Consider the following 115,343-nt stretch of genomic DNA (forward strand, 5'->3'; position numbering starts at 1 on the left):
AAGCTTCGTGAGCATCTCCTCGTTGGAGATGGAGTCGGCGATATAATCCAGTTCTTTCATCGACAATGGCTGCATTTGTGAGTACAACATCAACATTCCCTCCTGGTGGATGATCCTTCTGATCCTTCTGATTCATCTGATCCTTCTTACGGTAGTATGCCCCGCTCCAGGAACGATATGTTCGCCCTGTTGGAAGAAATCCACAAACGGTTTCCGGAACAGGAGCACCTGTCCATCAGTTACGCCTGGGGGGCCGTATTTGGAGAATCCCGGGACGGCCTTCCCTTTATCGGGCCGCATCCCAACTTGACGCGAACCTCGAAGCCCGTGCCAACTCCGCCGAGTTAGACGCATCAGGCGGCTTTGGCCGCCTCCCGCTTCAACAGCCGGCGCAGGGCCAGCCAGCTCAGCACCGGCGTTGCCCCCAAGGCGAACATCAGCCAGGTGATCGTTGACATGCGCGGAATGAGGGAATAGACCACGATAAACAACAGCGTTCCGCCCAAGCGCCCCACCGTAATGCTAAGCTCGCGAAGCACGATCAGCTCCACCCGCTGCTCCACGCTTTCCGGACTATTGCCAATCAGGTCGAACACTGAAGAGATGACGGGAATCAGGTAAAGCGGCAAAAACAAGGACGTCCCTACCCCCATCATCATCAGGGTGACGTAATTGACCTTCCAGAGCAACGGGATGATCACCGCAGTGATGAGCAAAGCCCCGACCAACATCCCGTAGTAACGCGCGCGGATTTTCAGCCACTTCCCTACCGCCCAGAAGCTGACTAGGGAGACAAGGGACGTGATCAGTGAAAACTGCCCAATCCGCCACTCCGCAGAAGTGCTGATAAAGATCAGCAAATTGATCAGGAACGAAAATACGCCTTCGCGCAGACCATGGGCGGCCGAAGCGGGCGCAGCCTGGCGCCACGGGCTGCCCTTTTTCAGCATTTGCACGGGAGCCAGCCAGTGATAAGGCCCGCCCGTTTTTCTTTTTTTCAGCCAGAAGCTGAGTAAGATCCCTACCCCATACACGATTAACGAGATGGTAAAAATCAGCCGGTATCCGGCCTCGCCGTGTTTCATGGAGATCAGCCAGCCGGAGATCCACGGGCCAAAGATCCCGATCACCGAACCGAGAATCCCCACCCAGCCGTTAAATCGGTCCCGCGTCTCGACATCCGTCACCTCGAAATACACGACATTAAAGGCCAGCCAGAACAATCCCGAACCGGTTCCGAACAACAAACCAAGCGGCCATATGTAGTCCACCGTATGTTTGCCCGTCCACAGCACCAGCAAATAGAAGATGCCCGAGACGATAATGCCGAGCCGCAAAAAGATCATTTTGTCGCGTTCCTTCACCCATTTCCCGGCAATCCAAAAGACAAGTCCCAAGGCCAGCTGCTGGCTGAACGTAAACCAGGCAATCAGGTTAAAATCCGCTTTCACTTTCCAGATGTAGACGTTCAGGAACGTGCCCGACAAGGCGCCGGCAAGCACGAACAGACCGTTCACCGCCAGCAGCAGGATGGATTGGCTGTTCAGCTGTTTTTTCATAGATTCGCTCCTCCCGGCCAAACTTCGAGTTCCCCCTGTAAGATACCCAAAAATGACCGAAGCATGAGGCCTTAGCAAGCATACCCGCAGGCCCCCAAACGCGAAAAAGCCCTGTCCATCAAGGACAGGGCCAGTGACTGCCAAATTTTTTTACTTGTTGTCTTCTTCACCGGCAATCGTGCGAATCATGGCGATCCGGGCGTCTTCACCCAAAAACCGGCTGACATGGAAGCACGCGGTGCAGACGTATACGTTCAGCTCAGCATCGCCCGACAGAAGCGGACGGTCCCCATCGGCAGGAACAAATTCGCCGCCTTCCGGAACCAGCTTCTGCTTCCCGGCATACACCATATATTCCCGGCAATGCGGGCATTCGGGTACCTCGTCTTGCCCGTCAAGCAGCTTCTCCACGCCGGTCTCGTACTTCAGCAAATCGCCGCCCGATGCCGTAAACGCCTCGACCCGGCGGACGCCTCCGAGATGCGAGTCGCCTTCATCCTCATCCCAGTAAAGATCATCATCCGCATCCTCATCATCCTCATCATGGGAATGCTTCCGATCATGGAAGGGATGGTCGTTCTCCTCGTCTTCGAACTCTTCCTCCGAGCCCAGCGTTATATTGATCGTCCGGTAGCCCTTTAGTTCATTTTGGCAGTGAGGACATACCTCCTCAGGCCCTATCTCTTCATCCCAAACGATCTCCGTTTGGCACCATGGGCAAATCGTTGTATCCATTCCAACTACGTCCTTTCGTTACCAAATTAAGCATTCCACAAATAAATAATGCCCGCGGCCAAAAACAGAATAGAGGCGATAAATAGCACCCTGACCAGGTTTTTCACGTCGTTCTACTCCTTCAACTGAAATCCCTAACCGATACAAGCGCCGATCAAAAAAGACACCGACACCGATACGGCCATTGCGATAAAACCAACGCTGGTGTTCCCCGCTGCAATCTCGTCGTCGATGCGAAACACCGGCGTTAAAAATTCAAACAGCAAATAAGCAGCGAACAACAGCAAGGCTCCAACCGACGACCATATCATGAAGTCGTAAATCGAGGGATGTGCCGCCGCATAACGGATAATGTTCGCCAGTCCGAAGATTTTTCCGCCGGTAGCCAGGGACGCGGCCATATTGCCGCGCTTGATCTCCTGCCAGCAGCGATATCTTGCAAACAGTTCGAAGCAAGAAAGAAACACAATCAATTCTAACACCGCCACGGAAAAATACCCGATCATCAGCCCCAGCGGTTGCTCCAAGATCGGATCAATGCTTTCCTTCATAGCGCCCTCTCCCTTTATACCTTGAGGCGATTCGTTCTTACTTCAGCTCAGCGACCGTCACGCCGGTTCCGCCTTCCCCGTAGTTCCCGAGGCGGAAGCTCTTGATATGCTTATGCTTGCGAAGATACTCCGAGATCCCGGACCGCAAAATCCCGGTCCCTTTCCCGTGAATAATGTAGATCTGGCCTAAATTGCTTAAGTAGGCTTCGTCGATGAAACGGTCAACCTCGATTAAGGCCTCTTCCAAATTCGCTCCGCGCAAATCCAGCTCGGTGCGGACGTTCTCATCGCGCGTCCGCTTAACGTTGGGAGCCGTCCGTTGAACCGGCTTGCTAGCCGGAGGCGCAGCGATCAGCTCCATGTCGTCCAGGCTCACCTTCATCTTCATGATGCCGAGCTGTACGATCGCTTCCTTGTTGCCGGAGAGCTCAACGACGTGCCCCTTCTGGTTCAAGCTGTATACCATCACTTCGTCGCCCGGTTCGATCTGCCGCGGCGGTTTGGCCGCCTTGCGGGCCGCTGCACTCTTCTTGCGGCGCTGCGGCTCGGCTTCATCCAGCTGCTTGCGAGCTGCAATCAGCTTGTGCTCCTTCACGGCCGCGCCTTCCTCCATCGCGAGGCGGCGCAGGTCGCTGATAATCCGCTCGGCCTCCTGCCTTGCCTTGGCAATGATCGCTGCCGCTTCTTCCTCCGCCTTCTCCAGGCGTTTATCCCGCTGCTGCTCCAGCTTCTCCAGCTCGGCGGCATGGCGTCTGCGCAGCTCTTCCATCTCGCGCCGCAGCTGCTCGGCCGTTTCCCGCTCCTGCTCCGCCCCAAGGCGGTTCTGCTCCAGCGAAGCGATCATGTTCTCGACGCGCATGTCCTCTTCAGTCACTTCGCCGCGGGCATACTCCAGAATTCGCTCCGGCAACCCCAGCCGTTCGGCGATAGCAAACGCGTTGCTTCGGCCCGGAATGCCCACCAGCAGGCGGTAAGTCGGGCTTAACGTCGCGACGTCGAACTCCATGCTGGCGTTAATTACGCCTTTGCGTTCGTAGGCGTAGGCTTTCAGCTCGCTGAAGTGAGTGGTCGCCACCATCCGGCAGCCCAGCGAATGAATATGTTCCAAAATCGCAATGGCCAGCGCCGAGCCTTCCGCCGGGTCGGTTCCCGCACCCAGCTCATCCAGCAATACCAGGCTCTTCGGCGTCATCTGGCGCAAAATCGAGATAATGTTCGTCATATGGCTGGAGAAGGTACTTAAGCTCTGCTCGATGCTCTGTTCGTCCCCGATATCGGCGTAGATGGCATCAAATACGCAAAGCTGGCTGCCGTCTTCCGCCGGCACGAACAACCCGGACATCGCCATCAAGCTAAGCAGACCAATCGTCTTCAGCGTGACGGTTTTCCCCCCGGTGTTCGGACCGGTGACAATGATCGTCGTGTACTGGTTCCCCAGCTCCACATCGATCGGCACGACCTGGTCAGCCGGAATCAACGGATGGCGCCCCTTCTTCAGCTTGATGAACCCGCGGTCGTTCATCCGCGGCAGCGTCCCCTTTAATTCGCGAGCCAACCGGGCTTTGGCGAAGATGAAATCCAGCTGGCCGAGCACATCCCCGTCGTACAGCAACAGCTCGGCTTGCTCGCCAACCAGGGCGGTCAGCTTCTGCAAAATGACCTCGATTTCCCGTTCCTCACGCAGCCGCGTCTCGCGCAGCTTGTTGTTCATCGCCACAATCGATTCCGGCTCAATGAACAGCGTAGCTCCCGATCCGGACTGATCGTGTACGATCCCGCCAAAATGCGCGCGGTATTCCGCTTTGACCGGGATGACGAAGCGGTCGCCGCGGATCGTGATCAGCTGATCCTGCAGCATCTTCGACACCGAAGCGGAGCGGATCATCGCATCCAGCTTCTCCCGGATCCGCACCTCCCCGCTCCGCAGCTCGCGGCGGATGGTGGCCAGCTCCGGACTAGCCGAATCGAGCACCTCCGCGCTTTCGTCGATGCAGCGTTTGATCGCATCCTCCAACGGCTTCTGATCGCTTAAGGTATCGCTTAAGTGATACAGCAGCGGAACTTCATGTTCTTCGTGCATCGTGGCAATATACCGTTTAATCCGGCGCGAGCCTTCCAGCGTGGTTGCAATGCCCAGCAGCTCGTGCGGATTCAGCGTCCCGCCGATCCGGGCCCGCTTGACCGCCGGAGTGATATCCACGATTCCGCCGAATCCGGGCGCCCCCTTAAGACGGTCCACCTTAAACGCTTCATCGGTGGCTTGAAGCAGCCGCTTGACGTCCTCCAGATCGGTGACGGGCCGCAGCGCTTCGGCTGTTCTTTTTCCAAGTGCCGTTTGGGAAAAAGAGGACAGCTGATCTATAATTTTTTGATATTCCATGGTTTTCAAAATTTTCTCGTCCAAGTACGTTCACAACTCCCCTCGGGCTATGATCCCATTATAACGAAACCGTTCATTTTTCGCCATTTGCCCCCTTACACACATAAGAATGCGATTTGCGGAACATGATAAATGCGTATAGCCAAACGTACTTACTCTCAAAAGGAGGCTATGTAACATGCATTTTCTGGGACACGTCGTGCGATTCATCGTCTCCGCCCTAGTTCTGCTGGTTGTGGGGTGGCTGGTACCGCAATTCAGCATCGGTGGATTCGGCAGCGCCTTGCTGCTCGCCTTGGTCATCGCCCTGTTGGGTTGGGCCATTGAAGGCATTTTCGGAACGAAGGTTACCCCGTTCGGGCGAGGAATCGTCGGTTTTCTTACGAGCGCGCTCGTGATCTGGCTTGCCCAGTTCATCATTTCCGGCGTTTCCGTCTCTGTGATCGGTGCATTACTTGCAGCATTGGTCATCGGGATTATCGACCTGTTCATCCCTGTCGCAACTCCCTTTGACGCTGCCAAAGACAAAAACGATCGTTAATGGCTGTGTCAGGGCTAAGAGGCCTTCCTCCGCAAGTGATCCGTTCACTGCGGAAGGAACGGCCTCTTGACTTATGGGGAAAGAAGTTCAACAATTCTTCAAACCTTGAGCCATCCACCCTCTGCAAAATACGGTATGATATTCTTAAAATTGTCACAAATCTACTGTATCGTGAGGGATTATTGTGAAGAAAAGCATAGCCATCGTCGCAACATCTGTGCTATTGTTGTTTGTTACCGCTTGCAGCGGCAGCAAAGCGGCTGAAACCAACGGCAACGCCGGGAGTAATATCCAACCGGAAGCCGAGCTGGTGATCGAAGCCAGCAACTATCAATTCGATCAAGCCGAGTACCATTTGAAGAAAGACGTTCCAGTCAAAATCGTTTTCAAGAACGCCTCTGGTAATCACGGCATTCTTGTGCCCGGTCTGAAACTGCAATTGGACCGCAAGAACGACTCCGCGGTGATCGTGCCAACGGAAGCCGGCGAGTTCGAAATGGCGTGCTCGGTTATGTGCGGCTCCGGCCACAGCGCCATGATCTCCAAAATTATCGTTGAATAAACGTGTCATCCCATGCAGCAAGAGCCCGCAGCGCACCGCCGCGGGCTCTTGCTCTTATTTTATCAAGCGATCCTCTCGCCACTAACCTTGATCCTGCTCCAGCAATTCAATCCATTCGTTAAATTCCGATTGAAGCTTGGCGTAGTCATCTTTCAGCCGCTGGTACTCTTCATCCCGCGCAGCCTGCCGCTCCTGCTCCTTCTCCCGCTCCAGCTGCAACAGCCGGAACTGATGGGAAATAACCTCGTAACTGTCCGTAACCTCCTGCAGCTGCTCCGCCAGCTTGCGCTTCTCTTCCTCCAAGGCCTCGAAGTCGCTGGCCATGGTGATGACCCGTTCGCTGCCAGCTGCGCTTTCCTGCTGCCATTCCTCCAGTTGCCGCTGCAGCTCAGCTTCCTTCTCACGCCAAGAGCTCAGCTCGCGTTCTGCCGAAGCCCATTGCTTGCGCCACTCCTGCTCCCGTTGCTCCGCAGCCTCACGGTAGCTCGCCAGCTCGGCTTCCAACTCTGCTGCCAACTTGCGGCTGTCCTCAAGCTCCTGCAACCGCAGAGCCAACTCGTCCCGCTCTTGCTCCAGCTGCCGCTTCTCTTCTCCGGCCGCCTGCGCCGCCAGAAGTGCTTGCTCCCGTTCCTCGGCTGCCTGCTCCAACCGGGAGCGAAGAGAATCCAGCTCGGCAGCCAGGGCCGACGCCTTGTCCCGCTCGGCTTGCAGCTCGTTATTTGCTTGCTCCAACCGGCTCACTTCGGCGGCCAGCTGCTCGCTCAGCTGTTCACTCTTGTCCGAAGCCTCGAGCAAGCTGATCTCTAGGCGACTGATTTCCTCGCTGCGCTTCTCAGCCAGCTTCTGCCACGACTTCTCGCTTTGCTGCGCCGCTGATACTTCGGCTCGCAGCTTGTCCTCCCGCTGCTTGCGTTCCTGCAGTTGCTGTTGCAGCTGCTTGGCCTCTGCCTGCGCGGCTTGAAGCGTGCTCTGGAGCTGCTTCGTCTGCTCCTGCAGCTTCCCGCTATGCTGCTGTGCCCGTTGCTCGGCCGCTTTGGCTTCTTGCTCCCGCCGCTGCAGCTCGCTCACCTGCTTCTGCAGCTTTGCGGCCTCCTCTTTCTCCCGCGCCGTCTGCTGTTCGGCTTGGCGCAGCTTGGATTGCAGCTGCGAGTTGCTGCCGCGCTGCTCAGCCAGCTGCCGCTCCAGCTCTTGTACCCGGCTGCGAAGCTTACGCGCCTCCTCCTCCTGCCCCAGCAGGGAGGCTTCCAGCTTCTCCGCTTGCCCGGCAAGCTGACGCTTCTCGTTCTTCAGCTGCTGCTGTTCCTCCTGCAGCGCCTTATACATGCTCTCCTGCTTGGCATGTAAATCCTGCAGCACTGAGTTCTCCTGAAGCAGGACCGTTTTCTCCTGCTTGGCATTCTGCAGTTCGTTCTGCAGCTGATCTACCCGGATCGCTTCCTCCGCCATGCGCACGGCTGCCAACACAGCCAGCCGCGGCGTGTCCAGATGGGGATAGGCCTGGGCGATGCTGCGCATATGCTCATCCACCCGGCGCGCGACTTGCTTCATATATTCCGCGCTGCTTCCAACGATTTTATAAGAAGTTCCGTAAATTTCTACGTTTACGCTAATTCGGCCTTGGTTACTCAACGTTATGTGCCTCCTTCGGTCCTGTAAGTCGTCTCTTAGATGCGGATAATTGCACGAAAGTCACATCGAATCGGTCGTTCTACAAATGATTCGATGTGACTTCGTCCAATTCCTGCTATTTTCTAAGCTCCGCCGCAAAAGTTTGCGACAGCCCTTCGACCACCCGGTCGTGTACTGCGGCAACTTCCTCGTCCGTCAGAGTCCGTTCCATATGGCGATATACCAGCGATAAAGCTACGCTCTTCTTGCCTTCGCCTAGCTTGGCACCCGTAAATACGTCGAATACCTCCACCGATTCCAGCAGCTCGCCGGCCTTTTCACGGATCACGCCGATTAACGCGCCCGCTTCCACATCGGAGTTCACGACAACAGCGATATCGCGCTGCATCGCCGGATAACGCGGCAGCTCTTGGTAAACGTAAGCTTCGCCCGCATAGCGGTACAGCGGTTCAAGCAGCAGCTCGGCAACATACGTATCATCCAGATCCAGCTCCCGCTGCAGCTCCGGATGAAGCTGACCCAGCGTACCGATCCGTTCCTTGCCGGACGTGCCGTTCAGGAAGATGGAAGCCGAACGTCCAGGATGGAAGCCTTGCGGCCCATCCGCTTCATACGTCATCCGTTCAGCAACCCCCAAGTATTCGAACAGGCTCTCCAACGCACCTTTGAGATCAAAGAAATCCACCTTCTCCGCCGGAGCGTTCCAGCGTTTTTCTGCCCGTTCGCCGGCCAGCAGCAAGGACAGCACCGGCAGCTCGCTTGGCTGCTTGGTCAGCTTCTCCTCCTTGGTGCGGAAGACGCTGCCGATTTCAAACAATGCCAGATTGTCCTGCTTGCGATTGCGGTTGTAAACGGCGATGTCGATCATTCCCGGCAGCAGGCTGCCGCGCAGCACGCTGCGGTCCTCGCTCATCGGCATGGCCAGGCGGATCTCCCGATCCCCTTCCCCCAGCTGCGGGAACTTCGCGCTTGCCCCTTCCCGGATGAAGGAGTAACCCATCACTTCCTGCCAGCCGCCATGAGTGAGCAGTTGGCGGATCGTGCGGCGCAGCGCCTGCGGTTTCGTATAGCCGCCGACTGTCGTTACCCCTTCGATCATCGTTGCCTCGATGTTGTCGTAACCGTAGAGCCGCGCCACCTCTTCGATCAAATCCACGTCGCGCGTAATGTCGCCGCGGCGCGTCGGCACGCGAACTTCGATGACCTCCTCCGAGCCGGCACATTCGAAGCGGAGACGTCCCAGAATCGTTTTCGCCTCCAGCGAGGAAATGTTCGTGCCCAGGTATTCGTTCAGCTTCTGAAGCGACAGGGCGATCACTTTCTCTTCCGGCTCTTGATGAACGATCTCCACGATCCCTTCAGCCACTTGGCCGCCAGCATAGGCTGCCATCAGCGAGGCCGCGCGATTCAGCGCCGGGATGACGGAAGCCGGATCCACCTCTTTCTCGAACCGCTGCGAAGCCTCCGAGCGAAGCCCCAGCGTCCGTGACGTGCGGCGGACGCTGGCGCCGGCAAATTTCGCCGACTCCAGCACAATGTTCACCGTTTGATCGGTCACTTCTGTATCGAGTCCGCCCATGACGCCCGCCAAAGCCACCGGACGATCTTCACCGTCCACGATCAATAGTGCGCCGGCTTCCAGCTCACGCTCCTGACCGTCCAGCGTCACCAGCTTCTCGCCAGCTTTGGCTTGGCGCACGCCCAGCATGCCGCCGGCGATCTTGTCAGCATCAAACGCATGCAACGGCTGCCCGTACTCCAGCATCACGTAGTTGGTGATGTCGACGATATTGCTGATCGGGCGAATCCCCGCTGCCATCAGCCGGTTTTGCATCCACAACGGCGATGGGCCGACCTTGACATCGGCGATGTAACGTACCGCATACCGGCTGCACAGCTCAGGTGCGTCGATCTTAACCTGAATCCGTTCCTTGGCCAGTACGCCAGAGGAGGCAAGCTCAGGCTGCGGCAGCTTTACTTCGCGGTTCAAAATCGCGCCTACCTCATAAGCAGCCCCGATCATGCTCAGGCAATCCGACCGGTTAGGCGTCAGGTCGAAGTCCAGCACCTTGTCGTCCAGCCCCAGCAGTTGGGTAATCGGTGTGCCGATCTCCACTTCTTCAGGCAATACGAGAATGCCTTCCTGCTGTTCCTTCGGCAGCAGCTTGTCGTTGAGGCCAAGCTCTTTGGCCGAACAGATCATCCCTTGCGACAAGACGCCGCGCAGCTTGGCTTTCTTGATCTCCAGCCCGCCCGGCAGCTTGGCGCCTACGAGCGCAACCGGTACCTTCTGGCCGGCCGCCACGTTTTTCGCGCCGCATACGATTTGCAGATCCTCTCCCTGCCCCGCGTCAACGACGCAAATGTTCAGCTTGTCAGCGTCAGGATGCTTTTCTTTGCTTTTGACAAAACCAACCACAACGTTCGAAACGCCTTGATTGCGGTTTTCGATCGAATCGATTTCAATCCCGGACCGGGTGATTTGCTCCGCCAGCTCTTCAACATTTACCCCATCCAGCGAAATATAGTCAGACAACCATTCGGTTGATACTTTCATTGTCAGTTCCCTTCCCTCTTTACGTGAAATTAAACTCTGGCAAACTGCTGCAGGAAACGCAGATCGTTGTTGAAGAAGTAGCGGATATCATCAACGCCGTACTTCAGCATCGCGATCCGTTCTACACCCATCCCAAATGCGAAGCCGCTGTATTGCTCCGGATCGTAGCCGCTCATCTCCAGCACGCGCGGATGCACCATCCCGCTGCCCAGAATTTCCAGCCAGCCGGACTGTTTGCACACCCGGCAGCCATGGCCGCCGCACTTCATACACGTTACGTCAACCTCAACGCTTGGCTCCGTGAACGGGAAGAAGCTGGGGCGCAGGCGAATTTGCGTGTTAGGTCCGAACATTTTGCGCGTGAACTCAAGCAAAGTGCCTTTCAGGTCGCTCATCCGGATGCGTTTGCCTACAACCAGCCCTTCAATTTGATGGAACTGGAACGAGTGGGTTGCATCGTCGTCATCCCGGCGGAATACGCGTCCCGGGCAGATAATTTTGACCGGCACTTCCCCTTGCATCGCTTCCATCGTCCGCACCTGTACCGGGGACGTTTGTGTCCGCATGAGCAAATCTTCCGTCAGGTAGAAGGAATCCTGCATATCACGGGCCGGATGGTCCTTCGGCAGATTCAGCGCCTCGAAGTTGTGGTAGTCCGTTTCAACCTCAGGGCCTTCCGCAATCCGGTACCCCATGCCGATGAAAATCTCTTCGATTTCCTGAATCACCTGGTTCAACGGATGGATGCTCCCCTGCTTCAGCGGTCGGCCCGGCAGCGTGACGTCCACTTTCTCAGCGGCCAGCCGCGCTTCGGTTTCTTGGCGTTGGAACACCGCTTGCTTCTCTTCAATCACCGCTTCGATGGCGGCTCTGACCTCGTTGCCGATCTGACCGATCACCGGACGCTCCTCGGCGCTTAAGGACCCCATCCCGCGCAAAATTTCAGTTAATGCGCCCTTTTTGCCCAAATATTTGACCCGAAGGTCGTTCAAATGCCCGGCATCGACGGTTTCCGCCAGCTCTTTGAGCGCCTCCGCTTTTAGTGCTTCAAGACGTTCTTTCATGAATAGCTCCTCCTAAAAATGTTATGAGCGCTGCTTCTCGATTCGGTTTCTTACAAAACCGTTCCGAGTCACAAGCGTCAGTTCAAAAAGTCAGGTTTTCAGCACCGAGAAGGTTGGATGAAGCTAGGGACTGAAAAGCGGAGCATACGTTTGGGGTACGTGAGCACCTGAAATGTTTCCGTAGGAAACATGCATCGTAAGCATACGCTTAGCCCGGCTGAATTCAAGATTCGACGTCGAATCCGCTTCATGTCCTGCTTCGTGATCAAAAGATGACTTATTGAATAACCTCTTAAGGCAAAATAAAAAGGCCTTCTCTCCCGTAAGGGACGAAAAGACCGTGGTACCACCCTTGTTAGAGCACCGCGTAAACCTCAGCCAGCCACATGGCTCGCAAGGTGCGCATTGCTCTCGCTCCAACGAAATAACGGCTCGTAACCGGTATCCCCTAATGTGCCGGGCTGCAACCATACGCCTTGCGGCGTAACGATTCGCAGCGGCAGTTCAAGGAACTGCTCCGGAGCGAACTTCGGCAGCTCCGTTTCCCTAGCGGCGCTCTCAATCTCCGGCGCCCCTTCCCTGTTGGTCGGTTCCTGCTTACTCTTCTCCATCCACGCATTTCATGTCATAATTACCTGCTATTATATGCTAAACGGACAGCCGTTGGCAAGTCAGCGGTGAATTATGGTATCTTAAAGTGGTTATACCAAACGCTACTCCATCACGTCAAGGAGGGACCCGCCCAATGAACGGCAACGAACGCAAGAACATCAGGCCTGGCCTCACCGTGGACATCGTATTAAAAAAAGATCAGCCCACCGGCAAACTAACCCGCGGCATAGTCAAGGACATTCTGACGAACTCCGCGACCCATCCGCACGGCATTAAGGTCCGGCTACAGGACGGTCAGGTAGGCCGAGTGAAAGTGATTCATCCCGGCAAATCCGACTGATCCAAAGTCTTAGATCCGCCTTACCGGATGCCGCAGCACGGTTTTCATCTTCTCCGGCGCGGTTTTGCGCGGGTCCGACAGATAGATTTCATGATGCTTGCGAAGGTCATCGAAATTCTCGGTTAATCCATTCGCTTCCAGGAACGCCCTCATCCGGGCAACCGATTCCGGTTCCCGCTGCGCCAACTCGGCGGCAGTGATCGTTTTACGCTCCAGCAGCAGATAGGCATTTCAAACAGACGGTTCATTTGCACGCGTACCCTCTCCTTTTGATGACAAGTATACCCTGCAAATAAGACATCGCAATGTCATATTAAGAAAAACGTCTATCGACGTACATTCAAAGTAGACAGACCGCGTTTAGCGGAAGTTTTTCTTGCGATATCAGGATGCCAATGCCCCGAAGTTTATACTTTCTGGCGTGTAATATAATCAAAATATAAAGAGGAAATCCCCAGCGACTATCGAAGAAAGAAGCACCTGACAGGGAAGCTTCAATCTTACCTACCAACCACAGGAGGTTAAAGTCGCATGGGGAAATCCTCGCACATTCAAGGCCGTAAGGGAACTAAGTTCAGTCAACAGCTAAGGGGCGTTAACCTGGAGCAAGTCCTCATCGTTGCGATCGATGCGGCCAAGCTCCACCAAAAAGCCTTAATATGCAATTATTTCGGCGACATCATTGAAAAACCCTTCTTTTTCTCAGCGAATAATTCTGGTATGGAGCTGCTTTGCAAGAAGATTAATCAAGCGGTTACAGCCACAGAGGCTGTTCGCTTGTTCCTGGGTATTGAGGCAACAGGCCATTACTATGAAGACATCGTCCGCGAGATGGCGAAACGAGGGTACCACGTTCAGATCTTGAATCCGTATACCACCTTCGAGGAACGCGCCGGCGCACTGAATTGGTGCAAAACAGATGATCTTGATCTTGTGGCCATCGCCCATGCCATCAAAAGCAACAAAGCCACTGAAAACCAGCTTTTGAATGGCGTGCAGCGTCAGCTCCATGTCTTGACTCGAGCACGGCGCTCAGAGACACGGAAGCGTGCTTCCTTGCGTACAGAGATTCGAGCACTTATGGACCTCATCTGGCGCGAGTACCAAGGATATGCAGATTATTCAGCCGGTAGAGCTCGAAAAATCAAAGTATTCAGTGACTTCTGGGGGAAAGCCTCGCTCTTCTTCATGGAGCATTATCCACACCCCGCTGCTGTCCTGAAACTAGGGGAGACCGGGCTACGGAAGCTCTCGATTCAGCATAATCTCAAATTGCGAAACACCACCATCCAGAAGCTCTTGCACGTCGCTGAACAAGCGTTATCGAGAAACTTACAGGAACTTCGGCCTGAGCTTATGTTACTGAAAATGAAGCTACGTGACTTACGAACATTTGATGCCAAAATTAATGTTTTGGAACAAGAGATCGAGAACCTTCTCCTTCAGACAGACGGACGACTGCTTCTTACCGTCCCGGGCTTAGGAGTGACTACCGCGGCTGAGCTTTATGCTGAAATCGGCGATGTATCTCAGTACTCGAACGCAAACCAGTTAATTAGTTGCTCCTGAAAAAGTCAGGGTGTTTTGAGCATAATTAAAAGGAATTCAGCACCTCCAAATGGAAATTGTTATTGACGAGATAACAAAGTTCCACACCCCGAGGGAAGAATTCCTTTGCTATAGGAGTTCAACAGAAGCCCTCGGGAATCCTTCCAAGAGGTGAAGAAAATGTTGAAACTTCGAGACGAGCAATTGACCATCTGGGATGCCATTCTCCCGGAATCTGTTAGAAAGTTGCCGGTCGAGCTTGCAATCATAGATCAATTACTGGACGACGACCGTTTTCTTCAACCGTTTACTGAGTTGCACCCGAAAGGCAAGAAAAGCGGCCGTCCTACGCTTGCAATTGAAAAGTACATCCGTCTTATGGTCCTGAAGCATAAATACAATTTGGGCTACGAGTCACTCGTGAAGGAAGTCGGTGACAGCATCACATGGCGAATGTTCTGCCGGTTTGCCATCGACGAACCGATGCCCGACCCGTCTACGCTCATCTATGCCCGCAAACGCTACGGCGACAAGATCGTCGAAGACATCAATGCCGCACTCGTAAAGCAGTGTGAGGAAAAAGCCGTTCTGAAAACCCGCAAATTGCGCACGGATACGACGGTTGTGGAATCCGACATCCATCACCCGACAGACGCTACGCTGTTGCAAGATGGCGTAAAAGTCATCACTCGAACGATTCAGAAAATCCGGAAAGTCGCCTCCCACACTGTTCAAGGCTTTGAAGATCGTACGGCAGAAATCAAGGAAAAGATTCTGTCCATCGCGAAAGTTCTACGTCGCCGCACCCGTGAATCTTGGGAAGAAGTTGACCGGATCACTGGGAGCGTAATCGAAGTAGCCGAGAACGTTGTGAACAAGGCGCAAGCCGTTATCGAGAAACTGCAAGACAAGGGCAAAGCTGCTCTTCGACAAAGTAAAACCAAACTGACCGAGGCGGTCACGCTAACCGGCAAGTTGTTGGAACAAGCCAAACAGGTCGTTTCCGGCAATCGAATCATCGCAGATCGGATCGTCAGTTTCTTTGACCCGGAAGCAAGACCGATTAAGAAAGGTAAGCTGGCCAAAGGAACTGAGTTCGGCTACAAGGTGCGAATCGACGAGACGGAAAGCGGCTTTGTGACCGGCTACGCTGTCTACGAGGGGAACCCCTCGGATGATGAACTGCTCGTTCCCGCTGTACAGGCGCATATCAAGCAATTCGGCAAAGCGCCGCAAGCTGTAGCGACCGACCGCGGTTTCTCAAGCAAGAAGAACGAAACGGCCATTACCGAACTTGGTGTGAAGCGAGCTAGCTTGCCGCGAAAGGGCAAAAAAGGCATTGCCCGATCCGAGTACGAAAACGAATTATGGTTCAAAGACTTGCAGCGTTACCGTGCAGCTGGAGAAGCGAAGATTAGTCTTCTCAAGCGGAAGTACGGTTTGAACCGCAGCAGGTATCGGGGCTTTGTCGGCTCAAAATGCTGGGTCGGCTTCGGGATTCTGACCCACAACCTGCAAAGAGCGGCAAAAATGCTCCAAAACTAACATGGAAACCGATCATTAGGGAAAGTTCCCCCTCACAACCCAGCCAGCAACCCGAAACTATTTTTGAAAATCGACTTTTTCAGGAGCAACTAATTAAGAAAGCTGGCACAAACCCCATTGTTAAGCAAACTGGTGGCGGCAAAGGCTCCTACCGCAAGATTTCCAAACAGGGAAACGATCACCTTCGTTATGCGGTATATCTAGCAGGTAAGAGTCTCTGCATGCATAATAAGGACCTTAAGCCTTTCTATGATCGTCTGAAGGAAAAAGGAAAACATGAACGAGCCATCTTTGTTGCAATGGGTAATAAGATGCTCAAAGTCGCTTTCGCCATGCTGCGAGACCGTTTACCGTTTCAATCGCAGTGCTCTGATTATCACATCCTTGATGAGGTCAATAAGAAGTTGAACTTCAATTGCGTTATGCCGACACTAGCAGCGGCCTAACTAAGCAAGATCTTGGAACCGGTCTTTCTGGGACTGAGGGAAGATCGGATCACTTTCTTGGAGACCTTGGATCTCGTATGTCAGCTTTATCCACCTCGCCCTGTGAATGCGAATTGTACGTTAGCGTATACTCTGCACTCAGCCAGATTGCATCGCAGGATTGAAAAAACGAGGCTATTTCCTTTCAAGTCCGAGAAAGGCCGGTTTCAAGCATCGCTTCTCTGTCAGTTGCTAACTTTTTTGAAAATCTGGGGGGTTAGGTGTGTTTGGGTTACCCAGAAACCTAAAAATTCTACTTGACATAGTACGCTGATATCTTAAAAAAAGAAGAGCTCTCTAGGAGAGCCCTTCTGCTTTATGGTTGTTTGTTACGCCGTGTGTTTAACGTTCAGCGGTTGCTTAGGCGTCGGGGCTTGCGTTCCGGCATCGCCTTTTTTGTGGAACAACTTGCGGAGGTAAGGCATCACGTAGTAGTCGAGGCCGATTTTACCAGCGTTAGCTGCAGCGACGAGAATCAGTACTTCAAGGATCAACATTTGCGCGTTGGTGCTTACCGTACCCGAGAAGAGGAACGCGGCGTTCATCACGAAGCCCATCAGTGCAGCGAAGGTGGTGAAGGTACCGAGGATCAGCCCCAGGCCAACCAGGAATTCGCCGTAAGGCACCAGGAAGTTAAAGAGTCCGACATTCGGCAAGGCAAAGTGTTCCAGGAAGGCTGCCCACCAGCCTTGTACGGCCGGATGGTCGCCAGTGCTGTTCGCGATCGCTCCGGTCAGGAAGCCTGCGGCATCGAAGCCGCCGGTGATTTTATGATAGCCGGCTTCGATCCATTGGTAGCCCAGGTAGACGCGGATAACGGTCAGGAGCCACATCGCCACTTTGTTTGTTCTCAGGAAATTGTTAAACATAAGAACCACTCCTCTTATTTATCGTTGGTTTTTTGTTTTTCGGATGATCATCTTTGATGTCTTTATTATATGTGATTTATTTCACTATATATGTGATTTAAATCACAAATATCAAAAATTGAGAAAATAAATTTTAAACTACTTCCGCCGCAACAACAAAAAAATCCTTACCGAAGTAAGGATTTAAGCTTCTTCATTATGGAGCGGGTGATGGGAATCGAACCCACGCTACCAGCTTGGAAGGCTGGAGTTCTACCATTGAACTACACCCGCAATGTACAGATCGGGACGACACGATTCGAACATGCGACCCCCTGGTCCCAAACCAGGTGCTCTACCAAGCTGAGCTACGTCCCGAAGTAATGCAGGCCTTTTTGAGAAGGCAGAAATTAATATATCACGTTTCGCATGCGAGCGCAAGCGAAACCTGCCAGCAGTCAGTGTCAAGCTAGCGTGGGCAGTCATTTAAGATGCTTGGAACGCGAACTCCGAAGGAACCTCTGCCTTGTAAGCGCTTTGCTTCGTTCTTTCATCAAACAGAAGTGATTTGTCAGAATTTTTTTTGCCGTTATCCACGAAGTGCTTTGAGTGCCATACCCGTTGTGCTGCTTTGCTTCGGTCCTTGCAATATGCGAATCATTCCAGCGATACAACCCTTGACCGGTTGCGTCACGTTCTTGAGCAATTGCCGCATGTTTATCGACTGCTGCGACGTTGCCTGCTTACTCGCTTGTCCTACAACCGTTCTTACCACCGTGCCCGCTTCTTGAATCCTCATCATCGTCCTCAGCATCGCCCTGACGCCTCGCTCACTCCAACTGTACCCGCCACGCTTCGTCCGCTTGGCGAATATACGCATCTGCGATTCCGCGCTTCCCATCGGGCGCATGCCGCTTGTGTCGATCCCCTTCGCCTGGAGTGTTTTTCGGTAGTCGTCCAAATGCTTCTCATGCCGCTTTAGAAAGCTTTTATACGGCTTCCAATCCTTCCGGTTCTCTTCCGCTATCTCTTGCTCCGACACGCCTTCCAGGATCGCCATAAGCGCGGCTGCATCCTGTTTGGCCAAAGACCGTCTCACGGTCTCCCATACCTTTGGCAAATGTCCGACAAACCGTTTCAAATCACGCGCCACATGAAAGCGATCCAGCATATACAGGCATTGGTGAAAGTAGGATGTACATTCCCCGATCCACGCCGCGCCGTCTCCGTTCACCACAAGCCACGTGTTCTCATCGATTTCGTAACGCTCCACCAGAAAGTCCCCGAACCCTTCCCAGAAGTCGCCGCCGCTCGTATGCAGGTAATGCTGTTTGTTCTTCAGCTGTACCCGCTTGCCGTTCTTCTCCCAGCCTTCGTGTACGACTGCAATTGCGTTCTCCATCCCGCGCTTTTTGCTCCGCTGCAGCTTCGTGTATAGCCCATCCACTTCCACGAACAGCACACGGGCAGCGCGCCGTTTCACCGCTGGCATCGGCTGTTGCGCACGCTCCATCAGTTTTTCCCTGATCGCTTGGTGGCTCAGCACATTGTAGCCCAAAAGCTGCTCCAGCCGCTTTGCGCTGTCCCGGTACGACGGTCCTTGGCTGGCGAATGCGATGGCTGTCTCTTCCAAATGCGGACTGACTTTCCCGCGCCCTTCGAATTGCAACAGCTGATCCAGCAGATACACGTGTTTGCCGCTTCTGCGGTCACAGTACAATCTCCGCTTGAAGCGCACATTCCCGAACACTGTGTTGACGCTTGTTTCACGCTCGTCCTTTACTCGATAACGCTCTCGGTCCCGTTGCTCCAGGATCTGCTGATCCAGCGCCTCCAGCACCTGCTTCATCGCACGAGCGAATTCCTCCTGCATTTTCCGGAAAATCCATTGCTCAATCTCTTTCATCGTCGGCATTGTTGTGGTAAAGTGGCTCACAGGAGCTTCCTCCTTCTTGGTGTGTTGTACGCAAACATCACTTTACCAAGGGAGAAGCTCTTTTTCTATATCCGCTTTTTCCAATTCCTACACCCACGGAGATTTTACACTAACCTGCCAGCAGCTCTTGCTGCCGGCAGGTGGGCTCGCCATCCCCGCGCTCACGAAACGGAGTTATCGTTAATGGTATAAACTCCGCCTTGACCTTCTTCCACGATATAAACATCAAAATTATTGGATCCCCACAGGACAAATTTAAATTCCTTTCCTTTAGGGGCTCTCAAATGTGATGTTTTAAAACGACCGGCTGTAGGATTGATTTGGCCAAGTAGAGAGACTGACCGGTCTTCAGTTGGTAATATCAAACCTTTATCCAAATGTTCTGTATCGTTATAGAACTGAAGTGTATGATGGGTGTCCGTCGTATCGGCTGGAGCCGCTCTGACGGCTACACCACCATCTGCCGTGTTGGCGATGGTAAATCTCTTACCATCTTTCAGTTCCAAGTCATGTTCATGCTCGGAAACATATTTATCTACACGGCCGGTTTCGAGGTTGTAAAATAACTCGGCTGATAATGTATTTGGCCACATCCCATTCACCTCGGAACCATCCGCTAAAGTCGCCTTGATGAAATATAAAATCGTGGTTTCGCTCGGCATTCTACTTGCAGGTAATAGCTTGGCGGTAACCTCGCTAATCCAGTTTTTGATTACGCTATCGCTTACTTCCAAGTCCTTTGAGCCCCATCCTAAACGAAGCAAAGCGATCTGAGCTTGGGATAGAGCATAGTACATTCCAAGCCGAGGAATAATACGTTCAAACGTCGTTATCGTTTTGCCAATATCTGCAACCGCCTCGGAGGCGCCTACCGCTGAAATTCCGTACGTAGAAATAACTTCTGTTTTAAAATGAGAGTCAAGGAACGTATGTTCACCCTCATTCTTATTTAACGTTATCTTCAGTGTAGGGTTTGCAATGCCTTCATGATGAATCTCTATAGCTCTGTTCAAGCCAGAAGATTCTCTATACTTGCCTGTGTCGGAAATTTTACCGAATCGTCTCACCAATAAATGATTTAAATTCTCTAGCAAAAGATTTCGATTCGCCTCATTGCTTATTGAAGCAGCATCAAGACCTAATAATCGGGCAATCCCTTCGGGTTGGAAAGGGTCCACTGGATGGTTAACCGTATGAGCAAAGTGTTCCTTAAGCCGTTCAGATAATAAAATCAATTCTGACTCCAGCAACAAATCGCAAAGATGTGACACATCCTCGTTCAAATACATATATACGAAACTTTCATTTGCAATAATCGTTTTCAGAATGTTCGCAAGATACATGTCGCCTATCAGAAAATCAGAACCGACTTGCAAAGCAAGACGTCCATCATCTGAAAATCCGGCTCTCACCGGTGGAAGAGCAAGTTCAACATGATGATCTAACTTCAAGGCGACCCCAGGTTCCTTGGATATACCGTCATTGTCGTCAATTGCTGACTTTTGTGTCATACGCATCAAAACTCCCTTATATATGACTCCCCGCAGGGAAGGATATTTTAAACGGTTGTCTGCTTGTTTTCTTTTGCAATCTCTTTTCGAACAATCGGTGCAACGCGGGTGCCAAACATCTCGATGGCACGCAGGACTTCACGATGTGGCAACGTGCCGATATTCAGATGCAAGAAGAAACGGTTTGTTCCTAGCTTTTTGCGGACGAGAAGAATCTTCTCTGCAACATATTCAGGATCACCTGCATAGAGGGCACCATTCATCTTGCGAGCATCATCGTAGGATGCAGCGCTGTATGGCGGCCATCCCAACACTCTGCCGAGTTCGTTCATTTGAACGACCGTGTAAGGTCGGTGTAACTCGACAGCCAGTTCTGTGGTTTCTCCGACGAAGCCGTGCGAGTGTGTCGCAATTTTAAGCTTACTTACATCGTGACCTGCACTCGCAGCTGCTTGTTTATACAATTCGACTAACGGAGCAAGCCCATTACTGATGCTGTCCAGCGTTGAAAATGATTGGTAGACGCGAACCGGATCATCCGAGGAAAGGACGGTAACGGCACTCGTGAGCCGAATTCGCTTGGTTAAAGCTGCCGCTGCAGCAAGGATGACGGCTGGAGCTTCGGAGGCAAAATCAAACCGTTGATGCTCTCCGATTCCAAACACATCAAGGCCAACTTGATCGGCAACAACGATCTCTTCGATCCCGTTACGAATCCGCTCGGAATGGCTGATTCTCTTGCCCGTTACAGGATCTGGTGAGGTCTCTAGAAAAGTATTGATGCCTAGTTCAAAATCTATGGATTCAGTCATGGTGATCCTCCTTCATTTTCTGTAATTAACGATGTCCTGCAGCAACGTTTTTGGGCGCGATTTGATTGAGACGTTGAAGGTCCGAATCCGTAAGTTCAACCAGCAAGGCTGCAATATTTTCTTCTAAATACTTTCTTCTTTTCGTTCCTGGAATCGGCACGATATCGTTACCTTGCATCAAAATCCATTTCAACGCCAGTTGAGGGGCGGTGCATCCCTTTTCAGCCGCCATTTCTTGAATCCGAGCAACAAATTGAAGGTTTTTCTGTAAGTTCTGTCCTTGAAATCTTGGGAAATTTCGTCTTACATCGTCGTAATCCAAATCCTCGTAGCGCTGAATTGTCCCGGTTAGGAACCCGCGTCCAAGCGGGCTGTAGGCGACAAATCCGATGCCAAGCTCTCTGAGAGTAGGAAGAACTTCGTCTTCAATGTCTCGGGACCATAAGGAGTATTCCGTTTGCACTGCTGTGATTGGATGAACTGCATGTGCACTGCGGATCAGATGTGCCGGGGCTTCCGAAAGGCCGATATAACGGACCTTCCCTTCTTTAACCAACTCAGCCATCGCCCCTACCGTCTCCTCAATGGGGGTGAAGGGATCGATCCGGTGCAGATAATACAGGTCAATGTGGTCAACGCCTAATCTGCGCAAGCTTGCTTCAGCGGCTGCCTTAACATATTCCGGTCTTCCGTTATAGCTCCAAGGGCCTCCCCATCTGTCGCGTACGACCCCGAACTTGGTAGCCAAAACGACCTCGTCACGCCGATCTTGAATCGCTTTTCCCACCAGTTTCTCATTTTCTCCGATACCGTACAGATCTGAGGTATCCAAGAAGTCTACACCAAGGTCCAATGCTCGATGAATCGTCCGTATCGATTCCTGTTCATCCCGGTCGCTGCCGTAAAAATCAGACATGGTCATGCAGCCTAATCCCATAGCAGAGACTTTCAGCCCGCTTGACCCAAGAGCTCTTTTTTCCATAAAAAAATCTCTCCTTTGTCATTTTGTTTCGTATGTTAAGAAATCAACATTTCGGAATGATTTGTATTGCCGAGTTCTACTTTAGTGCTTTTAAGCCTCACACCACTTTGATCGAACGTTCGTTCAAAATGCTATAAAATTCATTCTTTTTATCGAACGTTCGATCGATAAAGGTTAGAAAAATGGGCCGTTCATGCTTTAATCGCATCCCAGCTCATTTGAATCATTTTGTCGATGTTGGCAGGGCTGAATTCATACTCACCATTGATATACTCTTTGCCCATTTGGACAAATGGCAAGCAGGAGTAAGTAACGAGAAGATTCGTTTCCGAATCCTTAAACAGTCCTTCCTTAATCCCCCTTTCGAATAAAGGATACATCGGCTTGAACACGCCACCGTTTTGATCTTTACAGTGTTTTTGTATAAACGGCGAATCAAGAAACTGTTCCATCAACAGAAAATTTGCTTGATTATTCACGATATAACTGGAATAATTACGCAAGATCTTCTCAAAGGCAGCCTTGACTGACATATCCGCCGTTACGCCAAGAAACATCTTCTCATGCATTTGTTCCTTGAGCTTAAAGTATAGTTTAATCAGCAAGTCTTCTTTACTTTCAAAATAAAAGTAAATGGTCGACGAAGAGATATTCGCCCTCTTCGCAATTTTGGACATGGATATTTCGGATAGTCCAATTTCATTGAGAAGTTCAATCGTTGTCTGATAGATCAGCTCTGTTTTGTTATCGGATTTATTTTTCATGGCCACATTATAATCGAACGTTCGATCAAAAGTCAACACTTACACCCAACTCATCCTTTCTTAAATCATAAGAAAAACGTCTATCGACGTACATTCAAAGTAGACAGACCGCGTTTAGCGGAAGTTTTTCTTGCGATATCAGGATGCCAATGCCCCGAAGTTTATACTTTCTGATATCTTAAGAAAAACGTCTATCGACGTACATTCAAAGTAGACAGACCGCGTTTAGCGGAAGTTTTTCTTGCGATATCAGGATGCCAATGCCCCGAAGTTTATACTTTCTGATATCTTAAAAAAAAATTCCTTAGCCGGCTAACCGGCTAAGGAACTCGCTTTCCAGCACACCGGCAGACACCGGTTTGCTAAACAGATATCCTTGTCCTTCGTGGCAACGTTGGCGCTTCAGAAACTCCAACTGCTCCTCGTTCTCTACGCCTTCGGCCGTCACCTTCAGCTTTAAGTGATGTGCCATAGTGGTGATGGTGGAGACGATCGCCGCGTCGTTCCCGTCGTACATGACCTCTTTGACGAAGGCGCGGTCAATTTTCAACCGATCGATCGGCAGGCTTTTCAAATAATAAAGCGAGCTGTAGCCTGTGCCGAAATCATCGATGCTGATATGTATCCCTAAACGCTTCAAGCGATGAAGCTGATCTAGCGCGGTTTCAATATCGTATGTCATGCTTTCCGTCACTTCCAGCTCCAGGTATTGCGGATCTAACCCTACCTCACGCAGGATCGCGTTCACGTGCTCTGCTAAATTATATTGCCGGAACTGGCGCATCGATAAATTGACGGATACGCAAACCGGTTCAAAACCGTCCATCTGCCATTTCTTATTATACTGGCAAGCCGTCTTCAGCACCCACTCGCCGAGAGGAACGATCAGCCCGCTCTCTTCGGCCAGCGGAATGAATTCACTTGGCGGTATCAGTCCCCGCTTCGGGTGGTTCCAACGGACAAGCGCTTCCATCCCAACCATTTTCCCCGTATCCAAACGAATCTGCGGCTGGAACTCCAGGAAAAATTCCTCCCGCTCCAGCGCCTTGCGCATATCGTTCTCCAGCTCCACCTTCGCTTGGGTACGCTGTTTCATCGCTGCATGATAACGCAGAAACTCCACGCCTTGTTCCTTAGCATGGTGCACCGCCATATCGGCAAATTGGATCAACTCGTTCACTGAGTCGGCGTCATTCGGAAATACGGACAAACCCATGCTCAAGGAAATATGGTATTCGGTGTCGTCGATGAGTACCCCCGGATCTACAGAGGCTAACAGCTGTTTAGCCCGGTCCTCGGCGGCCGCAGCATCCGGCAGCTCGGAGAAGACCACGGCGAATTCGTCCTCGCCCATCCGGTACACCCACTGCTGAGGGCCTTCAAGCACCGCTAACCGACTTCCCAGCTCGGTCAACACCTTGTCCCCCGCGCTGTAACCCAACGAGTCGTTAATCGCCTTAAACCGGTCGATATTGATAACCGCCACGCCGATACAAGCCCGCGTAAATCCCAAGAGCTCGTCCAACTGCTCTTTCATTTGCCGCAAATTCGGCAGTCCGGTTAAATCATCATGGTAAGCCATATGCTTCATCTGGGCTTCCACGAGCAGTTTGCCGCGCAACGGTTCTTCAATCGTCAGCCGGTAAACCCCTTTTAATACGATGTAATACGAAATGCCCATATACCATTGCCCCGCCGCCTGGGTTAACCCCTCAACATGCCCCGGCGGACAGGTCAGCAAGACATGCCCCATCGCCATGAAGAGCAGTGACCGGGTTACCGTCATCATCGCCGACGGGCGCTCTGCCCGATGCCGATAAAGGACAGCCGCAGCCACGAGGAGGTAGAGCAGAGGAATCCCCGCTTGCAAAACCAGTTGTAGAAGCTCCGTTTCAAATAATGTCGGCAAGCGGTCTTGGTACCGGTTTAACACAAACAGACCTGCCAGTGTCACCAAGACGGCACTGACAAACATGGTCACTTTCTGCTGTCCGGACACCTGCTGGTCCGTTGCAGCAAAGATCCGCAGCATCCCAAAGGCCCCTAGCAAATGTGAGATCACCAGAAACCAGGTCGCCAAATTTTCGCTCGGTTCGAAGCCAAGCAGCGAGATGTCACCGTATAAAACGGTATACAGGATATCCAATATCCCGATCATCGAAAATAAAACGGCCGTGTAAAGCCGCTGCTTGGAAAGTTTGTCGGTAAACAGAATCCATCCCTGCGCAAATATGGCGAATGATACGGCCAGGCACATGAGGCCTGCCAAAAGATGCAGCGTCTGAACAACCGCGTCCGTCCCCGGCGGATATCCGTTCCATGCCGACAACTGGACAACCCCGATCATCGCCGCCAATCCGATTACCCCTTGGATGATTGTCGTTCGTTCCTCTGCCCTAATCCTCAATGCGTATCAACCTCCGGAGGTAAGTACTTATCGATCCGTCATGAGTCTACTATTCAACATATTCCGCTTATTTCCTGCCTTCTTCTCAAATTTGTCGAGGAAAAATAGAAGCCCGGACACAAGGCCCGGGCTTAATTTTTATGATTTTTTGGGACGATGAACCGTTGTCTCCGGCGTCGTCAGCTTATCGTAAAAATCGACGACTTTGTCTTTGTCGTCCGAAGCCCGCAGCGCCATCGCGGAACGCGGATGCTCGTCAAGCGTCCCCGTGATCATGTAAGGGATCAGGTACCCCCACTCTTCCTTCTCGCGAAGCGGGATCAAGAGCTCCTCCAGAACTTCTAGTACAGGGCGCAGCTTGTAATTCGTACCCTTCAGATGGGTCACAAGCAGCTCGGTTGGACAGTTGCCGGCCGCGCGTCCCATGCCATACACAGAGGCATCCAGCAGTTCAACCCCATTTTCAGCGGCCACCAGCGTATTGGAAAAAGCCAGCTGCATGTTGTTGTGGGTGTGAACACCTAGCCGTTTACCTGGCAAATGGGTTTTGAACTTGTTGACCAAATGCTCCATGTCTTTATAATCGAGACTTCCGTAGGAATCAACGATGTAGACAACGTCAACGACGCTATCTTTGATCATCTCAAAGGCTTCCAGCAGCTCATGCTCCATCACGTTGGACAACGCCATAATATTCAACGTCGTCTCGTAGCCGCGATCATGGAACAATTGCACCAGCTGCAGGGCTTTGTCCACATCTTTAATGTAGCAAGCAACTCGAATTAAATCGAGCAGGCTTTCGCTGCGCGGTAAAATATCGTTTTCGTCTACCCGGCCGATATCGACCAGTGCGGATAGCTTCGTCGTTCCTTTTTGAGGAATTACCTTGCGCAGGAAATCGTCGTCCAGAAACCGCCAAGGACCGGCTTCATCGGCGCCTTTCAGCAGCTTCGGCGAGTTTTTGTAGCCGATTTCCATATAATCCACACCCGCCTCATTCAGGCCCGCGTACAATTTTTGGACAAATTCTACGCTGAAGTCCCAGTTGTTCACCAGTCCTCCATCACGGATGGTGCAGTCGACGATTTTGCATTTATTGGCTTTCATCTGGCATATTCCTCTCCATCGTTTCGTTTTACTATCCATCTTACTAAAGGTTGTTCGAAAAGTCATCTTTGGATCACGAAGTATATCAAGAAGTTTCTATCGACGTCGAAACTTGAATTCAGCCGGGCCTTCCGGTGCTCACGTACCCAAAACGTACGCTCCGCTCCTCAGTCCCAGCTTCATCCAACCTTCTCGGTGCTTCAAACCTGACTTTTCGAACTTTTATTTTAGCAGTTGTTCGAAAAGTCATCTTTGGATCACGAAGTTTCCATTCTTCGTTATGAAGTAAATCACAGTATGGGCCAGCGGTGCGTGCTATATTACTTGTGAATTTAATTGAGATTGATTCTCAATAGCGTTTAATCAACTAGATTTTTCAGCCGTTTTCGGCTTACTTACATGACGAAGGAGGAAGTTTTCATGAAACCTTGCCGATGCTGCCTGCTAGGTTTGAAACCCGGGACCACTTGTGCCATCACGCAAATTGGCAATATGGACCCGATCCTGAAACGGCGCCTCGCGGATCTCGGGATCCGGGAAGGATCCCGCGTGGTCGTGAAACGGTACTGCTTATGGGGCGGTCCGGTCACGCTGGAATGCGCCGGGCAACTGCTGGGCATCCGCCAGAAGGAAGCGGCCCATATCGAGGTGGCAGTCTCATGAACAACGCCGCACTCATTGGGAACCCGAACACAGGGAAAACCTCACTGTTTAATGCCTTAACCCGCTCTTACGAATATGTCGGGAACTGGGCCGGCGTAACGGTGGAGAAAAAAGTCGGGCACCTGCGAAGCACAACCGGACTGCTCACCGACCTGCCCGGGATCTATACCCTGCATCCTTTGTCCCGAGATGAGGGGATTGCAGCCGAGTACCTGGCCTCCGAGCCCCCTTCCGTGCTCGTGAATATCGTCGATGCCTCTAACTTGGAGCGTAACCTATATCTGACGCTGCAGCTACTGGAATACGGCAAACCGGTAATCATCGGGTTAAATATGATAGACGTTGCCGAGGCCCGCGGGTTGAAGGTGGATCCAGAGAAGCTGGCGGCCCTGCTGGGCGTTCCCGTTCTCCCGCTGATTGCACGTACCGGCAAAGGCAGTAAAGAAGTGCTGCGGACAATCGAACAACAGTCTTCTGAATCGGCGCAAAAGCCGGAATTTACGATCGATTATGGCGAAGTGATCGAGCAAGCCATTCACGACATCACGCGTGAGCTTGCAGCAGACTGGGAGGAACAACGTCCGGCCTTACGCTGGATCGCCTTGCAGGTACTGGAGGACAACCCGGCGGTCATCTCCGCGCTTCCGCCGCAGACCAACTTGCACATGCTGCAGAAGATCCGGGCCGAAGTAGAAGCGAAGCTGGCTGCGAACGATTTGGCTTCCTCCGCGGAAGCGTATATCCGCTCCGTCCGGAACCAGCGGATTCAGAACATTTGCAGTGAAGCCGTGGATGCCTCACAGAAGAAACCGCACTCGATGACCGAACGCATCGACCGTATTGTCACCCATCCGTTTCTCGGCCTCCCGCTGTTTATGGTTTTCATGTACCTCACTTTCCAGCTGACGTTTGATTGGCTCGGCAACCCGCTCTCTGATCTGCTGGACGGGTTCATCAGCGGTCCGCTAATCAGCGGTGTGGAGGGTCTGCTGACCGGCATAGGGGCTTCAAGCTTCACGCAGGCGTTGATCACGGGCGGCATCATCGGCGGCGTTGGCGGCGTACTGGTGTTTATTCCGCAGATTTTCATCATGTTCCTGATCATTTCCTTCATTGAAGACTCCGGTTACATGGCCCGGATTACCGTCATGATGGATAAATTGATGGAAATCGTCGGTCTAAACGGCAAAGCGTTAATTCCATTTATCCTAGGCTTTGGCTGCAATGTGCCGGCGATTATGGCTTCCCGCAGCATCGAGCAGCCGAAGGAACGGATGCTGACCATGCTGCTCATTCCGCTGATGTCCTGCTCCGCGCGGTTACCGGTTTACGCTTTATTTGCCGGCATCTTTTTCGCTGAGTCGCAAGGTCTAATCGTCTTTTCTCTGTATATGCTTGGCATCGTGCTGGCGCTTGGGTTGGCCAAAGTGTTCTCGCTGTTCCTGTTCAAAAACGAACGTTCCTTCTTTATCGTTGAGCTGCCGCCATATCGGATGCCGCAAAGCGTCACCCTGTTCCGCAGCACCTGGGAGAAGGGCAAAGGCTTCCTGCGCAAAGCCGGCACCTTCATTCTCGGCGGTTCCGTGCTGATCTGGCTGCTCACGTACCTTGGTCCGGGTGGCGTCGCGGACAACATGGATGACAGCTTCCTCGCAGCCATCGGCGGCTTGTTCGCGTCCGTCATGCAGCCGCTAGGCTTCGGCACTTGGCAATCCGGGGCAGCGCTGATTACCGGGTTTATGGCCAAGGAGGTCGTGGTATCAACGATGAACATCATTTACCATGTTCCGGATATGGCCGGACTGCAAGGCCAAATTGCCGCATCCTTCACCGGGCTGCAGGCCTACAGCTTTATGGCCTTCGTTCTGCTGTACACCCCGTGCTTTGCAACGGTTGGCGTTCTTCGCAAAGAAACAGCTTCCTGGAAGTGGACGTTATTTGCTATCGGCTATTCGCTGACGCTGGCTTACCTCGTGGCTTTCTTGATCTATCAGATCGGATGGCGGCTAGGATTCGGACTGGCTTAAGCAAAATTCGATAAACGAAAGGAGCTGCCTGTTATGGCCGACATCATCATCCTTACCGCTATTTTTGGATATGCTGCCTTCGCGTTATACCGCGGCTTCAAGAAAAGCAAAAAAGGCGCCTGCGCCTCCTGCTCGCAGCAGAAGTCCTGTTCTGCAGCTTGCGGGAAGTACGCGGCGTCCTCTACGCCATCTGCGGCCAAAGGCCCTAAAGATTAATTTATAATGCCAGCGGGAGCGAAACGGTAAAGATCGTTCTCGCTCCTTTTAAGCTGTCCACGGAAATGTTCCCCCGATGGTTCCGGATGATCCGGTAACTCACCGACAATCCCAATCCCGTTCCCTTCTCCTTCGTCGTAAAAAACGGATCAAACAAGCGGCTTAGCATCCCCTTGTCCATTCCGCCGCCGTTATCTTGTATCGAGATACAAACCGATTTGCCTTCCTTCTCCGCACGGATATCGATCACCCCTTGGTGGTCGCCGCCTACTTCGGCGATGGCGTCCATCGCATTTTTGATAATGTTCAGCAGCACCTGCTTGATCTGCTTCACATCGATGGAGACGAGCAGCTCCTCGTTTGGCTCGTGAAGGATCATTTGGCATCCCTTCATCAACGCCTCGCTCTCCGTAAGCAGAACAACCTCCTTCAACAAGGAAGAAACGTTGACCGTCGATTTCTGCGGAGCCGAAGGCTTCGAAGAATTTAGAAACTCATGGATAATATCGTTCGCCCGGTCGATTTCCGTTAAGATAATCCGGGCATACTCATCCTTGCCCAGCTGCAGCAAATGAGGCCGCAGCAACTGAATAAATCCGCGGATCGCTGTAAGCGGATTCCTAATTTCATGCGCAATCGCCGCGGAAATTTTTCCAAGCATCGCCAGCTTGTCGTTCTGATAAGCCGTTTGTTCGATCCGTTTAAAATCAGAAACATCCTTGACGCTAAGCAGAAAATCCCCATCCATCTGATCCCCGTATGTAACCGTAATCAGCCAATGTCTGCCGTATTCGTCAATTAACTCATGGTACTTTTTGCGGTGAAAGATAGTCTCCCGGTAAATACGCAAGATCTTACGCTTCTTAAATTGGTTGAGATGCGGATGCCGCAGCAGCTGCAATAAATTACAGCCGATCAGGGATTGGCGCGGCATTTCAAGCAGCTTGGCCATCTGTACATTGATAAAGGTTAGAACCCCATCACAGTCAAACAGCATGATTCCGCTGTCCAGGTGTTGGAGTACGTTCTCATACTTGTTTTTTACGAGTTGGGGCGATTGGTATGCTTTGACGGACTGGAGCAATGTCTCTTGAAATTCACTCAACAAGCTTGGTTCCCCCTTTATTCAAATGATGTACTTTGCCTTGCAAGACAACATACCATCACTACCTAGAAGACCTTTACCCTGACGCGGTGCACTCACCTCAACCTTGTTATGCGATCTATGTCATATTTCGCACCAGGCGATGCCATACTTGTCCATGGTTCAATTCCCGATAAGTCAAAAGCCACCTGTTTCAATCATAATCAAGTTTTCCAAATACCGTCAATCAGAGAAACTGTCGAAAAAAGTGGGATCAACGCAAAACGACTACCATAGTCCTAAAAAAATGCAAATAGTCTCCCTTCCGGAAGACTATTTCTAGGATTTAACGATTGTTGTGTAGCAGCCGGGCCCGGCGACGGCTCATGACCGCCAGCCTTTTCTTTAGCTCCTCCGTCCATTTCTCGTCGCCGATTTGTTTGGCAACAGACATGAGGTCCAGCGAAATATCGATTTGGCTCTGCACAATGGCCAAGGGATCTTCATCTTCCCGATTTACGCAATTTCCGAAAATGGAGTCATCGTCCTCCATAACAAAATCCTGAAAATCAATCTCCGCCACTCCGTCACCATGCGCGTATTCGGCCAGAATTTCGTATTCGTTCTCCACTTTATAATGAACCTCAACCCGGTGGCACACCGGGCAAAATAACAGGGGCACATTATGTACCTGCGTGCGATAATGCTTTAAGGTGCCCTTTGTCCCCAGCATGCTGGCTCCGCAGCAAAAGCTCATTCCCCTTCACCCCTTCCCGCGTTTGGTTCATTTCCTCTTCCTGGCTCTACCTGAAGCCGGGATTTTCATATAATTTATTCGTGAAGCTTGCTTCAAATTCCTGCGTATGGATTGTAAATCCTGGGAGTTTGGCCAATCCTTCGCCAGAGAAAGCTTCTGGGCAAAAAACCCCCGATTTGAGCCAGGCTCAAACAGGGGGTCCTTCTTCTTATTTCTTCCCACATGGTAACATCGGCCATTTCCAAAGTCAATCAAACGGCCCCATGCAGATTGATTTATTTCTTCATCGCAGCTACGATCAGATCGCCCATTTCCTTTGTACCAATCGCTTTGCTCTTGTCAACGGCAATGTCGCCGGTACGATGTCCGGCATTCAGCACGTCGGTTACAGCGGCTTCGATCGCGTCGGCTGCATCAGCATAGCCAAAGGTTAAGCGGAACATCAGCGCAACGGACAAGATCGTCGCAATCGGGTTGGCCAGGTTTTGGCCTGCGATGTCCGGTGCCGAACCGTGTACAGGCTCATACAGCCCAAAGCTGCCTTCGCCCAAGGAAGCGGAGGACAACATGCCAATCGAGCCGGTCAACATGGCCGCTTCATCGCTCAAAATGTCGCCGAACATATTTTCCGTTACGATTACGTCGAAGCTGGCAGGACGGCGCAGCAGCTGCATCGCGCAGTTATCCACCAGAACATGCTCCAGCTCAACGTCCGGATATTCCGGTGCGATCCGGTTCACGACTTCACGCCACAACCGCGACGTTTCCAGCACGTTGGCCTTATCTACCGAAGCCAGCTTCTTCCGGCGCTTCTGGGCAATCTCAAACGCTTGGCGAACGATCCGCTCAACTTCTTTTACGTTATATGCACAGGTATCCACGGCTTCTTGACCTTGCTCTGTATCGCGGCGGTATTTCTCACCGAAGTAGATGCCGCCGGTCAACTCACGCACAACGATAAGGTCCGTCCCTTCAAGCACTTCCGGTTTCAGCGTCGAAGCGTCCTTCAGGCAATCGAATACCACCGCCGGACGCAGGTTCGAGAACAAGCCGAGCGCTTTACGAATACCGAGCAGGCCGGTTTCTGGGCGCAGCTCCTTCGGATTGTTGTCCCATTTTGGACCGCCTACAGCCCCGAGCAGAACAGCATCAGCCTTTTGACAAATCTCCAGCGTCTCTTGCGGCAGCGGCGTTCCTTTCTCATCGATGGCGATCCCGCCGAACAACGCATGCTCCGTTTCAAACTGGTATCCGAACAGTTCCTCTGTCCGTTTCAACACTTTCTCCGCTTCAGCCACCACTTCCGGCCCGATGCCGTCACCCGCGATGACTGCGATTTTCTTGACTTCTGCCATTGCTTCCAGCTCCCTTTCGTGAACATCCTCTTCTTCAGTTGTAACACACCGGGTAAGGATAGACAAAGATATAGAATCTATTAAGGTCATAGGTTTTAACTATAAGCAAAAATAAAAACAGCGAAGCTGAATGAATCAGCTCCGCTGTAACCGCACATCCACGTAGAGTTACGCCTGAATCGTAGAGTGGGTTTTTCTCTTCTCAATCAACCGGTTAATAGCATCGACATAAGCGCGGGCGCTTGCTTCCAAAATGTCGGTGCTAATGCCGCGGCCCTGTACGGAGATGCCGTTTTGCGTCAGCACGACATGCACTTCACCCTGGGCGTCTTTGCCTTGGCTAACCGATTTGATCGAGTAGTCCGCCAGCTTGACTTCCTCGCCGGAAGCCAGATCGATGGCGTTATAAATCGCATCAACCGAACCGTTGCCTTCGGCTTCCTTCTCGATAATGTCGCCGCCAAGAGTAACGAGCCGCACCTTCGCTGCAGGTGTAGCCTCGTTGCCGTAAGAGACAAAGATCGTCTCGAGGCGGAATTCCTCCGGCGTATCGACCAGCTTCTCCTCAACGATCGCCAGCAGGTCTTCGTCGGTGATTTCCTTCTTCTTATCGGCGAGCGCCTTGAATTTGGCGAAGGCTTCATTTAACCGCTCGTCGTCCAAGGTATACCCCATATCAACCAGCTTCTCGCGGAATGCGTGGCGGCCGGAATGCTTGCCCAACACCAACTTGCTTTCCTTGAGCCCAATCGTTTCCGGGGACATGATTTCGTAAGTCGTTTTCTCCTTCAGCATGCCGTCCTGGTGGATGCCGGATTCATGGGCAAACGCATTTGCGCCCACAATCGCCTTGTTGCCCGGCACGACCATCCCGGTCAAACGGCTGACAAGTCGGCTCGTACGGGCGATTTCCGACAGTTCCAGCGTGGTCTTGGCACCGAAGAAATCAAACCGGGTTTCCAGCGCCAGCGCTACTTCTTCCAGCGCGGTATTGCCGGCCCGTTCCCCGATCCCGTTGATCGTTCCTTCGATTTGGTCGGCTCCGCCGAGGATCGCCGCCAGCGAGTTCGCCGTTGCCAAGCCTAAATCATCATGACAATGGGCGCTCAGCTGGATTTTCTCGATCCCAGGCACCTTCTCCTTCAGCGTACGGAAGATGTTGCCGTATTCTTCCGGATACAAATACCCTACCGTATCTGGGATATTCACCACCGATGCGCCTTCGCGGATAGCCATCGCCGTCATCTCGCAGAGGAAATCCAATTCAGTCCGGCCAGCATCCTCGCAGGAGAATTCGATCTTGGAAAAGTACTTGCTCGCATAACGAAGTGCCGCCTGCGCGGTTTCCAGTACTTGTTCTTTGCTCATCTTCAGCTTATATTGCCGGTGGATCGGACTGGTGGCCAGGAACAAGTGAATGCAAGGGTCTTCCGCTCCTTGCAGCGCTTCGCGGACCGCATCGATATCCTGGGTGCGCGAACGCGACAAGCCGATCACCGTCGACTTCTTAACCGCACGCGCCACGGCGTTCACGGCGGCCAAATCCCCGGGCGAAGCTGCAGGGAAGCCCGCTTCAATCCGGTCGACTCCCAGCTTCTCCAGCTGATAGGCGATCTCCAGCTTTTCGCGAGTATTCAGGTTGACTCCGGGAGACTGCTCCCCATCCCGAAGCGTCGTATCAAAAATGTAGATTTTGCGCATGCCATGCACCTCCTCCGAAAAGCTCCAATGCGGCTCACGCATTAGGCACGGCCGCATTGGATATTCAGGTTAATACTTATCTTACGTTTTACAATAGGAGCGGTATACCGCTTATTTCTTGATCCAGTGCATCAAACCGCGCAGCTCTTTGCCAACCACTTCGATCGGATGGTTCGCTTCGTTGCGGCGAGTTGCCGTAAGAAACGCACGGTTGGATTGGTTTTCCAGGATAAAATCGCGGGCGAATTTCCCTTGTTGGATATCGGAAAGCACTTCTTTCATCGCTTTCTTCGTTTCTTCCGTTACGATGCGCGGGCCAGTAACATAGTCGCCGTATTCCGCCGTGTTGGAGATGGAATCGCGCATGGTCGCCAAGCCGCCTTCATAAATCAGGTCGACGATCAGCTTCATTTCGTGCAAGCACTCGAAGTATGCCATTTCTGGAGCATAACCTGCTTCAACCAGCGTCTCGAAGCCGGCTTTGATCAAGGCAGATACACCGCCGCACAATACAGCTTGTTCACCGAACAGGTCGGTTTCGGTTTCTTCACGGAACGAAGTTTCGATAACCCCTGCACGCGTACAGCCGATCCCTTTCGCATAAGCGAGTCCGATTTCTTTCGCTTTGCCGGTAGCGTCTTGGTGGATCGCGATCAGACCGGGAACGCCAAAGCCTTCAACATAAGTACGGCGAACCATATGACCTGGGGATTTTGGCGCAACGAGCAACACGTCATTGTCCGGGGAAGGTACGATTTGACCGAAATGTACGTTAAAGCCGTGAGCGAACAATAATGCGGCGCCTTTTTTCAGGTTAGGAGCGATTTCGCTGTTATAAACCGCAGCTTGCGTTTCATCCGGCATCAGGATTTGCACAACGTCTGCACGTTTGGTTGCTTCCGCAACGGACAATACCTCAAAACCGTCTTCCTTCGCTTTGTTGAAGGATTTACCTTCGCGCAGGCCAACGATGACATTCAGTCCGCTTTCGCGCAGGTTTTGCGCATGGGCATGTCCTTGGCTGCCGTAACCGATAATAGCAATGGTTTTTCCTTTCAATACGCTGAGATCTGCATCTTGTTCATAGTACAAAGTAACTGCCATTTCTTATGCCCTCCTAAGATTTGCGGGACAGTCAAGCTGTGCCCTTGATAATTAGTATAATATGGTTTCCTCCGCCTGTAACGAGCGGGTATTTCAACGGACCGACGCCTTGAAGCGGTAAAGTGAACTCTTGGCTTGATCGATCCCCTCAAACACCCGCTCGGCAGCGAGCGGAGAGGTGAAGCCGCGCGCGGCGGCAATTCTACTGTAGTGTCAATGAGCTTTGGTGAAGCCTTGTTTACGTTTTACGCGTTCCCCCGGATCATGGCGGTCACGCCGGTGCGCGACAGCTCCCGGATCCCGTATGGACGGAGCAATTCAATCATTGCATCGATTTTCTCGGTATCGCCCACTACTTGGACGATCATGCTGTGCGTCCCGATATCGACGACTGCGGCGCGGAACGTTTCGACAACGCCCATAATTTCCGGGCGCTCCGCCGGCTCCGCTTTAACCTTGATCAAAGCGAGCTCGCGCGCCACCATCGGTCTGGAGCTGAGATTCACAACTTTGATCACGTCGATCAGTTTGTAGAGCTGCTTCTCAATTTGCTCCAGCGTTTTGTCGTCCCCTTGCGTGACGATGATCATCCGGGACAAGCCTGCTTCCTCGGATTGCCCTACGGTAATGCTCTCGATATTAAAACCGCGCCGTCCGAAAAGGCCGGCAACACGCTGCAGAACACCTGGCTGGTCGTTCACTAAAACAGAGATCGCATGGCTTTTCATCATCATTCACTGTCCCCCATCAACATTTGATCAATGGTGGAGCCTTGGGTAACCATCGGATATACATTTTCCTCTTTGCTGACCACGAATTCCACCAGTACCGGTCCCGGCGTGTCGAGCGCTTCCTGCCATACGCGTCTGGCTTCTTCTTTGTTGGTTGCCCGCAGGCCCTTGACGCCGTAAGCTTCCGCCAGTTTGACGAAATCCGGACTTCCCTCGAGATTGATATGGCTGTAGCGGTTGTTATAAATTAATTCCTGCCATTGGCGAACCATGCCGAGTACCTGGTTATTGATAACCACGACTTTGACCGGAATGTTGTTGATCGCGCAGATCGCCAGCTCCTGAGCACACATCTGCATGCCGCCGTCACCGTTGATCGAGATCACCAGCCGATCGGGATGTCCCATTTGTGCACCAATAGCGGCAGGGAAGCCAAATCCCATAGTTCCGAGGCCGCCCGAAGTGATCCAGGAGCGAGGCTGATTAAATTTGTAGTACTGGGCCGTCCACATTTGATGCTGACCTACGTCGGTCGTGATGATCGCATCGCCGCCTGTCGTTTCGTTCAGCATCTCGATGACCCACTGCGGCTTCAGCACCGTATCCGAGTCCTTATACTTCAGCGGCTTCTCGATTTTCATGCGTTGGATTTGTGCTCTCCAAGCATCCGCTTTGTCCGCCCGGGATACGAGTGGATTCAGCATTTCCAGCACCGTTTTGACGTCTCCCACGATCGGAATGTCCGCATAAACGTTCTTGCCGATTTCCGCTGGGTCGATGTCGATATGCACCACTTTGGCATGCGGGGCAAATCCGTCCAGCTTACCGGTCACCCGATCGTCAAACCGCGCCCCGATGTTGATCAGCAAATCGGATTGTTGAATCGACTGGTTGGCCGTATACGTGCCGTGCATTCCCGGCATTCCCATCCACAGCTCGTGGCCGCTCGGGAAAGCACCCAAGCCAAGTAAAGTCGTTGTAATCGGAATTTGCGTCTTATTAACGAATTCGAACAGCTGTTCATGTCCGCCGGAGTAAACGACGCCGCCCCCGGCAATAATCACCGGACGTTCAGCCTCCTGGATCGCCGCAGCCAATTTATCCAGCTGCAAGCGGTTTGGCACCACCGTCGGGTTGTAACCGCGCAGGTTGATGGTTTGGACGGGCTCGAACAACGTTTTGTTTGCGGATACGTCCTTCGGAATGTCGATCAGAACCGGTCCTTTGCGTCCCGTGTTCGCGATATGGAATGCTTCGTGAATAATTCGCGGCAAATCCTCTACGCGCCGAACCAGATAGCTGTGTTTCGTAATCGGCATCGTAATGCCGGTAATATCTGCTTCTTGGAACGCATCCGTACCGATCAGGCTGGAAACGACGTTCCCCGTAATCACAACCAGCGGAACTGAATCCATAAACGCAGTGGCGATCCCCGTCACCGTGTTGGTTGCTCCCGGACCGGAGGTGGCGATACATACGCCGACTTTGCCGGTAGCCCGCGCGTACCCGTCTGCCGCATGGATGGCGCCCTGCTCATGTCGCGTTAGCAGGTGATGGAAGTCTTTAAATCCGTACAGCGCATCGTAAATATACAACACCGCTCCGCCCGGATAACCAAAGACGCATTCGACACCTTCCAAAAGCAAGCTGCGAAGCAGGATTTCGGAACCCGAAATGACTTCCGGTTTCATCCATTTCTCTCGTAATTGTTCTGTAGACCGCACTTCTGGAATTTGCGCGCTCATCAGTCATCCTCCTTTTCATAGGTTGTTTTTTAAAAGTCAATTTTTGAAACTCTTATTAAACTAAAAAAACCTTCCGTCCGCCGGAACAGTTTCCTGCTCCGAGGGACGAAAGGTTTAATCCTCCGTGGTACCACCCATTTTTACCCAGCACCTCGCAGTGCCAAGCCTTGACGAGTAAAAGCCTAAGCTGCCTTACTCGTGGTCCATAACGCGGACCAGACGATTCCCCCTACTAAGCCTTTGTCGCAAGCGCCACCGCGGATGGCTTGCAGCTTTTCAGGGAAACAGCTCCGAGGTGAGCTCGCAGTTAAGGGATTTTGGTGGTGGTCTCAGCAAATCCATCCACTCTCTGAGCAAAGAGCCCTTAAAGCTTCGTCCTCATCATTGCCGTTTGCAAGATATGCTTCAAATGTTTAGGAACATTATATGATTAGATGACACCGCACGTCAATACCCTAAACAATTAAAGTTTCCAACAGGAACCCTTTCCCTCCTCTCCCTCATATGATAAAAGATAGCGCCCAATCTTATGCACGGTTAGGAGGAGATTCGCGTATGATTCGTTACAGAAGGCCGAAACAGGACGATCCCGTCATCTACGATCTCATCCGCAGGGAGCTTGTCCCCTTCACCCATATGCCTCCTCAGGATATTGAAGCGGTCTTTAAGGATCTCCCAGTGCGGCTGTCACGCGGCGTATCGCTGATTGCGTCACCAACCTACGAAGCGGATCCCGTCGCTTTCATCCATTTTCTTATTTACGGCGACCTGTTATATATCGATATGATGGCGGTGGCAACGGAACACCAACGGCAGCGTCATGGCAAAACGTTAATGGCCCATGCGGAAAACTTCGCGGTCTCCCGGGGATGTCAACGGGCAAAAGTAATGGTGGACCGGGATAACACCCGAGCCCACCTCTTTTACCGCAAATTGGGATATCGGACTCAGCGTTACATCCCGTTGTCCCAATGTTATGAGCTGAAAAAAAGACTGCCCAGCCGCAATTAAGCCAGCTTACCAGAAATACGGGGAAGGATAACCGCCGTACGGTACGCCTCCGCCATACGGATACCCCCCGTACGAATAACCGCCAAAGGCGTATGGAGCGGTGCCGATCGCTAAGAGATCAAACAATACAAGCGGGATTAACGCTTTGGTTTTGACTTTTTTGCCGGGAGCTTGGCGGAGGATCAAGCGATTGCCGCTAATTTTCACCAGCTTCCCTGTAACCACCGTGCCGTCTTTTTTATAAGCCGCGATCTGCTTGCCCAGCCATTTCTCGGCTTCTTTTCTCGTAACCGTTCTGCCCATCCGAATTCCTCCTGTCAGGTTAGATCCTATAGCCGTGAAAACCGCTCTGGCCGAACCGTTTGACTCGGCTATTTTGTGTACACCCTTAGCATATGCGCCTGTCTCCACCCTGGCATACACCATCGCCTTGACCGCTGACAAACGGGCTTCTAACTCCAGAAGGGCAAAAAAAGGATGCTGACCAATGGTAGCATCCTTTCAACTTGAAGCTTAACGTTTCCCCGGATCGTATGGCGTACCAAGCGCCGCCGGCGCCGAGGATCGACCCACCGCACCAACGAGGACGATAATCGTCAGCACGTAAGGGATCATAAAGATAAATTCCTGCGGAATACTTCTCGACCAATCGAACAACTGCACGTAGTTGCGGATCGCCTGCGAGAAGCCAAAGAACATCGCCGCACCAAAGGCGCCCAGCGGGTTCCATTTACCGAAGATCATGGCCGCAATCGCAATAAAGCCTTGGCCGGAGATCGTATTATGGGCAAACGTACTGGTTGTCGTCAGCGTAATCGTAGCGCCGCCGATCCCTCCGAGGACACCGCTGAGCAGCACCCCGATATAACGCATTTTGGTCACGTTAACGCCCAGCGTGTCCGCCGCACTTGGATGTTCGCCGACAGAACGCAGGCGCAGTCCAAACGGCGTTTTAAACAGCACGAAGTAAATGACCACGACGAGGATTAACGCCAGATACGTCGTTGGGTACGAGTTAAAGAAGCCTTCCCCGATGATCGGGATATCGCGCAGAATCGGGATTGGAACCTTATGGAACACGGTAACCAGCGGAGTTTCAGCAGCTCCGTCGAAAATCAATTTGACGATGTACACGGTCAAGCCCGCTGCCAGGAAGTTGATTACGATCCCGCTGATCGTCTGATCCGCTTTAAACGTAATCGTAGCAATGGCATGAATCAGCGCGCCGAGCGCTCCCGCTACCATCGCCGCAATCACGCCAACCCACGGCGAGAAGCTGCCCATCCCTGCTTCTTGGGCATAGTAGGTCCCTACGCCAGCCGCAAACGCACCGAATATCATCAAACCCTCCAAGCCGATGTTAACGACGCCGGAACGCTCGGAAAAGATACCGCCAAGCGCCGTAAATATCAACGCCGTGGAAAAGACAAGGGTGGAGTTCAGCAATTGACCAAGCAGTGTAAGTACGTCCATCTTACGACACCTTCTCTTTCTTGCGCTTCAGGTAAAACGGCTTCAGCACGATTCTTACAATGCCTTGAGCGGCAATAAAGAATATGATCGAACCGATTACGATCTTGATCAGTTCCGGCGGTACACCGGCGCTAAAGCTCATCCCGGCCGAGCCGTACGTCAATACGCCGTACAGGATCGAACCAAGCACCACGCCAAACGGATGGTTCATGCCCAGCAACGCCACGGCGATACCGTCAAACCCGTATCCCGGAGACGCGGCGAACACCGATTGATAATGAAACACGCCAAGCACCTCAAACGTGCCGGCCAGACCCGCAAACACACCGCTGATGAACATCGCTTTCACGATGTTGCGGCCGACGTTCATCCCGGCGTATTCCGCCGCATTTGGGTTCAGACCCACGGAGCGCATTTCATAGCCTTGCTTCGTTTTCCAGAGGTACACAAAGAAGAATACGGCTGTCAGCAAAGCAATTACCGTTCCCCAATGGACCCGTGCGTTATTAAACACATCGTTTAAGAACGTCATCGAAGCGGACGCATCGATGTTCTCCGAACGGTTTTGGCCCTTAAGCAGGTAAAAATTACGAATGATGTAGTTGGAAAGATACAGCGCCGTCCAGTTCAACATGATCGTGGTGATAACTTCATTGATGCCCCGTTTGGCCTTCAGGTATCCCGCAATGGCAGCCCAAAGTCCGCCGCCAATTCCCCCGGCAATAACTGCTAAAGGCACCAGGATGGCCGATGGCAATCCCTTGAAGGACAGCGATACCGCTGTCGCCACCGTCATGCCGATCAAGACTTGTCCATCCGCACCGATGTTAAACATCCCGGAGCGGAAGGCGAAAGCGACCGCTAACCCCGTGAACATCAACGGCGTGATTTGACGGATGGTTTCGCCGAAATCGTACGGATTCCCTACGACCCGCTGCACCAAGGCACCATAAGCTACTAACGGATTGTATCCGCCGACCAGCATAACCACCGCGCCGACCAATAAGCCAAGCACAATGGCTACAATCGGAAGAATAATGCTATCTAGCGTAAATATTTTTCGCAACTTATCCAACGCTTTGACCTCCCCGTTCCAGGCTTCCCGCCATCATGAGACCCAGCTCCTGATCATTGGTTTCGTGCGGAAGCACTTCCCCGACGATCCGGCCTTCATAGATGACGGCAATCCGATCGGACACGTTCATGATTTCATCCAGCTCGAAGGAGATCAGCAACACCGCTTTGCCTTGATCCCGCTGCTCAATCAGCTGTTTATGAACAAATTCGATCGCTCCGACATCCAGTCCCCGTGTCGGTTGAGCAGCAATCAGCAGATCTGGATTCTTGTCTATTTCCCGCGCAATAATCGCCTTCTGCTGGTTCCCCCCGGACAGGGAGCGCGCTTTCGTCTCTATGCTTGGCGTACGCACGTCAAACGCTTCAACCAATTGCTTGGCATGCTCGTCGATCGCCCGCCGATTTAGGATACCGCCCTTGCTGTAAGGTGCTTTGTAATAGGTCTCAAGGATCATGTTTTCGCTGATGGAAAAGTCCAGCACCAAGCCGTGCTTATGACGATCCTCTGGGATATGGGACAACCCGCTTTCGATAATCTTGCGCGCCGGAAGGTTGGCAATTTCCTTGCCCGACAGCTTGATGGAGCCGGAATCAATTTTACGCAATCCAGTGATCGCCTCAATCAATTCGCTCTGTCCGTTGCCGTCAACCCCGGCAATGCCGACGATTTCCCCGGCACGCACATCTAGGTTCAGCCCGTTCAGGATCTGAATCCCCTGCTTGTCCTTCGCTTTCAAATCTCTCAGCTGCAGGACAGGCTCGCCAATCTGCGGTTCTTTTTTATCAACCTTAAAGGTCACGCCGCGGCCCACCATCTTCTCGGCCAGTTCTTGTGGATTCGTCTTTGCTGTTTCGACGGTATCGATCACTTTGCCCCGTCTAATAATCGTAACTCGGTCGGAAATCTCCATGATTTCCTTCAGTTTGTGCGTGATCAAGATGATGGACTTGCCTTCTGCCACCAGCCGTCTCATAATCGCCATCAGTTCTTCGATTTCCTGGGGAGTCAGCACAGCGGTAGGTTCGTCAAATATAAGAATATCTGCGCCGCGGAACAGAATTTTCAAGATCTCGACCCGTTGCTGCATCCCTACGGAAATATCGTGGATTTTCGCGTTGGGATCAACTTGCAGGCCGTACTGCTCCGACAGTTTCGCCACTTGGGCGGTCGCCGATTTATAGTCGATATTAAGTCCCTTTTTCGGTTCCATGCCAAGAATGATGTTCTCGGTCACCGTAAAAGGATGAACTAGTTTAAAATGCTGGTGCACCATCCCAATGCCTAGTTTAATCGCCTTGTTGGGATTGTCGATTGTCACCGGCTGGCCATTCATTTCGATTGTGCCTTCATCCGGCTGATACAGACCAAATAAAATGTTCATCAACGTTGATTTACCCGCGCCGTTCTCGCCTAGCAAGGCGTGAATCTCGCCCTTGCGTAAGGTTAGGCTGATGGAATCGTTCGCGACGATACCGGGAAACCGTTTTGTGATTTGCTTCAACTCGACTACGGGAGCTTCAGCGCTCATGAAACCACCCTCACCATTATGGGATTAACGCAAGCAACAAGGCCAGTAGATCCACTGGCCTTGCTCGCTTGAATGACTTAATTATATTCCACTGTCCATACGGACGTAAATGTCTTGCGCTTGCTGATTACTCAGCAGGAACCGTAATTTCGCCATTGACGATTTTTTGTTTGAATTCTTCGACTTTGTCCAAGATTTCTTGACTCAGGTTCGGATTCTCTTCCGGCAAGCCTACGCCATCTTCTTTCAGCGTCAGGTTCGTTACTTGACCACCTTTGAACGTACCGTCGATCACTTGTTGCGTGACGTTCTTAACGGCAACGTCAACGCGTTTCATCATGGAAGTCAGGGTTACTTCGTCACCGAATTCCAGCGATTGGTCTTTGTCTACGCCGATAACCCACAATTTGTTAGCACCGCCGGCTTGGTTACGAGCAGCTGCTTCGTTAAATACGCCGTTCCCCGTTTGACCTGCAGCCGGGAAGATGATGTCTGCGCCATCGTTAAACAATTGGCTTGCCAAGGATTTACCTACGTCCGGTTTGTCATATGCACCTGCATAAGTAACCGTTACTTTTGCATCTGGGTTAACCGCAGCTACACCCGCTTGGAAACCAACTTCGAAGCGTTTGATAACTGGGCTTTCCATCCCGCCGATAAAGCCGATTTTGTTTGTTTTCGTGGTCAGACCAGCAACAACGCCAACCAAGAAGGAACCTTCGTTTTCGGCAAATGTTACGGACTCTACGTTAGGAGCATCAACCACGTTGTCGATGATTGCCATTTTTGCGTTTGGATTCGCTTGAGCAACTTGTAATGTCGCATCGCCAAGGTCAAAACCGATCGACCAAGTCAAGTCATAACCGCCTTGTACAAACTGGTTCAAGTTTGGCACATAGTCAGAGCTTTGGTTACTTTGCAGATATTTGGTTTGGAGACCAGTCTCTTTATTCAGCTCAGTCAAAGCTTCCCATGCCGATTGGTTAAAGGATTTGTCGTTTACGCCGCCCACGTCAGTAACGAGACCGACTTTAATCTTCGATGCATCGGTTGCCGTTTCGCCGTTGCCTGCTTGCGAGTTGTCTGCTGTATTTCCGGCATTTCCTGCATTAGTTGTTCCGCCGTTGTTTGCTGCATTGTTGTTACCGCATCCCGCCAAAATCAGAGTAAATGCGAGCACCAAGAGTAAAGAAAGTTTGAAGGCTTTGTTCATTGCGGTTAATCCCCCTTAAAATTTTGTGAGTCTTGTCTAAGTTGACCACACAGACAGATTATACCTGTAAAATATTCTAAAATCCATACTTTTAATAACCTTGGGTTAAATAATTTTCGCCTTTACCTTTGATAAAACGCTTACTTTCGACAAATTTATCATCCAATGTTCGCATCATGTGAGATTATCCGGCTAACCACGCTATTTCCGAACATTCAGACCTAATTCACGCGCAAACATTGGTATTTTCCCAGGTTTGTAAGGATCGACGATCGTGTCGTGCGGTTCTTCTATAGCATTCCATATTTCCGACAATTCCATGCCCTAAACTCAAGGCTTTCTGTCGAAGGCACAATCCCCTACCCCGGGAACATTCCATGGATTTCCAGGAAATAGCACTCCGAAAACACCAACACAATCCTGCCGCGTGTTCATCGTTTCGGCTCCAGTCTATGTAATTCCCCTCAGACGGCTCGATTCCCCAAAAAAAGCGCCGTCCCGGAAGATCCGGAAACAGCGCCTTATCGTTTGAGTTTTACGCGTTGATTTTCTCTTTAGCAACAGCTGCCAAAGAATTGAAGGCATTCAAGTCGTTCACTGCGAGATCAGCCAGCATTTTGCGGTTGATGTTCACGTCAGCGAGCTTCAAGCCATGCATCAATTTGCTGTAGGACAAACCGTTCATGCGAGCTGCCGCATTAATACGAACGATCCACAGTTTGCGGAAGTCGCGTTTTTTCGCGCGGCGGTCACGGTAAGCGTACAGCAAGGATTTCATCACTTGCTCGTTCGCAGTTTTGAAAATGCGGTGTTTGGAACCAAAATAACCTTTAGCCAGTTTCAGTACTTTTTTATGACGACGACGAACGACGAATCCGCCTTTTACTCTTGCCATTTAAAAAACCTCCCAATAAGTTGTGTAGATTGTTCCTTCGAAAATTACTTCAGGTTCGCCAGTTGCTGCTTCATGCGGCGAACGTCACCTGCGTATGCAACAGGGCTGTTGGCCAAAACACGTTTTGCACGTTTGGACTTATGGGACAGCAAGTGATTGCGGTTCGCTTTGTAACGTCTAACTTTACCGGATCCGGTAATTTTGAAGCGGCCTTTCAGGCTGCTGTGGGTTTTCATTTTAGGCATTGTACTTCCCCCTCAAAGTTTGTGACGCCCGTTTTCTCTTTCAGGTCATTCCGCTGTTGGAACGATCATATATAGAAAACAAACGATTAGTTTTTCGGTGCCAGGATCATGATCATACTGCGTCCTTCCAGCTTCGGAACTCGTTCAACGTTCGAGATTTCCGCAACCTCATCTTTGACGCGGTCGAGAATTTTCTTCCCGATGTCGGCATGGGTAATTTCCCGTCCGCGGAAGCGAACCGAGCATTTTACCTTGTCGCCATCTTTCAAAAATTTGATCACATTGCGAAGTTTCGTTTGGAAATCGTGTTCCTCGATGTTCGCGCGGAACCACACTTCCTTGATGTCCACAATTTTCTGATTCTTGCGGGCTTCCTTCTCTTTCTTCTGCTGCTCGTAACGGAACTTGCCATAGTCCATAATCCGGCATACCGGCGGCTTGGCAGTCGGCGCAACGTTCACCAGATCCAGATTCAGGTCCATCGCCATCTGCAGCGCTTCGCGCAGCGGCTTAATGCCGATTTGTTCGCCTTCAGCGCCTACGAGACGGACTTCTTTCGCACGAATCTCTTCATTGATCAAATGTTCCTTACTGATAATCCTCCACCTCCAAGTGGTCTTAGTAATGACTTGGACCCTGTACTCACACACATAAAAAGGATGCAGGCCCAATACCCGCATCCCTCATTGATCGTCAATTCTTCATGAACATTGCATTCATAAATGAACGGATCAAAACCAGCCAACACGTGCGTCGGTCAGGTGAGAAGCCGGGGCCTCTGCTTGCAATCCAAAAATATCTTGCAACTTCAAATACTATACCATGTGTATTTTACCAAGTCAAGGGGAGTTGGCAAAAAAACGAATGTCTGATGAGACCGGATTAAACATGGGCGGATTCATGGGCGGGTTGGCGATGTTTTCGGAGTAATAGAGGACATTTTTACCCTTATTTCGCTGTAGGCGCTCTAATGGGTCAAAATAAGACCATTTTATGGCCTTATTTCCACAAACCTGCAGCAAAATCCCTTGTTTTCGCGCCTTCCGGCAAAAATAAGGGAAATAAATTCCGCTATTTTACCGCAAACTCCAATTTCGCAGCAAATAAGGCCATTTTTTGCCGCTATTCTCCCAGCAGGCGCAAAAAGCCAACTTTGGGCAAACAAAGGGCCCGGCTGAATTCAAAATTCGACGCCGAGCCCGCTTCGTAAACTTTGTAACATTTAATCAAAAGTTAAAAAATCGACTTTTCAGCACCGAGAAGGTTGGATGAAGCTGGGAGCGAATCGATTTTTAACTCACCTTGTTGCTTTGGACTTCTTCCAGGCGAACCACCCGCGTATGCTGCGTATGGCTCCATTGCTTGTTGTTCTGGGTGAAGAACGCGTAGAACGTGATTGACCACCAGGAGATCAGGTAAATCGGGAACAGGACCAAGTAAGCGTAGACCTTCTTGGATTTGACCTTCTCCAGGAACATCGCCATCAAGAAAATAAACACGTTTGCGACAACCGCCACATACGACACCCACATCGGCAGGTAGCCGTACAACGTTTGAACATGCGGCCCTTCCAGCAACGATTGGTCGACCCAGATAAACGCCGTCAGCAGGAACGTCAATAACACGATGTACACGTTGGCTCCATAAAGCGCCATGTCCAGCTTCACCATGTTCCGCTCCTTGATGCTCTTCCACAGCAGCGGGAAGAAATAACGGCGAGCGACGGTGAAGTGCCCTTGCATCCAACGCAGACGTTGGCGCGCCGACGCTTTAAACGTCAATGGCTTCTCATCGAACAGCTTCGCGTCATAGTTAAACACCGGATATACCCCGCGTTCAACGCAACGCATCGTAAATTCAAGGTCTTCTACCAAGCTTGTAGCGCCCCAGCCGATTTCTTTCAATAGCTCGGTTTCAAAGCACATTCCTGTGCCGCCAAGGAAGTTCGCCATCTTCAGGTTCGTCCGGGACAGCTGCCACAGGCGGTTACAATACCAGTACGAAATCCCGTAGGAAGCGGTAATCCAGGAATCCTCCGGATTCTTCGTATCGATGTAGCCTTGGATGACCCGCGCGCCGGCGCAAAGATCGTTATTCATTTCCCGCAGGAAGTCCGGATGCACCAAATTGTCGGCATCGAACATCACAACGGCGTCGTATTGACGCGGCATCTTCCATAGCTGCTTCAGCATCCATTCGATGGCATAGCCTTTCCCCCGCAAGTTCGGGTTGGTCCGCACGCAAGCGTTCATCCCGTGGCTGCGAACGATATTTGCGGTATTATCGCTGCAGTTATCGCAAATGACAAACACGTCGTACAATTCTTTCGGGTAGTTCATTTGTTTCAAATTTTCCATCAACGCCCCGACCACTTTTTCCTCGTTATGTGCTGCAACCAGCACAGCAAAGGATTTGCTCGGTTCGTATTGCACCTTGTTCTTCTTTCTATACATGCCAAATAAAGCCAAACCAAATTGATACACCCCAACCACTGCCAGAATGACCTGCAGTGAAATCAAGATGACATCCAACATGATTTCTTGCCCCCTTTTTACCCCGATTGTTTTTTTCTTTATCTCTCGGAGTTTTAGATTGTGAATGACCCTTTCTTTCTTATCTTGCTCTTTCTTTCTAGATCTTTCTTTGGACTCGTTGCCGGCTCTTTTTTCAAACCAAATACGATTTTCCACAACTTGACGTTGTTTGTCAAAGCAACTATGGCCCTTACGTTGCGCAAAAAACTGGAAGACCGGTGAATTTTGGCATACGGGGGCCCCGCACCTGCTTTCAGGTACGGTTACATCCTATTCTCATCACTTTTGGCAATTTTTATTTCTTTTTTTAATTTTTATTGCTCGGCTGGACGCCTTGTTGGCGTTACAATTACATAGACGAACTCACTTGGCAAAAAGTTAACAAATCTGCACCATTTTTTTAAACAGATCTGCTATGATTTGAATCATTGTACAAGGGCGAAGAACGAAAAGTCAAAAAGAGCACGGCCTGCAGCGCAAAAAAACGTCCTTGAAAAGGCCATAGAATAAAAATATGATTAGTCTAACTTGAAAATGCCATGCTATTTGAAAAGAGCAGCCACGGGACAGGCAGTTTCCGGGGACTAGAACGCGGCCAACCATCGTGCGGAGGGATATTATGACTCGTTTATTCCATAAGCTTCAACAACTCGACCGACAGCTCTTTGTAGGAATCAACGGCCGCCTGCACCGCAGTTTTCTGAATTTCTGGCTGTATCATTTAACTCATTTAGGGGGAGCTTGGTTCACCATCCTTTCGTCCTTGCTCATCTGGCTTGCGGCTCCGCAGCCATGGAGCAAAATCGGCTTGCAATCCTGCGTCGCGCTCGCGATCAGTCATCTTCCAGTAGCACTCGTCAAAAAAACCTACCCGCGTCTTCGGCCCTACTTAACGCTGCCGGGCACCAATACGTTCCGGAACCCGCTGACGGACCACTCGTTTCCGTCCGGGCATACGACGGCCATTTTTTCTATAACGGTACCGTTTATGGCCGCGGTCCCAAGCTTGATTCTGGTGCTGTTGCCGATCGCTCTGATCGTGGCAGTTTCGCGTATTTATTTAGGCCTACATTACCCTTCAGACACCTTGGCAGGAGCGGTCATCGGCTCCTCTGTAGCGCTTGGAACGGTTGCATTATGGGCTTAAAGGGGATATTGTAGACAGTAGGAAAACCTTGCAGGAATAAGGTGAAACCAGTGCAAAAACAGAGAGTCTTACTTTTATCCGAGGGGTTTGGAGCCGGTCATACGCAAGCGGCCTACGCGCTCTCCAGCAGTTTACGAAAGATTGCGCCAAACATACAGACGAAAGTCCTAGAGCTGGGCAGTTTTTTGAACCCTAGGGTGGCGCCGATCATCATCACCGCTTACAAGAAAACGGTGTCCTCGCAGCCTCGGCTTGTCCGTATGATGTATCGCAGCAACTACAAAAAATCTTTAAACCGATTGACGACGATGGCTCTTCATCGGATTTTTTATACGCGTACAATTCAAATTATCCGTCAGCTTCATCCCGACGTGATCGTCTGCACCCATCCGATCCCCAGCGCGGTTATTTCCCGCCTGAAACGGCTAGGTATGCTGGACGTCCCGCTCTGTACCGTCATTACCGATTATGATGTGCACGGTGCTTGGGTGAGCCGGGAAGTGAATTGTTATCTCGTTTCCACCGACCAGGTGCAGAAGAAATTGATGGAACGGGGCGTAGACAATAATAAAATCCTGATTACCGGCATCCCGATCCATCCGAATTTCTGGGAGCGCCATCGGAAGGAAGATATCCGCCTGCAATTCCATCTGAAGGATATGCCTACCGTTCTGGTCATGGGCGGGGGCTGGGGCTTCATGAAGGACGAAGCGGTCAATGCACTGCTCGCCTCTTACCGGGAGCAAATCCAAGTCATTTTCTGCCTGGGCAGCAACGAGAAGTCGCTGGAGAAAATGAAAAAGGACCCCCGGTTCATTCATCCCAACATCCATCTGCTTGGGTTCACGAAGGAAATCGACAAGCTGATGGAAGTGTCCGATTTGCTGATTACCAAGCCGGGCGGCATGACCTGCTCGGAAGGGTTGGCCAAAGGCATCCCGATGCTGTTCCACCAGCCGCTTCCCGGCCAGGAAGAGGAAAATTCACATTATTTTGCTCAGCAAGGTTGGGGAACGCCCATGAAATCACTGGACGATATCACCGATTGGATCAAACGTTTGACTGAGCAATACGATGAAGTCGTTCGCAAACGGGAAGAGGTCTTGAACCATATCGCCCGGTTCCGGCCGATGCAAAGTGCTCAAGCTATCATTGATTTACTTGGAAATACGAATTTCATCCGAAAATAACCAGCCTGATCAGGAAGGCGATTTACAAAAAAGCGGAGTCAGGATTCATCCTGCTCCGATTTTTTTGCTATTTAAACATCTCCATCTTCCGCTCATGGTAACGCTGTAAGGCCGCTTCGCCAACCATTACTTCGCAGCGGTAGATCGGCATGCCTTGTCCTACGAATTTGCTTTCGTATTCCGTCATGACATGGGCCTCATTAATCCCGCCTTCATGCAGGCTAAGCGAAATGTCGCTCATCTGCAATCCAACCGCGGCAAAGGCATTCAGCGAAAATTCAAACAGCACGCGGGAGTCAGTCTTGAAGTGAATTTCGCCGTTTTCGTTCAGGAGATGACGGTATTTCTCCAAAAACCGCGGGTGCGTCAAGCGCCGGCGCCAATGCTTCTTCTTCGGCCATGGATCACTGAAGTTCAAATAAATGCGCTCCACTTCCCCTGGCGCAAAAAACTCCTCGATCATTTCAATATTCCCCAGCGCCAGACGAACGGTTTGCGGCTTCAGCCCGCCCTGCTCGTCCCATTTCGCGCGCACCTTCTCGCTCGCCCGGCGAATCAACTCATCATACATGTCCATGCCGATGAAGTTCACGTCTGGATATTTTACACTCATGCCGCTGATAAACTGACCTTTGCCCATGCCAAGCTCGATGTGGATCGGACGGCCGTTGCCGAACACCTCCGCCCAGCGTCCTTTATATTCCCGGGGATTCAGGACAACCAGATCCTGCTGCTCCTCCAAATGCTCCCGTATTCCTTTTCTGCCGCGTAAACGCATGTTATTCCTCCGCTTTCTTGGTATCCATTCCTTGCAATATTGTGCCGAAGTTTGCTGCAAATGTAAAGCGCGCAATGAAAAAGGAACCAACCGTTCGCCGGGGAGACGAGACGAGTGATTCCTTTTTCGATATATTTTGGAATTGGGGTCCAACGAAATTGATATTCTCAAAATAACATATTTCCATACCCTGCCGCAAGGAAACAGGCAAGCAGCATTCCCCTTTTCCAGTGAAATTTGATACAATAAATTCAGTGGAAGCGGCGTACGGACGGGGCTTTCGCCGTTGTATAAATATGCAAAAAAATATTTTGTGACAAAATGAAGGAGCCGCAATGAGTACACTGATGACGGACACTCCTGCTTTGTGGGGAGACAAAAGATTTCATACCTGGAATTTCGAGATGCGCCAAGAGTTCGGAGACAAGGTATTTAAGGTGATGCTAGATGCCGGATTCACTTGTCCCAACCGCGATGGCTCGATCGCAAAGGGCGGTTGCACGTTCTGCAGCGCCCGGGGATCGGGCGATTTTGCCGGAAGCCGCCGGGACGATCTGGTAACGCAGTTTGCCACGATCCGCGACCGGCAGCATCTGAAGTGGCCGCATGCGAAATATATTGGATATTTTCAGGCTTATACGAATACTTATGCGCCGGTGGAGGTGCTTCGTGAATATTACGAAGCGATTCTGGAGCAGCCGGGTGTCGTCGGTTTATCCATCGCCACGAGACCGGATTGCCTGCCGGACGATGTCGTGGATTATTTAGCCGAGCTCAATGAGCGCACCTACCTCTGGGTCGAAATGGGCTTGCAAACGATCCATGAGTCGACGTCCACGCTGATCAACCGGGCGCACGATACGCAATGCTACCTCGATGCGGTGGAGAAACTGCGCGCACGCGGCATCCGGGTGTGCACGCATATCATTTACGGCCTGCCGCAGGAAACGCATGAAATGATGCTGGAGACCGGCCGCGCCGTGGCGAACATGGACGTGCAGGGCATTAAGATCCACCTGCTCCATCTGATGCGCAAGACGCCGATGGTGAAGCAGTACGAAGCAGGATTGCTGCGTTTCCTGGAACAGGACGAATACGTCAAGCTGATTGTGGACACGCTTGAATTTCTGCCGCCAGAAATGATCGTGCATCGGCTGACCGGAGACGCGCCGCGCGACCTGCTGATCGGACCGATGTGGAGCCTCAAAAAATGGGAAGTGCTCAACGCCATCGACGCGGAGCTGAAGCGCCGCGACTCCTGGCAGGGCAAATACTGGAGAGGACGTTGAGCGCTTATGGGCTTCCTCTCCGTATTAAGCTTCGCGCATAAACTGGCCGGCGAACGGCTGAGGCTCGGCGACGCGGCCGTCGACGCCACGGCGGGAACCGGCGCGGACACGCTGTTCCTGGCCAAAGCCTGCGGTCCGAAGGGGCGAGTGTTCGCCTTCGATATCCAGCCGCAGGCGCTGGCCCTAACGAAGGCTCGGCTGGACAAGGAGCCGGCGGATTCCATCGCCGGCGTCACCTTGCTTCAGGCGAGCCACGCGGACATGGCGGCCGTGCTGCCCGCGGACGTGCACGGGCGGCTCGGCGCCGTGATGTTCAACCTCGGCTATTTGCCAGCCGAGGGCGCTGACCCGGCGCTGATCACGCAGCCGGACAGCACGCTGCCCGCCCTGGAGGCCGCTCTGGCCCTGCTGCGGCCGCGCGGGATCTTGACGGCCGTCCTCTACCCCGGCCATCCCGGCGGCGACGCCGAAGCGGCGGCGGTGGAAGCCTGGGCGGCTGCACTGCCCGCTTCCGCCGGACAGGCGATCCTGTACCGGCAGCCGCAAAGGCCGGCTGCCCCGTATTTGATCGCGATTGAAAAGAAATCAACCAATTCGAATTGAACTGGGGGTCATCGGTATGGGCATTCGCAAAATCGAGCATATTGGAATTCGCGTCTCGGCTCTGGAGGATTCCATCGAGTTTTATGAACGGATTATCGGCATGAAGCTGTTATCCACGATCGGTGAGGTGGGAGACCCGCTGCGTCTGGCTTTCCTAACCTTTCCGGGCCAGGAATCCGTTGAGGTCGAGCTGATTAATCTCCCCGAAGGAGAAGAGTTGCCGAATGAGGGCAAGGTGCATCATATTGCCTTTACCGCTAGTGATATCGAAGAGGAATATGCCCGGATTTCCAAATTAGGCTTATCCGGTCTCGACCCGGAAATCCGCAGTCTGCCGAACGGCAGCCGATTCTTCTTCTTTAACGGACCGGACGGCGAACGTATCGAATTTTTCCAGCCTGCGTTTCTCGCTTGAGGTCTTCCCATAATTCCGTGGAAAGAAGGGCTACGCTTGAAAGAGCATACGTTTACGTTCGACAATGACACAAGTCATGGGGTCTTCGTGTATCGTTGGATCGCCGCTGATTCCGCCGACCCGCCGCGCGGTGTGCTGCAAATCGCCCACGGCATGGCGGAAACGGCCAAGCGCTATGAGCGCCTGGCCCGGTTGCTGACCGCCCACGGCTTTATCGTCTACGCGAACGATCACCGCGGGCACGGGCGCACGGCTGGAAGTCCAGAGGAATTAGGCTGGCCGGGCAAACAAGGCTTTACCGGCATGGCGAAGGATATGATTCAGCTTACGAAGATTATCCGTCAGGAGCATCCCGATCTCCCCTTGTTTCTGCTCGGCCATAGCATGGGCTCCTTTCTGACGCAGAAGGTCATGTACCTAGCCCCGGAGCCTTATACTGGATTTATTCTCTCGGGAACAGATGGTCCCCGGGGGCTGCTGGGCCTGGGGCGAAGCCTCGCCCGCTTACAAAGCCTGCTGCAAGGCGAGACCCATCCCAGCCTGCTGATGAACGCGGTGACCTTCGGGAGCTTTAACCGTAACTTCCTCCCGGCGCGGACGCCCTTCGACTGGCTCTCCCGGGACGAGGCCGAGGTGGATAAATACATCGCCGACCCGCACTGCGGCTTCTTGTGCAGCGCCGGCTTCTTTTACGGCTTCTTTGGCCTGCTGCAGGAGATTCACCGCCCGGAGAAGATGCGCTCCATCCCTAAGGATAAGCCGGTTTATATCTTTGGCGGCGACCTCGATCCGGTCGGCCAAAACGGCGCCGGCGTCCGGCGTCTCGCCGGACTGTACCATCAGCTGGGCCTCAAGGACGTTGAGGTGCGGCTGTATCCCGGCGGCCGTCATGAAATGCTGAATGAAATCAACCGCGACGAAGTGATGTCGGATGTGTTGAATTGGCTGGAGTGGCATCTGCCGCCCGAAGCAGCGAACGCAGAATAAACAAATAAAGCGAGCCTGCTGAACCGGCTCCTCGGGAAGAGGAAGCCGGTTTGCAGGCTCGCTTTTTCGTTATTGCTCTCCTCACTTGACCAGGGTGCAATGCTCCAGGGACCAAGCGCTTAAAGGGGCGTGGAAATACACCGGCCGCTCGTCTGCTTCCTGCTGGTAGAGGACAACAAGCAGCGTGCCTTGCGGCTCATCCCCTGCGTTCGCCGGGCTTGCTGGCGCTTCTGACCCTTCCGCTCGCAGTACATCGCCCAGCGCAAAAGGCAGTTCTTCGATGCAGGCATACTTCTGCAGCCCGCGTTCATCCAGGCCGTATGCCGCAAATTGCTCCGACAAGGCAGCCGGCGCTTCGGCCAACGCCCGGAAATACGAGCTGCGCCGGTCTTTGTCCACCCGGTCCTCCCACCAGATTTTCCGCGGCTTATACTTGTGTCCGAGCAGATAATCAAGCTTCATTAGACCAAGCACGACCTCCGGCTCTTTCAAAGTGCGTCCGCTTAGGAACGCGTGAAGCCGAGTGAACAGGTCCTCCAGCTGATGACCGATCCGCTGCCAGCCTTGTTCCTCCCAATAGTCGCCAAACTCCTGGAAGAAGTCAAACGGCGAATCGAACTCGTGAGTGACCAGATACTCCACGGTGTGATCCATGCGGTGCGCATTCCAATACTTCTCCAGCACGTCCTCCAGCCGCTTCAACCGGATTACGTCCTCAAACGGCAGCACGTTATTGCTCAGGATTTCATAAGGCGCATGGTCCATAAACACGTAGTTGTATTTCTCCGCGTCATTCCGCAGCCCGGTTCCGCGCAGCATCTTCAGGAAGCCAAGCTGCAGCTCCTCGGGACGCAAAGCAAACACGTCGTTAAACGTTTTGCGGAACGTGGCATAGTCCTCTTCCGGCAATCCGGCGATCAAATCCAGATGCTGGGCGATTTTGCCGCTTTCCTTGATTTTGGTGACGGTCCGGGTCAGCTTCGTAAAGTTCTGGCGGCGTTTCACCAGCTCGTTGGTTGGATCGTTTGTCGACTGCACGCCAATCTCGAAGCGGAAGATGCCGGGCGGCGCGTTCTCCGCCAAATAGTCCAGCACCTCCGGCCGCATGATGTCCGCCGTGATTTCGAACTGGAACACGCAACCCTGGTGGTTGTTGATCAGAAATTCGAACATCTCCATCGCGTAATTGCGGTTAATGTTAAACGTGCGGTCCAGAAATTTAATGATCTTCGCGCCATGCTCGATGAGGTACAGGATGTCCGACTTCACCCGTTCGATATCGTAATACCGCACGCCCACCTCAATACTTGAGAGGCAAAACTGGCAGCTGAACGGGCAACCGCGGCTGGTCTCGAAATACACGATCCGTTTGCCGAGATTCGGAATATCCTCGGGAAAACGATGCGGCGACGGCAGCGTGTTCAGATCGGATTTTGGCCGAGACGGATTCAGTACGACCTCTTCTCCTTTGCGATAGGCCGCGCCAAACACGAAGTGGAACTTCTGCTCCCCGGACAGTTCCTGCAGCAAATGGTGGAATGTCTCCTCACCGTCCCCCATGACGATAAAATCCACCTCCGGGATGCGCTCCATCCAGTATTTCGTGTCGTAGCTAACCTCGGGGCCGCCCAGTACAATCTTCACTTCCGGCAGCACTTTCTTCAGCAGGGCCACCACTCGAATCGTCTCTTCGATATTCCAGATATAGCAGGAGAACCCGATGACATCCGGCTTCCACTTAAACAGATCCGACACGATATTCATCACCGGGTCCTTGATCGTATATTCGGCCAGATCGATGTCAAACTCGTTGCCGCTGTAGGCTTTGAGCAGCCGGATCGCCAGCGAGGTATGAATAAATTTTGCGTTCAGCGTTGCCAATATGACTTTCACATGCTCACAACCCTACTCCATATTTTGAAAAAACTCCAGAAACGGCTTTCCGTACTTACGGTACTTCACTTCGCCGACGCCCTTGATTCTCAGCATATCCGCTTCGCTGGTCGGACAGACCACACTCATCTCGCGCAGCGTCGCATCGTTGAAAATAATATAGGAAGGCACCCGCTCCTTCTCGGCCAAATCGCGGCGGATCAAGCGCAGCTGCTCGAACACCGTCTCGTTGACGGCGGACGGCCCTTCATCATACTTGCGGCGCCGCGAGCTAGATGACGATGAGGACGCGGCGGCAGTCTCCGGCGCACGGAGCATCACCTGATGGCGGCTCTTCAGCACCTCAACCGCCAACGGTTGCAGCCTTACGACCGGGTATTGCCCTTCGGACAAGGCTAAATACCCTTCCGCAATAAACACATTGATCAGTTCAGAAATTTCCTTCTCGGTGCGCGTGCGCAGCATGCCATAGGTAGGCAACTGATTAAAGCCGTACTGCAGCACCTTTTTGTTCTGCGAACCTTTGAGCACCGAAGCGACCAGCGAGACGCCAAACCGCTCCCGCATCCGGTGGATACAGGAGAAGACGATCTGCGCGTCGCGCGTCATGTCGACGAGCTCCCGTTCGTCCCGGCAGGAGCTGCAAACACCGCAAGGCGTGCGGTCGTGAGCCTCACCGAAATAATCCAGCATTGCCCAGCGCAGGCAGCTCGTCTGGTAGCAATATTCAACCATCTGCTGCAGCTTGCGGTACTCGTTGCGTTTGCGTTCTCCATCCTGCGGGTTTTGCTCGATCAGGAATTTCTGCGTCATGATGTCCTGCGGACTAAACAGCAGGATACATTCGCTGGGCTCGCCGTCCCGGCCAGCCCGGCCCGCTTCCTGAACATAAGCCTCCATGTTCTTCGGCATATTGTAGTGGATCACGTAACGGACGTTCGATTTGTCGATCCCCATCCCAAAGGCGTTGGTCGCCACCATCACGCGAATGTCGTCATAGAGAAAAGCCTCCTGGCTCTCCTCCCGCTCCTTGTCGGACAAGCCGGCATGGTAGCGGCCGGCAGGGATGCCGGCGCGGCGCAGGCGCTCGTACAGGTCGTCAACCTCCTTGCGGGTTGCGGCGTAGACGATCCCGGGCTGATGCGCATGGGTCGTCGCGTAATTCAGGACGAATTCGCGCTTGTTCTCACCGCGCAGCACCGACATCGCCAGGTTATCCCGACCGAGGCCGGTGACGAACACGGCCGGATTCGCAAGGCGCAGCAGACGGACCATGTCGTCCATGACCTCCGGAGTGGCCGTGGCTGTAAAGGCTGCGAGGATCGGCCGTTGCGGCAGCGATTCCACAAACGGGGAGACCGCCAGATAGCTTGTCCGGAAGTCATGGCCCCACTGCGAGACGCAGTGCGCTTCGTCGACGGCGACGCAGGAGATCGATAGACCGCTCATTTCCTCGCGGAACCAGTCCAGCTCCAGCCGCTCCGGCGCAACATAGAGCAGCTTCAGCTCACCGCGGCGCGCCGCCCGGATGCGGTCGTTCACTTCCTTGCCCGACAGCGTGCTGTTGATGTAGGCGGCGGAGATGCCCATCGCCGTGAGCGCATCGACCTGATCCTTCATCAACGAGATCAACGGGGACACAACCAGCGTCAGACCCGGCAACATCAGAGCCGGGATCTGGTAACAGATCGATTTGCCTCCGCCCGTCGGCATAATGCCCAGCGTATCCGCGCCGGACAATACGCTCTCGACGATTCTCCGCTGCCCTTCGCGGAAATCGGGATATCCGTAATATTTCTGCAGCAGCTGCTGCGCATGTTCCATCGTAAGTGCTTCCGTGCTCATTTCGCTTGATTTCTCCTAACTTCCCAATCGGCCGTCGTCCTCCCGGATTTTCGGGACAGACCGGCTTTATGCACTTTTTTAGTTTACCGGGGTTTGGAGAATTGGGCAACCGCCGCAAACGCTACATAAACTTTTCCAAAAAGTCCAACACTCTCTAATAATCCTACAATTCGTCCGGAGGCGGCAGATATGCTGGATTGGAAATCCAAATACGAAGCGTATAAGAAGAAGCATCCTTCAAAACCATCACCTTCGTCTTCTTCCTCGAACAGTTGGGATGCGCTGATTGTCCCGGCGCTGTTCGACCAGTTTTTTCAAACCATTGACGATTATTCATGCGCTTCAATTTGCCTATGTTCACCTGATTTATTGGCCGTTTGTCATCTTCCCCTTCTTGTTTGTTATCATGATGTCGATGAAATCAGTTCATCTCTTAAATTGGCTTGAAGTCGGTCATGCTGGGCATCGCCGTCAGCGCCAGCTTGTACTTGTTGCTCGTGCTCTCCACGATTGGGATCTACGGGGTTCGGGAAACCCTTGTTCTGTTATATCCTAGCACATTCACCAGAAAAGCGACTGGGGACAGATGTATGCGAACATCCCGGGATCCGTGAAACTCAGTGTTTCGATCCGTCGAACCGGCTTAAAAGCGAATTAGGAGGTGCATGTCATGAATCAGGTGCATGTGATGAATCACGTGTTTGCTTTTACCGCTTCCATCTCACTCTTTTCCGGACTTGTCTTGCTTCTGGTGGATCAAACGATTTATAAGGTTCAGCAGAAGCAAAAGGAACAGAAATACGCCAAAATCTTTGGTTGGATCAACCTCTCGCTTGCTGGCACCGGTTTCTGGTTTTTCTGTTATTGCAGCTGCTATAACCCTTCGTCGATGCAGGTCATGGTATCCCTTGGATTCCCATGGTATATTGAGTCTAGTACAAACCTAACAGGATGGAGAATCAGGATTCATGAAAGAACGTAACTATTCCGGCAACCGCCCGGGCAACAAAACGCAATCGCGGCCCAAGCCGCCGATCGCCAAGCGGGAACAGGCCGATGAGGTACGTACCGGCGACCGGATCGTCGTGACGATCAAGCGGCTGGGCATTAACGGCGAAGGCGTCGGCTATTATCGGCGGAAAGCCGTGTTCGTCGAAGGCGGTATTCCCGGTGAGGTCATACATGCAGAGGTTACCCGCGTGGAGCCTAAATATATCGCTGCCGTGATTCGAAAGATCGAGAAGCGCTCTCCGCATCGGTTGGAGGCGCCATGCCCGGTGTTCGGCATCTGCGGCGGCTGCCAGATCCAGCATCTGTCCTACGAGGGACAGTTAGCCGGCAAAGAGGAGATCATCCGGGAGGCGTTTGCGCGTTACGCCGGCCTGCAGGACGTGCGGTTGAAGCCGATGCTGGGCATGGATCACCCTTGGGGCTACCGTAACAAGGCGCAGCTGCAATTAGGCATGTCCCAAGAGGGCATGATCGCCGGCTTGTATGCGGCCGACTCCCATAAGCTGATCGATATTACCGGTTGTCCCATTCAACACCCGAAGGTGAACGAGGTGGTGGACAAGACCCGGGACGTGCTTCAACGACTAGGTATTCCAGTATATAAGGAAAAAAGCAACCAAGGGCTGGTCCGTACGATTGTCGTCCGCGTTGGCTTCCAATCCGGGCAGCTGCAAGTCACGCTAGTCACCGCCAACGACAAGCTGCCGCGCCGGGAGCAGCTGGTCAAGGAGCTGCGACTGGCGATGCCCGAGCTGACCAGCATCGCAATGAACGTGAATCCGAAGAACACCTCGCTCGTATTTGGCAACCGGACAGAGATCTTGTGGGGCGCAGACAGCATTCAGGAATCGCTGGGTGATCTGGAATTCACGCTATCGCCCCGCGCCTTCTTCCAGCTGAACCCGCTGCAAACGGTCAAGCTGTATGAATCCGTGCGTGCAGCTGCGGGTCTGACGGGTAAAGAAACCGTCGTTGATGCCTACTGCGGCACCGGCACGATCGGCCTGTGGCTAGCACCTTACGCGAAGGAGGTTCGCGGCATCGAATCGATCCCCGAAGCCGTCGAGGACGCCAAAGCGAATGCAGCCCGGAACGGCCGGGATAACGCTCAGTTTTACACCGGTTACGCCGAGGAGTTACTCCCCCGCTGGGTCAAGTCCGGATTCGCCCCGGACGTCATCGTCGCTGACCCGCCGCGCACCGGGCTGGATCCCCGCTTCCTCGAAGCGGTGCTAAAGACGAAACCGAAGCGCTTCGTCTACGTCTCCTGCAACCCGTCCACCCTGGCAAAGGATTGCAAAGCGCTGCTGGACGGCGGATATGCGCTGGAATGGGTGCAGCCGGTGGATATGTTTCCGCAGACGAGTCATGTGGAGTGTGTAGTGTCAACACATCGTATTGACAAATAATGGGGCGCCTAAACCAGTTGTCAAAACGAAAAGCAGCCTAACCCTTTAAAAACATCATCGGGGTTAGGCTGGTAACTTCAACAAGATAATTCAAATTGTTGAGAGCGTAGAAAATGCTCAGGGTAATGGACATTTTCGGAGTCTGTCAAGAATTTTCGTATTATGAGGTTAGCCAGCTTAATCTGGTTAGCCTCTTTTTGATTTATGATAGCTGTAGTCGGGAGAGAACGATCAAGAATTGGGGCGAACAAGCCCGTTACACAAACTGTTCACCCACTATTGCGCAAACCATGATTAAGCTGGTTGAGACACTTCTGATCTCGTATAACACGCGAAGCTATGGACGTGCAATGGTTAGTGGGCCACCGGCAAATCACCTGTTAAAGTCACCTTGCTAATCTGGAAAATCGTTGTCTTTAATGAAGGCCTTCACTTGATCTCTGCTGAACTTTGGGGCCACTATGTTCATACTTTCCATCCAACCTTTCTCCTAGTTTAATAGATTGGTTGGAGAGTTTACACAGTTTATTTTACAGCCCCTATTACATAGGTTGTACATACCTCTCATCTCAATTACTGTTTTTCAATGCCGAGTCTTTTTCCGTTCAATGCCTTTGCCCGTTTCCGCTTCTCTTTATACAGCGCAATATTCGCATGTTTAAAGAGTTCCTTTAATGCACCCGAAATATCAGAATTTTCCCAACCTCGTCGTTACTGGTTGCTGGTAAAGCCCAAGATTTTATTTTTAGAATGCCGCAGATCATAAAATTGCCCTTGAAACTCAACCAGCGGATTGATCAAGTCATCTGGATGCAGCATAACTATGCGAGCCACTTGACCATCTGATAAGAGAACTGAATCCCCGATCATTCTGTTCATTACGTTGGTAATAAAACATTGAACAATGATCGGATCGAATAATCCGAATGCACGTTGATAGATTTCTTGAAACACTTGGTATAAGGGAACTGGCTTCTTATACACCCGCTCTGAAACCATCGTATGGAACACATCGGCAACGGCTACAATTTTGCTGAAGTAAGTGATCTTATCACCGCTGACCCCGAAAGGATAGCCGCTGCCATCTTCCCGTTCATGATGCTGAAGGGCAACCAATGCTTGTTGTTCCGACATGCCTGGAAGATTGCTAACCATTTCATACCCAAAGTGAGTATGGCGTTTCATTTCAGAATACTCTTCCACACTGAGTTTGCCTGGTTTTTTCAAGATCGAATCAGGGATCTTGGTCTTTCCAAGGTCATGAAGCAACCCCGCTACGGCGAGGTCATTCAGTTCCTCTTCTTTCAGCCCCAACCATTTACCAATTAAGTAGGAGAGGATTGCAACACCGATACAATGTCGATAAGTGTAATGATCTTTCTTGCTTAAGTCCAATATGACGTTTGAAAGGTTATTATTGAAACAAATTTCTTGAATTTTCGGCATAACAATATGACGGATAACTTGATTTGAAAGTTGACTGGAATTTTGGTGTATCTTTTCATAAATCGACTGAACTTCAGATATCGCTTCATCATTCGCCAAAGTTCTTAAGTCCTTGAGAGTTACCAAAAAGATGTCCCAAGAGGAACTTGCCTTCAGGAGTGACCTTGACCGGACATACATTTCAATGTTGGAAAGAAGTATTTATCAACCGACCCTTACAACGATATTTGCATTGTCGAAGGCTCTTAACACTACGCCTTCAGAGATGATCAAACTAGTTGAAAATGAATATGGCGAGGTTGATGATAAGGAATAACAATCCGCAGCGGAACGACATCTTTAACAGATGGTCGGAAGGATTTTGCTGTCGCCAACCCCTCTCTGGAATAACAGAGAGGACTGGCTATTGCTGTCGTAACCGATACTCAACTTGAATGTCAGAGTCCAACATCAATCGAAGAATCCAAAATAAAGATCGTATTGATAAGGAAAATCCAATATCAAAACGATCTTTTATCAAATTGCCTTATGGCAGACTATAGTAACTCTCTCAACAACTGAACCCCATCCTTTAGTCCAGCAAAGTATAACTGCTGTATTATGAGAGTATTGCGATAATTGATGATCTCTTCCATCTCAAGATATAACTCATACTGGGCTTGTGATAACTCACTTTTTAGTAAATTCTCAAGTTCTCGATGCCTGTTTTGTAATTGATCAATCTCCCGCTGCATACCCGCTTGCCTCACCAATTCATTAAACCTATGATCAAAAGCCGGTTTTAACCATTCTGGACCGAATTGTTGCATGAATACATCTCCTCCATCTAAATGTTTTGAATTAATCGAAGTTTGATGGTACATCGGGAAGGAGAGTATGACAAGCTTCCATCCTATGGTTTAAAGCCTCCATCATGTCACAGCCAAAAGCGGAATCTACGACCTGTCGAATCCAATATTCGATAAAGATCGTGATATGGTACAACAGGCATACGAGATACTCGGAATTTCCAGCAATGAATTGATTGAAGAGAAGAAAAAATTAAGCCGCCTTTGCTTTTTGGTCAAGCCCCCGTTTAGTGGACATTGGAAAAAGCCCCTAGGCTACGAGCTGGCGTCGAAACTCACTCGGCGTCAGCTTGTTTAGTTTTCTTTGTGGTCGTTTGTTGTTGTAAAACTCAATATATTCTTCAATTCGCCTTTGTGTCTCGTCTAGAGTTCGGATATGATAGGGATAGAGCCCTTCTGTTTTGAGATGCGAGAAGAAGCTCTCCATAGAGGCGTTGTCATGACAATTGCCTCGTCTAGACATGCTGATTCGGGTGCCAACCTTCAGCAGCATGTCGTGGTAGGCGTGAGGCGTGTACTGGAATCCTTGATCGCTGTGAACGATCAATCCCGTCACGTCTTTCGTTTGATTCAAGGCCTTCTCAAAGGTTTGAAGTACAAGCTGATTATCATTACGTAGACTCGTGTGATACGCTACGATTTCATTATTAAATAAGTCTTACCCATTTCTGGTTAGGGGCATCCGCCTTAAATTGATGTTGCAGCGTATTCTCAGCGACGCGGCTGCCTACATTCGAAGCATAGTTAAAACGGTGCTTACGTCGAATGTGTGAACGTAGCCCTAATTGTTGCATTAAACGAAGAACCTTTTTATGATTCATCCACACCTCCTCGTCTTGCAGTAGGAAGAGTTGAATTTGTCGATAGCCGTAGATACCACGATAGCGATTATATACGGCTTGGATTAAGGCTTTTGCATCGTGATCCCGATCAATCATCTTCAATTGACGTTTCAAATAAGCGTAGTATCCACTTCTGGAGACACCAAACAACTTGCACAAGCTGCTGATGTTGTACCCTTGTGAGGCTTTCCGAATGGATGCATACCTTTGTTCTTTACCTCCTGTTTCCAGATTTCCAAACACTTTTTTAGCATTTCATTCTCCCGTTGTAACTGCTTCGTATAGCGGTCCTGATCCACATATTCCTTTCGTCTCCCCCTTTGGTCGAGTAGACCAAACTCCCCCTGTTCGCGATATTTTCGCATCCAGCGTTTCATCCGATCCTTATCTTGAATCCCTAAGTGCTCATTAATCTGCCGATACGTCCATTTTGCCTCCAAATAAAGACGTATCGCCTCCAACTTCAGTTCCTCAGAGTATGATTTAAATCGTTGTCCTTTGATTGCCATAAAAAATGCACCCCCTAGAATTCATCGGAATAACCAGGGGGGTTTTCCAATGTCTATTCTAAGGGGTGCACTTCATTAACGGTTTGGGTCTTTTTCATTTTTTACGTATCATGACAGGTGACGAGCATTATAGTACAATGCAAATATTGAATTTTTGCAAAGGGGAATTATCTTGATCAAGAAGGAACTCGCTTATATCCGCAAGCAATTCAAACTGGATCATGAAAGACTAAGTATTTACGACATTCTGAACGTCTATATTATGAAGGAAACGAACGAAATCTATCATTTTGAGCGTACACCGTTTGAGCTGTTGGAGAGAGAAAAGCAGGAATTGCATATGGGCAATTTCAAAAGACTGCTGTCCGGAGAATTGGATCAGAAGCTGTTCGAGCTAAAGTTCCAGGATCACCCGGAAACGGACAAGCCTTCGCAGGAGCTGCTGCATCAAGCTCTCGTGACCGGTGATGCCGACGAATGGCATGATTTGATGCTTCTGCTGGTAGAGAAAATGCTGGAGGATACGACGTATGAACGGGATACGGTAATCACCTTCGTCCGCGGGCAATATTACAAGCCCACCAAGGAGCGCAATGAGGAAGCCGAGGAAAGCGAAACTGATGAGATGTTTGCGAATCCGTTTATTTTGTGCAGCATCAATTCAACCGAACCGCAGCGAAAAACGCTTATGTTCGACTATGTCGAACGCGAGTTCAAGTACAACGTGATCGTTGATCCAATCATCAAGCTGCGCTCGCCGGAGCAAGGCTTCTTCTATCCCAGCATTACGGACGGCTTCTCTGATGTGAATCGGGTACTCTATTGCGCGGGCAAAGCGAATGATCCAAATCAGCATTTTATCGATCAGGTCCTAAACGCCGAGAAGACGGTAACCGCGCTGGAAGAGAGAGCGATCTTTGAGGACATCGTCAAGGAAATTGCCGGAGATCAGCTTGACGCCTCCACGATTGCGAGCGTATACGAAGAAATTCAGCAGGTGATTGAAACCCACGAGGAGGAAGAACCGCCGAAGCTGGATTATAGGGATGTGGAGCGCGTGCTGACAGCCAGCGGCGTGGAGAACGTTACGACGGAAAAGGTGGAGCTGGCGTACCAAACGGTTGTTGACGACAAAAACTATGAGATCAAAGCAAGCAGCGTCGTGCCGAAGTTTACTTCGAAATCGATCAAGATCGAAACGAAGGTAGCCACGATCTCGGTCAGCCCTCAAGATCTAAAGTACCTGAAGCAAGTCAATTATCACGGCAAACGCTGCATTCTGATTGAGGTTGATGAGGACGCGGTGATTGAAGGTTTTACGCTAAGCACGGAAGAACTGTAGAGGTGAAAATCAACAAGTTTTGAGGAGGTTGCTCATGATGAACAAAGAACTCAAGGTTTTAGCACCGGAACAAAGTGAAGAATTGCTCCAGGTTTTAAGCAAGCGTTTTGAGGCAAACATGAATCGCCATCCCGAGTTGGCATGGGCTCAGGTCCAAGCGAAGCTGGAGGCGCAGCCCGATAAACTGTGGTCGCTCCATGAAATGGAACGGACCGGCGGCGAGCCGGACGTTATTGGATACGATGAGCAAACCGATCAAATCTTATTCGTAGATTGTTCGGCGGAATCGCCCAAGGGCCGCAGAAGCGTCTGTTACGACCATGAAGCCCTGGAATCGAGAAAGCAGCATAAGCCGGAAGACAGCGCGATGAACATGGCGGCTGCTATGGGAATTGAGCTGTTAACGGAAGAGCAATACCGGGAACTGCAGAAGCTGGGGAAATTTGATTTGAAGACCTCCAGTTGGGTGCAAACCCCTGCTTCCATCCGTAAGCTTGGCGGCGCCCTCTTCTGCGACCGCCGTTACGACACAGTCTTTGTGTACCATAACGGGGCGGAATCCTATTATGGCGCCAGAGGGTTCCGCGGCATGCTAAAGGTTTAGAAATCAATGTTATCAATAAGCCCAAAAAGAGAGGTGCAGCTGCACCTCTCTTTCCTCGTATAACTCGTATAAAGAACCCGTTTATGACTGATTCACGGCAACCTTCTCCTGGACAGCCTGCAAAACGTCATCGTATGTGGTCTTTAACACGATGGCCATTTCGTTAAATGAAGTGTTCTGTATGCCCAATAACAGCTGGTTGTCTTGATTGCCGAGTTTCTTATGATTTTGCTCAGACCATTGTTTCCTGCGCATCAACGTATTGGCAACCTTCGCGATTCCCTCCCGGTCGCCTGTCTTGACAATCGCACTGTAATTGTGATGCCGTTCATGATTGTTATCGATCCATGGAATGCCCGGTGCCATAAAAGAGTCGATTAACGCCATCGCTTCCTCCGGCCCCATCAATTTCTGCAATTGCAAGGGCGCCCTATCGACCGGAATGCTGATTTTTAAGGTCTCATTGCTCAGCGGATGCAGTTCATAATAAGTCTTGGAAACACCGGCCAGCGATTTTACGCAAACCTCGTCGATGCGGCAAACGCCATGCACCGAATAACTGATCAAATCCCCCTTATCAAACATGGCCGTGATCCCGCCCCTCTATTTTGTCAACTAAGTTGACTATTGTTAATATACTCCTTTTCCGTTAATTTGTCAACTAAATTGACAACTTCCGGCCGTCTTTGTATAGTGTAGGAGAACTAGCAACAGGAACGGAAATGGAGGGATTCCATGCATCCCAAATTTGAATCTTTGAACCTGATCGATCTGATTAGCGAACGTCATGTCCAGCTTCGCTCCCTCTGTGAGCAGGTGTGGAACGAACGGAACGAGATATATATCTCCAACTCAGAATGGTTTATCATGGCAAGGATTTATCAGCAAAATCCAACGATTTCGCAGGTAACAAGACAGGTGGATATTTCGCGGCAGGCGACCCACAAATTCATTAAGAGCTTGGAAGCCAAAGGGTTGGTTGAGGTCATACCAGCCCAGCATAACAAGAAGGAAAAAAGCTTGAAATTAACGCCGTTGGGCGAAAGCTGTTATGAGAAGAACGCCACCATCAAGGCAGCGCTGGAGCAGATTATTGCGGATGCTCTTGGAACCGAGCAGGTCGAATTGTTAAAGAAGCTGCTAAAAGCTGATTGGGGGAACTTAAACGAGCTATTCACAACATGAAGAAAGGAAGGGATTCCTTACTAGCAATTCCCTCCCTTCTTGTTATTATAGTTATTTTCGAAATAACCGGAATTCCTCCATAAACTTCTGGGCTGCAGTCGTAAGCGGCACGTTCCGCATATTCATAATGCCCACCTGGGACGGTGGCAGCTCTACGTCCAGTTTGATTTCAAACAGCGAGCCGTCCTCCAGTTCCTTCGACACGAACTCCCGGGCCACATAAGAAATTCCCAGTCCTTTGCGCGCCAATTCGATCAGCAGGTCGACGCTGCCAACCTCAATTTCAGGCTTCAGCTCGTAGCCATATTCATAGAACAGCTCGGTGATCGCCATGCGGGCGCGGCTGTTGCGCGAGAACAAGATCAGCGGGTGCTCCAGCAGCGTTTCCAGCGAAATCACTTTGTCCTTGAGATTGGCATAGGCACAGCCGGCCACAAAGCAGTCCTGCAGCTGAATGCCCTCCCGCACTTCGATATGCGGATCGACGATCGGCATCCGGGCTACGCCCAGGTCGATCTTCCCCTCCTTCAAGAAACCCATGATCTCCGGAGTTGTCCCGTGAAGCAGCTGAATCCCGACGTCCGGATACCGTCGATGAAAATCCTCCAAATACGGAAGCAAGTAATGCTTAAACAACGAGTCACTGCCGCCGATCCGCAGAACACCGGTCTCGAGGTTTTTGAGCTCGGCCATCTTTTTCTCCGCCAGGGAGATCAAGATCTGCGATTGCTCGATATACGAGTACAAGATCGCGCCCTCCTGCGTCAGCGACACTCCTTTGGAGTTACGGTAAAACAACGAAAGGCCAAAGCTTTCCTCCAGCTGCTTGATGGCATGGCTGACGCTGGGCTGCGTCAGGAACAACGCATTGGCTGCTTGGGTTAAGCTGCCGGTTTTCGCTGCCCAATAAAACACTTTATATAGTTCATAATTGTTTGTCATAAACCTGGTCTATAGCTCCTGTCAAATATATTAATTTCACCTATGGTGATATTCGTATTATATTGGAGTCATTCCAAATAATCCATAGCTTAGAGGTTGGGAATGGGCAACATCCCGGATCCCACAAACAGAGAACCTGTATTCCATTAATGGATAAGAGAAAAGCTATGCTGAGAGGAGAGAACCTAGATGGATGCCAATACGTTTGTATTGTTTGGGGCAACTGGGGATCTAGCGAAACGCAAAATTTACCCTGCCTTGTTTAATTTGTTTTTGGATGGAAAGCTGCCGGAAGTTTTTAGCGTAATCGGCTTGGGCCGCAGAGAATGGTCCGATGAAACCTTTAAGGCAAACATCGAACGATCTCTGCACAGCTTTTCACGACGGGAAGCCAGCGATGCAGAGGCTGTGAACAAATTTCTCAGCTTCTTCCGCTATCATGTCCTGAACGTCGACCGCAAGGAAGACTATCAAAGCCTGCTGAAGCTCGTTGAAGAACGCGAACAGGCCCTAGGGGCGGAGCCCAATCGGTTATTTTATCTGTCGGTTGGTCCAGAGCTGTTCGAGACAATTGCAAACCATATTCAAGACAGCGGACTAGGCGACACGAAAGGCTGGAAACGGCTTGTCATTGAAAAACCGTTTGGCCGCGATCTCCAATCCGCCCGCGATTTCAATGCACAGCTTAGCAAAGCTTTTACCGAAGAGGAAATTTTCCGCATCGACCACTACCTCGGCAAACCGATGGTACAGAAGCTTCATCTGCTGCAGCAAACGAATCCGGTGCTCCAGGCTTCCTGGAATAACCGTTACATCGCAAACGTGCAAATTACGGCCAGCGAAACCGTTGGCGTTGAGGAAAGAGCCGGGTATTACGACCATTCCGGTGCCTTGCGCGATATGTTCCAGAATCATATGCTGCAGCTGCTGATGATGCTTGCCGCCCATCTGCCGAAAGGCGACGATTCGGAGCAAGTGCGCTCGAAGAAGAAGCATGTGATGCAATCACTGGAGCCGCTGCTGCGTCAAGACGTCCCAACCCAAGTGGTCCGCGGTCAATATACAAGCGGGACCATTCAAGGGAAACCGGTTGTCGGTTATAAAGACGAAGCCGGGATCCCGCAGGATTCCCAAAACGATACCTTCATCGCAGCCAAACTGCAAATCGATGACGATTTCTGGCGCGGAATTCCGATTTACATCCGTACCGGCAAACGCATGAAGGAGAAAGCCACACGGATCGTCATTGAGTTCCGCGAGCCGGTGAAGCAAGTCTCCACAGCCAACAACGGCGGTAAACCGAATTTGCTCGTGTTCGAAATCAGCCCGAACGAGAGCATTTACCTGCGTCTGAATACGGAAGGCGAAGCTCAGCAACAGGATCTCACGAAGGTGCTGATCGGCTCCCATAAGAGCGGCAGTGAAGTGCCTGAAGCCTATGAGAACCTGATTTATGACGCACTTCGCGGCGACTCCTCCTTCTTTGCGCATTGGGATGAGGTCGAGTTGTCCTGGAAATGGGTGCAGCCAATCCTGGATGCTTACGCTGCGAATGAGGTGCCGTTATATCCATATCCGGCAGGCAGCTTCGGCCCGCAAGCGGCCTACGAGCTGCTGGCCAAAGACGGGTTCGAGTGGTGGTTCGACCGCGATAGCGAAGCGGCAACCTCCGCAGAGAGCACCGGTAACCCATCGTCTCAAGAGTCCTTGTCCATCAAATAAGGGGGAATACGGAACTTTTTGTCCCTGATCGTTCAAATCTAAAATTTATAAATTTGGAGGGATTACGATGAAATTTTTTGTTGACACGGCCAATCTGGAAGACATTAAAAAAGCCCATAAAATCGGCGTCTTATCCGGGGTGACAACCAATCCTTCCCTCGTCGCCAAAGAAGGCGTCAAGTTCGAGGACCGCATTGAGGAAATCTTGAAGGCCGTCCCCGACGTGGAGTCCGTTTCGGCGGAAGTCACGCCGGATGCAGTCACAGCCGAAGAGATGATTGCCCAAGCGGAAGAGCTGATCAAAATCAACAACCATGATCCACGAATCACGATTAAACTGCCAATGACGCTGGCAGGTCTCGAAGCAACCAAATATTTGGCGCAAAAAGGTGTCAAGACCAACGTCACCTTGATCTTTACGGTCAACCAGGCTTTGCTGGCCGCTCGTGCAGGCGCTACTTATGTATCGCCGTTCCTCGGCCGCTTGGACGACATTTCCGAAGACGGCGTGCAGCTAGTATCGAAAGTTGCGGAGCTGTTCCGTGTGCATACCCTGGATACGCAAATCATCGCCGCTTCTGTCCGCCATCCGGATCACGTTACCCGCGTAGCTTTAGCTGGAGCGCATATCGCTACTATTCCGTTCGCGGTCATCGAACAACTGGCCAAACATCCGCTGACGGATCAAGGGCTGGAGAAGTTCGCGGCCGATTGGAAGAAATCCGTAAAATAAGAGCTTTACCTCATAGATTAGAGAGGATAGGTTTGGAGGTAGGTATATATGAAAAAACAACAAATCGGCGTGATTGGTCTCGCCGTCATGGGCAAGAACCTCGCGCTTAACATCGAAAGCAAAGGCTTCTCCGTTGCATTGTATAATCGTTCGCCTGAGAAAACCAAAGAACTGCTGGAGGAAGCGCCGGGCAAAAATTTCGTTGGCACCTACAGCATCGAGGAATTTGTGCAATCGCTGGAAACGCCGCGTAAAATTCTAATTATGGTGAAAGCCGGCAAGCCAACCGACGACACGATCAACCAACTGGTCCCTTACCTTGAGAAAGGGGACATCTTGATCGACGGCGGGAACGCCCACTTCCCGGACACCCAGCGCCGCAACAAGCTGCTGGAAGCCCAAGGCATCCGCTTTATCGGCGCCGGCGTATCCGGCGGCGAGGAAGGCGCGCTGAAAGGCCCGGCGATCATGCCTGGCGGCCAACGGGACGCCTACGAATTGGTTGAGCCAATCTTGACGGCGATTTCGGCCAAAGTGAACGGCGATCCTTGCTCCACCTACATCGGCCCGGACGGTGCCGGCCACTACGTGAAAATGGTTCACAACGGGATCGAGTACGGGGATATGCAGCTAATCGGCGAAGCGTACCATTTGTTGAAGGATGTGCTGGGGCTGAGCGTTGATGAACTGCACAAGATTTTTACGGAATGGAATAGCGGTGAGCTGGACAGCTACCTGATCGAAATCACGGCAGACATCTTTGGCAAGAAGGATCCAGCTACCGGCAAACCGATGGTGGACGTGATCCTGGACTCCGCCGGCCAGAAAGGTACTGGCAAATGGACGAGCCAAAGCGCCCTCGATCTTGGCGTACCGCTGTCGATCATCACCGAGTCGGTGTTTGCCCGCTTCATCTCCGCAATGAAGAGCGAACGCGTGGCCGCCAGCAAACGGTTGAACGGTCCGGCCACCCAGCCGTATGACGGCGATAAGGAAGCATTCATTGAAGCGGTCCGCAAGGCGCTGTACGCCAGCAAGATCGCATCGTACGCCCAAGGCTTCGCGCAAATGCGTCTCGCTTCCGAGGAATATGGCTGGGATCTGAATTATGGCGCCATCGCCATGATCTTCCGCGGCGGTTGCATCATTCGGGCTCGCTTCCTGCAAAATATTAAAGATGCGTACGATCGCGACCCGAATCTGAAAAACCTGCTGCTCGACGATTACTTCAAGAATGTCGTCGAGAACTACCAAGACGCTTGGAGACAAGTGGTTGCCACTGCTGTAACCCGCGGCATTCCGGTACCGGCCTTCTCCTCCGCTCTGGCTTACTACGACAGCTACCGTTCCGAGCGGTTGCCTGCTAACCTGCTGCAAGCCCAACGCGACTACTTCGGCGCCCATACGTTCGAACGCGTTGACCAAGAAGGCACCTTCCATTTCCAATGGCTTGATAAATAAAGAATGAACTGAAGCCGCGAGGAGAACCTCGCGGCTTGTTTTATGAGCTCATCGCCCTCTTCTTATGGGTGAGGAACAGCCCGGGGATAAAAATCAGAATGAGGACGAGGGTGGAAACCAGGAATCCGGCGTGATAGCCCTTTAAGCTATTTGCCACCGTGGGTTGCAGGCCTTGGACGACTGTTGCAACAACAGTGGCGATCACCGCTGAGCCAAAGCTGGCACCCAGGTTCTCGATGATATTGATCCCAACGCCGGCTTCCGAGAGCTGATGATCGTTTAGTCCCGTATAGGCGTCACTCGTTAACGGGAGATTAATGCCCCCGATGCTGGATCCCCGAATAAACAAGACAAGGGAAATCCATACCATGCTCGTTTGATCAGTGATAAAGATCAGCGGAACGGACCCGATCAGCGATAGAATCAGGCTGACTATCACCACGTATTTCGCGCCGATCCGATCGATCATTTTGCCGATCAACGGACGGGTAACGAGCATCCCTAGGCCTTGGGGAATTAACGCAAGCGCAGCTTCAATGGCCGTGAAATGCCGGAAATTTTGAAAGAACAACGGCAAGATGAGCATCGGTCCCATAATGGCCATATTCGCCAGAAACAGTCCAACACTGGAAGCCAGAAAACTCCGATGCACAAACAGGTTCAAAGGGAGTACGGTTTGATTGTTCGTGAAACGGTTGTACGCGAAATAGATAACGGCTAAAGCAAGGCCGATGCCCACCCATAACAAAGTCTCGGGATTGTTAAACGAGGCATGGTCCGCCGCCTTTGTAATGCCATAGATCAAAGCAGCGCTCATGAAGGACAAGCAGGCGATCCCAATGACATCTAGTTTGCTGTCTCGGTTGAACGGCTCGAAGTTGGGGATTTTTCTCATCATCAGCGGTGCGGAGATCAGAACAATCAACACACTAATGAAAAAAATCCATTGCCAGGACGCCCATTGAACGATGAAGCCTCCGATGACCGGTCCCAGGATGGGGCCAGAAATCATCGGTGTGCTGACGATCGCCATCACTCGCCCCAGATAATCCGGCCCTGCGGTTTTGACTAGAAGCGTGAACATCAGCGTGGTAATGATCCCGGCGCTAAATCCTTGCACCAAGCGAAAAAATATAAAGCTGAAGACATTCCAACTGAAGCCGACAAAGACGGAGATAATGCCAAAAGCAACAACGGCGCCGACAAAAATCTTCTTCCCGTTAAATTGGTTCATCAGCCAGCCGGAGACCGGTACCGCCATCGCAAGGGCAAGCACATAACCAGTGATGGACCATTGAATAATATCCAGCGTCGTCTGAAAATCTTTGGTGAGGATATCGATCGCGATATTCACCATCGTTGAATCAAGCATAGGAGCAATGGCTCCAAGGGCAATTGCCCAGGCAGCCATGAGGATTTCTCTAGGTAACTCTCTTCCTTTCTCTTTTACGTTCTGCATGGGATTCTCCTCTCGGATGTTATTATAGTCATTTTGTTTCTGTGTCAACAAAAACATAACGTATTATTGTTTCCTTGTCAACAATTATCGAAACAAAAAAAAGCAGTCGCTCCTAATCGAGTGGACTGCCTGGAATTTAACTATGTGTTGTGCCAAATCACTTCCTGCTGATGTCGTGCAGGGAGATCCCTTGTTTCTTCATTTCCTCATCTAAGTGTCGGCTATATCGTTCAATAAAGTGCAGCATCTGATCAAATTGCTCCTCCGTCACCTGCTCAAATACGGCTTGATCGCGCGCTTGCAGTTCCTCATGCAACTCTTCGTGGATATCAAAAATGTTCTGACCTTGCGCGGTCAGTTTAAAATAGATTTCTTTCTTGTTGTCCGGCTTCTGATAGCTTTCGATCAGACCTTTGTCCATCAGCTTCTTCGTTAATTTCGTAATGGCTCCTCGCGTCATATAGAGGGTCTCAGCAAGCCGAGTCACATTGGGCTCCGCCTGCTTCCCAATCGCCTCGATACAATGGACTTCGGAAGGCTTAACCCCTTTCAGTCGGTCTTCTATTTTCATTTTATTGAGCCAGACCAGTTTATTAAATAAATTCCTGAATTCCAGGAGTACCTGTTCCTGCTTATTCATCGCCTGTCCTCCCGCCCGTTAGTACATTACCTCTATTATATTGAATTCTAGCACGGTGTTCCAAGCAAGCGAGCGCCTTCGCACGCGTCAAGGAGGAACTAGGCTCGCTGATGTCGAAGTCTACTTAAGCATTCTAGAACTTGCGAGGTGACTCGGCTTGACGATTCTTCACAATGATTGGGCCCCCTTCCTGGAGCCCGAATTCAAGAAACCGTACTATTTGCAGCTGCGCCAGTTTCTGGCGAATGAATACCGTACCCGAACGATTTATCCCGATATGTATGATATATTTAACGCGCTCCATTATACGTCCTTCGCCGACACCAAAGTGGTGATTCTCGGCCAGGATCCATACCACGGCCCAGGACAGGCACATGGGCTCAGCTTCTCCGTCAAACCGGGGGTCAAAGCTCCGCCTTCCCTGCAGAACATGTTCAAGGAACTGCGGGACGATTTGGGCTGCCGTATCCCTAACAACGGCTATTTGGTCCCATGGGCAAAGCAAGGCGTGCTGCTGCTCAACACCGTCCTGACCGTGCGGGCCGATACCCCGAACTCCCATAAGGACATCGGGTGGGAGACATTCACTGACAAGGTGATCGAAACGCTCAACCAGAAGCGGGAGCCGGTCGTGTTCCTGCTGTGGGGCAGCCATGCCCAGAAAAAAGCGGCCCTGATCACAAACCGCGAGCATCATTTGATCAAGTCACCGCACCCCAGCCCTTTGTCGGCTCATCGGGGATTTCTGGGCAGTCGGCCGTTTTCGCGGGCCAATCAATTTTTGCGCTCGAAAGGTTTAGCTGAAATCGATTGGCAGATTCCGGATTTGTAAGGAACTCAAACGATGCTGCGCACCAAGCCTCCGTCGATCCGCAATGCAGCCCCATTGATTGCCGAAGACAGCGGCCCGTCCGCAGCGAGATTCCAGTAACCGACGCCCAAGCATCGCATACGGTATAGGAAGAAGCCTAAACGAAAGGGGAAGTTCTATTGTTTAACTCCCATTATTATCGGCAATGCCCCGCAGAGCACTACCCCTACACGGTGCAGCCTGGGGATACGCTGAACATCATCGCGTTCCGGCTGGAATCAAGCGTCACGCGCATCTTAGCCGCGAACCCGGGCCTTGACCCGAACAACCTGCAAATCGGCCAGGTGATCTGCATCCCCTCCTGCCCGCCGAATCATGTGTCCCGCATCATCGAACGCGGCGATACGCTGTATCAGATCGCGCAGGAATACGGCGTTACCGTCGCCAGCATCCTTGAAGCGAACCCGGGAGTGGATCCGAACTCGCTGCGGGTGGGACAACGGCTCTGCATCCCGCAGATTGGCGGAGCTCCCGATGTGACCGGCCTGCGAGAAACGATCACCGCGATGCAAAGCGACATCAATATGCTAAAAGCGGATAGCAGCGTCCAGCAAACGCATGAGAGCAACTATGGCAACTCCACGCAGACGCCCCGTGTTCTGAGCGTAACCCCCCGCGAGATCCGGTTTGAGATTGTGCCGGTAACGTTTGCCGGCGCGTACCGCGGTCATTTTACCGCCAGCCGCCGTTACCCTTACTACGTCGATGCCTCCATGGGCGGGAGACGCACGATCAACGTCAAGGATAACTTTGGGGTTTGGCATTCCTTCAATTACAGGGAGCAAACGCCGCGATCCTGATCGATGCCCGCACGAATGGGGACAAAAAAAGGCGGAGCCCAGATCTACATCCAGGTTCCGCCGCTATCTCCATTTGACTCGTCTTACCCTTCCCGATTTAACGTCCGCTTCAGGAACTCTCTCGTCCGCTCCTGCTTCGGTGCATTAAAGATCTGCTCTGGCGTTCCCTCTTCGGCGATGACCCCCTGGTCCATAAACACGACCCGATCGGACACCTCCCGAGCGAACTCCATCTCGTGGGTAACGACGATCATCGTTAGTCCAGAGTAGGCCAGCTCCTTCATAACCTTCAGCACCTCGCCCACCATCTCGGGATCCAGCGCCGAGGTCGGCTCGTCGAACAGCAGTACGTCCGGGTCCATCGACAAGGCGCGGGCGATGGCTACCCGCTGCTTTTGTCCGCCGGAGAGCTGTTTCGGTTTGGCATGAATGTATTGCTCCATCCCGACATCCCGCAAATATTTCATCGCGATTTCAGTCGCTTCTTCCTTGGAGCGCTTCAGCACCTTGACTTGTCCCACGACGCAGTTGCTCAGCGCGTCATGATTGTTGAACAGGTTAAACTGCTGAAACACCATCCCCAAATGCCGGCGGTACAACGAGGCCTTCTGCAGATCCTCCAAAATATTGTTGCCATTGTAGATAATCTCCCCGCCGCTCGGCTTCTCCAACAGATTGATGCAGCGGAGCAGCGTGGATTTGCCGGAACCGGAGGAGCCAATGATGCTGACGACTTCTCCTTTGCTGACCGACAGATTGATATCCTTAAGCACCTCGTGGGTACCAAAAAATTTGCTCAAATGCCGAATTTCGATTACCTTGTCCATCCTCACTCCTGCTTTCTGCTAGCGCTGCAGCGTATAGCTTTCGGGGCCGTCCAGCCTTTTTTCGATACGCTGTAAAATTTTCGTTACGGTTAACGTCATGATCAAATACAACACGCTGGCCACAAAGAACGATTCAAAGTACCGGAAGTTGTTCCCGGCAATCGACTTGGTCATAAAGTACAGTTCCGACACGGAAATGACGTTCAGCACCGAGGTATCCTTGATGTTAATAATAAATTGATTGCCCGTCGCCGGCAAAATATGGCGAATGACCTGCGGCAGCACCACGTTGCGCATCGTCTGCCAATGGGTCATCCCAATCGCATGGGCGGCTTCAAATTGCCCTTTGTCCACCGAATAGATGCCCCCGCGCACGATCTCGGCCATATAAGCTCCCGTATTAATGGAAACGATGAAGATCGCCGCAAACGTCCGGTCCATATCGTAATTGAACAGCAGGGACGATCCGTAAAAAATCGCCATCGCCTGAACGATCATCGGCGTTCCCCGGAAGCATTCAATGTAAATGGTCAGCAGGCCGTTAACGATCTTCAGCAGCCAGTGTTTGAGCCCGCGTTCCGGCACCGGAATGGTTCGGATCACGCCGGCCAACAGACCAATCGCCGCACCGATCATCGTGCCGATGAGCGAGATATATAACGTTACCCCGGCTCCACGCAAAAACATGGGCCAGTTATCGGTAATAATTTGGATGATCCACTCGTAAGTCATTTGATTTCCTCCCGCACCGCATAAAACCGACTGCAATCCCATTGCAGCCGGCTTATGTCCCGTGCTTTATTTAGTTCGCTGCAGGTTGGTTCTTAATCGCATCGTTCATAATCGCGGACCGTTCATCTTCGGAAATGCCCGCGAGAATTTCGTTGATTTTCGCCGTCAAGTCGCTGCCCTTCTCGAGCCCAACCGCGATGGCGGTGTCATCATCCGAGGTGGTGAAGCCGTCCTGGAATTCCACGTAAGCGAAATTCTCATTCGCGGTTGCGGCGCTGACGCCTTCCGGAAGCTCGGATACATAACCGTCAATCGTTCCGGATTCCAAGGCCACGCGCATTGCCGGGAAGTTATCCATCGCCGGTTGCTTGTTCACCCCGTTGATTTGGTCGATCACGGAATAGTGGAACGTATTCAGTTGGGCCGTAATTTTCGCGCCGCTGAAATCTTGGATCGAGGTAGCTCCTTCATAAGGGCCTCCCTTTTTCACCACCATAATCAGGTTTGATTTATAGTAGTTATCCGAGAAATCAATCGTCTTCTTACGCTCTTCGGTCGGGGACATCCCGGCAATAATGGCATCGATCTTACCGGAGGTCAACGCCGGAACCAGACCGTCCCATTCCGTCTTGACGATCACCAGCTTCTTGCCGAGGCCGTCGGCAATCTTCTTGGCGATTTCCACATCGTAGCCGCCCGCGTATTCGGAGCTGCCGTCAATCGGAACCGCGCCGTTGGAATCATCGTTTTGCGTCCAGTTAAACGGAGCGTACCCCGCTTCGAGCCCTACTTTAAACGTATTATCGTCTTTGCCGCCGGAGGAAGAGCCGCACCCTGCAAGGATCAGCACCGCCGACAATAACATGAGGATGGATAACGACCAGGTTTTTCTCATTTTTCTTCACTCTCCATACAAAATAATGAATCGATAAAAACAGAAACAAAAAAACGACTTCGGATACACACCGAGGCCGTTTGATGGGTTCATTTCCGTCCTGACACCCACTTTCCCCTCGACGAGATAGCGCAACTTGATAGATCGGGTCATCTACCAAGACAGTCCTGCAGCTATTAACTGCAGGCCCAGCAGCATACAGTGAGCCTGTATACCGCTTCGGCGACATTTCCTTCTCCCCGGGCTCATCGCCTGCTCAAGCTCCACCGAAGACTGTTAAATATCGCGCCTCTACCCCACCATTGCTAGAAAGTGAGGTCTAATTCAATTTGATTGTAGGATACAATATGAATGCTATTTCTGTCAAACTAACATAAGGTGGGAATCATAGGGAAGGAAGACATCTCCAGCAGATTCGATTCAGGACCCGAAAGACTAGACATCGATTCACCAGATGGGGATACAGCAGCAGCGGAACGTTTTATTTCCAGAAGAAAAGGGAATAACCAATAGGGTATACCTATGCTAAGGGGGATCTCTCATGAAGTTGACGCCGGAGCAGCGCATTCAGCTGCATGAGTTCAACAACCTGACCAAAACGTTAAGCTTTAATATGTACGATGTCTGTTACACCCGGACCAAACAGGAACGCGAAGCCTATATCGCCTATATCGACGACCAGTACAATTCCGACCGCCTGACGAAAATTCTCAGCACCGTCTCCGAAATTATTGGCGCTCATATTTTGAATATCGCGAACCAGGATTACGTTCCGCAGGGGGCCAGTGTAACAATGCTGATTTCTGAAGGCCCCGTGGTGGAGGTGCCCACCGAGTCGTTTGACGAATCGCCCGGACCGCTGCCAGAATCTGTGGTGATACAGCTCGACAAAAGCCACATCACCGTCCACACGTATCCTGAATACGATCCGAAAGAGAGCATCAGCACGTTCCGCGCCGACATCGACGTTTCGACCTGCGGGGAGATCTCGCCGCTGAAGGCGCTAAACTACCTGATCCATTCCTTCGAGGCGGACATCATGACCATCGATTACCGCGTGCGCGGTTTTACCCGCGACATTAACGGCCACAAGCTGTTCATCGACCACGATATCAGCTCGATCCAGAACTATATTCCCGATGAAGTGATCGAGAAGTATCAGATGATTGATGTTAATGTGTACCCGGAGCATATTTTTCACACGAAATGCAAGTTGAAGCAATTTGATTTAAACAACTATCTGTTTGGGTACACGAAGGACGATCTGTCTCCCGCAGAGCAAAAGCAGATTACCGAGATGCTGGTCACCGAAATGGATGAAATCTTCTATGGTAAAAACATTCGATAAAAAAGCAGCCCTTGCCTAATGTGGCTTTGGGCTGCTTTGCTTATGGAGCACATATCGTATCCAGTGAAGTTACTCGTTTAACGCAGCTTTCAAAGCTTCAAGATTTTGACGCATCAGCGACAGATAGTCCCGGCCAGCTGCTTCGTCTTCGGCCGTCAGTCCTTCGATCGGGTTCAGGACCGCTGTCTTCGCTCCAATTTCCCGGGCAATCGTCTCGGCTACTTTGGAAGAAACCAACGTCTCGAAGAAAATCGTCTTCACCTGATGCTCCTTGGCGAACTTCACGATCTCCGTCATCTGCGCCGCTGACGGCTCCTGGTCAGGGGATAACCCGGCGATCGGCACTTGAGTCAGCCCGTACTCCTGAGCCAAATAACCAAATGCCGCATGTTGTGTGATAAAATCCTTGCGTTTCGCATTAGCGAACGCGTTGGCGAAATCTTGATCCAATTGCTCTAGCTGGGCAACGTATGCGTCGGCGTTTTGCTTATAGTTCGCGGCGTTCTCCGGGTCAGCCTTCGCCAAGGCGGCTTCAATGTTGCGAACCTCTTGGACTGCCAGCGCCGGTGACAACCAAACATGCGGGTCCAGCCCGCCGTGATCGTGGCCATGATCATGATTGGAGTCGTGAGCGGCTTCTCCAGCTTCGGCTTCATGATCTGCGTCGTGATCCGCAGCGTGATCTGCGTCATGCTCATCCCCGTCGGCATGCTCTTCTTCGGCTGCATGCTCCTCGTCATGCCCATGCTCCTCTTCTTCTCCGCCTTCCATCAGCGTAATCCCTTCACTGGCCTCAATGATCTCCGGCTTGCCGCCGGATGCAGAGGCCTCCACCTGCTCCAGCCAGCTTTCCATTCCGGCACCGTTTACGATAAGCAGATCGGATTCCGTCAGCTTCCGAATATCCTGAGGACTAGGCTCCCAATCGTGGGGTTCCACACCGCCGGGAACGAGCAGCTCCACCGTCGCCAGATCGCCAGCCACCTGCTTCGTAAATTCGTAGATCGGGTAAAAGCTCGTTTGAATCCGCAACGGCTGTTTCGCATTCACCGCTTCGTTATTGCCTGCTGTCTTCTCTGCGGCATTCGCCGAATTGGCAGCATTCCCTGCGGGCTGTCCACCCCCGCCGCAACCGGCGATCACCAGCATCAAGCTCAGGGCCGCCGCAGTGGCGAACCTTTTCACATATTGTAAATTCATTCTCATCTCTCCCTTGATTCCACACTAAATTCTTCCGCCTTCTTCCGACGTTAAGGTTATAGACTCCCCTTGGCTTCTCGCCGCCTGCCTCACGCTGCGCCCGTTCCTCCGAGCTAGGGATCCCCGTACCTTCTGCCCCGCGATGCCGGCTAATAAAAACAGCAGCAAAATCAACGCAATCGTCCCGCCGGGCGGCATATCCAAGTAATACGAAGCGGTCAGCCCGCTGAAAATCCCCGTTAGGCCGGAGGCAACTGCGATGACAATCGCTGCCGCAAACCCGCGGGCCAACCGCAGCGCCAGCGAGGCTGGCAACACGATCAGCGAGGACACCAACAGCACGCCAACAATTGGGATCGCCGCCGCCACCGCCATGCCGGTAAACACCGCGAAGGAGAACGACAGCCACTTCACCGGGATCCCGCTGATTCGAGCGGTTTCTTCGTCAAAAGTCAGGCTGTACAGCGGTCTTCGCAGCACGATGAAATACGCGGCGCCTAGCAAAGCGACGCCAGCCATCAACACCAGTTGTGTGTCGCTCACCGCGACGATCGAGCCAAACAGGTACGCGCTGAAGCTTTGGCTCAGGTTGCTTCGTAAGCTCATCAGCACGACGGCGAGTGCCAGCCCCGAAGTCATGACGATCGCAACCGGCATCTCGCTATACGCTCGGTAGCTCCGACGCAACTGCTCGATGAGCAGCCCGCCGAGGATGGCAGCGACAAAGCCGGCCAAGGCCGGGTTCCAGCCCAGCACAGCCCCGAGGGCTACACCAGCCAGCGAAACGTGGGACAACGTATCGGCCATCAGCGCCTGGCGCCGCAACATCAGGAAGACGCCGATGACCGGGGCGATGCTGCCGATCAAAGCGCCGGCCCAAAACGCACGCTGCATGAACGCGTAGTCAAGCATTGCCATTCCTCGCTTTCCTGTTGCCCCAGGGATATGATGCGGTCCAGATACGCCTCCGCTTCCTCCGGGCCGTGGGTCACCATGATCACCGTCAATCCGTGTTGGTCCGTCATGTGCCGCAGCAGCTGATAAAATCCTTGGCGGCTTTGCCGGTCCATGCCCGTCGTGGGTTCATCCAGAACCAGCACCCGAGGCTGCCCGGCCAAGGCTCGAGCAATGCAAATCCGCTGCTTCTGTCCGCCTGACAGCTCGCCGATTTTCCGGTATCGTTGCTCCCACATCCCCACTTGCTTCAAGCTGCGTTTGACGATCTGCTGCTCCTCTGCACCAAACCGGCGAAACAAACCGAGCCGGGGATAACACCCCGACTTCACCAGCTCCAGCACCCGGCTAGGGAACCCGCTGTTAAACGCGGCGACTTGCTGCGGGACGTAACCTACGTTCAGCCGGCCCTCCACCAACGCTTCCTCGTTGATCTTCACGCTCCCGCTCCACGGCTTCAGCAGACCGAGCAACAGCTTGAGCAGCGTCGTCTTGGCCGCACCGTTAGGTCCGGTAATGCCAACGAACTCGCCGGCATGGATTTCGAGGGACACCCCGTCAATGACCGGTTTGTCGACATACCCAAACACGACGTTTTCCATCGAGGATAAAATCATGTTACCCCTTCTTCTCTAAAGCGTAATTTTTACGATTAACAAAGACGACAAATCGCCCTCCAACGGTACCAACTCTCCCAAGCTCAATTAGCGCGTCTCCCGATGAATCGTGTATTTACGCAGCCGAGGCGAGTATTTCCGCAGTTCCAGACGTTCGGGATGGGTCTTTTTATTTTTGGTTGTCGTATAGTTTCGATCCCCGCACTCCGTACAAGCTAATGTGATGACCACTCGCATGTCTATTCCTCCTCAAGAATTAGTCTTTAGTTGGCGCCCGCCAGCTCTTCCGCCGAAATCCACGGCAGCGGATTGGGGAAGTTCGCCCAATTCATCTGCATCTCTTCGTCGCTTAACAAGCAAGCATTAAGCTCCCGTTCAATCCCGGCGCGATCCATTCCAATGCCGATAAACACCAGTTCATTGATCCGGTCGACCGTCACATCGTCCCATTTACGCCGCAGCTCCGGCTCTTCGTTAAACAGCTCCTCCCGCTCACGATCAGACAGTGAGGCTAGCCAATAACCAGCCGCACCAAATTGAATCGACGGCCCGGCCTGACTCAAATTCGCCGCCATATCGGACTCCGTTGCGATCCAAACGAGCCCTTTCGCCCGCACCACTTCCTCTGGCCACTGGCTCATAAACTGCGCCAATCGCTCTGGATGAAACGGCCGTCTCCGCCGGTACACAAACGAACCGATACCGTATTCCTCCGTTTCCGGCGTATGGTTTTCCAACTCCAGTTCCCGGATCCATCCGGCCGATTGGCTGGCTTTCTCGAAATCGAACAAGCCTGTGTTCAAAATTTCCTGCGGATCCACGCAGCCCATCGTGGAGCGGATAAACTTGGCGGTTGGCTGCAGTTTACGCAGGACACCCTCCAGTTCCTTCAACTCCTCCTCGTCTACCAGGTCGCATTTATTCAAAATTAAAATGTCGCAGGTCTCGATTTGATCGATCAACAAATCAACCACATCGCGATTGTCGCCTTCTCCTGCTTGCTGCCCGCGTTCCAGAAGTGTCTCTCCGGAGGAGAAATCATGCCAGAACCGGTAGGCGTCCACTACGGTAACCAGGCAGTCCAGCTTGGCGATCCCCGTCAAATCAATCCCTGTCTCGGCATCCGCATAAGTAAACGTTTGGGCGATCGGTACCGGTTCACTGATCCCTGTTGACTCGATTAATATGTAATCGAACCGCCCCTCCGCTGCCAGCTTCTGCACCTCTCTGAGCAAATCCTCGCGCAGCGTACAGCAAATGCAGCCGTTCGACAACTCCACCAGCTTCTCCTCCGTGCGTGACAAACTCCCGCCGGCGCTGATCAGCTCCGCATCGACGTTAATCTCGCTCATATCATTGACGATCACCGCCACCTTCAGCCCCTGGCGATTGCTCAAGACGTGGTTCAGCAGCGTTGTTTTGCCCGAACCCAAATATCCACACAGCACCGTAACGGGAATCGGGCGCGCAATATGTTCATTCATTTCGTTTCATCCCCTTTCGTATGCAAGACCAGATGCCCGCTCTGGTTTATTCGTAATTATTACGATTAACAATCAATACTATATCTTCTTTCCCTGGGCTTTGTCAACTATCGATACGAATCTGCGAACGAATCTATCAACTTCGTTCTGAAACGCCTTGGAAAATAATAGTATAATACTGCACTAGATCCTGATTTTGTCTAAAAGGAGTACGCCATGAATAAACAAGCCATCACCCGAATGCTGCCGATTCTTGTGCCGGCCGCTTTCGCGCTCGCCTGCCTGACGGTCCTATACCCGTCGCTGATTCGACAGGTCCCGCTTGACGAGCTGCAAACGTTCAAAACCAGCTTTCTCAGCATCTTGCTGGAAGCGCTGCCTTTCGTGCTGATCGGAGCGCGTTTGGGCTCGTGGTCACCTCCGACCAGCCGCTTGTTGAGCTGACTAAAGACAGCTGGCTTGAGGTGGAAGGAACCATTGAGCCGCAAACGCGGGAGGGCAAGGCGATCCTTACCGTTAACGCGGAGCGCATCCGAGAAATTCCAAGATCACAAACGACCCTACGTCTATCCTAGCGAGGATTCGGTGAAAGCATGGGAGGATCTGTCGGGGATGGAAAACTAGCGGATATAGGCGTCTACGCCGTTATCATCCGGGCCTGGAGCGCCGCTGCGGACGATCTCCACATACACACGGTTGGGCACACAGATGATCGTCTCGCCGGGCCGGGAGATGAAGCCCATCTGCATGGAGATTTTTTTCGGGCAGTCGGCGTACATCATTTGGATCCCCCCGTCAAAGACCTTTAGCGTATTGTTCCCGTATTTCGAGTGGATTTCGATGGTCTCCTCCCCGACGTCCAAGGGGACGCTGCGGTAGGATTCGCCGTCCACCTGGATTTCGGCGCGAAGCGTTGCCGGGTCTACCGTCTCCCGGCTTTCCAGCACCTGGCGCAGGAAGAGCCACGTCGAACCCAACAAGACCAGAACAACGATCAGCAGGACGTCGCCCCGTTTCATTTTTAGCATATCGATCCATCCTATTCTTGGGTATTAAACGTAATCATTACGAATAAACATATCTTAGAAACTAGCGTCTTCTTTGTCAATGATCCACTTATCTCATGTTGATTGGCGATCTCCTTCCCGAGCGCATGATCGCGGAGGAATGGGCGTTGGCCATCCACCGGCAGATCTTGTAAGCTGGCTTGCCGGCTGGCGCTAGACATGAAAAAGCCGTTCTGGCGCATCGGCAAACGACGCGAGGAACGGCCCTCTTGGGTTGGTTGTTTTATTTTTGATTTTGGCTGACGACGAGGTCCACGAGAATATCCAGCTGCTTCTCCAGATTCAGTCCGTCCACCATCCAGAACTCTTTGTAGTTCAGCAAGTACACGTGGTTATTTTTCACGGCAGGGATGTTTTTCCACACCGGTCCATTCATGACTTCCTCTGCGCGTTCCTTCCCGCCGTCCGGTTCATACACCGTCACGAACATATGGTCCGCAGCATATTCCGGAACGACCTCCAAAGAAATATCCGCGCCTGTGGTCGGGAATACCTCTTTCTCGATCTTCTCCTGCGGCTTCAAGCCAAACATTTCGTACAGGTTATAGCCGGCATCCCGAGTTTTTGGCCATACCCAGAAGTTCTTCGCCCAGATCGAATACGTGCCCACGGTTTCGTCGGGTCCGATCACCTCGCTGAGCTTGGCTTTGGCCTCCTCGGCTTTTTGCTTATACCGGGTAATAAATTCCTCCGCCTGTTGCTCACGGCCCAGCATTTCACCCACCGTCTTCACTTCCTCCAGCGGGTCAATTCCCTCCCAGCCTGTGGTGGCCAGGGTGACAACCGGACCAATTTTCTTTAATTGCTCAACGATATCGGCCGGTGTATAGGTCGGGACAATAATCAGGTCCGGCTGAAGCTCCAGCACTTTCTCTACTGAGATATCACCGACGCTTTCCACGCCTTCCAGTTCCTTATTCAGCAGAACCGAGTTTTCCAGAGCAAGCGAGCCCGCCCCAACCGGCTTCACGCCGAGAGCCAGCAGATCACCCAGATGCGTAATGGATACAATCCGCTGCGGATTGGTTGGAATCTCAACCTCTTGCCCGGTATAGTCCTTGTAAACCTTCGTTGCCGCTTGTCCTTCGGCGGAATCGTTGGTTCCGTTGCCGGATTGCGCGCTTCCCGCTGCATTATGGTTCGACGCCGCCGCATCGTTTGCCGTATTGCCGCCGTTTTGGCCGCAAGCCGCAAGCACAACTGTCAGCAACAGAACCGTTGCCACCACAAGAAATCGATGTTTGAACACCTTCATTTGTATTGCTCCCCCATTTTCTACTGATAATGATTATCATTATACACAGGCTAGGACAATTAATCAATCGTCAGCCCAAAATAAAGGACCTTCCCTTTGCCATCATCAGGATAGCTTGGGAAGGTCCCTCCATTATCGTTTTGATTGCACCGCTTATTCTCTAACGATAGTGATCCAACCGTCAGCGTCGAAGTCTACGGATGCGCTAAGCGCCTCTGCCAGGAATCGGAGCGGCACGTAAGTCAACCCGTCCTTATGGACAAAGGCTGGCTGGCTCAGCGTTACCACCTTGCCATCCACCGCCGCTTTCTTCGAGCCGACCTTGAGAACGATCTCCTTGCCGGTCAGGTCATCGATCACGACAATCTGGCCAGACCCCGGCGTCCACTTCACTTCGGCGTCTAACTGCTCAGCCAAGTAACGCAACTGTACAAAGGAGATGCCGTTCTTCGTGATCAATCCATAGTAGTCGCTTTGGGTATCGAGCACAAGCTGTCTATGGGTCAAATTAAGGTCTTCTTTGAGCAATTTGTACAGCGGAGCGGAACCCTGGAAATTGCGCAAAATTTGCCCTGGGGTCAACTCCGTTTCCGTCACGTCGATAACACCGACACTCGTATCCACTTGATCCGCGGTTACTGTCCCGCCGATGTTCCACATTTCGCTGTCGCTGCGCGTAATAATCCCCAATCAGGTCTCTGAGCCCTTGCTCATCCTTCACCGCGCTGGCGAGGAACGGCTTAATCAGCCCAAACAGCTCGTCGCCGCGCACTTCCGCATGCAGGTTCGTCAAGCTCAACGTCTCCCCGTTTACCTGCGAGGAAGTTTGCTTCACGGTCAATACCGAAGGGTTCGGGAAATGCTTCAGCACGAATTCCGCCAGTTTGACGGTCAGCTCCTGCGCCCCGGCTTCCAATTCGCTCGTGTCAGGCAGCGTCACGCCCTCAATGGACTGAGGTATGTACAACGGCTGCTTCGCGCCTTCAACCTGCAGCGCAATCCCCTTGTCGTCCATGAAGAAGAGGAATGGAATCTTCTCTCCCTTCAAGCCGACGGAGCCTTTCATCGAAATATGTTTGGTATCCTGCACCTTTGCACTATCGATATTCAGAGAGAAAGAATTCATAAGATCAATTGCTTTTTGGTCCTCCGCAGTCAGCTTGGCCGATTCAGCCGGAACAACTTCGACGGTAACCGTCTGTTTCGACTCACTGCTCGTCGTCTTTGCGCTGTTGGCCAGCGCTTTGGCCACGTCAAACCCGCCGACCGCCTGGCATCCCGTGAGCGCTACCAGCAGGTAAGGAAAGATATTTGCTGGAAGGAAATCAGTTATGGCATGAAGATGAGAACGGAAGGTATGTCGACCGAGCACAGGAAATGGGCATTCAGCAATCGGGATGGGCCTGGGGAGCTCGCTTCTTCGATGCGGATAACAGCGGAAATATGAGCTTGATGGTGACGAACGGTTTTATATCGGCAGATGAGGAGGAGGAGTACTGGTTCGACATGGGGACGCTTGCGACTACGCCAGGTTATATCGTCGAGGATGTTCAACCGCGGTGTCAACGATCTTGTGTTCGCGAATCAGGGTGCTAAAACGAAGGTATACAAGAGTGAGGTCAGCAATGGGCATCATTGGATCAAGCTGGATCTGATCGGTACCTTTCCGAGCAATCGTGACGCAGTTCAGGAGTCCGTTGATTGAATAAAAGAAGCGGAAGGTTCGATAGGCTTAGCGGGGCGCATTTATGGCGCTCCTATTTTTTCGAAATAAAAGGATTTTATATTTTTTCACATAATTATATTAAGATATCAGAATCTGGGAGGTATTTCGATGGAAAGAAGACATGAGGTATTGTTTGAGCAGCTGCATACATACCGCAGAGAGCTGCTGAAGGTGGTTGAAGACGTGTCGGAAGACGAGGCTGACATTGTACCGGATGGTTTCAACAACAATATCAGATGGAATCTGGGGCATGTGGTTCTGGATCAGTATTTATGGATACGCGTGCTTACGAAAGAGGATATGCCGGTCCCGATGAGCTTTAATCAATGGTTCGGTTACGGAACGAACCCATCGCATTTTACGGACGAAACCCCGTCATTGTCAGAATTGATATCACTGCTTCAGGAGCAGCCTCGCTTCATAGAGCAGCAGTACCGGGATCGGCTGGAGGAGGAGTATCCGCCAACGGATATGGGGATGCATACCCTTGAGCAGGTACTTGTGAGAACGATCTTCCATGAAGGACTTCATATGGGCGCCATTCAGGCCATCAAAAGACAGGCTGCAAACCGCTATCGGTGAGTTTCGCTCGTTTGTGAACCAAATTAGCTCAATTTCATTAAAAATAGTACACCCGACCCTCCCTTCCGTGTCAACTCATTTAAAAATGTTACCGAAGGATAGTGGTTCACTCACGTAATTTTGTTACCCAGTGGAGGCAGACGTTACGGGTTGGCAACCCAGCACCTTCACGGCATTATCAAGGATTACAGATTTTTCATTTCGCGATTTCGCTCTCTTGTATTGATCAGCCAAGGTACGGATCACTTCACGTCGTGTTTTCATGCTCAATTTCAACACACATCCCTTCGGTAACATTTCGATGTGAGTGAACCGATGCCTCCTTAGTAACATTTTAACTGAGTGATCGCGCCTTCACTTCCCCTCTGCGCAAAATATGTTATAATGGGGTTTGTGCCTGGAGGCCCGCTCCCCAGTGCATAACGAAATTGAAGAAGAAATCCGTGCTTATTCCTACGGGAATGCACGGGAGAGGTTCGAGAACTCCCTCTATAAAAAACTATAAATGCCCTGCCTTGATTCGGCGGGTTCTTCGCGCTCGCATGCCCGTTTGCTGAACGGCAACGGAGTCGCAGCGCCAAGGACACCCTGCCGGTCGAAATGGGCTTGTTTTTTTGTGACCAGTTCAAGAACTCTCTTTCTTCTATCACAATGGGCCGGGAACGAAGGATTCCTGCTTCACTATTAAAGAAGACGGAGGGTTTTTTTATGCTTAAAAAGGAAAAAGCGGTTGTTGTGTTCAGCGGCGGTCAAGACAGCACAACCTGTCTGTTCTGGGCGATCCAGCAATTCGGCGAGGTTGAGGCCGTGACGTTTGATTATGGCCAACGCCATAAGCTGGAGATCGAATGCGCGAAATCGATTACCGCCGAGCTTGGCATCAAGCATACCGTGTTAGACATGAGCCTGCTTGGCCAATTAACGGCCAACGCTTTGACGCGCAGCGACATTGCGATCGAGCATCAGGAGGGGGAGCTGCCAAGCACGTTTGTGGACGGCCGCAACCATCTCTTCCTCAGCTTTGCTGCCGTACTCGCCAAAGGCGTAGGTGCCAAGCATATCGTCACCGGCGTCTGCGAGACCGACTTCAGCGGTTATCCCGACTGCCGCGACGTGTTTGTGAAATCGCTGAACGTGACTTTGAATTTGGCGATGGATTACGAGTTTGTGATCCATACGCCGCTCATGTGGATCGACAAAGCAGAGACCTGGAAGCTAGCCGATGAGCTTGGAGCCTTTGATTTCGTGCGCGAACGGACGCTTACCTGCTACAACGGTATCATCGGCGATGGCTGCGGCGAATGCCCGGCCTGCAAGCTGAGAAAAGCTGGACTGGACAAATACTTGCTGGAACGCCAGGAGGCGAATTCACGATGAACCGGACACCGGGGGAATTTCGCATCGTTGAAGCGCTGCAGAAGCTGGACCAGGACATCCGCCGGGACCAGCTACGTTACCACCGCCGCCGGGTGCTGGTGAGCAAGGAATTCACTTTTGATGCCGCGCACCACCTGCATGCGTATGACGGCAAATGCAAAAACCTGCACGGCCACACGTACAAAGTGGTGTTTGGCATCAGCGGCCGGCCGGATGAGATCGGCATGACCGTTGATTTTGGCACGATCAAGGAGATTTGGAAGAACGAAATTGAAGCTTATCTGGACCATCGTTACATTAATGAAACGCTGCCGCCGATGAATACCACCGCCGAAAATATGGTGGTGTGGCTGTTCGAGAAGATGGAGGAGGCGCTGCAATCGGAAGCTTATCGCAATCCGGTGCTGGAGGCCCGGACGGAGTTCGTCCGCCTCTATGAGACGCCAACCAGCTATGCGGAAGCGAGACGGGAGTGGATGCAGGATGAGTAAGGAAGCGACCACACAAGAGCACCGCGAGCTGCCGATCCCCGTCATGGAGATCTTTGGCCCCACCGTACAAGGCGAGGGTATGGTGATCGGACAGAAGACGATGTTCGTCCGCACAGCCGGCTGCGATTATCGCTGCTCTTGGTGCGACTCCGCCTTCACCTGGGACGGCAGCGCGAAGGAGATGATCCGCCGCCTGACCCCGGCGGAAATCCTTGGCGAGCTGCGCGACATCGGCGGCGACCGTTTCTCCCACGTCACCTTGTCCGGCGGCAACCCCGCCCTCCTGCCGCAGCTGGCCAGCTTGGTGGAGCTGCTTCACGCCGAAGGCATCACCGTCGCAGTCGAGACGCAAGGCTCGCGTTGGCAGGATTGGCTGGCCGAGGTCGACCAGGTGACTCTGTCGCCGAAGCCGCCAAGCTCGGGCATGGACACCAACTGGGACGTGCTGGACGATATCGTCGCTAGGCTGGCTGCCCGGCCTCACCCGCTCGCCGTCAGCTTGAAGGTCGTCGTGTTTGACGATGACGATCTGGCTTACGCCAAGCGGGTGCACACTCGCTACCCCAACGTGCCGATGTACGTGCAGGTGGGCAACCCGGACGTGAAGCGGATGGACATCCAGGAGCATGCGTCCGACCTGCTGCGCCGCTACGAAGCGCTCATCGACAAGGTAATGGCCACGCCGGACCTGAACAATGTCCGGGTGCTGCCGCAGCTCCACGCCCTCGTCTGGGGCAACAAACGCGGCGTGTAGCGGAAGTTCAAAAATCGGCTTTCGATCACGAGGCGAATTCGAGGGTGCAGGTTCGACGTCGAATCTTGAATTCAGCCGAGCCTTCCGTTGCTCACATAGCTCCTAGCTATGCTCCGCTACTCAGTCTCTAGCTTCATCCAACCTTCTCGGTGCTCCAAACCCGATTTTTGAACCTTCATTGAAACGGCAGTTCATCAATCGGCTTTCGATCACGAGGCGGATTCGAGGAGGCTGGTTCGGCATCGAATCTTGAATGCAGCCGAGACCTCCACCCCGCGGCTAACGGACACCAGAGACGTTATTTGAGGCTCCGAGGGAGCTTTCCAAATCTACCGGACTCAGTAGACCTTATTTTGATGTAAAACAGCACATCGGCTGCGATAAAAGCCAAATAAGGTCACTGGAGTCCGTTACAACAGGAAATGTCCGGGAAAAAGGCAAATAAGGGCTGTACGGTCCGCTAGATTGCTTTAATGAATATATCTATAAGGAGGGCTTCACATGGCCGGAAGAAAACCCGAAGAAATGCAAGACGTGACCCTGCTGGGCAACCAGGGCGTCAAATACCCTTTTGACTACGCGCCTGAGGTATTAGAGACCTTTGACAATAAACATCCGTACCGTGATTATTTTGTAAAATTCAACTGCCCGGAGTTTACCAGCCTTTGCCCGATCACCGGACAGCCTGACTTCGCCACCATCTACATCAGCTATATTCCCGATATCAAAATGGTGGAAAGCAAGTCGTTAAAGCTCTATCTGTTCAGCTTCCGCAACCATGGCGATTTCCATGAGGACTGTGTGAACATCATTATGAACGATTTGATCAAGCTCATGGATCCGAAGTACATCGAAGTCTGGGGCAAATTTACGCCGCGCGGCGGCATCTCCATCGATCCTTACTGCAACTATGGCCGTCCCGGCACCAAGTACGAAGCGATGGCGGAACATCGCCTGCTTAATCATGATATGTATCCGGAAAAAGTCGATAATCGCTAAATCCTTGTCTACGTGGTGTGCGTAACAATGGATCTATCCCCCTGAGAGAGGAGAACCTCATGAAACCAAAAGTGTTTATCTCCCGGCCGATCCCCCCGGAAGTCGAACATTATCTGGCAGAGCATTGTGAAATCCGCAAATGGGAAGGCGACGAACCGATCACCCGCGCCCAACTTCTAGCCAGCTTAAGCGACGTCGAGGGATTGTTGACCGCGGACCGCAGCATCAATCAGGAGCTGTTGGATCATGCCCCCAAATTAAAAGTTGTCAGCAATATCAGCGTTGGCTACAACAACTTTGATCTCGAGGCGATGAAAGCCCGCGGCGTGCTGGGAACCAACACCTCGGCCGTCCTGAACGACACCGTCGCCGACTTGATTTTCGCCCTGATGCTGGACGTCGCCCGCCGGGTATCGGAACTGGACCGATACGTGAAGGCAGGGAAATGGAAACGCGGTGACGGCCAAAACCTGTTTGGTCTCGACGTCCACCACAAGAAGCTTGGCATCATCGGGATGGGGGAAATCGGCGAAGCGGTGGCCCATCGGGGGCAATTCGGCTTTGGGATGCAGGTGCTGTATCACAACCGCAGCCGGAAACCGGAGGCCGAAGCTAGGCTGGGTGCCGTTTATTGCACCCTGGATGAGCTGCTGAAGGAAGCGGATTTTATCGTGCTGATCACGCCGCTCACACCGGAAACGCGCAAGCTGATCGGCGCTCGGGAATTTGCCTTGATGAAGCCGACGGCTGTGTTCGTCAACGCCTCCAGAGGGGCTACCGTTGACGAGCAGGCGCTGACCGCCGCTTTGCAGAACCGTCAAATCTACGGCGCGGGATTGGATGTGTTCGAGAAGGAACCGATCGATCCGGACCATCCGCTGCTGAAGCTGCCAAACGTAGTGACCTTGCCGCATATCGGATCAGCGACAGACCAAACTCGCCGGCAAATGGCGATGCGGGCCGCTGAAAACCTGGTGGCCGCCCTCGAAGGCCGAACGCCGCCAAGCTTGGTCAAAGAACTGCGGCCGGATGCACCAGACCAAAACTCAAATAGATAAACCTAAAAAAACACCCCGGATACCGTCAGCGAAAATCGCACACGGTGCCCGGGGAGTTTCTTTTATTCCTCTTCGTTTAGCAAATCAACCGGATCGCGGTCCCCCAACCGTCCGGCCTCGGCGTCTTTGAGCAGCCGCCGCAGCCAATTGAGCTCCGTCCGGGCATGCTCGTAACGTCCGACCATCAGGTGCAGCACGCTCCTTGGTACGATCCCCCGATGTTCTTCGTAAACCTGATAGCTCAAATTGACCTCATGCTCCGCTTTCCGAATCCGGTCCTGCAACATGGCGATCAGCTTCTCCCGGTCCCCATACCTGGCAAAGACCAAAGCAACATGCAGCGGATGATATCCGGACACTTCCTCCTGGAACCGATCGATCAGCAACTTCTGAAAATACTCCCGGCCCTTGTCCGTGATCCGATAGACCGTCTTGTCCGGACGGCCCTCGCCATAAATCGTCTCCACCGCCTCGATATGCCCCGATTTGGCCAACTGGTCGACGGCGTAATACAGCGAACCGATTTTGAAATTGCCGTGCTGGTCGAGGAACCGATCCCGGATACGGATGAGCATCTCATAAGGATGCTGATCCTCCTCGAGCAGCAGACCCAAAATACAAAGACGGATCGCTAAAGCTTTCATTGCTGCTTACCCCCGCTGATTCGACGGCTTTAACGCCTTGCGCTCGATTCGGTCCTTCGGCATGGCGAGCACGACCAGCACTGCGCAAACGGTCGGAATGAGGGCCCACATAAACGTATGGGCGATCGAAATGGACAACGCCTCTGTAATTTTGTCCAAAATCGCCGGCGGAATCAGCGCTCTTTTCTCCGGACTCAGCGCTTCCCGGGTATCGCCGAAATTCCCGCCGCCTTGTCCCATTCCAGCAAACGCATCGGCCATGGCCCCCGACATCAGGTTGCGTTGCACGATACCAAAGATCGTAATCCCCAGCGTCATGCCCAGCGAACGGAGGAACGAGTTGGTTGATGTCGCCGCTCCGCGCTGCCGCATGTCAAAGTGATGCACGGACGCCATACTGAGCACCGAGAAGGAGAAGCCAACGCCAAAGCCGGTCAGGATGCTGTAAAGCGTAAGCAGCATGCGAGACGAATCATTCGTTAACGTGCTAAGCGCAAAGATACCGCCGACGAAGCAAACCACCGACAAGGCCATCACCGTGCGGTATGGTATGCGGGAAGCGAGCATCCCGCCCAGCATGCTGCCGACCACCGAACCGATCATCATCGGCATCAGAATAATGCCGGAGTTGGTCGCCGATCCGCCGTAGACGCCCTGCACGAAGATCGGGATATATACCGTAGCAACGATAAATACACTCCCGTAAAATAAAGCCAACAAACAGCTTGTCGCGTAAAGCCGATTTTTAAACATATCAAACGATATGATTGGCTCTTGCGCTTTCGTTTCGAGCAGCAGGAACGCGGCAAACAACACGGCAAATCCCGCAAACAAGCCCAAAATCACGCTGGAATTCCATGCGTATTTCTCGCCGCCCAGCTCCAAGGCAAACATTAGGCACACCACAGCGCCAACCAAAGTAAATGCCCCGCCCCAGTCGATCTGCTGCTTCGCGTGCGTCAGCGACTCCTTATAGTAGAAGATAATCAACACCAACGACACGATACCGATCGGCACATTAATGTAGAAAACCCAATGCCAACTTAGCGAGTCGGTGATAAACGCGCCCAACAATGGGCCAAAAATACTCGACGTGCCAAACACGGCACCCATGAGTCCGGTCATTTTCCCCCGCTGCTCCACTGGGAAGATATCGTAAATGATCGTAAACGCAATCGGCATCAGCGCTCCCCCGCCGATCCCCTGGATCGCGCGGAAAATACTCAGCTGCACGATGCTTCCGGCGAGCCCGCACAACACGGAGCCAAGCAGGAACATCGCGATGCCAAATAGGAAGAAGCGTTTCCGGCCATACATATCCGACAGCTTGCCGAAAATCGGCGTCCCCGCCATCACCGTCACCATATAGGCCGAAGTCACCCAAACGAACTGCTCCATTCCGCCGAGATCGGCAACAATCGTCCCCATGGCCGTCGTCACGATCGTGTTGTCCATCGCTGACATCAGAATCCCCAGCATTAATCCGAACAAGATGAGCCGGGTAGAATTTTTCGTTGCAGTAGCCAACATCTTCTCTCCTTTGTTTCATATTCAAATTTGAATAATCTAACTTCTTCCTATTTTATTGAAAATATTTAAAAAGTAAACCTTTTACCTAAAAAAGCAATCCGTCCCGCCCTGGCCCGCCCGGCGCAACGATCCTAACTATCGTTCCTCCCCGCATTGGCCTATAATAGAACAAGAGACTGAACGAAAGGAAGTTTTTTGCAAAATGAATGATAAATGGACTGCATTAGAACGCAAAATGCGTGAATCCGGCGTCAACACGCTGCTGATCACTGATCCGAAGCATGTGTATTACCTTACCGGCTTTCTGAGCAATCCGCATGAACGCTTCCTCGGCGCCGTCCTTCAGGCGGGAAGCGAGCCTTTTCTGGTCGTCCCTGCGCTGGATGAAGAGGCAGCCCGCAAAGCCGCGGACTTAACGGAGATCATCACCCATAGCGATACGGACGACCCTTACGCCCTCTTGAAGCAACGCCTCGCGGGCTCGCTGGGTACGCTGGGCTTTGAGAAGGAGCAGGTCTCCGTGGCCAACTTCGAGCGAATGCAGGAGAAGCTCTCGTTCTCCGAATCTGTAGATGTTGGATCTTGGCTTCGGGACATGCGGGTGCGGAAAAGCCCAGAAGAAGTCAGCAAGATCAAGCACGCCGTACATCTGATCGAACAGGTGCTTAGCGAATCGCTGAAAAAAGCAACGGAAGGCGTAAGCGAAAACGAGCTTGTTGCGGAAGTCGAGTACCAAATCCGCAAGCTCGGCGCAGACGGGCCTTCCTTCGATTCCATGGTGCTGTCCGGCGAGAAAACTGCCCTGCCGCATGGCGTCCCCGGCGACCGGCAAATCCGGCGCGGCGATCTGCTGATGTTTGACATCGGCGTTTATGCGAATGGCTACGCATCCGACATCACGCGTACCTTCGCGGTTGGCGAGCTGACCGAGGAACTCGTCCGGATTTATGAAACGGTGCTGGCAGCCAATGAAGCTGCGATTGCCGCCATCCGGCCGGGCGTCACCTTCGCCTCCATTGACCGCGCCGCCCGCGAAGTAATCGAAGCTGCCGGCTATGGACCTTATTTTATCCATCGCCTTGGCCATGGGCTGGGGATCGACGTGCACGAGTTCCCTTCGGTTCATGGGGAGAACGAATTTCTCCTCGCAGAAGGCCACGTCTTTACGGTTGAACCTGGCATTTATGTGCCAGGCATCGGAGGAGTTCGTATCGAAGATGATGTGCTAGTCACAGCAACCGGCGTTGAAGTGCTCACATCTTATCCGAAACAATTAACTTATATCTAACATGTAATGTAATATTCATACTCGAAGAGCCCTGGCGATCTCCAAAAAATGATTCGCAGGGCTCTCTTTTTAGCTTTTTCCGATAGATTTAGACGTTTTTTTTTGAAACTTTTTACGAAAACCAAAAAATGTAGGAATTTTTCGTTTTCAAAGGACCTTTTTTCCTATAAAATGATACTTATGAACCGCTGGTTAAAAAGAAAAGAGAGACAGCCAGGCGTATACTTCACATTTTTTAAGGGGAACGGAGAGGATTTTCGTGTTCAAGGTCATTAATCGCTCCATCAGCCGCAGATTGATGAGTACCTATGCGGTGATTATTGTCGTATCTTCACTTTTATTTAGCGTCAGCTTTTATAACATCTCTATGGGGATCATTGAGCAAAATGTGCTGCCACAGTTCGATAAAGTGCTGCAAACTAGTACTCAAGACATCTTCAAACGGTTAGATACGACCCAATCCCTGCAATTGCTCAGCGGTAAAGATAACTCCCGTTTTGCGGTGGAATCGTATTTGACGAAGAGCACTAAGGACTACAACTTGAGCACTGCTTATTTACTACATATTCAAGATGACGGCGCTACAGTTCTGGCGACGAATGAGAACTCGGAGATGACCCCCGGCGACAAGCTGGAGCTTCAGCCGGCCATGACCGCTGCGGCCAATGGCGGGGTACAAATCAGTGAGTTGTATACCGACAAATTCGGCTCGCACAAAACAGCTTTCATCGCGATTCCCGGCAGCAAAGCGATGCTCGCCGTGGGCCTTGACGCTACCTTCATCGATAAGAAGAAAGACCAAATTTTATACATCTGTATCGGCATCACCTTGCTTGTCATTGTGGCGGGCATGGCGGCAGCTTACTTTGTTAGTACGCGAATCACGAAGCCGATCCGAAAGCTCGTGACGGTCACGGAACAAATGGCTGGCGGGGACTTCCGCCATACCATCGAAGTGAAAGGAAATGACGAAATCGCCCAATTAGCCGGGAGCTTCCAAACGATGACTCATCAGCTCAAAGACATGTTCGCTGCCGTGATGCAAACGTCCCGGGCGGTCGTCGACGGCTCAGAGAACTTGTCCCGTTCGGTTACGACGTTTGAGGATCTGATCGCCCGTTCCAATGTAGCGACGAAGGAAATCGAAGCCGGCAGCATGACGATTGCGTCCGCAGCGGCCGAAAACGCCCGTGCGATGGAAGAAATTTCGCAAGGTGTACAGCACATTGCCGCTTCGTCTGCCGAAGTCACCGAACAGATTGGACAAGCTGCGGATGAAGCCGGTGCCGGGAATACTTTGGCACAAACGGCGGTTACGCAGATGCAGCATGTAGAAGATGCGGCTAATCGGACGCTGGGGCATATCCGCACGCTGAATGATCGCTCGGAGTCAATTTCAAACGTTGTCGTAACCATTACGGAAATTACGAAGCAAATTAATATTCTGGCACTGAATGCGGCGATCGAAGCGGCACGGGCCGGCGAGCACGGCAAAGGGTTTGCTGTCGTCGCCGAAGAAGTCCGTAAGCTGGCTGAGCAGTCCCGCCAGGCGATGGAGGAAATCGGTGAGAACCTGCTCAGTATTCGAGAAGAATCGGAAAACTCCGTCAACGCTATGCAACGGGCCAGCGAGGAAATCGTTTCCGGAACAGAACGGGTGAAGCAAGCTGGTCAGGCGTTTGAACAATTAACTAGTTGCTCCTGAAAAAGTCGATTTTCAAAAATAGTTTCGGGTTGCTGGCTGGGTTGTGAGGGGGAACTTTCCCTAATGATCGGTTTCCATGTTAGTTTTGGAGCATTTTTGCCGCTCTTTGCAGGTTGTGGGTCAGAATCCCGAAGCCGACCCAGCATTTTGAGCCGACAAAGCCCCGATACCTGCTGCGGTTCAAACCGTACTTCCGCTTGAGAAGACTAATCTTCGCTTCTCCAGCTGCACGGTAACGCTGCAAGTCTTTGAACCATAATTCGTTTTCGTACTCGGATCGGGCAATGCCTTTTTTGCCCTTTCGCGGCAAGCTAGCTCGCTTCACACCAAGTTCGGTAATGGCCGTTTCGTTCTTCTTGCTTGAGAAACCGCGGTCGGTCGCTACAGCTTGCGGCGCTTTGCCGAATTGCTTGATATGCGCCTGTACAGCGGGAACGAGCAGTTCATCATCCGAGGGGTTCCCCTCGTAGACAGCGTAGCCGGTCACAAAGCCGCTTTCCGTCTCGTCGATTCGCACCTTGTAGCCGAACTCAGTTCCTTTGGCCAGCTTACCTTTCTTAATCGGTCTTGCTTCCGGGTCAAAGAAACTGACGATCCGATCTGCGATGATTCGATTGCCGGAAACGACCTGTTTGGCTTGTTCCAACAACTTGCCGGTTAGCGTGACCGCCTCGGTCAGTTTGGTTTTACTTTGTCGAAGAGCAGCTTTGCCCTTGTCTTGCAGTTTCTCGATAACGGCTTGCGCCTTGTTCACAACGTTCTCGGCTACTTCGATTACGCTCCCAGTGATCCGGTCAACTTCTTCCCAAGATTCACGGGTGCGGCGACGTAGAACTTTCGCGATGGACAGAATCTTTTCCTTGATTTCTGCCGTACGATCTTCAAAGCCTTGAACAGTGTGGGAGGCGACTTTCCGGATTTTCTGAATCGTTCGAGTGATGACTTTTACGCCATCTTGCAACAGCGTAGCGTCTGTCGGGTGATGGATGTCGGATTCCACAACCGTCGTATCCGTGCGCAATTTGCGGGTTTTCAGAACGGCTTTTTCCTCACACTGCTTTACGAGTGCGGCATTGATGTCTTCGACGATCTTGTCGCCGTAGCGTTTGCGGGCATAGATGAGCGTAGACGGGTCGGGCATCGGTTCGTCGATGGCAAACCGGCAGAACATTCGCCATGTGATGCTGTCACCGACTTCCTTCACGAGTGACTCGTAGCCCAAATTGTATTTATGCTTCAGGACCATAAGACGGATGTACTTTTCAATTGCAAGCGTAGGACGGCCGCTTTTCTTGCCTTTCGGGTGCAACTCAGTAAACGGTTGAAGAAAACGGTCGTCGTCCAGTAATTGATCTATGATTGCAAGCTCGACCGGCAACTTTCTAACAGATTCCGGGAGAATGGCATCCCAGATGGTCAATTGCTCGTCTCGAAGTTTCAACATTTTCTTCACCTCTTGGAAGGATTCCCGAGGGCTTCTGTTGAACTCCTATAGCAAAGGAATTCTTCCCTCGGGGTGTGGAACTTTGTTATCTCGTCAATAACAATTTCCATTTTGAGGTGCTGAATTCCTTTTAATTATGCTCAAAACACCCTGACTTTTTCAGGGGAAACTAACTAAGCTGATTCAGAACGTGAACTTGACGATTCAATCGGTCTCAGCATCCACCCAAGAGGTATCCGCCGGTACCGAGGAAGTGACCGCATCGGTGGAGGAATCCGCCAATATTACCGCCAAGTCGCTCGCTAACGTGGAGCAAATCAGCAGCTATTCGCAGCAACAACTGAGCGAAATGGAAAATCACGCGCGTACGGTTCGTTCGCTGCATGAGCAGGCGTTGGCGCTGCAGGAGTCGATCGCAAAATTCCGGATCTGACTCTAAAAACAAAACGTACCCTTCACGCTCCCCTGATCGGGGAAGCGGAAGGGTACGTTTTGTTTTATCCCGTAATGGACACTGCGCTTGCAGCGTCTTCCATTGGCTGATCCGACTGCGTATCCAGCTTCGATTCCGGCTTCTTCCAGTACGCTTCACTGCCTGGCAGATCGTCGAACCAGGTAGCATCATCCGGGCAAGGCAAAATCATAAATTTGCCGTATTCACCGTCCCGGGACTGATGATATTTGAGATAAGCCTGCCCGTTTTCAATGGCCAGGATTTCGATTTTTCCCGAAGAATGGCTCATTGAAAGCCGCACGCGTTTGCCAAGCCCCGATGTACGGGCTTTCGCTTCCTCCACTAGTTGATATGCTCGTTTCAGCGGGATCACGAAATCAGCATTTCCGGCAACGGGACGATTGATAAAGAAATAGTACGGAGTGACGCCGGCCCACGATAAGCGGTCCAGCAATTCGCCAAGCACGGCCGCATCATCATTGATGCCTTTGAGAATCGGCGTTTGATTAACCACGATAGCCCCAGCGTCGTGTAACGCCTGGAACCCTCTTTTGGCTTCAGGGGTAATTTCGCGCGGATGATTGATATGCGCCATGACATAAATCCGTTGGTCTACAGTGGAGAACTCCCTAATCAGATCCAGCAATTCCGGATCTTCATAAATACGCATAGGATTAAAAACAGGAATTTTGGAGCCGAGTCGGATGATTTTTACATGCTCAATGGCTCTTAGCCGTTCGAGAATCGAACGCAGTTTCTTTGTAGCCAAAATCAAGCTGTCACCGCCGGTTAACAGGACGTTGTTGATCTCCGGATGCTGGGCGATATACTCGATGCCAGGCGTGACATCCGCCATCGCTTCCTTCACATCGTTGCGAAACAACCGTTTACGGAAGCAATACCGGCAATAGGAGCCGCAAACCTCGGACACGATCAGCAGCGCGGTCGTGCGGTATTTATGCTGGCAGCCAGGCACCACATAGTTCGCCGCTTCGTCGGAAGCGTCCCAACGCCCGTATTCCTTCAGCTCTCCCGTATTGGGGATCACCAACTTGCGGATCGGGTCCTCTGGATCATTCCAGTCGATCAAATTCAAATAGTAGTCATTCACCCGAAAAACGAATTTGTCCGTAATCGGTTTCAACTCCTGCCGCTCCTGCTCGGACAACTGGCTCACCTTGGCAATATCGGTGATGTACTTCGGACTAGCCATAAATCCTCTCCTCCTTTAATAGTGCGATGCGTAAAGAAGAAGCTCGAAACTTGCAGTGAATGCGAGTACTCCACCGAATGCTCGGGTCAAAGGTCTTGCAGAACGCAAAAAGACCCCGCTTCAAAGAACAGGGTCATTAATTGATGACTGAAATAATATTAAAATGACCCATCCACTGCAAACGAGGTTAGCTGACGGGCTCGGGAAAGATGGTTCCCTACGTTAATCCTACAACGATTCGCCCCAAAAGATTGGTTCCCCCGCTTTTCGACTTTACCCATCGAAAATTAAGCGTACTTTTATCCTACCCTAACATCACCCGATTTGTCAAAGCTTACCTTGGATCCCGGCGATGTCGTAAATGAGATCCATGCGCAAATGCCTGCGAACCTGCTCCGCTAACCGATCGAAGGCTTCCTCCTTCCGCGAGGAAGAAACAAAGGTGACGCTCAAAGGTTCGAGCCCTTTGCTCGTACGCAGTCCGTCCAGCCAAGCACGTCGCCAGGCATCATTATGGAACACTCCGTGCAGATACGTCCCAAACACCCTGCCATCGGCGCGGGCTGCGCCTTCCGGATGTGTTTGCGTCTCAGCCTGTTCTAACTCCGGGGCTGTCCCTGACCCTTGTACTGGCTCCTCATTGACCCGAAGCATAAATAAGGGACGAGTGTCCCGCAGCTGCTGGGTCGAGCCGGCATGAATCTCATAGCCTGAGATCGGCAGCCGGCGGTTCTTAGAGTGCAGCGATATCGGCTGGTCCTCGCACGTATAGCCGTGCACCCGTACCGTTTTTTTGCCTGGGAGGAAGGTTGTTGCCAAGGGGAGCAGGCCCAATCCTAACGCAGACCTCGGTTCATTGGACTCCACGCCTTCGGGGTCATGCAGTTGTTCTCCCAGCATTTGATATCCGCCGCAGATTCCGACCAGCTGGGTGCGCGTCTCCTCTTCAATCAGGCTGCAAATAGCCTCCGCCAGCCCTTGCCTACGCAAAAATTCCAGATCGCTGATCGTATCCTTGGTCCCCGGTAAAATCACCGCATCGGGATGCCCAAGCTCCGACAGCTTGCTTACATAACGTAGCGACACGTCCGGTTCGGCGGCCAACGGATCAAAATCGGTGAAGTTGGAAATATGCGGGTAACGGATGACTGCGATGTCCAGTTCCTTACTTGGCGCTTGCTCTGGATGGGCAGGATAGGTATCCAGGACAACGGAATCCTCTGCTTCGATATCCAGATCAGGCAGAAAGGGGAGCACTCCTAGTACGGGGATTCCGGTCCGCTGCTCCAGCCAATCCAGCCCGGGCTGCAATAGAGACAAATCGCCGCGGAACTTGTTGATAATGAACCCTTTTACGCGGGCGCGTTCGTGTGGCTCAAGCAGCTCCAGGGTACCAACGAGAAAAGCAAAAACGCCGCCGCGGTCAATATCCCCCACCAAGATCACGGGAGCATCCGCCCATTCAGCCAAGTTCATGTTGACGATATCCCGTTGCTTCAGGTTGATTTCCGCCGGGCTCCCAGCCCCCTCGATCACCACAATGCCATGCCTATCGCGGAGCCGACCGAGCGCTTCCATGACCAGCGGCTTGGCATGGGGCAGAAACTCCTCACGATAATCAGATGCGCTAAGGTGACGGTAAGGACGCCCATGCACAACGATCTGCGAGTGCATGTCCCCGGTTGGCTTGATCAATACCGGATTCATGTCGGTGGTGGCAGCGATGCCGCAAGCCTCCGCCTGAATCCCTTGGGCCCGTCCAATTTCTTGGCCGTCCGCCGTAACATACGAGTTCAAGGCCATATTTTGTGACTTGAACGGAGCCGGTCGAAGCCCATCCTGCGCAAAAATACGGCACAGCGCCGTCACGATCACGCTCTTGCCCACGTCAGACGCCGTCCCTTGAACCATGAGTACAGCACCTGATGCTGATGCGCTTTTTTCCTGATCCTGATCCAGAAGCTTCTTATGATTTTCGCCCATCGCGTTCCCCTCCTTTCCAAACCGTGCAGCAGTGTAGTATCTTGCCAGGGCCTTTTACACCATTATCCCCTTCGATCAGGTGGTGGTGATGACGCTCGACCTTTCCACCATTATCCCTCTCGATCAGGTGGTGGTGATGACGCTCGACCTTTCCACCATTATCCCTTTCATTCAGCATACGGTGATAATGCACGATTTTGATTCTCCGCTACTTAACAGTCGACCTGTTTCTCTTAGGATTCTCGATTAATCTGTCCAGCTCTAACCTTCTTCTTTTCTCCTTGGTTCTGATTCAAGGGGATAATGATGCAAAAGCGCTCGCCGTAGAAGGTCCCCTCCCCCAAGAGCACCTCCGCTCCGCGAGTTATCAATGGGCAAAAATCAGCACTGCAAGCAGCAACAGGACAGCTTCCAACCCTTCGCCCAGCGCCCCGTAGGTATCGCCGGTCAAACCGCCGAGCTTGGCATTGATTCGTCGAGCGGCCCAAGTTCCCGCCGCCCAGGCGATAAAGGGAGACAGGCCGATAAACAGCAGCGATCGCAGCAAAGCCGATTCGTCCATTCCTCCCAGCAACACGAGCAAAGTGAGCAGCAACACTACAACGGATATCGTCACCGCCATGATGGTGCTCCCCCAGGCATCCCGTTCGCTGAAGCCGTGGAATTGCGCAGCCAATCCCTCACCTTGCCGGGCCTTGGGCCAGCGGTGCATCGCCCGGGTCATAAACCACCGGCTCCACAGAGGTGCCAGCCATATCGCCAGTCCTGACGTCAGCAGGCCCCCTTGGAAGAGCGAGGTCAGCAGCGAGGCTTTGAGCATCAGCAATAGGACGCAGGCCAGCACGCCCATGGCGCCTACCCGGCTGTCTTTCATGATCTCAAGCATCTTGTCGCGTGACCGGTAGCTCAGCAGTCCGTCGGCCGTATCCATCCAACCGTCCAAATGCAAACCTCCAGTTAATCCAACCCAAATCAATAAGGAAAGGATGGCTGCCGGGTACGAAGGAAGCAGCCAGTCGGCAAGCAAGCCGCCTGCCCAGACGACAGCGCCGATTGCTGCTCCGACAAGCGGATAATAGGGGATACTGCGCCGCAGCAAGTCCGTTGTAAAATCCAGTTCAGCCCGTACCGGAAAGCGTGACAGAAACTGGAAGGCCGCCAAGATCGGCTGCAGAGCTCCATGCTTACCCGCCCCGGAGGGCGCTTTGTGCTCTGGTCCGTTCGTCATAAGCGATACTCCCTGCTTTTCAACTCGATGGGGATGCCGGCGGTAACCAGAAACACCTGATTCGAGATAGACGCCATCGTTCGGTTCAGCAGCCCGGCCCAATCCCGATATTGCCGGCCAAGCGGATACTCCGGCACGATCCCGCTGCCAACCTCATTTGTAACCATCACCAAAGTGCCGGGAAAAGCCTCGGCCGCAGCGGTCAACCGTTCAATTTCCCGCGTCAAAACGGCGTCCACACCATCGGCCTGTTCCGATGCGCTCAGCAGCACGTTCGACAACCATAACGTCAGGCAGTCGACCAGCACAACAGGACCCGCGGCTTCGGCGGCCGCGCCCTCCTTTGCAACGGGCCGCTTACCTAACTCCTGCAGCAGTTCTGCTAGTTCAAGCGGCGCTTCATGCGTCGTCCAGGTGAACCCGCTTTGCTCCCGCTGGAGCTGGTGCAACCTGATACGGGCCTTCATCTCATCGTCAAACGCTTGCGCCGTTGCAACGTAATCAGCGGATGTTGCCTGTTTCATGACCCAACGTTCAGCGAATGTGCTTTTGCCGCTGCGGGCTCCGCCGGTCACCAGGATCTTCATCACTCGGTCCCCCCACCATTTCCTTCACCGGACGCGACGCCCGCGCTTTCGAACGTCGCCATTTCAGCAACGATCCGGCAAGCCGCATCTACAAGATGGAGCGCCAGCACGCCGCCTGTGCCTTCCCCAAGCCGCATATCCAGCTCCAGCATCGGGTTAAGGCCAAGCTCCTGCAGGAGCGCACGGTGTCCTTGCTCGTGGGAGACGTGCGAAGCAATAATATAGTCGGCAACATTCGGCTGTATACGTACCGCCAGCAGCGCGGACACAGTTGAAATAAAGCCGTCGATCACGACCGGGCAGCGATGAGCTGCGGCTCCCAGAATGACGCCAGTCATTCCGGCAATCTCCAGCCCGCCGACTTTAGCTAGCACGTCCAGCGGATCGTTGGCATTCGGGCGATTGACCTCCAGCGCCCGCTCCACGACGGAAATTTTGTGCCGAAGCCGTTCATCGTTGACCCCGGTTCCACGCCCAACGCTCTGCTGCGGTGCGATCCCCGTCAGACTGCTCATGATCGCAGCGCTGGCTGTGGTGTTTCCGATACCCATCTCCCCGGTGACGAACAGTCGAACGCCTTGGGACACCGCATCAGCCACCACCTCGGCCCCAACTCGAATGGCGGCTTCGGCTTCCTCCCGGCTCATCGCCGGTCCCTTGGCCATATTTCCTGTCCCGTAACGCAACTTACGTTGCAGCAGCCCCGGATGTGACATCTCTGCATTCACCCCGATATCCACGCAAACGACGTCAGCCGAAGCCTGGCGTGCCAGCACATTCACCGCTGCGCCGCCGGCCAAAAAGTTATGCACCATCTGCGGCGTCACTTCTGCCGGAAACGCGCTGACCCCTTCCTCACAAACGCCATGGTCCGCCGCCATTACGATTACCGACCGTTTTGGAAACTCCGGACGAATGATTCCCGTGATGCCTGCCAGCTTCACTGCCAATCCTTCCAACTTCCCGAGACTTCCCGGCGGCTTCGTCAACTGGTCCAAATGGACCTGCGCCGCTTTCATCGCTGCTTCGTCCAAAGGAGTAATTGCTTGCGCAAGCTGTTCGACTGAATTGTATGCCATAACCATATTCCCCTTTTCTGTATTACTGACTCGTACCCTTAACCTAAACTTGCCCGGCGCAGCAATAGCTGCGGAACGTCCGAATCCGGATGAACCACTTGGTGGGCCTGAACTCCAAATACGGTTTCAACCAGCTCCGGTGACAAAATGCCGTCCGGCGCGCCTTGCGCCACAATTTGCCCGCCGCTCATCACCAAGAGATGGCTGCAAAACAAGGCAGCCAAATTCAAATCATGCATCACTGAAACGACGGTAAGTCCGGCATCGCGCTGCCATTCGGCCACCAGCTCCATAAATTGCATCTGGTAACGCAAATCCAAATAGGTTGTTGGTTCATCGAGCAGCACCAGCTCGGGCTGCTGAGCCATCACCTTCCCAAGTGCTACCCGCTGGCGTTGCCCCCCGCTAAGCGCACTCAGCGGACGATGCTCCAGCTCCTTCAGGTCGAGACGTTCCATAATTCCATCAATGAGGCGTTCGCCTGCCTTCGCCCCGCCGATCTCCTTGCCGCGCCAATCCTGATGGGCGAACCGCCCCATTTCCACCACTTCACGCACCGTAAAAGCCACAGCCGGAAGCCCGTCCTGCTGAAGGACGGCGACCTTGCGCGACAGCTCCTTGCGCGAATACGACGAAAGCGGTCGTCCGCTCAACGCAATCTCGCCGGCATCCGGCTTCTCCACGCCGGAGATCAAGTTGAGCAAGGTTGTTTTGCCGCTGCCGTTGGGTCCAATCAAGCCCCAAAACTCACCGGAGCCAACCTGCCAGTCCACACCGTGAAGCACCTCCAGCCGGCCAAACGCCTTGGCAACCCCAGACACCTTGATCAACGCAGCTCCTCCTCCCTCTGTTTCTTCTTCCGATACAACAGATACCCAAAGAAAGGCGCCCCCACAAAGGCGGTGACGATGCCCAGCGGGACCTCCGTTGGAGCCAGCAGCGAGCGAGCCGCCAAGTCGCTCCACATCATAAATATCCCGCCGCCCAGCGCCGACAAAGGAATGATCAGCCGATAATCCGGGCCGGTGATCAGACGGATCATATGCGGAACGACCAGGCCTACGAATCCGATTACCCCTGACACGGATACCGCAGCCGCCGTCATCAGTGTAGCAACGAGCAACACAGCTAGTTTGGTTCGTTCTACGGCCATCCCGGAATGGGAGGCTTGACGTTCACCTAAAGTCAGCAGGTTCAAATGTTTAGCCCGGCTCCAAAGGAATAAGGCTCCCAGCAGCAAATACGGCAAAAGGATGGCCGTATACGACCATCCGCGCAAGCTTAAACTGCCCATCGTCCAATAGTAAATTTCATTAATGGTTTTCTTCGACATTGCCGTTAAAAAGGAGACAACAGCCCCTAGGAACGATTGCATCACGACGCCGGACAAAACCAGACTTTCAATCGGCAGCCGTCCGTTCTCTCTAGCCAGCCAGATCACGATCCATAACGTAACCGCCCCCGCCAGGAACGCAACCATCGGAAGCGTAAAGATCCCAAACAGGGAAAACTGCCATCCGAAAAAGATCAGCACCGCCGCACCGATTGCCGAACCTGACGATACGCCCAGTGTAAACGGATCCGCCAGCGGGTTGCGCAGCACCCCTTGGAAGCCGGCGCCCGCTACGGCGAGCGAAGCGCCGACCAGCATCCCAAGCAGCACGCGAGGCAACCGGACCTGGACGACGATTTGCTCGGCTGCCGTCGTCCAATCCGGCGTGATCAGGCGGTCTAACCCCGGGAGCCTGTGCAGCAAGATCGCCGCGATTTCTCCAGCAGGCACATAAACGGAGCCGATGCCGATGCAGAGCAGCAGCGTCACAACCAGGAGCAAGAGCCCGATGACTCCGTATCCGGCGAATTTGCCGCGCTTCATGGCTGGATCAAATCCGGGTGAACCGCCTTGGCCACTTCAATCAGCCCTTGCGTGACGCGAGGGCCCGTACGGCTCAGCAGGTTATCGTCCAGAGCGATAATGCGGTTCTCCTTCACGGCCGTAATTTGGTCCCAGCCTGAACGGCCTTTGATGATGTCCGCTAACGTCTTGTTATTTTCGTCAACAACGCTTTTCGCGTATAAAATGACGTCCGGGTTCGCTTGGATAATTTGTTCCTCATTGATCTCGGACCATCCCTTGACATCGGAAGCAACGTTGATGCCGCCAGCTAACGTGATCATCTCATCCATGAATTCGCCTTTGCCAACCGTCCATCCCGGAGAAAACTCGATGTAGACCTTCTTCTTCTGGTCTTCACTTAGCGAAGCTACCGCATCGGTTACCGTTTGGACCTCTTCCTTCATCTTGCCGACCACTTCAGCAGCTTCAGCCTGATGGTTGGTAATTTCGCCGATCGTCCGAATATGCTCCATTACTTCGTTGATCGTCTTCGGATTGGACTGGAACACTTTATATCCCATATCCGTCAAGTTTTTGACCGTTGCTTCATCGATCAGGCTCGCCGCAAGAATTAGGTCCGGCTGCGCCGCCACGATTGCCTCGACATTCACCTGGAACCCGCCCATCCGCGGTTTGTCCTTCACCGCTTCAGGATAATCATCCAGGTCGGATACGCCAGCGACTTGCTCGTCCAGTCCCAGTGCAAACAGCGTTTCCGTCTCCGAAGGCGCCAGCGAGACGATACGTTCCGGCGCGGCTTCAAACGTAAACTCTTTACCGGTAGAATCAGTGACGGTATAAGGGTAAGTCGTCTCTTGTGCCGCCGAATTGTCCGCCGCCGCGTTCGTTCCAGCGTTTTGCGTCGGTTGTGCAGCGTCCACTGTGTTCCCTGTCCCCGGGGTGACGGCGTTATTGTTACCGCAGGCCGCAAGCACCAGCAGCAACGCCAGCAGCCACAGGCTTCCTAGTCTTCTCCAGTTTTTCATCTCCAGATCTCCCCTTGCTTTATTTTTCAGTAAATAAAGAAACGCCTTGTGTTCCAGCGGTACGTTGTGCAGCCGGCGGCGAAGAAGTCCGGCTAACCCTCTACCGGCACAAAGAAAAAACCCCAATCCTAGCGGATGGGGTTACGTCTACAAAGTCATGCTGTGCGCACGCAAAGCGGAGAGACTCCACGATGGCAGCGCCAAGCCATGATGCTCTTGGCAGAACGTTATCCTTTCCTCGAAGGACCGTCTTGAATTCCCGTGGCAGGTCTCCTGACTTCCAGGTCTCGACGAAAACTCGCCTTCCCATCTCCCTTCGCGGGCGACAGTGGCATCATGAGCTCGTCCCTGTTTACAGTGGCGGGACCGTGCCGGATTTGCACCGGCTTCCCTTTTAACCCGAAGCGGTACGGCATGCTTCACCGTTGCTCCAGGACCTACGGGCACAAATTGTACGCTTGTCTTAAGGCTTTCTTCTCTATTGGATTATAGGGGAAAAGCGGAGGACTGACAATAACTAATCCGTTATTCCTTTGTTTAGCCCCGTTCTAAAGACAAATCGGCTCCCAGGACACCAATGACTTCACCTTCCCGGACAATCGGCACGGCCAGCGTCATGCAACGCCGCTTGGTGATCGCGGAGATATACACTTCGGAGACGACCGTCTCTCCGGCAATCGCCTGGCGGAACCAGTCCCGTCCTTTGGCGTTAAGCAAGCCGGCTTCCGGAATGGATACGATAAAAGAGCCGTCCTTGCGGTTCGACCAGGCCGCTTCTAGACCAGGCTCTGCGGCTAACAGCTGCTCCAGTGCAGCCCGGTGACTAGCCGGCTCCAGCATGCGGAAACACGGCTGTTCGGCTGCCTCCAGCAGCTTCCGGGCATAGGCTTGACCAAGGGCCACCGCGTCTTCGCCACCGGCAGCCGGATCCGCCCCGGAATGGACGGAGTTCAATGATACCATCAGTTCGCCCTGGGCCCGATCCAAGCCCACGACCACCGTCTGCAGCTTGGAAATATGCTCTCGCTCCGATTCCATCCGAGCCAGCGCTCCCTCCACATGGGTGATGCTCCGATTGAGAGCCTCATGCACCTCGCTTAGCATCGCCTCCATATTCCGCGTCAGCTCGGCTTGTTCCCGGCTTCGCTGTCCCGCCTCGGCAACCAGCCCGTTCACTTCTGCCACTTCATCCGCAATGAACCGGATGTCCTCCCCCATTCGCTTCATCAGCGAAATTCCTTCCAGGGCCGAGTCACGTCCCTCTATCAGCGTGGACTTCACACGCTCGACATCCGCCGAGATTTGCTGGAACAACGGGGCGGAGGAGTTGATCGCCCTGGTGCTTTGATCCGCCAACTGGCGCATGCGCACGGCGACGACATCGAAACCTTTCCCCTGCTCGCCCAAACGAGCCGCCTCGATCGACGCATTCAGCGCCAGCAACGCGACCTCTGCCGCGATCTCCTCCAAGCTCCGATACAATGCGCCCAGCTTCCGGGTGTTCCCCTCCAGATCCTCCATCGGCCCCACGATCGACTCTTGGGATTGCGCCAAAGAACGAATGGTGCCGTCTACGGTTTCGAGCGCTCCCGCCATACGCATGGCCTCGGCTCGAGTGTTTTCGCTGCGGGTAAGCAAATGCCCCGCTGCGTCATGGATTTGGGAGGCCGAGGCCGCCACCTCTTCCATTGCCGCCAGGCTCTCCTGCACCTGTTCCAGCGAACGTTCGCTGCTTTGCTTGAGCTTCAGATCCTCGGCCGCTGCAGTATCGGCTAATCGTTGCAGCTGCTCGAGGCTCTCGCTCACTTCGCCAACCGCCGCCTGCAGTCGATCCGCCGCCACTAGCGACTCATTGAATACTGCCGTCCAATCGGTTTCCTCCCGCTGGGATTCACCTGTCCCCGAAGGAGAACGCTTGCCCGCCAGCGCCCCGCCTCCCAGTGCTGCCCGCAGGCCGGTTCCAAAGAACAACGAAGACCCCAAGCTGAGCAAAGTAAATAGCACAAGGCAGGGGATATACCATGGCGTCTTTGCCCATAACGCACAAACAGCCAGGACCGCCGTGAAGCCGACACTAAGCCAAGCAGCGATTCTTCCCAACCTTTCGTTCCGATTCATACTCCCACCCCTGATATGTAAATTTTGCTAACATTATAGAATAGGACTAAAGGTATAGAAAGGAAAAATTTAGGCATTCCGAAGTTGGGTGCAAATAATCGACGGAATTCTGTAAATAAGAAAGAGGAATGTAACACAACACGTCACATTCCTCTTTGAACAACCCATACCATCCTATATCTTGGGTGCAATCTTGCGGCATCCTCTCTCGTCTATTCGTTCATTCTCCCATTGTACACCAGAACAGAACGCTCTTCCCTACTTACTCCGCTTGCCGCTGCTGGCCAGCAAGATGTTAATATTCTGCTGCTGCCGGTATTCATTCGGCGTGACTTGATACTTCTTGCGGAACATCTGCGCGAAATGGCGGATGTCCTGATACCCGAGGTATTCCGCAATCTCCGCGATCTTCAGCTTCGGGTTCAGCAGCAGCTGCTTCGCTTGCTCCAGACGGAGCGAGGTTACGTATTCCTTGTAGCCGAGTCCCACCTTCTGCTTAAACAGCTGGCTGAAATACGCCGGGTTCAGGAAGACGACGGAAGCGACCTTTTCCAAAGAAAGCTCCTCATTGTAGTGCTCCTTGATATATTGGAGGGCAACTTCGATCGCTTTCTCCCCGCTGCCCTTCGGCGGATCCAGCAAGGCAACCGGCGAATCGGAAGCCTGTTTCATGCGCATGACCACCTGCGGCACCGACTTGAAATCGTTGTTTAAGCCTGAATGCACGATTTGAAAAGGCACCTTCAAATAGTGCTTCAAATGCGCCTTCACTTCCTCCTGAAACCGTTCGATTCGCTCCGGCTCCCGCGGCGTGATCAGTCCCAGCAGGCTTTGGCGGTCATAGCTGACAACAAACCCCCGGCCATGGCGCTCGATCAGCTCGGACAACACGTTTTCAACGATAAAATGCTCCAGCCGCACGCTTTTGTCCCCGGCATCCATCTGAACCATCATCAAATAAAAGCTTTGATAGTCCTCCATAAACGGCGTCAAATCCAGGTTCCCGATATCCAGCCCCGACGCCAATCGCTGAAATACGCCCTCGCGCAAATATTTCAGATTAGCTTTTAACAGCTCCTCTTCCTTCGTCAGCTCGCTTTCTTCACGGACCTCCGTGGCCAGGGTACTGATAATTTCCTGCAGGCGCGTCTTCCCGATCGGCTTCAGCAGATAATCGCGAGCTCCCAGCCGCACCGCCTCCTGGGCGTAGGCGAATTCGCTGTGCGCGGAGATGACCACCCACTTCACCCGGGGAAATCTGCGTTTGAAAATACGCATGAATTCCAGGCCGTTCATTCCCGGCATCAAAATATCGGTCAGCACGATGTCGAATCGCTTCTCACCCATCAGCTTCGCCGCTTCCTCAGCCCCTTCGGCCAGTTCCACCCCGTACTCCGGATAAATCCGCTTAATCGTTCGCTTAATGCCCTCGCGAATCGCCCGTTCGTCATCGGCAATCAAAATATTCATGTGGCAACGTCCCCCTCCATCGGAAGCGGCAGCACGACGGCCACCTTGGTTCCTTGATCAGGAATGCTTTCGATCTCCAGACCATAACGTTCGCCGAACATATGTTGAAGGCGGCGGTGCAGATTTTGCAGCCCAATGCCGCTGCTGCCCGTGCCGGATACCTTCGGGATCGGGCAGTTGATCGACTGCTTCAACCAAGCTAGCCGCTCGGCCGTCATCCCGTTGCCGTTATCCTCCACCACGATTTTCAGCACATCTCCAACCTCTTGGGTATATAACTTAAGCACACCTTGGCGTTTGAGCGATTCCAGCCCATATTTCACCGCGTTTTCGATAATCGGCTGAACGGTCATTTTCGGCAGACGAATGTCCAGCCACCGTTCATCGATCGATTTCTCCACCCGAAGCCGGCCCTCCAGCCGAATCAAGATAATCGTCAAATAATGGTTGATCTGCTCCAGCTCTTCGCGCAGCGTAACCTTCGCTCCGTCCTTCCACTCGCTGCTGTAGCGGAACATCGATGACAGCGATAAGACGAGCTCGCCTAACCGGTCGTTCTCCTTCTCATCCAGCATCCAATAAATCATATCCAGCGTGTTATACAAAAAATGCGGATTCACCTGCGACTGCAGCGCATGCAGCTCGGCGTTCTTCTCACTGACCGAGGAGATCTTCACCCGCTCAATCAGCTCCTCAATCCGGCTGACCATCCGGTTAAACGAGGCGACCAGAATATTAATCTCCTGGTAGGAGGAGACGTTCACCATCCCGCGGAAGTTCCCTATTTCCACCTGTCGCATCTCGCGGATCAGCTTCTTCAGCGGATTGGCAATTGTCCGCGACACAATGCTGGCGACGACGGCGGAGACGATGATCAGGATCGAAATGACGATCAGCAAATACCGCTTCGTTTCCAATAACTCTACATTCAAATCCTGCCGGGGAGTCACGCTGACCACCGACCAGTCGGAAAAAGGCAGACGGGACGCCACCGTGATCCCCGAACCCTCCTGCTCTACAACCAAGTTGCGGGCTGCATCCAGCTTCGGGAGGTCGTCCAGCATCGGTGCCGGTTCGGTCAACGAGGAGACAACTTGGCCTTGCTGATTGACGAGATAGACCTCGCTATGCTCGCCCAGCTTGAGATTATCCAAAGCATCCAGCACCGGCCCCGGGTTCACCTCGTAAAGCACGACGCCAATCGGTTTGTGCTCGTTCAAATCAAAAATTTGCCGGCCAAAGGCAAACACCGGGCTGTCCTCGGCTAAATCGATCAGCGAGTGGGAATAGACGCCTAACCATACCAATTTCCCGGACGAATCGCGGAGCTGGCGATACCAGTCTTCCTGGGGATAGGACGGATCCAGCACATTCATCGAGTTGCCGTAATTGTAGATCTTCCCCCGGTTGGTGATAACGTGAATGCCCACCAAATCATCACGCGAGTAAAAGATCGCCCCGATAATGTTCGTAATCGATTGTTCGTTAATATAGGCAACCGCCGGCTCGTCGGTTTTTTCGTTCAGCAGGCGGATCATTTCAAAATTGTTGGTGATCGACTTCGACAAGCTGTCGTACCCTTCATAAAGCAGGCTAAACAGCCCGACGGTTTGAGCTACGTTTTTCTGCGATAGGTCACTAATTTTCTCGTGATATTGCTCAGTCGTCCGGCTGTAGTAGAGCACGCTGACGATCAGCAAAATGCCCGACATACAAAAAAGAAACAGCAAAAACAACCGATGGTTTATGGAATGAAAGCTGTTTCGCAACTGTTTTCTCCCTCCCAACCCCGTGTCCTGCTGCTCCTTCATTATAAGATGGCGTCCTTATTTTGCAAGCGCAATCTTTACCCTTTTACTGCTCCGGCTACCATTCCTTTCGTAATTTGGTTCGACAGGAAGAAATAGATCAAAATGACCGGTAGCGCCCCCATCACAAGGAAAGCGCCGATGGCTCCGTAGTTTACAGAATATTGGCTGACGAATGTATATACCCCAAACGGCAGCGTCTTCAGTCTCTCCGACGAAATGAACGTGGCGGCCAAGATGTATTCGTTCCAAATCGTGATAAAGGTTAAAATACAAACCGTCATCATTGGCGGGACGGACACCGGCAAAATAATGCTGCGGAAAATCCGATAAATGCTCGCTCCGTCGATAAACGCCGATTCCTCGATTTCCGCCGGGATGCTCTTCATAAACCCGCTGAGGATAAAGACGGAGATCGGGGTGGAAAAAGCGATATACGGCAAAATCAGCGACAGATGCGTATTTAGAATATCGACATTTTTAAAAATCACCATCAACGGCAGCAGCGTAGCCTGCATCGGAATCATCATCCCCATCAAAAAGATGGTCATGACCATGTTCCCATACCGCCAGCGGAACCGCGAAATGGCATACGCCACCATCGAGCTGAGCAGGATGACGCAGATCATCGTGATGCCGGTAACGATCACGCTGTTCGATAAATATTTCAAATAGCTCCCGGACTCGTAAGCGTCTTTGTAGTTGTGCCACTGCAGTTCTTTCGGCAAGGCGAAGAA

The 115,343-nt window shown here is 52.4% G+C and carries 113 protein-coding genes, 2 tRNA genes, 1 pseudogene and 4 riboswitches (2 of these 120 running past the window's edge); of the genes and pseudogenes, 40 read left to right on the top strand and 76 right to left on the bottom strand.

The genetic code is table 11. From position 1 onward, the window contains the following. From ACL02P_RS10580 to ACL02P_RS10600, 5 genes are all read right to left on the bottom strand, one after another. Window positions 1-90: the 5' end (the start) of a hypothetical protein gene (locus ACL02P_RS10580; RefSeq protein ID WP_260071053.1), read on the bottom strand. It extends 147 nt beyond the left edge of the window; the window shows 90 of its 237 coding nt (coding positions 1-90); the start codon lies at window positions 88-90; the stop codon falls past the left edge of the window. A 263-nt stretch (window positions 91-353) separates the two neighbouring features. Beyond that, window positions 354-1,559: an MFS transporter gene (locus ACL02P_RS10585; RefSeq protein WP_036646433.1), complete on the bottom strand. Its 1,206-nt coding sequence runs from the start codon at window positions 1,557-1,559 to the stop codon at window positions 354-356. A gap of 150 nt (window positions 1,560-1,709) precedes the next feature. Beyond that, window positions 1,710-2,294 (bottom strand): hypothetical protein, encoded by a 585-nt coding sequence (locus ACL02P_RS10590; protein WP_009226694.1) that lies wholly within the window; start codon window positions 2,292-2,294, stop codon window positions 1,710-1,712. Between the two features lie 134 nt (window positions 2,295-2,428). Further along, on the bottom strand, window positions 2,429-2,845 hold the full coding sequence (locus ACL02P_RS10595; protein WP_009226695.1) for a DUF350 domain-containing protein: 417 nt from the start codon (window positions 2,843-2,845) through the stop codon (window positions 2,429-2,431). Between the two features lie 37 nt (window positions 2,846-2,882). Then, on the bottom strand, window positions 2,883-5,249 hold the full coding sequence (locus ACL02P_RS10600; RefSeq protein WP_009226696.1) for an endonuclease MutS2: 2,367 nt from the start codon (window positions 5,247-5,249) through the stop codon (window positions 2,883-2,885). Window positions 5,250-5,403: 154 nt separating this feature from the next. Here ACL02P_RS10600 and ACL02P_RS10605 point away from each other — a divergent pair, with 154 nt between their 5' ends. Continuing rightward, a complete protein-coding gene (locus ACL02P_RS10605; protein WP_016312961.1) occupies window positions 5,404-5,766 on the top strand; it encodes a phage holin family protein in 363 nt (120 codons plus the stop codon). Between the two features lie 184 nt (window positions 5,767-5,950). Next, entirely contained in the window at window positions 5,951-6,328 is a 378-nt protein-coding gene (locus ACL02P_RS10610) for a cytochrome C oxidase subunit II (RefSeq protein WP_412837221.1), read from the top strand. 81 nt (window positions 6,329-6,409) lie between these two features. Here ACL02P_RS10610 and zapA read toward each other — a convergent pair whose 3' ends face one another. The 4 genes from zapA to ACL02P_RS10630 all read right to left on the bottom strand — a co-directional run bounded on the left by zapA (window position 6,410) and on the right by ACL02P_RS10630 (window position 12,189). After that, window positions 6,410-7,957, bottom strand: coding sequence for a cell division protein ZapA (zapA, locus tag ACL02P_RS10615; protein WP_412837222.1), 1,548 nt, complete (start codon window positions 7,955-7,957; stop codon window positions 6,410-6,412). A 115-nt stretch (window positions 7,958-8,072) separates the two neighbouring features. Further along, on the bottom strand, window positions 8,073-10,514 hold the full coding sequence (gene pheT / locus ACL02P_RS10620; protein WP_412837223.1) for a phenylalanine--tRNA ligase subunit beta: 2,442 nt from the start codon (window positions 10,512-10,514) through the stop codon (window positions 8,073-8,075). A gap of 29 nt (window positions 10,515-10,543) precedes the next feature. After that, entirely contained in the window at window positions 10,544-11,578 is a 1,035-nt protein-coding gene (gene pheS, locus ACL02P_RS10625; RefSeq protein ID WP_009226701.1) for a phenylalanine--tRNA ligase subunit alpha, read from the bottom strand. A gap of 374 nt (window positions 11,579-11,952) precedes the next feature. Continuing rightward, a complete protein-coding gene (locus ACL02P_RS10630; protein WP_009226702.1) occupies window positions 11,953-12,189 on the bottom strand; it encodes a hypothetical protein in 237 nt (78 codons plus the stop codon). A gap of 134 nt (window positions 12,190-12,323) precedes the next feature. Between ACL02P_RS10630 and ACL02P_RS10635 the strand changes: the two genes are divergently transcribed. Further along, complete coding sequence (locus tag ACL02P_RS10635; protein ID WP_260071048.1) at window positions 12,324-12,530, top strand: YwbE family protein; 207 nt, start codon at window positions 12,324-12,326, stop codon at window positions 12,528-12,530. A 9-nt stretch (window positions 12,531-12,539) separates the two neighbouring features. On the opposite strand, the pseudogene ACL02P_RS10640 reads toward ACL02P_RS10635, so the two are convergent. Continuing rightward, window positions 12,540-12,704: pseudogene (locus ACL02P_RS10640) on the bottom strand (transcriptional regulator); the annotation flags it as partial. 357 nt (window positions 12,705-13,061) lie between these two features. Between ACL02P_RS10640 and ACL02P_RS10645 the strand changes: the two are divergent. From ACL02P_RS10645 to ACL02P_RS10655, 3 genes are all read left to right on the top strand, one after another. After that, window positions 13,062-14,099 carry an IS110 family transposase gene (locus ACL02P_RS10645; RefSeq protein WP_412837224.1) on the top strand — a complete coding sequence of 346 codons (1,038 nt, stop codon included), beginning with the start codon at window positions 13,062-13,064 and terminating at the stop codon, window positions 14,097-14,099. Window positions 14,100-14,258: 159 nt separating this feature from the next. Next, a complete protein-coding gene (locus ACL02P_RS10650; RefSeq protein WP_019007868.1) occupies window positions 14,259-15,623 on the top strand; it encodes an ISNCY family transposase in 1,365 nt (454 codons plus the stop codon). After that, on the top strand, window positions 15,557-16,069 hold the full coding sequence (locus ACL02P_RS10655) for a transposase (protein WP_412837225.1): 513 nt from the start codon (window positions 15,557-15,559) through the stop codon (window positions 16,067-16,069). Before ACL02P_RS10650 ends, ACL02P_RS10655 begins: the two co-directional genes overlap by 67 nt. A gap of 368 nt (window positions 16,070-16,437) precedes the next feature. Here ACL02P_RS10655 and ACL02P_RS10660 read toward each other — a convergent pair whose 3' ends face one another. The 10 genes from ACL02P_RS10660 to ACL02P_RS10705 form a co-directional block, all read right to left on the bottom strand. Beyond that, window positions 16,438-16,977, bottom strand: coding sequence for a DoxX family protein (locus tag ACL02P_RS10660; protein ID WP_009227132.1), 540 nt, complete (start codon window positions 16,975-16,977; stop codon window positions 16,438-16,440). Between the two features lie 199 nt (window positions 16,978-17,176). Then, a tRNA-Gly gene (locus tag ACL02P_RS10665) sits at window positions 17,177-17,250 on the bottom strand. 10 nt (window positions 17,251-17,260) lie between these two features. After that, window positions 17,261-17,334: transfer RNA gene (locus ACL02P_RS10670), tRNA-Pro, on the bottom strand. 211 nt (window positions 17,335-17,545) lie between these two features. Continuing rightward, window positions 17,546-18,892 carry an ISLre2 family transposase gene (locus ACL02P_RS10675; protein ID WP_412837226.1) on the bottom strand — a complete coding sequence of 449 codons (1,347 nt, stop codon included), beginning with the start codon at window positions 18,890-18,892 and terminating at the stop codon, window positions 17,546-17,548. 161 nt (window positions 18,893-19,053) lie between these two features. Further along, window positions 19,054-20,403, bottom strand: a complete 1,350-nt coding sequence (locus ACL02P_RS10680) for a hypothetical protein (protein ID WP_412837227.1) — start codon at window positions 20,401-20,403, stop codon at window positions 19,054-19,056. Between the two features lie 47 nt (window positions 20,404-20,450). Further along, a complete protein-coding gene (locus ACL02P_RS10685) occupies window positions 20,451-21,215 on the bottom strand; it encodes an LLM class flavin-dependent oxidoreductase (protein WP_412837228.1) in 765 nt (254 codons plus the stop codon). A gap of 25 nt (window positions 21,216-21,240) precedes the next feature. Next, window positions 21,241-22,197: an aldo/keto reductase gene (locus ACL02P_RS10690; RefSeq protein WP_412837229.1), complete on the bottom strand. Its 957-nt coding sequence runs from the start codon at window positions 22,195-22,197 to the stop codon at window positions 21,241-21,243. A 191-nt stretch (window positions 22,198-22,388) separates the two neighbouring features. After that, on the bottom strand, window positions 22,389-23,000 hold the full coding sequence (locus ACL02P_RS10695) for a TetR/AcrR family transcriptional regulator (RefSeq protein ID WP_260071990.1): 612 nt from the start codon (window positions 22,998-23,000) through the stop codon (window positions 22,389-22,391). Between the two features lie 265 nt (window positions 23,001-23,265). Continuing rightward, window positions 23,266-25,368: a putative bifunctional diguanylate cyclase/phosphodiesterase gene (locus ACL02P_RS10700; RefSeq protein WP_323076104.1), complete on the bottom strand. Its 2,103-nt coding sequence runs from the start codon at window positions 25,366-25,368 to the stop codon at window positions 23,266-23,268. 138 nt (window positions 25,369-25,506) lie between these two features. Next, entirely contained in the window at window positions 25,507-26,475 is a 969-nt protein-coding gene (locus ACL02P_RS10705) for an aldolase catalytic domain-containing protein (protein WP_009226711.1), read from the bottom strand. Window positions 26,476-26,895: 420 nt separating this feature from the next. Here ACL02P_RS10705 and ACL02P_RS10710 point away from each other — a divergent pair, with 420 nt between their 5' ends. Genes ACL02P_RS10710 through ACL02P_RS10720 form a run of 3 tightly spaced genes read left to right on the top strand, consistent with a single transcriptional unit; the run spans window position 26,896 to window position 29,381 of the window. Continuing rightward, complete coding sequence (locus ACL02P_RS10710) at window positions 26,896-27,138, top strand: FeoA family protein (protein ID WP_157273532.1); 243 nt, start codon at window positions 26,896-26,898, stop codon at window positions 27,136-27,138. Beyond that, on the top strand, window positions 27,135-29,165 hold the full coding sequence (feoB, locus tag ACL02P_RS10715; RefSeq protein ID WP_412837230.1) for a ferrous iron transport protein B: 2,031 nt from the start codon (window positions 27,135-27,137) through the stop codon (window positions 29,163-29,165). Before ACL02P_RS10710 ends, feoB begins: the two co-directional genes overlap by 4 nt. Before the next feature lie 33 nt (window positions 29,166-29,198). Beyond that, window positions 29,199-29,381, top strand: a complete 183-nt coding sequence (locus tag ACL02P_RS10720; RefSeq protein WP_050769823.1) for a FeoB-associated Cys-rich membrane protein — start codon at window positions 29,199-29,201, stop codon at window positions 29,379-29,381. A gap of 1 nt (window position 29,382) precedes the next feature. Here ACL02P_RS10720 and ACL02P_RS10725 read toward each other — a convergent pair whose 3' ends face one another. From ACL02P_RS10725 to ilvB, 7 genes are all read right to left on the bottom strand, one after another. After that, window positions 29,383-30,489, bottom strand: a complete 1,107-nt coding sequence (locus tag ACL02P_RS10725) for an ATP-binding protein (RefSeq protein ID WP_009226714.1) — start codon at window positions 30,487-30,489, stop codon at window positions 29,383-29,385. 322 nt (window positions 30,490-30,811) lie between these two features. After that, on the bottom strand, window positions 30,812-31,222 hold the full coding sequence (locus tag ACL02P_RS10730) for a hypothetical protein (RefSeq protein ID WP_009226715.1): 411 nt from the start codon (window positions 31,220-31,222) through the stop codon (window positions 30,812-30,814). Between the two features lie 275 nt (window positions 31,223-31,497). Then, window positions 31,498-32,577: a 3-isopropylmalate dehydrogenase gene (gene leuB / locus ACL02P_RS10735; protein WP_009226716.1), complete on the bottom strand. Its 1,080-nt coding sequence runs from the start codon at window positions 32,575-32,577 to the stop codon at window positions 31,498-31,500. A 168-nt stretch (window positions 32,578-32,745) separates the two neighbouring features. Beyond that, window positions 32,746-34,278, bottom strand: a complete 1,533-nt coding sequence (locus ACL02P_RS10740) for a 2-isopropylmalate synthase (RefSeq protein WP_412837231.1) — start codon at window positions 34,276-34,278, stop codon at window positions 32,746-32,748. A gap of 111 nt (window positions 34,279-34,389) precedes the next feature. Beyond that, window positions 34,390-35,382, bottom strand: coding sequence for a ketol-acid reductoisomerase (ilvC, locus tag ACL02P_RS10745; protein ID WP_323076097.1), 993 nt, complete (start codon window positions 35,380-35,382; stop codon window positions 34,390-34,392). Between the two features lie 245 nt (window positions 35,383-35,627). Further along, window positions 35,628-36,116: an acetolactate synthase small subunit gene (ilvN, locus tag ACL02P_RS10750; protein ID WP_009226719.1), complete on the bottom strand. Its 489-nt coding sequence runs from the start codon at window positions 36,114-36,116 to the stop codon at window positions 35,628-35,630. After that, the gene (gene ilvB / locus ACL02P_RS10755) at window positions 36,113-37,858 is read right to left on the bottom strand and encodes a biosynthetic-type acetolactate synthase large subunit (RefSeq protein WP_009226720.1); all 1,746 of its coding nucleotides are present in this window, start codon (window positions 37,856-37,858) and stop codon (window positions 36,113-36,115) included. Before ilvB ends, ilvN begins: the two co-directional genes overlap by 4 nt. Window positions 37,859-38,413: 555 nt before the next feature. Here ilvB and ACL02P_RS10760 point away from each other — a divergent pair. Next, on the top strand, window positions 38,414-38,869 hold the full coding sequence (locus ACL02P_RS10760; protein ID WP_412837232.1) for a GNAT family N-acetyltransferase: 456 nt from the start codon (window positions 38,414-38,416) through the stop codon (window positions 38,867-38,869). A gap of 6 nt (window positions 38,870-38,875) precedes the next feature. Here the strand turns inward: ACL02P_RS10760 and ACL02P_RS10765 are convergent, their stop codons facing one another. The 9 genes from ACL02P_RS10765 to ACL02P_RS10805 all read right to left on the bottom strand — a co-directional run bounded on the left by ACL02P_RS10765 (window position 38,876) and on the right by ACL02P_RS10805 (window position 47,835). Continuing rightward, window positions 38,876-39,172: a hypothetical protein gene (locus tag ACL02P_RS10765; RefSeq protein ID WP_009226722.1), complete on the bottom strand. Its 297-nt coding sequence runs from the start codon at window positions 39,170-39,172 to the stop codon at window positions 38,876-38,878. Window positions 39,173-39,382: 210 nt separating this feature from the next. After that, on the bottom strand, window positions 39,383-40,342 hold the full coding sequence (locus tag ACL02P_RS10770) for an ABC transporter permease (protein ID WP_127576612.1): 960 nt from the start codon (window positions 40,340-40,342) through the stop codon (window positions 39,383-39,385). A gap of 1 nt (window position 40,343) precedes the next feature. Beyond that, entirely contained in the window at window positions 40,344-41,417 is a 1,074-nt protein-coding gene (locus ACL02P_RS10775) for an ABC transporter permease (RefSeq protein WP_127576613.1), read from the bottom strand. Further along, the gene (locus tag ACL02P_RS10780) at window positions 41,410-42,948 is read right to left on the bottom strand and encodes an ABC transporter ATP-binding protein (RefSeq protein ID WP_260071734.1); all 1,539 of its coding nucleotides are present in this window, start codon (window positions 42,946-42,948) and stop codon (window positions 41,410-41,412) included. Before ACL02P_RS10780 ends, ACL02P_RS10775 begins: the two co-directional genes overlap by 8 nt. Window positions 42,949-43,075: 127 nt before the next feature. After that, window positions 43,076-44,161, bottom strand: coding sequence for a BMP family lipoprotein (locus tag ACL02P_RS10785; RefSeq protein WP_412837233.1), 1,086 nt, complete (start codon window positions 44,159-44,161; stop codon window positions 43,076-43,078). A 535-nt stretch (window positions 44,162-44,696) separates the two neighbouring features. Next, window positions 44,697-45,056, bottom strand: a complete 360-nt coding sequence (gene rplT / locus ACL02P_RS10790; RefSeq protein WP_009226727.1) for a 50S ribosomal protein L20 — start codon at window positions 45,054-45,056, stop codon at window positions 44,697-44,699. A gap of 44 nt (window positions 45,057-45,100) precedes the next feature. Next, window positions 45,101-45,301 carry a 50S ribosomal protein L35 gene (gene rpmI, locus ACL02P_RS10795; protein WP_009226728.1) on the bottom strand — a complete coding sequence of 67 codons (201 nt, stop codon included), beginning with the start codon at window positions 45,299-45,301 and terminating at the stop codon, window positions 45,101-45,103. 86 nt (window positions 45,302-45,387) lie between these two features. After that, window positions 45,388-45,882 carry a translation initiation factor IF-3 gene (gene infC, locus ACL02P_RS10800; RefSeq protein WP_009226729.1) on the bottom strand — a complete coding sequence of 165 codons (495 nt, stop codon included), beginning with the start codon at window positions 45,880-45,882 and terminating at the stop codon, window positions 45,388-45,390. Between the two features lie 711 nt (window positions 45,883-46,593). Further along, entirely contained in the window at window positions 46,594-47,835 is a 1,242-nt protein-coding gene (locus ACL02P_RS10805; RefSeq protein ID WP_412837234.1) for a glycosyltransferase family 2 protein, read from the bottom strand. Between the two features lie 619 nt (window positions 47,836-48,454). On the opposite strand from ACL02P_RS10805, the gene ACL02P_RS10810 reads away from it, so the two are divergent. Next, window positions 48,455-48,982, top strand: coding sequence for a phosphatase PAP2 family protein (locus ACL02P_RS10810; protein ID WP_036645980.1), 528 nt, complete (start codon window positions 48,455-48,457; stop codon window positions 48,980-48,982). A gap of 50 nt (window positions 48,983-49,032) precedes the next feature. After that, on the top strand, window positions 49,033-50,172 hold the full coding sequence (locus ACL02P_RS10815) for an MGDG synthase family glycosyltransferase (protein WP_260069810.1): 1,140 nt from the start codon (window positions 49,033-49,035) through the stop codon (window positions 50,170-50,172). A 67-nt stretch (window positions 50,173-50,239) separates the two neighbouring features. On the opposite strand, the gene trmB is transcribed toward ACL02P_RS10815, so the two are convergent. Next, window positions 50,240-50,950 (bottom strand): tRNA (guanosine(46)-N7)-methyltransferase TrmB, encoded by a 711-nt coding sequence (gene trmB / locus ACL02P_RS10820; RefSeq protein WP_009226115.1) that lies wholly within the window; start codon window positions 50,948-50,950, stop codon window positions 50,240-50,242. 335 nt (window positions 50,951-51,285) lie between these two features. On the opposite strand from trmB, the gene ACL02P_RS10825 reads away from it, so the two are divergent. From ACL02P_RS10825 to ACL02P_RS10840, 4 genes are read left to right on the top strand one after another with little or no spacing between them, the layout of a single operon-like run. Further along, window positions 51,286-52,239, top strand: a complete 954-nt coding sequence (locus tag ACL02P_RS10825; RefSeq protein WP_009226113.1) for a TIGR01212 family radical SAM protein — start codon at window positions 51,286-51,288, stop codon at window positions 52,237-52,239. Window positions 52,240-52,245: 6 nt separating this feature from the next. Further along, window positions 52,246-52,842, top strand: a complete 597-nt coding sequence (locus ACL02P_RS10830) for a tRNA (mnm(5)s(2)U34)-methyltransferase (RefSeq protein ID WP_323076088.1) — start codon at window positions 52,246-52,248, stop codon at window positions 52,840-52,842. Between the two features lie 16 nt (window positions 52,843-52,858). Further along, window positions 52,859-53,257: a VOC family protein gene (locus ACL02P_RS10835; RefSeq protein ID WP_260069813.1), complete on the top strand. Its 399-nt coding sequence runs from the start codon at window positions 52,859-52,861 to the stop codon at window positions 53,255-53,257. 36 nt (window positions 53,258-53,293) lie between these two features. Next, window positions 53,294-54,244, top strand: a complete 951-nt coding sequence (locus ACL02P_RS10840; protein WP_260069814.1) for an alpha/beta hydrolase — start codon at window positions 53,294-53,296, stop codon at window positions 54,242-54,244. A gap of 81 nt (window positions 54,245-54,325) precedes the next feature. Here ACL02P_RS10840 and ACL02P_RS10845 read toward each other — a convergent pair whose 3' ends face one another. Together ACL02P_RS10845 and recQ are read right to left on the bottom strand one after the other, a co-directional pair. Beyond that, window positions 54,326-56,137: a B12-binding domain-containing radical SAM protein gene (locus ACL02P_RS10845; protein WP_412837235.1), complete on the bottom strand. Its 1,812-nt coding sequence runs from the start codon at window positions 56,135-56,137 to the stop codon at window positions 54,326-54,328. 12 nt (window positions 56,138-56,149) lie between these two features. Then, a complete protein-coding gene (recQ, locus tag ACL02P_RS10850; protein WP_009226108.1) occupies window positions 56,150-57,982 on the bottom strand; it encodes a DNA helicase RecQ in 1,833 nt (610 codons plus the stop codon). 189 nt (window positions 57,983-58,171) lie between these two features. On the opposite strand from recQ, the gene ACL02P_RS10855 reads away from it, so the two are divergent. The 3 genes from ACL02P_RS10855 (at window position 58,172) to rlmD (ending at window position 60,402) form a co-directional block, all read left to right on the top strand. Then, complete coding sequence (locus ACL02P_RS10855) at window positions 58,172-58,429, top strand: hypothetical protein (protein ID WP_412837236.1); 258 nt, start codon at window positions 58,172-58,174, stop codon at window positions 58,427-58,429. 223 nt (window positions 58,430-58,652) lie between these two features. After that, window positions 58,653-58,964 carry a CLC_0170 family protein gene (locus ACL02P_RS10860; RefSeq protein WP_412837237.1) on the top strand — a complete coding sequence of 104 codons (312 nt, stop codon included), beginning with the start codon at window positions 58,653-58,655 and terminating at the stop codon, window positions 58,962-58,964. Then, the gene (gene rlmD, locus ACL02P_RS10865) at window positions 58,951-60,402 is read left to right on the top strand and encodes a 23S rRNA (uracil(1939)-C(5))-methyltransferase RlmD (protein ID WP_339301793.1); all 1,452 of its coding nucleotides are present in this window, start codon (window positions 58,951-58,953) and stop codon (window positions 60,400-60,402) included. Before ACL02P_RS10860 ends, rlmD begins: the two co-directional genes overlap by 14 nt. Before the next feature lie 711 nt (window positions 60,403-61,113). On the opposite strand, the gene ACL02P_RS10870 is transcribed toward rlmD, so the two are convergent. Next, on the bottom strand, window positions 61,114-61,947 hold the full coding sequence (locus ACL02P_RS10870; protein ID WP_232282332.1) for an HD-GYP domain-containing protein: 834 nt from the start codon (window positions 61,945-61,947) through the stop codon (window positions 61,114-61,116). A gap of 31 nt (window positions 61,948-61,978) precedes the next feature. On the opposite strand from ACL02P_RS10870, the gene ACL02P_RS10875 reads away from it, so the two are divergent. Continuing rightward, on the top strand, window positions 61,979-62,164 hold the full coding sequence (locus ACL02P_RS10875) for a helix-turn-helix domain-containing protein (protein ID WP_050769797.1): 186 nt from the start codon (window positions 61,979-61,981) through the stop codon (window positions 62,162-62,164). Between the two features lie 220 nt (window positions 62,165-62,384). Here the strand turns inward: ACL02P_RS10875 and ACL02P_RS10880 are convergent, their stop codons facing one another. The 4 genes from ACL02P_RS10880 to ACL02P_RS10895 all read right to left on the bottom strand — a co-directional run bounded on the left by ACL02P_RS10880 (window position 62,385) and on the right by ACL02P_RS10895 (window position 64,047). Further along, window positions 62,385-62,657 (bottom strand): hypothetical protein, encoded by a 273-nt coding sequence (locus tag ACL02P_RS10880; RefSeq protein WP_009226103.1) that lies wholly within the window; start codon window positions 62,655-62,657, stop codon window positions 62,385-62,387. Window positions 62,658-62,946: 289 nt separating this feature from the next. Continuing rightward, window positions 62,947-63,336, bottom strand: coding sequence for a transposase (locus ACL02P_RS10885; protein WP_412837335.1), 390 nt, complete (start codon window positions 63,334-63,336; stop codon window positions 62,947-62,949). A 7-nt stretch (window positions 63,337-63,343) separates the two neighbouring features. Next, window positions 63,344-63,652: an IS3 family transposase gene (locus ACL02P_RS10890; RefSeq protein WP_412837238.1), complete on the bottom strand. Its 309-nt coding sequence runs from the start codon at window positions 63,650-63,652 to the stop codon at window positions 63,344-63,346. Continuing rightward, window positions 63,649-64,047, bottom strand: coding sequence for a transposase (locus ACL02P_RS10895; RefSeq protein ID WP_339301788.1), 399 nt, complete (start codon window positions 64,045-64,047; stop codon window positions 63,649-63,651). Before ACL02P_RS10895 ends, ACL02P_RS10890 begins: the two co-directional genes overlap by 4 nt. A 172-nt stretch (window positions 64,048-64,219) precedes the next feature. Here ACL02P_RS10895 and ACL02P_RS10900 point away from each other — a divergent pair, with 172 nt between their 5' ends. After that, a complete protein-coding gene (locus ACL02P_RS10900; RefSeq protein WP_036645972.1) occupies window positions 64,220-65,389 on the top strand; it encodes a DUF4317 domain-containing protein in 1,170 nt (389 codons plus the stop codon). A 34-nt stretch (window positions 65,390-65,423) separates the two neighbouring features. After that, entirely contained in the window at window positions 65,424-65,993 is a 570-nt protein-coding gene (locus ACL02P_RS10905) for a DUF4256 domain-containing protein (protein ID WP_009226100.1), read from the top strand. A gap of 81 nt (window positions 65,994-66,074) precedes the next feature. Here the strand turns inward: ACL02P_RS10905 and ACL02P_RS10910 are convergent, their stop codons facing one another. After that, window positions 66,075-66,578 carry a CarD family transcriptional regulator gene (locus tag ACL02P_RS10910; RefSeq protein ID WP_009226099.1) on the bottom strand — a complete coding sequence of 168 codons (504 nt, stop codon included), beginning with the start codon at window positions 66,576-66,578 and terminating at the stop codon, window positions 66,075-66,077. A gap of 150 nt (window positions 66,579-66,728) precedes the next feature. On the opposite strand from ACL02P_RS10910, the gene ACL02P_RS10915 reads away from it, so the two are divergent. Next, the gene (locus ACL02P_RS10915; RefSeq protein ID WP_009226098.1) at window positions 66,729-67,178 is read left to right on the top strand and encodes a MarR family winged helix-turn-helix transcriptional regulator; all 450 of its coding nucleotides are present in this window, start codon (window positions 66,729-66,731) and stop codon (window positions 67,176-67,178) included. Window positions 67,179-67,229: 51 nt separating this feature from the next. Here ACL02P_RS10915 and ACL02P_RS10920 read toward each other — a convergent pair whose 3' ends face one another. Next, window positions 67,230-68,120: a LysR family transcriptional regulator gene (locus ACL02P_RS10920; RefSeq protein ID WP_009226097.1), complete on the bottom strand. Its 891-nt coding sequence runs from the start codon at window positions 68,118-68,120 to the stop codon at window positions 67,230-67,232. Between the two features lie 189 nt (window positions 68,121-68,309). Between ACL02P_RS10920 and zwf the strand changes: the two genes are divergently transcribed. The 3 genes from zwf to gndA all read left to right on the top strand — a co-directional run bounded on the left by zwf (window position 68,310) and on the right by gndA (window position 72,036). After that, complete coding sequence (gene zwf / locus ACL02P_RS10925; protein WP_339301785.1) at window positions 68,310-69,842, top strand: glucose-6-phosphate dehydrogenase; 1,533 nt, start codon at window positions 68,310-68,312, stop codon at window positions 69,840-69,842. A gap of 67 nt (window positions 69,843-69,909) precedes the next feature. Continuing rightward, window positions 69,910-70,575: a fructose-6-phosphate aldolase gene (gene fsa, locus ACL02P_RS10930; protein WP_323076074.1), complete on the top strand. Its 666-nt coding sequence runs from the start codon at window positions 69,910-69,912 to the stop codon at window positions 70,573-70,575. 48 nt (window positions 70,576-70,623) lie between these two features. Next, a complete protein-coding gene (gene gndA, locus ACL02P_RS10935) occupies window positions 70,624-72,036 on the top strand; it encodes an NADP-dependent phosphogluconate dehydrogenase (protein ID WP_260069824.1) in 1,413 nt (470 codons plus the stop codon). A 40-nt stretch (window positions 72,037-72,076) separates the two neighbouring features. On the opposite strand, the gene ACL02P_RS10940 is transcribed toward gndA, so the two are convergent. After that, window positions 72,077-73,495, bottom strand: coding sequence for a DHA2 family efflux MFS transporter permease subunit (locus tag ACL02P_RS10940; protein WP_412837239.1), 1,419 nt, complete (start codon window positions 73,493-73,495; stop codon window positions 72,077-72,079). Window positions 73,496-73,652: 157 nt separating this feature from the next. Further along, window positions 73,653-74,135: a MarR family winged helix-turn-helix transcriptional regulator gene (locus tag ACL02P_RS10945; RefSeq protein ID WP_009226092.1), complete on the bottom strand. Its 483-nt coding sequence runs from the start codon at window positions 74,133-74,135 to the stop codon at window positions 73,653-73,655. A 157-nt stretch (window positions 74,136-74,292) separates the two neighbouring features. Here ACL02P_RS10945 and ACL02P_RS10950 point away from each other — a divergent pair, with 157 nt between their 5' ends. Together ACL02P_RS10950 and ACL02P_RS10955 are read left to right on the top strand one after the other, a co-directional pair. Then, window positions 74,293-74,967, top strand: a complete 675-nt coding sequence (locus tag ACL02P_RS10950) for a uracil-DNA glycosylase (RefSeq protein WP_323076072.1) — start codon at window positions 74,293-74,295, stop codon at window positions 74,965-74,967. A 158-nt stretch (window positions 74,968-75,125) separates the two neighbouring features. Beyond that, window positions 75,126-75,806 (top strand): LysM peptidoglycan-binding domain-containing protein, encoded by a 681-nt coding sequence (locus tag ACL02P_RS10955; protein ID WP_412837240.1) that lies wholly within the window; start codon window positions 75,126-75,128, stop codon window positions 75,804-75,806. Window positions 75,807-75,889: 83 nt separating this feature from the next. Here ACL02P_RS10955 and ACL02P_RS10960 read toward each other — a convergent pair whose 3' ends face one another. From ACL02P_RS10960 to ACL02P_RS10970, 3 genes are all read right to left on the bottom strand, one after another. Next, window positions 75,890-76,633, bottom strand: coding sequence for an amino acid ABC transporter ATP-binding protein (locus ACL02P_RS10960; RefSeq protein WP_009226089.1), 744 nt, complete (start codon window positions 76,631-76,633; stop codon window positions 75,890-75,892). Window positions 76,634-76,651: 18 nt separating this feature from the next. Continuing rightward, window positions 76,652-77,365: an amino acid ABC transporter permease gene (locus ACL02P_RS10965; RefSeq protein WP_036645970.1), complete on the bottom strand. Its 714-nt coding sequence runs from the start codon at window positions 77,363-77,365 to the stop codon at window positions 76,652-76,654. Window positions 77,366-77,435: 70 nt separating this feature from the next. Beyond that, window positions 77,436-78,260 carry a transporter substrate-binding domain-containing protein gene (locus ACL02P_RS10970; RefSeq protein WP_009226087.1) on the bottom strand — a complete coding sequence of 275 codons (825 nt, stop codon included), beginning with the start codon at window positions 78,258-78,260 and terminating at the stop codon, window positions 77,436-77,438. 119 nt (window positions 78,261-78,379) lie between these two features. After that, a riboswitch (Lysine riboswitch) is annotated at window positions 78,380-78,562 on the bottom strand. 239 nt (window positions 78,563-78,801) lie between these two features. Between ACL02P_RS10970 and speD the strand changes: the two genes are divergently transcribed. After that, window positions 78,802-79,608, top strand: a complete 807-nt coding sequence (speD, locus tag ACL02P_RS10975; RefSeq protein WP_009226086.1) for an adenosylmethionine decarboxylase — start codon at window positions 78,802-78,804, stop codon at window positions 79,606-79,608. 69 nt (window positions 79,609-79,677) lie between these two features. Here speD and ACL02P_RS10980 read toward each other — a convergent pair whose 3' ends face one another. The 5 genes from ACL02P_RS10980 to ACL02P_RS11000 form a co-directional block, all read right to left on the bottom strand. Further along, window positions 79,678-80,808, bottom strand: coding sequence for a metal ABC transporter substrate-binding protein (locus ACL02P_RS10980; protein WP_009226085.1), 1,131 nt, complete (start codon window positions 80,806-80,808; stop codon window positions 79,678-79,680). Between the two features lie 24 nt (window positions 80,809-80,832). Continuing rightward, window positions 80,833-81,726: a metal ABC transporter permease gene (locus ACL02P_RS10985; RefSeq protein WP_009226084.1), complete on the bottom strand. Its 894-nt coding sequence runs from the start codon at window positions 81,724-81,726 to the stop codon at window positions 80,833-80,835. After that, window positions 81,672-82,379 (bottom strand): metal ABC transporter ATP-binding protein, encoded by a 708-nt coding sequence (locus ACL02P_RS10990; protein ID WP_412837241.1) that lies wholly within the window; start codon window positions 82,377-82,379, stop codon window positions 81,672-81,674. The genes ACL02P_RS10985 and ACL02P_RS10990 overlap by 55 nt, the downstream gene beginning before the upstream one ends. An 87-nt stretch (window positions 82,380-82,466) precedes the next feature. Continuing rightward, window positions 82,467-82,616 (bottom strand): 50S ribosomal protein L33, encoded by a 150-nt coding sequence (gene rpmG / locus ACL02P_RS10995; RefSeq protein WP_009226082.1) that lies wholly within the window; start codon window positions 82,614-82,616, stop codon window positions 82,467-82,469. Between the two features lie 26 nt (window positions 82,617-82,642). Further along, entirely contained in the window at window positions 82,643-83,863 is a 1,221-nt protein-coding gene (locus ACL02P_RS11000; RefSeq protein ID WP_412837242.1) for a GTP-binding protein, read from the bottom strand. A 216-nt stretch (window positions 83,864-84,079) separates the two neighbouring features. Between ACL02P_RS11000 and ACL02P_RS11005 the strand changes: the two genes are divergently transcribed. Then, on the top strand, window positions 84,080-84,307 hold the full coding sequence (locus ACL02P_RS11005; protein WP_009226080.1) for a hypothetical protein: 228 nt from the start codon (window positions 84,080-84,082) through the stop codon (window positions 84,305-84,307). Window positions 84,308-84,483: 176 nt separating this feature from the next. On the opposite strand, the gene ACL02P_RS11010 is transcribed toward ACL02P_RS11005, so the two are convergent. The 4 genes from ACL02P_RS11010 to ACL02P_RS11025 all read right to left on the bottom strand — a co-directional run bounded on the left by ACL02P_RS11010 (window position 84,484) and on the right by ACL02P_RS11025 (window position 87,437). Beyond that, window positions 84,484-84,891, bottom strand: a complete 408-nt coding sequence (locus tag ACL02P_RS11010) for a NusG domain II-containing protein (RefSeq protein ID WP_009226078.1) — start codon at window positions 84,889-84,891, stop codon at window positions 84,484-84,486. Window positions 84,892-85,153: 262 nt separating this feature from the next. Further along, window positions 85,154-86,185, bottom strand: coding sequence for an ABC transporter substrate-binding protein (locus ACL02P_RS11015; protein ID WP_412837243.1), 1,032 nt, complete (start codon window positions 86,183-86,185; stop codon window positions 85,154-85,156). A gap of 153 nt (window positions 86,186-86,338) precedes the next feature. Continuing rightward, a complete protein-coding gene (locus ACL02P_RS11020; protein WP_050769795.1) occupies window positions 86,339-86,692 on the bottom strand; it encodes a copper amine oxidase N-terminal domain-containing protein in 354 nt (117 codons plus the stop codon). Between the two features lies 1 nt (window position 86,693). Further along, on the bottom strand, window positions 86,694-87,437 hold the full coding sequence (locus tag ACL02P_RS11025; protein ID WP_255315369.1) for a hypothetical protein: 744 nt from the start codon (window positions 87,435-87,437) through the stop codon (window positions 86,694-86,696). A gap of 59 nt (window positions 87,438-87,496) precedes the next feature. On the opposite strand from ACL02P_RS11025, the gene ACL02P_RS11030 reads away from it, so the two are divergent. The 7 genes from ACL02P_RS11030 (at window position 87,497) to ACL02P_RS11060 (ending at window position 93,172) form a co-directional block, all read left to right on the top strand. Next, the gene (locus ACL02P_RS11030) at window positions 87,497-87,781 is read left to right on the top strand and encodes a hypothetical protein (RefSeq protein WP_198136228.1); all 285 of its coding nucleotides are present in this window, start codon (window positions 87,497-87,499) and stop codon (window positions 87,779-87,781) included. A 238-nt stretch (window positions 87,782-88,019) separates the two neighbouring features. Continuing rightward, a complete protein-coding gene (locus ACL02P_RS11035; protein ID WP_009226073.1) occupies window positions 88,020-88,493 on the top strand; it encodes a DinB family protein in 474 nt (157 codons plus the stop codon). 465 nt (window positions 88,494-88,958) lie between these two features. Next, window positions 88,959-89,002, top strand: a riboswitch (PreQ1 riboswitch). A gap of 199 nt (window positions 89,003-89,201) precedes the next feature. Then, complete coding sequence (queC, locus tag ACL02P_RS11040; protein ID WP_009226072.1) at window positions 89,202-89,870, top strand: 7-cyano-7-deazaguanine synthase QueC; 669 nt, start codon at window positions 89,202-89,204, stop codon at window positions 89,868-89,870. Then, window positions 89,867-90,361, top strand: coding sequence for a 6-carboxytetrahydropterin synthase QueD (queD, locus tag ACL02P_RS11045; protein WP_009226071.1), 495 nt, complete (start codon window positions 89,867-89,869; stop codon window positions 90,359-90,361). The genes queC and queD overlap by 4 nt, the downstream gene beginning before the upstream one ends. Continuing rightward, entirely contained in the window at window positions 90,354-91,115 is a 762-nt protein-coding gene (gene queE / locus ACL02P_RS11050; RefSeq protein ID WP_009226070.1) for a 7-carboxy-7-deazaguanine synthase QueE, read from the top strand. Before queD ends, queE begins: the two co-directional genes overlap by 8 nt. Window positions 91,116-91,616: 501 nt before the next feature. Continuing rightward, window positions 91,617-92,114 carry a preQ(1) synthase gene (gene queF / locus ACL02P_RS11055; RefSeq protein ID WP_009226069.1) on the top strand — a complete coding sequence of 166 codons (498 nt, stop codon included), beginning with the start codon at window positions 91,617-91,619 and terminating at the stop codon, window positions 92,112-92,114. Between the two features lie 59 nt (window positions 92,115-92,173). After that, complete coding sequence (locus ACL02P_RS11060; protein WP_009226068.1) at window positions 92,174-93,172, top strand: 2-hydroxyacid dehydrogenase; 999 nt, start codon at window positions 92,174-92,176, stop codon at window positions 93,170-93,172. A gap of 62 nt (window positions 93,173-93,234) precedes the next feature. Here ACL02P_RS11060 and ACL02P_RS11065 read toward each other — a convergent pair whose 3' ends face one another. Both ACL02P_RS11065 and ACL02P_RS11070 read right to left on the bottom strand, forming a co-directional pair. Next, window positions 93,235-93,816 carry a PadR family transcriptional regulator gene (locus tag ACL02P_RS11065; RefSeq protein ID WP_009226067.1) on the bottom strand — a complete coding sequence of 194 codons (582 nt, stop codon included), beginning with the start codon at window positions 93,814-93,816 and terminating at the stop codon, window positions 93,235-93,237. Between the two features lie 6 nt (window positions 93,817-93,822). Beyond that, window positions 93,823-95,346: an MDR family MFS transporter gene (locus ACL02P_RS11070; RefSeq protein ID WP_009226066.1), complete on the bottom strand. Its 1,524-nt coding sequence runs from the start codon at window positions 95,344-95,346 to the stop codon at window positions 93,823-93,825. A 202-nt stretch (window positions 95,347-95,548) separates the two neighbouring features. Here ACL02P_RS11070 and ACL02P_RS11075 point away from each other — a divergent pair, with 202 nt between their 5' ends. Further along, window positions 95,549-96,634 (top strand): M24 family metallopeptidase, encoded by a 1,086-nt coding sequence (locus ACL02P_RS11075; protein ID WP_009226065.1) that lies wholly within the window; start codon window positions 95,549-95,551, stop codon window positions 96,632-96,634. A gap of 259 nt (window positions 96,635-96,893) precedes the next feature. Next, the gene (locus ACL02P_RS11080; protein ID WP_412837244.1) at window positions 96,894-98,339 is read left to right on the top strand and encodes a methyl-accepting chemotaxis protein; all 1,446 of its coding nucleotides are present in this window, start codon (window positions 96,894-96,896) and stop codon (window positions 98,337-98,339) included. A 79-nt stretch (window positions 98,340-98,418) separates the two neighbouring features. On the opposite strand, the gene ACL02P_RS11085 is transcribed toward ACL02P_RS11080, so the two are convergent. After that, window positions 98,419-99,783 carry an ISNCY family transposase gene (locus tag ACL02P_RS11085; protein ID WP_019007868.1) on the bottom strand — a complete coding sequence of 455 codons (1,365 nt, stop codon included), beginning with the start codon at window positions 99,781-99,783 and terminating at the stop codon, window positions 98,419-98,421. A 190-nt stretch (window positions 99,784-99,973) separates the two neighbouring features. Between ACL02P_RS11085 and ACL02P_RS11090 the strand changes: the two genes are divergently transcribed. Continuing rightward, window positions 99,974-100,216, top strand: a complete 243-nt coding sequence (locus ACL02P_RS11090; protein WP_412837245.1) for a hypothetical protein — start codon at window positions 99,974-99,976, stop codon at window positions 100,214-100,216. A 64-nt stretch (window positions 100,217-100,280) separates the two neighbouring features. On the opposite strand, the gene ACL02P_RS11095 is transcribed toward ACL02P_RS11090, so the two are convergent. From ACL02P_RS11095 to ACL02P_RS11155, 13 genes are all read right to left on the bottom strand, one after another. Then, window positions 100,281-101,450 carry a KamA family radical SAM protein gene (locus tag ACL02P_RS11095; protein ID WP_412837246.1) on the bottom strand — a complete coding sequence of 390 codons (1,170 nt, stop codon included), beginning with the start codon at window positions 101,448-101,450 and terminating at the stop codon, window positions 100,281-100,283. Between the two features lie 161 nt (window positions 101,451-101,611). Next, window positions 101,612-101,754, bottom strand: a riboswitch (cyclic di-AMP (ydaO/yuaA leader). Between the two features lie 23 nt (window positions 101,755-101,777). After that, window positions 101,778-103,361: a cobyric acid synthase gene (locus ACL02P_RS11100; protein WP_412837336.1), complete on the bottom strand. Its 1,584-nt coding sequence runs from the start codon at window positions 103,359-103,361 to the stop codon at window positions 101,778-101,780. A gap of 55 nt (window positions 103,362-103,416) precedes the next feature. Next, window positions 103,417-103,626, bottom strand: a complete 210-nt coding sequence (locus ACL02P_RS11105; RefSeq protein ID WP_157273486.1) for a hypothetical protein — start codon at window positions 103,624-103,626, stop codon at window positions 103,417-103,419. 174 nt (window positions 103,627-103,800) lie between these two features. Then, a complete protein-coding gene (cobS, locus tag ACL02P_RS11110) occupies window positions 103,801-104,661 on the bottom strand; it encodes an adenosylcobinamide-GDP ribazoletransferase (protein WP_412837247.1) in 861 nt (286 codons plus the stop codon). After that, window positions 104,658-105,248, bottom strand: coding sequence for a bifunctional adenosylcobinamide kinase/adenosylcobinamide-phosphate guanylyltransferase (gene cobU, locus ACL02P_RS11115; RefSeq protein WP_412837248.1), 591 nt, complete (start codon window positions 105,246-105,248; stop codon window positions 104,658-104,660). The genes cobS and cobU overlap by 4 nt, the downstream gene beginning before the upstream one ends. Next, window positions 105,248-106,327 (bottom strand): nicotinate-nucleotide--dimethylbenzimidazole phosphoribosyltransferase, encoded by a 1,080-nt coding sequence (gene cobT, locus ACL02P_RS11120; RefSeq protein ID WP_009226059.1) that lies wholly within the window; start codon window positions 106,325-106,327, stop codon window positions 105,248-105,250. Before cobT ends, cobU begins: the two co-directional genes overlap by 1 nt. A gap of 38 nt (window positions 106,328-106,365) precedes the next feature. Beyond that, window positions 106,366-107,157: an ABC transporter ATP-binding protein gene (locus ACL02P_RS11125; RefSeq protein ID WP_036645964.1), complete on the bottom strand. Its 792-nt coding sequence runs from the start codon at window positions 107,155-107,157 to the stop codon at window positions 106,366-106,368. Continuing rightward, window positions 107,154-108,203 (bottom strand): FecCD family ABC transporter permease, encoded by a 1,050-nt coding sequence (locus ACL02P_RS11130; protein ID WP_028538549.1) that lies wholly within the window; start codon window positions 108,201-108,203, stop codon window positions 107,154-107,156. The genes ACL02P_RS11125 and ACL02P_RS11130 overlap by 4 nt, the downstream gene beginning before the upstream one ends. Then, complete coding sequence (locus ACL02P_RS11135; protein ID WP_412837249.1) at window positions 108,200-109,210, bottom strand: ABC transporter substrate-binding protein; 1,011 nt, start codon at window positions 109,208-109,210, stop codon at window positions 108,200-108,202. Before ACL02P_RS11135 ends, ACL02P_RS11130 begins: the two co-directional genes overlap by 4 nt. Before the next feature lie 245 nt (window positions 109,211-109,455). Beyond that, window positions 109,456-109,640: riboswitch (cobalamin riboswitch) on the bottom strand. A 107-nt stretch (window positions 109,641-109,747) separates the two neighbouring features. Further along, entirely contained in the window at window positions 109,748-111,328 is a 1,581-nt protein-coding gene (locus tag ACL02P_RS11140; protein WP_412837250.1) for a methyl-accepting chemotaxis protein, read from the bottom strand. Between the two features lie 258 nt (window positions 111,329-111,586). Further along, entirely contained in the window at window positions 111,587-112,798 is a 1,212-nt protein-coding gene (locus ACL02P_RS11145) for a response regulator (protein ID WP_009226054.1), read from the bottom strand. Next, on the bottom strand, window positions 112,795-114,567 hold the full coding sequence (locus tag ACL02P_RS11150; protein WP_412837251.1) for a sensor histidine kinase: 1,773 nt from the start codon (window positions 114,565-114,567) through the stop codon (window positions 112,795-112,797). Before ACL02P_RS11150 ends, ACL02P_RS11145 begins: the two co-directional genes overlap by 4 nt. A gap of 77 nt (window positions 114,568-114,644) precedes the next feature. Beyond that, window positions 114,645-115,343 carry the 3' portion of a carbohydrate ABC transporter permease gene (locus ACL02P_RS11155; protein WP_009226052.1) on the bottom strand. Its footprint extends 126 nt past the window's final position, so the window shows 699 of its 825 coding nt (coding positions 127-825); its start codon lies beyond the right edge, outside the window; the stop codon is at window positions 114,645-114,647.

The sequence above is a fragment of the Paenibacillus sp. MB22_1 genome, assembly GCF_047200555.1.
GTDB classification, from domain to species: domain Bacteria; phylum Bacillota; class Bacilli; order Paenibacillales; family Paenibacillaceae; genus Fontibacillus; species Fontibacillus phoenicis.

Bases quoted from the DNA above. Each gene is read 5' to 3' on its own strand.
- feoB (WP_412837230.1), top strand. From the start codon at position 27,135: ATGAACAACGCCGCACTCATTGGGAACCCGAACACAGGGAAAACCTCA.
- ACL02P_RS10945 (WP_009226092.1), bottom strand. From the start codon at position 74,135: ATGAATAAGCAGGAACAGGTACTCCTGGAATTCAGGAATTTATTTAAT.
- ACL02P_RS10720 (WP_050769823.1), top strand. From the start codon at position 29,199: ATGGCCGACATCATCATCCTTACCGCTATTTTTGGATATGCTGCCTTC.
- ACL02P_RS11130 (WP_028538549.1), bottom strand. From the start codon at position 108,203: ATGAAGCGCGGCAAATTCGCCGGATACGGAGTCATCGGGCTCTTGCTC.
- ACL02P_RS10660 (WP_009227132.1), bottom strand. From the start codon at position 16,977: ATGTTTAACAATTTCCTGAGAACAAACAAAGTGGCGATGTGGCTCCTG.
- ACL02P_RS10805 (WP_412837234.1), bottom strand. From the start codon at position 47,835: ATGTTGGATGTCATCTTGATTTCACTGCAGGTCATTCTGGCAGTGGTT.
- queD (WP_009226071.1), top strand. From the start codon at position 89,867: ATGAACCGGACACCGGGGGAATTTCGCATCGTTGAAGCGCTGCAGAAG.
- ACL02P_RS10915 (WP_009226098.1), top strand. From the start codon at position 66,729: ATGCATCCCAAATTTGAATCTTTGAACCTGATCGATCTGATTAGCGAA.
- queF (WP_009226069.1), top strand. From the start codon at position 91,617: ATGGCCGGAAGAAAACCCGAAGAAATGCAAGACGTGACCCTGCTGGGC.
- ACL02P_RS10830 (WP_323076088.1), top strand. From the start codon at position 52,246: ATGGGCTTCCTCTCCGTATTAAGCTTCGCGCATAAACTGGCCGGCGAA.
- ACL02P_RS10655 (WP_412837225.1), top strand. From the start codon at position 15,557: ATGCTGGGTCGGCTTCGGGATTCTGACCCACAACCTGCAAAGAGCGGC.
- ACL02P_RS10835 (WP_260069813.1), top strand. From the start codon at position 52,859: ATGGGCATTCGCAAAATCGAGCATATTGGAATTCGCGTCTCGGCTCTG.
- rlmD (WP_339301793.1), top strand. From the start codon at position 58,951: ATGAAAGAACGTAACTATTCCGGCAACCGCCCGGGCAACAAAACGCAA.
- ACL02P_RS10970 (WP_009226087.1), bottom strand. From the start codon at position 78,260: ATGAGAAAAACCTGGTCGTTATCCATCCTCATGTTATTGTCGGCGGTG.
- ACL02P_RS10765 (WP_009226722.1), bottom strand. From the start codon at position 39,172: ATGGGCAGAACGGTTACGAGAAAAGAAGCCGAGAAATGGCTGGGCAAG.
- ACL02P_RS10990 (WP_412837241.1), bottom strand. From the start codon at position 82,379: ATGATTTTATCCTCGATGGAAAACGTCGTGTTTGGGTATGTCGACAAA.
- ACL02P_RS10685 (WP_412837228.1), bottom strand. From the start codon at position 21,215: ATGACTGAATCCATAGATTTTGAACTAGGCATCAATACTTTTCTAGAG.
- ACL02P_RS10810 (WP_036645980.1), top strand. From the start codon at position 48,455: ATGACTCGTTTATTCCATAAGCTTCAACAACTCGACCGACAGCTCTTT.
- ilvC (WP_323076097.1), bottom strand. From the start codon at position 35,382: ATGGCAGTTACTTTGTACTATGAACAAGATGCAGATCTCAGCGTATTG.
- ACL02P_RS10740 (WP_412837231.1), bottom strand. From the start codon at position 34,278: ATGCGCAAAATCTACATTTTTGATACGACGCTTCGGGATGGGGAGCAG.
- gndA (WP_260069824.1), top strand. From the start codon at position 70,624: ATGAAAAAACAACAAATCGGCGTGATTGGTCTCGCCGTCATGGGCAAG.
- queE (WP_009226070.1), top strand. From the start codon at position 90,354: ATGAGTAAGGAAGCGACCACACAAGAGCACCGCGAGCTGCCGATCCCC.
- ACL02P_RS10905 (WP_009226100.1), top strand. From the start codon at position 65,424: ATGATGAACAAAGAACTCAAGGTTTTAGCACCGGAACAAAGTGAAGAA.
- ACL02P_RS10650 (WP_019007868.1), top strand. From the start codon at position 14,259: ATGTTGAAACTTCGAGACGAGCAATTGACCATCTGGGATGCCATTCTC.
- ACL02P_RS11140 (WP_412837250.1), bottom strand. From the start codon at position 111,328: ATGAATCGGAACGAAAGGTTGGGAAGAATCGCTGCTTGGCTTAGTGTC.
- ACL02P_RS10875 (WP_050769797.1), top strand. From the start codon at position 61,979: ATGTCCCAAGAGGAACTTGCCTTCAGGAGTGACCTTGACCGGACATAC.
- ACL02P_RS11005 (WP_009226080.1), top strand. From the start codon at position 84,080: ATGAATAAACAAGCCATCACCCGAATGCTGCCGATTCTTGTGCCGGCC.
- ACL02P_RS11010 (WP_009226078.1), bottom strand. From the start codon at position 84,891: ATGCTAAAAATGAAACGGGGCGACGTCCTGCTGATCGTTGTTCTGGTC.
- ACL02P_RS11145 (WP_009226054.1), bottom strand. From the start codon at position 112,798: ATGAATATTTTGATTGCCGATGACGAACGGGCGATTCGCGAGGGCATT.
- pheS (WP_009226701.1), bottom strand. From the start codon at position 11,578: ATGAAAGAACGTCTTGAAGCACTAAAAGCGGAGGCGCTCAAAGAGCTG.
- rplT (WP_009226727.1), bottom strand. From the start codon at position 45,056: ATGGCAAGAGTAAAAGGCGGATTCGTCGTTCGTCGTCGTCATAAAAAA.
- ACL02P_RS10910 (WP_009226099.1), bottom strand. From the start codon at position 66,578: ATGTTTGATAAGGGGGATTTGATCAGTTATTCGGTGCATGGCGTTTGC.
- rpmG (WP_009226082.1), bottom strand. From the start codon at position 82,616: ATGCGAGTGGTCATCACATTAGCTTGTACGGAGTGCGGGGATCGAAAC.
- ACL02P_RS10605 (WP_016312961.1), top strand. From the start codon at position 5,404: ATGCATTTTCTGGGACACGTCGTGCGATTCATCGTCTCCGCCCTAGTT.
- rpmI (WP_009226728.1), bottom strand. From the start codon at position 45,301: ATGCCTAAAATGAAAACCCACAGCAGCCTGAAAGGCCGCTTCAAAATT.
- ACL02P_RS10630 (WP_009226702.1), bottom strand. From the start codon at position 12,189: ATGGAGAAGAGTAAGCAGGAACCGACCAACAGGGAAGGGGCGCCGGAG.
- ACL02P_RS10825 (WP_009226113.1), top strand. From the start codon at position 51,286: ATGAGTACACTGATGACGGACACTCCTGCTTTGTGGGGAGACAAAAGA.
- ACL02P_RS10705 (WP_009226711.1), bottom strand. From the start codon at position 26,475: ATGAAAGCCAATAAATGCAAAATCGTCGACTGCACCATCCGTGATGGA.
- ACL02P_RS11095 (WP_412837246.1), bottom strand. From the start codon at position 101,450: ATGGCTAGTCCGAAGTACATCACCGATATTGCCAAGGTGAGCCAGTTG.
- ACL02P_RS10780 (WP_260071734.1), bottom strand. From the start codon at position 42,948: ATGAGCGCTGAAGCTCCCGTAGTCGAGTTGAAGCAAATCACAAAACGG.
- pheT (WP_412837223.1), bottom strand. From the start codon at position 10,514: ATGAAAGTATCAACCGAATGGTTGTCTGACTATATTTCGCTGGATGGG.
- ACL02P_RS11075 (WP_009226065.1), top strand. From the start codon at position 95,549: ATGAATGATAAATGGACTGCATTAGAACGCAAAATGCGTGAATCCGGC.
- ACL02P_RS11065 (WP_009226067.1), bottom strand. From the start codon at position 93,816: ATGAAAGCTTTAGCGATCCGTCTTTGTATTTTGGGTCTGCTGCTCGAG.
- ACL02P_RS10710 (WP_157273532.1), top strand. From the start codon at position 26,896: ATGAAACCTTGCCGATGCTGCCTGCTAGGTTTGAAACCCGGGACCACT.
- queC (WP_009226072.1), top strand. From the start codon at position 89,202: ATGCTTAAAAAGGAAAAAGCGGTTGTTGTGTTCAGCGGCGGTCAAGAC.
- ACL02P_RS10980 (WP_009226085.1), bottom strand. From the start codon at position 80,808: ATGAATTTACAATATGTGAAAAGGTTCGCCACTGCGGCGGCCCTGAGC.
- ACL02P_RS10855 (WP_412837236.1), top strand. From the start codon at position 58,172: ATGCTGGATTGGAAATCCAAATACGAAGCGTATAAGAAGAAGCATCCT.
- ACL02P_RS10590 (WP_009226694.1), bottom strand. From the start codon at position 2,294: ATGGATACAACGATTTGCCCATGGTGCCAAACGGAGATCGTTTGGGAT.
- speD (WP_009226086.1), top strand. From the start codon at position 78,802: ATGAAGTTGACGCCGGAGCAGCGCATTCAGCTGCATGAGTTCAACAAC.
- ACL02P_RS10680 (WP_412837227.1), bottom strand. From the start codon at position 20,403: ATGACACAAAAGTCAGCAATTGACGACAATGACGGTATATCCAAGGAA.
- cobU (WP_412837248.1), bottom strand. From the start codon at position 105,248: ATGAAGATCCTGGTGACCGGCGGAGCCCGCAGCGGCAAAAGCACATTC.
- cobT (WP_009226059.1), bottom strand. From the start codon at position 106,327: ATGGCATACAATTCAGTCGAACAGCTTGCGCAAGCAATTACTCCTTTG.
- leuB (WP_009226716.1), bottom strand. From the start codon at position 32,577: ATGGCAGAAGTCAAGAAAATCGCAGTCATCGCGGGTGACGGCATCGGG.
- ACL02P_RS10690 (WP_412837229.1), bottom strand. From the start codon at position 22,197: ATGGAAAAAAGAGCTCTTGGGTCAAGCGGGCTGAAAGTCTCTGCTATG.
- ACL02P_RS11100 (WP_412837336.1), bottom strand. From the start codon at position 103,361: ATGGTTCAAGGGACGGCGTCTGACGTGGGCAAGAGCGTGATCGTGACG.
- fsa (WP_323076074.1), top strand. From the start codon at position 69,910: ATGAAATTTTTTGTTGACACGGCCAATCTGGAAGACATTAAAAAAGCC.
- ACL02P_RS10920 (WP_009226097.1), bottom strand. From the start codon at position 68,120: ATGACAAACAATTATGAACTATATAAAGTGTTTTATTGGGCAGCGAAA.
- ACL02P_RS11060 (WP_009226068.1), top strand. From the start codon at position 92,174: ATGAAACCAAAAGTGTTTATCTCCCGGCCGATCCCCCCGGAAGTCGAA.
- ACL02P_RS10880 (WP_009226103.1), bottom strand. From the start codon at position 62,657: ATGCAACAATTCGGTCCAGAATGGTTAAAACCGGCTTTTGATCATAGG.
- ACL02P_RS10760 (WP_412837232.1), top strand. From the start codon at position 38,414: ATGATTCGTTACAGAAGGCCGAAACAGGACGATCCCGTCATCTACGAT.
- ACL02P_RS11085 (WP_019007868.1), bottom strand. From the start codon at position 99,783: ATGTTGAAACTTCGAGACGAGCAATTGACCATCTGGGATGCCATTCTC.
- ACL02P_RS10985 (WP_009226084.1), bottom strand. From the start codon at position 81,726: ATGGCAATGCTTGACTACGCGTTCATGCAGCGTGCGTTTTGGGCCGGC.
- ACL02P_RS11135 (WP_412837249.1), bottom strand. From the start codon at position 109,210: ATGAAAAACTGGAGAAGACTAGGAAGCCTGTGGCTGCTGGCGTTGCTG.
- ACL02P_RS10860 (WP_412837237.1), top strand. From the start codon at position 58,653: ATGAATCAGGTGCATGTGATGAATCACGTGTTTGCTTTTACCGCTTCC.
- ACL02P_RS11070 (WP_009226066.1), bottom strand. From the start codon at position 95,346: ATGTTGGCTACTGCAACGAAAAATTCTACCCGGCTCATCTTGTTCGGA.
- ACL02P_RS11000 (WP_412837242.1), bottom strand. From the start codon at position 83,863: ATGAATGAACATATTGCGCGCCCGATTCCCGTTACGGTGCTGTGTGGA.
- ACL02P_RS11015 (WP_412837243.1), bottom strand. From the start codon at position 86,185: ATGAAGGTGTTCAAACATCGATTTCTTGTGGTGGCAACGGTTCTGTTG.
- trmB (WP_009226115.1), bottom strand. From the start codon at position 50,950: ATGCGTTTACGCGGCAGAAAAGGAATACGGGAGCATTTGGAGGAGCAG.
- ACL02P_RS10785 (WP_412837233.1), bottom strand. From the start codon at position 44,161: ATGAACAAAGCCTTCAAACTTTCTTTACTCTTGGTGCTCGCATTTACT.
- ACL02P_RS10895 (WP_339301788.1), bottom strand. From the start codon at position 64,047: ATGGCAATCAAAGGACAACGATTTAAATCATACTCTGAGGAACTGAAG.
- zwf (WP_339301785.1), top strand. From the start codon at position 68,310: ATGGATGCCAATACGTTTGTATTGTTTGGGGCAACTGGGGATCTAGCG.
- ilvB (WP_009226720.1), bottom strand. From the start codon at position 37,858: ATGAGCGCGCAAATTCCAGAAGTGCGGTCTACAGAACAATTACGAGAG.
- ACL02P_RS10770 (WP_127576612.1), bottom strand. From the start codon at position 40,342: ATGGACGTACTTACACTGCTTGGTCAATTGCTGAACTCCACCCTTGTC.
- ACL02P_RS10585 (WP_036646433.1), bottom strand. From the start codon at position 1,559: ATGAAAAAACAGCTGAACAGCCAATCCATCCTGCTGCTGGCGGTGAAC.
- ACL02P_RS10940 (WP_412837239.1), bottom strand. From the start codon at position 73,495: ATGCAGAACGTAAAAGAGAAAGGAAGAGAGTTACCTAGAGAAATCCTC.
- ACL02P_RS10645 (WP_412837224.1), top strand. From the start codon at position 13,062: ATGGGGAAATCCTCGCACATTCAAGGCCGTAAGGGAACTAAGTTCAGT.
- ACL02P_RS11035 (WP_009226073.1), top strand. From the start codon at position 88,020: ATGGAAAGAAGACATGAGGTATTGTTTGAGCAGCTGCATACATACCGC.
- ilvN (WP_009226719.1), bottom strand. From the start codon at position 36,116: ATGATGATGAAAAGCCATGCGATCTCTGTTTTAGTGAACGACCAGCCA.
- ACL02P_RS10635 (WP_260071048.1), top strand. From the start codon at position 12,324: ATGAACGGCAACGAACGCAAGAACATCAGGCCTGGCCTCACCGTGGAC.
- ACL02P_RS10595 (WP_009226695.1), bottom strand. From the start codon at position 2,845: ATGAAGGAAAGCATTGATCCGATCTTGGAGCAACCGCTGGGGCTGATG.
- recQ (WP_009226108.1), bottom strand. From the start codon at position 57,982: ATGAGCACGGAAGCACTTACGATGGAACATGCGCAGCAGCTGCTGCAG.
- ACL02P_RS10965 (WP_036645970.1), bottom strand. From the start codon at position 77,365: ATGACTTACGAGTGGATCATCCAAATTATTACCGATAACTGGCCCATG.
- ACL02P_RS10730 (WP_009226715.1), bottom strand. From the start codon at position 31,222: ATGAGCTTTTGCTGCGGAGCCAGCATGCTGGGGACAAAGGGCACCTTA.
- cobS (WP_412837247.1), bottom strand. From the start codon at position 104,661: ATGACGAACGGACCAGAGCACAAAGCGCCCTCCGGGGCGGGTAAGCAT.
- ACL02P_RS10960 (WP_009226089.1), bottom strand. From the start codon at position 76,633: ATGGACAAGGTAATCGAAATTCGGCATTTGAGCAAATTTTTTGGTACC.